We start from the raw sequence: 112957 nt of genomic DNA on the forward strand, positions 1-112957 counted from the left end.
AAAGGGGTTTTAATAACTGGCTTAAAGCTGAAAGCTTTCCGGAACCCCCAGCCTAGCTGGGGGTTTTCCATAGACAATAAACCCGCCCGTTCATATGTCGGGCGGGTTTTAATAAACCTGGTGTTCGGTTTTTATGACTGAAGCAATTACCCGCGAATAGTCTGAATGAAGGTATTCCGGCATATCGGGTAATTTAACCCATTAATAGAATTCCATCATGTTAATAACACCAAGGCCAAGACCAAGGCCCCAAATGTCCTGGTTGCTCCACTCCAGGAGGAAGAATGTGACAGGCATGGACTGTATCAAAAACATGATCCAAAACATGTGAAAAAGGATCATCCGCCATCGCCGACGACGTAAAACCTGCTGCCAGTAATGCAAAAAATAAAATCACAGCCATCTCTTTAAATCGTTTCATAGCGCCTCCGAACGGAAGTACATTATTATCCTTACCACTTCACACTCCTTTCATCATCATAATAAAGGTTATTTTCTTTTTGTCACAAATAGATCAGTATTATTGATTAAAAATTTAGTTTTTATCACAATAGTCACACATGAAAATATAAACACAGCGTATTAATTGGTTTATTAAACCGAGAATGAGTTTTATTCCTGCATAGCACACGTTTTATTTTTAAACAGTCTATTAGAGGAATTCTCATCGCTATGGTAAACTAACGCATCCGACTTTCAGGGCTGTAGTTCATCATGAATTTGCATCATAAAGCGCTCAGGCACTTTATCTCAGCAAGCGTCATCGTTTTGACATCGTCCTTCCTGATTTACGAACTTATTGCCAGCGACAGGGCAATGAATGCCTATATGCGTTATATCATGGAGAGAGCCGATTCGTCGTTTTTGTACGATAAGTACCAGAATCAAAGCATCGCCGCACATTTGATGCGAACTTTTGAAGCGCCGGGAGATCCCGTCACTGCAGAAAAACGCCGCGCGTTTTGCGACGCCTTTGAGGCCATTAACGGTACGCACGGCGTCAACCTGACCCGGCATAATTATCCGGCGCTACATGGTACCCTGCAAACCGCCGCTACACAGTGTACCGATAATCTTGATGACGCCCTTTTACTGCCTGCGTTTGATCAGGCGGTAAGCATCAACCGAGCGCAGGACGACCACAGTCACGGGCTGGGCACACTGGAGCTTAAATTCCGTTATTACGTTGATTTAAATAAACATTATGTCTATTTCTATGATTTAATCAACTCACGGCGCTTCGCCATGCATCGTTGGACTTTTTTACAAAAAGGTACAATGGGTATTAACAGAAAAGATATAGATAAACTTTTTACCGGCCGTACGGTTATTTCAAGTATTTACATGGATGATATTACCCAGGAAAACGTCATGAGCTTTTTAACGCCAGTCTATCTGGCGGGAACGTTAAAAGGTATCGTGATGGTGGATGTTAACCAGGATAATTTAAAAAATATTTTTTATACCCAGGACCGTCCGCTGGTTTGGCGCTATCTTAACGTAACACTAAAGGATATGGACTCCGGAAAAGAAATTATTATTAATCAAAGCAAAAATAATCTGTTTCAATATGTGAATTATAGCCATGATATCCCTGGCGGACTGCGCGTTTCGTTGTCCCTTGATTTAACCTATTTCCTTGTCTCGTCCTGGAAAGCGCTGGCCTTTTACTTACTGGCAACGGCGCTCCTGCTTAATATGGTACGGATGCACTTTCGGCTTTATCGCAACGTCACACGCGAAAATATTAGCGATGCCATGACCGGGCTTTACAACCGTAAAATATTAACACCGGAGCTGGAACAGCGACTGCAACGCCTGGTCAATGCCGGGACGCCGGTAACATTTGTCGCTATTGATTGCGATAGGTTAAAACTGATCAACGATACCCAGGGGCACCAGGAAGGCGACCGAATTATAACCCTGTTGGCGAAAGCGATTAAAACATCGATTCGTAAAAGCGATTACGCCATTCGCCTCGGCGGCGATGAGTTCTGTATTATTCTTGTTGATTACGCGGCGGATTTGGCTATCCATCTGCCGGAGCGTATTATTCGTAACCTGCAAATTATCGCACCGGATAAGACAGTCCATTTTTCTGCCGGGATTTATAATATGCAGCCCAATGATACGATTAATGATGCCTACCAGGCTTCCGATGCGCAGCTCTATCTGAACAAACAACAAAAACAACATCGTTCATCATAGTGCTTCGCAGTAAATGTTCATATTGCACCAGGAGTGAGAAATGGCCGAAATAACTGAAGTCGCGAAGGGTGTCGCTACACACCAACGTTTAGTGGCTTTATTAACCCAGGAGAACGCGCGCTATCGTGTGGTGAGCCATGAGGCGGTAGGAAAATGCGAAGCGGTATCTGAAATACGCGGTACTGCGCTGGGCCAGGGCGCAAAAGCGCTGGTCTGTAAAGTCAAAGGCAACGGCGTCAACCAGCACGTTCTTGCTATTCTGGCGGCCGATCAGCAAGCCGACCTCTCTCAGCTTGCTTCACATCTGGGCGGCTTACGCGCTTCCCTTGCCAGCCCGGCGGAAGTCGATATGCTGACCGGCTGCGTTTTTGGCGCGATCCCGCCTTTCAGTTTTCACCCCAATCTGAAACTGGTCGCCGATCCGCTCCTATTTGAGCGTTTCGATGAAATTGCCTTTAATGCCGGCCTGCTGGAAAAATCAGTCATTATGAATACACAGGACTATCTGCGCATCGCCCGACCAGAACTGGCAGTCTTCCGCCGCTTTCAGTCATCGCCAACGGCTTAGTCCCCTCCCCCTTCAAGGAGCAATACCGACACAACGATAATGATAAAAATGGCGAAAAACGACGCCGTAATCATCAGCGCTTCAAGAAACGGTGGATCGTACATAATTGTATCCTCAGGAAGACAACAATGACGGTTCACCTGTTAGCAATACGCGGCGTTGATGGCAATTTAATGACAACGCCGTTTTTCACGTAGAGATTGTCTTTCAGGCAGTTGCCTGAAATCCGCATCAATCGTTAAAAAGGCCTGTGCGCTTTGCCGTTTGGGCGTAAAGTAGTCAGGCTTACTTTTTGGCAAGGAAACCATAATGTTTGATGTCACTCTGCTGATCCTGCTCGGACTGGCAGCTCTGGGATTTATCAGCCACAACACCACTGTCGCCGTCTCAATTCTGGTGCTGATTATTGTCCGCGTAACCCCGTTGAATACCTTTTTTCCCTGGATTGAAAAACAGGGACTCACCGTCGGGATTATCATTCTGACCATCGGCGTAATGGCTCCCATCGCCAGCGGAACCCTACCGCCCTCCACATTGATCCACTCTTTTGTGAACTGGAAATCGCTGGTCGCGATTGCCGTCGGCGTTTTCGTCTCCTGGCTGGGCGGTCGCGGCATTACGCTGATGGGAAACCAACCGCAGCTCGTCGCCGGGCTGCTGGTCGGTACGGTACTTGGCGTCGCGCTGTTTCGCGGCGTGCCGGTCGGCCCACTGATTGCGGCGGGGCTGGTCTCTTTAATTGTGGGGAAGCAGTAACTCGCCCGTCAGATACTGGCCTGGCGTCTGCCCCAGGCCTTTTTTAAACATGGTAATGAATGCCGTGGTGGAATCATAACCCAGCATTTGCGCCGTCTGCTGTACATTACGTCCCGCGATCAGCGCTTGTAGCGCCAGGATTAATTGCAACTGATGACGCCAGCGACGAAAGCTTAGTCCCGTCTCTTTGACGACCAGCCGGGCAAGGTTACGCTCGCTCATCGCGAATACGCTGGCCCACTGCCCTAATGTATTCCATCGCGCGGGCTCCTGCGCCATTGTCTCAACCATTTGGCGGATTTTCGGATGCCCCGATACCGGTAATTGCAATTGTTCCTGCGGCTGCTGCGGCAGTTCATCAAACAACACCTGAATAAGGCGCTGCGTTGGCATTTGCGCTCTTTCGGAATCGGTTCTGCGCGCCAGCGACAAAATCAACTCCCGGCATAACGGCGAAATTTTCAGCGTGCAGCAACGCTCCGGCATGACGACCGCTGCAGGTTCAATAAATAAAAAGCACAGTTCCGCCCCTGCGGTCACATGATTACTGTGCGGCAGCGAGCCGGGGAGCCAGACGGCATACTGGGGCGGAACCATCCACATCGCATTTTCCACCTCGCAGGTAATCGCGCCGTGCAGAGCGAGAATCAACTGTCCCTTGCGATGCTGATGGCGAGGGCTAAACAGTTCATCATCCCTGGCGCGAATACAAAAGGCCACAGCGGCATCGTGGTGAAGGTCGGGATCGTAACCATCCAGTCTCAGGCCAATCATTATATTGTCCGATTTTAGCGATAAATTGTCATTTTAGCTTGATTCATCCAAACAGTAAAAACTGTTAAGGTATCGCCTCGCCTGACGAGATGAGAAAACGATGACGACAGCCCTTTCACCACGCGGCAAACAGGGCGCTTTACTGATTGCCGGTATTTTGATGATAGCCACTACGCTGCGCGTAACATTTACCGGCGCTGCGCCGTTGCTGGAGACAATCCGTTCGGATTACGGTCTTTCCACCGCCCAGACGGGCCTGCTAACAACCTTGCCGCTTCTGGCGTTTGCACTGGTTTCGCCGCTGGCGGCCGGTATTGCCCGCCGGTTTGGGATGGAACGAAGTCTGTTTGCCGCAATGCTGCTGATTTGCGCGGGTATTGCTCTCCGCTCCCTGCCCTCCGCTGCATTGTTGTTTGCCGGAACTGCCATTATTGGGTGCGGGATAGCGCTGGGTAATGTGCTGCTACCAGGATTGATTAAGCGCGATTTTTCACAACATGTCGCCAGGCTGACGGGCGCGTATTCATTGACGATGGGCGCCGCCGCCGCGTTGGGGTCCGCGCTGGTGGTTCCGCTGGCGTTGCACGGTTTTGGCTGGCGCGGCGCGCTGTTAATGCTAATGCTGTTTCCGCTGTTGGCGTTTCTTATCTGGTTGCCGCAGTGGCGCACTACCCGCTCAGCTAACCTGAGTAGCTCCCGGGCATTACATGAACGCGGTATCTGGCGTTCGCCTTTAGCCTGGCAAGTTACGTTGTTTCTGGGACTTAACTCACTGATTTATTATGTGATTATCGGCTGGTTACCAACAATACTCATCAGCCACGGTTACAGCGAAGCACAGGCAGGATCGCTACATGGCCTGCTGCAACTGGCGACCGCGGCGCCTGGGTTAGCTATTCCGCTTATTTTGCATCGCTTTAACGATCAACGCTGGATTGCCGCGCTGGTCTCACTATTGTGCGCAGTGGGCGCGGCGGGGCTTTGGTTTGTGCCGGGCCAGGCTGTCATCTGGACGCTACTGTTCGGCTTCGGTTCAGGCGCGACGATGATCCTCGGCCTGACGTTTATCGGCCTGCGCGCCAGTTCGGCGCATCAGGCGGCGGCGCTTTCCGGCATGGCGCAGTCGGTCGGGTATTTACTGGCGGCATGTGGGCCGCCCGTCATGGGAAAACTTCATGATGCCAGCGGTAGCTGGTATCTGCCGCTATCGGGCGTAACGGTTCTGGCTATCATCATGGCGATTTTCGGCCTCTACGCCGGACGCGATCGAGAGATAGCGTCATAAATAAACCTGATACCCACTTGAATGCCTGATGGCGCTTCGTTTATCAGGCCTGATCCATTAAAATCATTACCGCTATCCGACAAAAGTACCGTAAGCGACACCATCACAGGAGGGAAAAATGCGAATCCAGTGTAAGCGCGTCTATTTCCCGGCGGAAAAAGACGATGGTTATCGGGTATTGGTTGACAGGCTATGGCCGCGAGGCATTAAAAAATCGGCGCTGGTCTATGATGAATGGAATAAGGCCATTACGCCCTCAACCGAATTGCGCAAAGCCTTTCATAGCGAACTGATTGATTTTAACCACTTCGCGCAGCAATACCGGGCAGAACTTGCGCAACAGCATCAAGAAGGCAAACGGCTGGCGGATATTGCCCGACACCAACCGCTAACGTTGCTATACGCCGCTAAAGATACTCGCCAGAACCATGCCATTGTGCTGGCAGAGTGGCTACGAGAGCTGTGATTGTCGTGCCGCCGCCTGGCCTGGTTGTCTGTCCGGGGACAACGGCATCAAATGTTCTGCCCGCACCCAGGCAAAACCGTGCTGACCATCGGCGGAGGCTACATCGCCCGTGACCAGCCACAGCGCCCGAGGCGCTTCTTTCGGCAGTAAGGTGACGTGTCCATTTACCGGGTTAATGAATTCATCTCCGGGTTGACACAGGCAAAATAGCTCAACCGATTTACCAATATTCTGCCGTCCGGCGAGTGTTTTAGCGCCAATAACTATTGCCAACGCGCCCGGCTTTAACTGAAACATATTTTCTTGCGCCGCATGAAACTCATTATCAGATTGTTCTTAATCATATCCCGTCGGACCGCAGGTTGTCACTTTTTCGTATCAGGGTGCTCTCTGCGCCATAATGTCCACTCATCAATGAGTTCGCCATTGGGCAATTTGCAATCGGAACGCACGCCTTGTGGGGTCTGCACCGGCATCAGCGTACCGCCCTGTTGCTCACAGTAGACGGCTGCCGGATTAGGCATCCCAATACGCGGCGGCCTGGGGGCGTTGGGTTGCGACGATGAACAAGCGCTCAGCAGCAATACGCCTGGCAACGCAATCCACGTAAATTTCATAACGACTCCTTAAAGCGATATTTTGTCCAGGATAACCTGGCGGGTACGCTATTTCCATACTTTCTGTCAGCGCTTTAGTGGGTGTTTATCCCGGGTTAAGTCAGTAATAACCACGCCCTGTCACAAAGCAACCGACCTTTTGTCGCTGAGAAAACCCTGCTATTCTGGCGCCCCCTGAACAGTGAAGGTAATAGCATGAGAGTGGGTATCCTCTTCCCTGTCGTCATTTTCATTACGGCAATATTATTTTTGGCATGGTTTTTTATTGGCGGTTACGCCGCGCCGGGAGCATAACCATGAGGAAAACAACGATGGTGTTGATGGGCATCGCGCTAATTGCGGCGGCGGGTACCGAACTGGGCTGGTGGTAAATTCATTTTGAATAATAAAGGCTACCTGTCGTAGCCTTTATTATCTCTGAAAGTTCTGCGTTTAGCTTTTGATTTTTCTGTAGATTAACAGCACGACAATCGCGCCGATCACCGCGACTGCAAAGCTGCCGAAGTTGAAACCATCCACTTTGCCAAAGCCAAAGAACGTACTGATCCATCCTCCGACTACCGCACCAACGATCCCCAGAATGATCGTCATAAAGAATCCGCCGCCATCTTTACCTGGCATGATCCACTTAGCCAAAATACCCGCAATAAGTCCAAAAATAATCCATGAAAGAATGCCCATTTTTTCCTCACTTATGTCTTAACGTTAGCGGTTTATTTGCCGTTAAAAAGAATAGCACATCGTCAGGAAAGTGAAGTTTGTGATATCCATCACCTTTTAGCGTCGTGGATAAAAGCGCATAAATATCAGGGTTGCAATCATTAATGATAACGATTATCTTTATCAATACCGAGTGGTTGAGTTTATAACCCACCTGTTCGGTACGACATTGCTCACATTGCTTCCAGTATTATTTGCCCGCCTCACCGAGTGCGGGCTTTTTTTGCTAACCGCTATCTATCCCATGTCGAATTCATGGTCTTTTTCAGCCGCGCTATTTTGCGTGATACGGGGTCATCTCCAGCGCCGTACATTCATCCTGCTTGTCCTGCTGCATAAACACCACGGTCACCATAAACAAACCGATCATAAATGGCACTTCATAAAGCTCTTCAATCAAATCTGTGTAACGAGCGTTATGCAGGAATATCGGCGACAACCACCGATGATGCTCGACAGTGTCGGAAATCAGATATGAACATGCCGTCACGGCAAACAGCCACAATGGCAGAGGAACGTCCCGCAGACGACGAACAATCTCCTTACGTAGCCCGGCAGAAAACAGGACTGGCAATACCAACGCAGCAATTAATAGCACTGAAATCGTTCTGAACAGCATACGCGGCTCGTCAGGGAAATAGTCACGCCCCCAACTGGTGCTTCTACCCAACAGTACCACCCACCAGACAACAGCCCATAGCCAAAACTGCTTTGCCCCTTCGGGACGGGAAAGTGGCCGTATATACCAGGTGGTAAATAGCGCCCCAAACAGTAACCATAACGCTTGTCCGTTTTCAATCCATCGGACCACCACGCCGTTAAGCAAAGGCAATTGCCAGTCCGCCGTAAACGGGATGACCACAGCGGCAAGCGCAAGAGTAAGTGCTGACGAAGTTAATCGGGTATCGAGTTTCATGATTATAAGACTCTTCTGGTTTTTAATACCCAATCATAAGTTTTATGAATACGCTCTCATTAGCAAACAATGCGATATTCTTAATGTTTTCTTAATGTTTCTTTTCAACCCATGTCTGATGTAAATAAACAGCGCTTTTCAATACGCAAAAACCGCATCACGCTGGCGACGCGCGATGCGGCTTCTGATTTAAAAAATCACTTTATATCAAATAGATACTACAAGATCCTTACCAACCGCAAACGTCGTGTTCGTTTTCGGTATCGTAGGAACGCACGGTATTGACCAAATCCTTCACAACTTCTGCTGCAACTTCAGGTACCAGCAACGTCATCGGTGCTTCCGTTTCATAGTCCACAGAGACGCCGTTGCTATTATTCGTGACCGTGACGGTATAAGTAGCTTTTCCCATTATTATTCTCTCCCGGCATGAATGACTTTTCGTGAGGTCGCCCCTTCCATCAGTACTTCCGGCGCGACAAAAAAGTCGATGTTAAAATAGGTATCATCCGTCATGACCTCAATATTGTGCCACTTTTCCGGAGGAAACACGCCAAACTCGCCGGCATTGATCACCATGATTTCTTCCGGCTCAGAGCAATGTTCATCAGCGTATCCGAGATATTTGACCGCCCCCTGCATCACCGAGAGGCGAGGATAAACGCCGGGTCGCGTTCCCTTATCAAGGTGGCGTTCGAAAATTCCGGCAGGCGCCGTCTCTTTGTTCCAGAATGGCGTGGAACGTGTATGGATATGATTTTGTGGAATTTGCCGCATTTGCTTCCCTCTTCCCGCAGGTTACTCAGCGATAATCTCATCGCTGTCGTAAAAAGGTTACGCTCCAAAAACAGCATTTTAAATACCATTTATTGGTTACTATTTTGCTGTTTTCCACGCAATAAAACCGAAAGGAGAGCAATGACCCGCCGTTGTCGACGGGTCCAGGGGGTTAAGACTGGAGCGTTGCCAGGCGGGCGGCAAATCCGACGAAAAGAAGGCCAATCAAAGAATTGCCCACTTTTGCCAGTTTCTTTTTGGTACCAATATAGTGGGTTACAAAAGCGCCAGAAAGAATTAAAAAGCTCAGATAGCAAAAACTGACGATTTCAAGGGTGGTGGCCAAAATAAAAAATGACACCCCAGTATGCGGCGCAGTAACGTCAATAAATTGCACAAAAAAGGAAACATAAAAAAGTATGGCTTTAGGATTCGTCAGGCTAAGAATTAAAGCACGCTTAAAAATAGCGCCAAAAGGAACTACCGTTTCCGTCGCCGCACGCCCTTTTGAGGTCAGCGTGGCGTAAAGGATTTTTGCGCCAAGGTAGAGCAGATAAAACGCGCCGAGATAGCGAACAATGTTAAACAGAACCGGCGTTGTTTTGATCAGCGTCGCCACGCCCGCATACGCCAGAAACATTAATATCGCATCGCCGATAAACACGCCGCATGCGGCAAGATATCCTCCTTTAACCCCGCGTCCCACGCTGTTTTTAAGCACAAAAAGCGTATTCGGCCCCGGCACCAGAACGATAAAAATCGCCCCGACCAGGTACGTCCAATAATTCAGAACACCATACTCCGCGAACACATTAACCTCTTCCTGAAAACATTTACGCTTAGCTGCGAAACAGTATGCTAACGAATGCACCGGAAGATGGGAAGCGAAACCACGTCTCTCCAGCCGCTATTCCGCCACGCTTATATCCACATCACCCAAAAACGTTCTTGTATCGCGCCCCCCGCAGGCAATCACCAGGTATTGGCCCACGTTTCCTCATGGGGAATTAACGCGCGCGTCGTACCAAAGACAGGGCTGCCAACACATCACTGATATCGCTCTCATTCAGATTCGGCGCATTAAACTTCGCTCTCAGCCACACCATATCCTCGTGGCTGAAAGCGCCGACCATCAAACGCTGGCTGATGATGATCAACATTTGATTATCAAGTTGTCGAATACGTTGCCGGGTGACCGACAAGGTTTGTATCGGAAAGGAGGGTTCTGAGCCGGTTCGCCACTGTGCTAAATAGCGGTACTGTATCGCTTTACTGGCATCCATTAGCGAACGAATAAAAGGGGTTATCGAATGCGGGTCCAGACCGTTATTTTTCGCTTCTTCTTCAGCCTCGGCGAAAACATTTTGTTCACGCGTGAAATCCTCTATCGGCAGATGGTGCTTCATTTTATAAGCAGCCACATCTTTCATTAATAACATGCGTTCATTGAGCGCGGTTAAGAGCGCGCCAAGCGATACCGACGTTACCGAATCGGCAAAAGTGGTGCTGCACATCAATAAAGAACAAAGAAAAATGGCGATATGACGAATCATTAATCAACCTCCTTTTACGGAGGCCTGACAGTAATTTACCTTTATTAAGATAACATTAAGTAATTATTACAGATGGGTATTAATGCTTATTCGTTTAAACTGGAGTGATAAAAAGAACAGGCCGTTGATTCTACGGAATCTTCACCTTCACTTAAAGTGTATAAAATATACAACAAATCACACAAATGTGATGCACATCACGTTTTTATGATTTTTTATTACGGTTTTATGATATAGGTCTAATTTTAATAGGTCACTAATTTCTCTCCCCCGCTCAGGGAGATCGGCTTCAATTTACATCGAATATGGTGAAATATGACTACCATTACACTAGTCAACGAACAAAATAGTACTGGCAATCCTTTTTCTGCACATATGTTATGTGAACAGCGAGCTATTCAGGAAATTACTTACGAACTATTGCAATCGCAGCAGCATGTCTCAAATAAGGATATCATCGCCAAACTTATTGAAAAACTGGAAACAGAAAAAGACGTAGTGCAGCTTGATATTTACCGTAATGCCTTAGAAGCCGTTTTGTTTCAGACACCTGACGACATCTAATATATACCCAAAATAATTCGAGTTGCTTAAAGGCGGCAAGGGAGTCAGTCCCCAGGAGCATAGATAACTATGTGACTGGGGTGAACAACAAATCTGCCGGGAGCAGATTTGAACGTCGCGTGCGACGGCCCGTCAGGGCGAGGCCCATGGATGGGCCGAGTAATCCGTAGCCAACACATAAGCAACTTGAAGTATGAAGGGTATAAACAAGGGAGGGGGTTACTCCTCCCCTGTTCGTTAATAATGCAGATGCCTCAACGTGCGGTGCCTGATTTTTCGTAGCCGTTTGCATGGATTTGCGGTGCAACATGCTGCATGCTTTCTGGCATCTCATGCTGCCGATATACGGCTGGCAGTAATGTTAAGCATGAGCCATTTTTCACATGAAGACTAAATTTACCCGATTCTTTTAAAGCCTGAATAAGATTTTCCTGCGCGGGAGTTAATGTCTCATCATGCCACAGAACAATATGCTCGAAAGACGTTGATAAAAGATCGGGCATCGGCGCCTGCCAGGGGATGACTTCAACTCGCATACCTTCACTACAATATTTAATCGTTTCCAGCCATAGCTCAATGGGGTCGTTCAGCGAAAACGCAGCAATAAGCATTGTGCCTGCTGGCGCCTTTCGTACGCTACTTAGCTGGAACGTGGCGTATTCAATAATCGCAGTATCCAGTAATGCCTTTTCAAATCGGCGTGCATCATCATCGCCTGCGGACAACCACAGCCGTAAAGGACGCAGTATTGACTCAATTACGATACACGGCGGAATTTCCCGACCATAACGCCAGAGTAATTTTCGCAATTTGGCGGGTTCGAATTTTCTACACTGCGCTAAAATCTCTTCCTGGTAGAATAACCATCCCGAGCGGCAATGCGTTTCTTCACCATAGAGGGCAGGTTTAATCTCTTTTAATGAAAAGCCTTTGCTTAACGCGTCGATAATATGCTGTATTCTGATAGCATCTTCTATGCAATAAAAACGATTGCCAGCTTCATCTTTGGTAGGTTGAAGCAGGCCATAGCGTTCCCAGGACCTGATATTTGCTGTTGTGACACCACACTGCGCCGCCATTGCGCTAATACTAAAAGTAGCCATGCCTGTCTGGCCTCATGATGATGTAAGAAAGCATAGTGAACCTAAACGCCATCAGAAGCAAATCATTATTAAGCAATGACCTTACTATTTACACGTGAAATTACATTATCAACATTATTTATTGTAAGCCAGTGCATAAAGGCTTTAGAGACGGACAGTATTTGATAATCCAGAACTGTTCTACAACCTAATTTAGTCAGAACATGGTAGCGTACTGAGTAAATAGTTTTTAAATGTACATTCAGTTCACAGCTTATTTGTCGGATATCCATTCCTTTAACAAGCATCGCCAAAACATTTCTTTCATTCGCCGTTAATCTGACTTTCTCTGACCTGGGGAAAAATTGACCAGCAGCGGCCAAAATCAGTAACTCACGCCACTCAGCAATAGAGGCATCGACCTTTATTCGATATATAGCATGATGTTCATCAATAAAGTTATATTCATTATGGGTAACAATTCCAATGAGTACCGTTTTAAATGTGGAAGTAATATACTGCTGTACGGTGTAGTAATCGTCGATATCAAAAATAATATAATTTACGTTGCCAGCTATTATTGCGACGTCCTTAAATAAGGACTCCAGACCATAATTAAGAAACAGGTTTTCGCTCAATAGTCTTGTATCTGTCTTTAAAACAGATGATGCGGAACCAGTCATATCCACCTCAACAAAACGAGAGCCATGTGGAAATATCCATTCGATGGCCCGCATAAGATCATCTGCTTACTTCAGCGATGAGAACCTATTAAGTAGTAGTTGAGGAACGCCGTTTGCGCAACCTGACAGACGTCCTGGGGCATCTTATGTGAACTGCGTGGGGATGTGCGCTTTGGCAAAATCCACAAAGCGTACGACCGCAGGCAGCAAAATATGCCAGTCCTGTTGCTCCAGACCTAAATATTCACGCTGCGCCGCACGCAACGTGGCAGCATAATCTTCTGGCAACTGAGGTAACAGCCAGTCAGCCGCCGCATCCTTAGAGGTAAATCTCCCGGTAGAAAGGGTATACCAGATACGCGCCAGGGTTAAAACGATATGATACTCATCTCCCTGCACATCTGCCGTGGATTGCCAAAGGTCGAGGGGATAACGCAAGGCCTTCAGCAACTGCGCCGCAGGGGCTGGCGTGAACAGCCGTTCCGCGCGTTCTCCCTTTAGCGGTATACTGGTTTCCAGAATTTGGGTTATCAGTAACACAATGTCCCAGTCCTGTTGCGCTGGTTCATAAATCCCCTGACAAATGTCCTCTCTTAGCCACTCGCCAAATTGCATTTCCCGGACAGGTGGAAAACACCAGGGAACCAGCTGCGAATAAAGCACGACAGTGACCTCCAGAGCGCGTTTTTCTGCTGACGCCTCCGGCGGCGATGAAAGCGCCAGCAATTCCTGCATCAGCGTTGCGCGTTGGGCCTCCGTCAGCGGCTGGCATATTGTCACCAGTAGATCAATGTCGCTGTTTGGCTTCAGACCGCCCGCGACAGCGGAACCATATAAATGAATAGCACGCAACGTATCGCCTGTGACACGAGTAATCAGGCGACATGCCGCTTCCGTTTGGCATTGAATCGAGGGCGGTATGGACAGCGTCATCGTTGCTCCGGGGGCGCAGGTATTTTTTATATTGGTTGCCAGAAATATGGCATAACGGCAGAAAAAAAGCTCACTATTCATAGCGAGCTTTTAACATTGCAATCAGACTTAATGATGTAGCATTTCGTCAACGACCTCATTCGCCTTTAACTGATAAGGATAATAGGTAGGCCAGTTTTCCATCTCTTGCAACAATGCCTGTTGCGAGGTATTTCCCATAAAGATATGGAAGTGCGCCGATTTGCGCGGGGCAATGATATGATCGCTAAACTGAACATATTTAGGCGCTTTGCTATTCGCATCTTTACATTCGAACAGGTAGCGCACCCCTTTTTTACCCAATGCGTAAGTCAGAATTTTATAGCCGGCATAATTGTATTTACAGGATGCAACGTTATTGTCGCGATGGAATTCTATAACGCCATTTTCAATGCCGATCGTCTCAACATTCGTCGCGTATCCTTTGCGATAATACGCTTTAATATCCTCAAACGTTTTCTCCGGGTCTTTCTTCGCCTTTTGCCTGAAGACAGGGTCCAGCTCGCCGCTGACCAGATAAGGATAGACGGATTGCCACATACCATCCCAGTCGGTGAGCGCGCGATCGCGTACATTAGCGTCATCAAACACGCCCGCTGCCGCTTTTTGCTCAACCTCCGTCATCGGCGCGCCATGAGCATGATGACCATGCGCGAAGGCAGGACTATTTACCAACAGCATTCCCAGAAGCATTGTCAGTTTTTTTAAATGAATCACCAAAACGTTACCCTCATCTTTTTTAGAAAGATGATTGTTATATTATAACATTACATTTATTTCAACAAAAACTCAGCGGCCACCGCGCAGGTGGCCTTTTTTGATATCAACTGGTCCGCCATCGAGGAATTGAACCCCGAACCTTAGAGGTAGAAGCTCTATGCTCTATCCGGTTGAGCTAATGGCGGAAGAAAAATTACGCGGCCATTTTAAGGCAGGCGTCTGCGCATTGGCTGCATGCCCGCGCGCAATTCTGGCAATGGTTGTGATCGTGCCTTGCACACTCTTCGGCGCAGGCTTTGCAGATATCCGCGCACAGGCGGCATAATTTTTGTGAGTACTCGCTTTCCAATGCCATAAATTGCGCCGCCAGGCGACAAATGGCCGCACATTGCATATCTAACTGGATGCAGTGCTTCATCATTTCGACGTTATCTTCACGCAGACAAGAAGAGGCGCAGATATCACACGCCGCCGCGCATTCATAACACTGCTCAATACACTCACGATGTTCTTGTTGCATAAATGACTCCTTATTTTATTAAGAGGAGTAGATAAGTCTGCACAGAAACGCCGGGATAGCCAAACGGCTCCCCCTCTTTTTCATACTTTTTGAACAAAAGTGCTGAATAAAACAGCAATAGTAAAGCCGGAAATCGGCCTCCGTGATGTGACGTCTATACTGTAATGTTCATCTGCTTTTCATCGGAGGTAAAATGGAGTATTTAGCACGACTAAATATCGTTGCGATGCTGATGTCAACGACGTTCTGGATCAATCTGGCGGTCGTTTTTTTCGTCACCCTCATTACTTACTGGCTCATCAACTGGCTACTTAATGTGGTCTATAAAGCGCTACAACGCCCGGATAAAAAGGATGATGCTCATGGGCGGCTGCGGCCTATTGTTTTCGAGATGCTGAAAAAGACCAGTAAGATGCTAATCTTTTTTGCCGCATTTCTCTTTAGCCTGCGCTTTGTCGCCCTGCCCGACCGGTTATTCTCTACCCTCTCTCACGCCTGGTTTTTAGTGGTTGCGATTCAAATGGCGATTTGGCTTGATCAGGGCGTACAGTCATGGATGCGTCATTTACTGTATGCCCCAGGCTCCAATAAAAACCCGGTGACGTTAGTCATTCTTGGTATGATTTTGCGCGTGCTCGTCTGGTCTATGATGTTGCTCTCCATCCTGGCGAACGTCGGCGTGGATATTACCGCACTGGTAGCCAGCCTCGGCGTGGGCGGTATTGCTATTGCCCTGGCGGTACAAACCGTTCTGAGCGATGTCTTCGCTTCGCTGTCGATTGGTTTCGATAAGCCCTTCGAGATCGGCGATTTCGTCGTCTTTAATGATGTAGCCGGTACGATTGAACATATCGGTTTGAAAACCACTCGCATCCGTAGCCTCAGCGGCGAACAGATCGTTTGTGCGAACGCGCAGTTGTTGCAGCAAACCATACACAACTATAAGCGGATGCAAACGCGTCGTATCGTGTTTACTTTTGGCGTCGCCACTGCGACACCACCGGAAAAGTTACGCCTCATCGGCGATATGGTGAAAAAAATTATTACCGATGTCGGCGAAACACAATTCGACCGCGCCCATCTACTGGCCTTTAGTCAGGATCGGCTGACCTATGAGGTGGTGCATATCGTCAATACCGCGGATTACAATAAATACATGGATATTCAGCAAGAGATAAATATCCGTATTATTGAAAAACTCATTGAGAATAATATCGAACTGGCGCTGCCTAGTCTGGTCGTCAGAGCCCCTGTACAGGTTGAAGAGACCAGGGACTACAGTAATACCGCTGATGCAAAAAACGCAGATAAACGCGTCATGCAGTAAAATCTCTACCGACAATACCGGGAACCCATGGGTTCCCGGTGCGTTAACGGCGACACGGCAATGCGGAGAAACGACTTGCGGCTATTCCACCTGTAAATGGCGGGTACAGACTTGATCAAGTAGCGCAGACTGATGACTAATCACCAACATCCCTAATGAACGGCTGCGGCACACCTCAAGCACGTATACCCATATCGCTTTTTGAATAGACGGATCGAGTTGCGCCGTCATTTCGTCGGCAATCAGAAAACGCGTTCGCGGGTCAAGCGCGCGCAGTATCGCAATACGCGCCAACTCCCCGCCTGAGAGCTGCATTGGCCGACGCGTCAGCCACTCGGGCTGCACATGCAAACGCCTCATCGTTTCCGGGTCAGGCTGCCAGGCATCACGCACAGCGTCTCCGGCGCTTCGCCAGGGATTAAACGTCAGTTCAGGATGCTGGGGGACCAGCTGTACCGGACAATACTGATGCAGGGGTAACGGGCTACCGTCCAGCAGAACGTCGCCCGCCGTCGGCTTTTGCCATCCGGCCAGGACGCGCCCCAACGTTGTTTTCCCCGTTCCGCTTGGCGCATGAATTCCTACCCGTTCACCGGCAGAAATCGTAAACGTCAGGTTCTGCCATAAGACTTTCCCGCCCTGACGAATAACGAGGTCGCGGCAGCTCAACATTCTATTCCCTCTCCGGTCGGCATAAATAACGGGCTTAGTTCAGGCAATGCTTGCCATTGCCGTTTTAACGGCTCACTCATCTCTTCCGGCTGTAACTGCTCGCAGCGGATATTGTCCGTGATATAACCGTGATGCAGCGCCACAATGCGATCGGCATACCGCGCCGCCAGCAGCAGGTCATGAGTCACCCACAGCACGCCGCATCCCCGCTTGCAAAGACCTCGCAAGTGCTCGAGCAACTGGTTTGCCAGTGCGGTATCAAGCCAGGCGGTGATCTCATCCGCGAGGATATAACGTGCCTGGCTAAGCGAGGCGTGGCACGCCAGAATTCGTTTAGCCATCCCACCGGAGAGCTGGCGGGGAAAGCGTTCCAGGACTGTCGGTTCAAGATCGCTTTGCTGTAATAGCTGTACCATTTGCGTCTCATCCCAGGCGCGTCCGGTCAGATGACATGCTCTGTTCAAATGTTTTCTGATATTCAGCATGGGATTAAGCGCCTGTACCCCCTGCGGCACGTAGCTAAACGTATTGCCCCTAAGCTGCCTGATGGTATGTCTGTCCAGCCGGTTGCCATCAAGCGTAATCTCCCCCCGAAAGCGTAAATTTTCCGGCAGCAGATCGAGCAGGCATTGCAGCAGCAGACTTTTGCCCTCCCCGCTGCCGCCAACCAATGCCACCATTTCGCCGGGCGCGATATCAAAAGAGACATTCTGTAATAACGGCGACCAGCGTCTCGCGCCATACCAGCGATAACGCGCACTTTCCAGCGTAACCTGTTGTAAACTCAGCATACGTCACTCCTTAGCCACAGCCGCTGAATGGCGCGCGCAAACTGATCGAAGAGCATCACCAGCGTGAATAACATTAGGCCGGGAAACAGCACCAGCCACCAGTTTCCATGGCTAATAAACCGTAACGCATCCGCCAGCAACAGCCCCAGCGAAGGCTCATGCGGCGCCAGCCCAAACCCCAGAAAACTTAACGCCGCGCTGTGCAATACCGCATGAGGAAACATCAATAACGTTCCCGTCAACCATTGCGGCAATAGCGCCGGAAAATAGTGATATCGCCAGCAATAAAGGTGTCCATGCCCCAGACGATAGGTCAATGTCAGGTAGTCACTCTGCGCTACCCGCTCCGCGTCGGCGCGCAGAATCAGCGCCAGACGGGGCCAGTGCGTTAACGCCACGGCCGCAATGACGCCGCTTTTACCGCCGCCGAGCGTAAAACAGATAAGGATCAGCAAAAGTAAATGCGGCATGGCAAGCATAGCATCGGTTATCAGCCGCATCAGGAGGTCCAGCCGGGGATGAATGCGCGCCACTGCCGCCATCACTAGCGCGATAACGCCGCTGCACAGCGCGGCGCCAACGCCAATTTGTAAACTGGTGAAGGCCCCCTGAAAGCAACGAAGCCATACATCACGCCCCAGATTATCGGTGCCAAACCAGTGCTGGATATCAGGCGACAGATGCCGGGCAAGCAGATTAACCTCTGGCGGCTGGCTCAACGTGGCATAACCGTATCCGGCAATAAACAGCAGACAGGTAACGGAGAGGATCAGACGAAACAACGTCGGGGCAGGATTATAGAGCATCGGGACGCTCCAGCGATCGATTAAGCACCACCACAAGCCAGGCTGAAATCGTATTTCCGGCAAACACTAATAGCGTACAGAATAAAACGATCCCCATGAGTAGCGGGACATCGCCACGCAGGCCGGCATCGATAGTGGCCTGTCCCAGCCCCGGATACGCAAAGACTTTTTCTGCCAGTAACGCCCCCCCCATCAGTTCTCCCAGAGAAGCAAACTGTAAGCAGAGCGCTGGGGTAATCGCATGACGTAACACCTGGTGACGTAACAGCGACCATCCTTTATCCCCCTGAGCGCGCGCAAAACGAATAAATTCGCTCTTCATTACGCTGGCTATTTTTTCTCGCGTATGCAGCGCAATTTGCCCCATGCCCAACAGACTTAACGCACATACCGGCAACACAAGATGGCGTAAACGTTCCGATAAAAGAGCTGTTCCTGCATTATTTCCGGGGTCCCAGGCGCAACAAACAGGTAATACCGGCCAGCGGACGGCAAACAGCGCCAGCAACAGCATTGCTATCCAGAAAGTGGGCAACGATGACAATAAGTAGCTGATACGGCAAATCATCTTATCCGGCCAGCGGTGGAGAAAACGTCCGGCCAGAAAACCCAATGTCACGCCCAGCACACCAGACAATAGCCAGGCGCCTGCCAGCAGCGCGAATGACGTCGCAAAACGTTCCCGGATCACGCTGGCGACAGGCATGTTGAACAGCATGGAATACCCCATGTCACCCTGGAGCAGATGCCAAAACCAGTGACCGAAACGCTCCCACAGCGGCTGGTCAAGCCCCCAGCGCGCCGCAATCCGCGCATATTGTTCTGGCGGAACATGGAGCAGATCGTTGCCAATATAAGCGCGGATAGGATCAACGGGCGAAAAGCTAAGCAAAATGAAGGTGCCGGCAGCCACCAGCACCAACAGAATAATCAGCCGCAAAAAATGACTGAAGAACAATTTCATCACCGACAGGTCCAGGTCCAGTCATCAAGATTGTTTAACACCGACCAGCTACCGTGGATTTCTGGCGCGCCTTTTCCCAGATCAATACAGGGGTTGGCCAGATAGGTATGCTGAATATTAAGCAGCCATGCCCATGCCGCATCGCCCTGAACGCCCGCGCCCTGCTTCCCATCCCACTCAACCTGCTGCCAGAAAGGAATCGCCTTTTGCCAGTCAGGCGCATCTATAGCCTGTTTCAGATGTGCTTCTACCGCAGGGTTGCTGTAATAGCCCGGGTTATAATATTCCACACCAGCGGCTTTCCCGCTGTAGTGATGGAAGAGTTCCATCGGGTCCAGACTTCCCCAGCCAAACAGCGTAGGGTTAGCGTGCATATGGCGCTCTACGGTTTCCCAGCTTCCCGACTGCAACGAGACGACAATGCCTAAAGGCTGCAACATGGCGCGCACCGCTTCGGCCAGATCCCGCCGGGTGCTGTCGCCACTGGCATACCATAAGGTCAGACGCGCTTCTTTACCTGCTTTTTCACGCACGCCCGCACTGTTTATCTTCCAGCCAGCCTCTTCCAGGATGGCGCGCGCTTTTGCAATATCGCCATCGCTGAATACCACTGAAGGATTTTGCCATGGCAATCCCTGCACCGCGCTATAGGCGGGTATCGCATGGCCTTCCATCACCTGTTCCGCCAGTTGCTTACGATTAATGGCATAGTTAATTGCGCGTCTGATAGCGACATCAGCGGTTACATCGTTGCCGACAGGATAACCGTTAGCATCCTTTTTACCGGCAGGCACCATCGGGAAGACAATGCCCCGGTTTTCAACGCTATCGCGTACCCAGAGTTTAAGATTATCCTGCTGCGGGGCCACCGCCATAGAAGGGGCAATGCGCACCAGTCCCAACTGTCCGCTGCGCGCGGCGGCATAAGCATTATCTTCATCCAGAAAGACAAAAACCAGCCGGTTAAAGTCATTCTTTTTACCCGCATACCAGGGATTAGCTTCAACGATCAGTTGCTGACCCGGCTGAAAGCTGACCAGTCGGTATGGACCGGCGCCTATCGGTTCGCGGGCGAACGTTTTTTCATCATAACGGCTGGCCGGAACAATCCCTAACGACCCGAGTACATTCACAAAGGTGCTCTGCGGATGGCTCAGCGTCATCTCAATTCGGCGTGCGTCCAGCGCTCGCGCATGGCTAAAATTGCCCATGTCAATTTTACCGCCGCTCTTCGCCGCTTTGTTATATGTAAAAACGACATCTTCGGCAGTTAATGGCGAGCCATCGGAGAATTTCAGATCGGGTTTTAAGGTCAGTATCCAGATTTTACCGTCGGGGCTGGTATCCACTTTTTCCGTCAGTAAATTACCCCAACTCATATCGGCGTTTTGCTTGAGCAACGGCGCATGAAGCAATAAGTAACTGCCGTGGCTCCAGCCCAGCATAGGATCAAAGCCTTCCGTTGGCTCAGGGCCAATGGCCAGCTTTAAGGTATGGCCATCTGCCGTGTCCGACGCAGCGAAAAGCGGCGAGGTGAATGCCAGAGCCATCGCGCACGTTATGAGCGCCAGTTTGCCTTTAATCATCAGTTTACCCCAGATTATACGTTGTTTTTGTTCCTCCCGGCGCAGCATAAACGTCGGGAGGCCTCCTGAGGACGGCATTATGGCGAGCATTTGTAATGAAAAAATTGATGCAGAACAGAAAGTATGACGATCTTTTAAAAACATCATACGCACAAACGCCGGGAGCGCCAACGTGGGCTAAAAGCCGCTTTTGACGGGGATAAAACGCAAGAGAAATGATGCCAGGAATACCGGGTTAATTAACGCCATCTTATTCTCTTATTTCCTTTCTATTCTGTATTACGTCTTCCCATCCGACGCTGTTCATTTTCTCAACGTTATTAGTCAGTGCTGAAACGTAAGAAGGTATCGTAATTAGCGCCTCCTGGCTTTAAACCTAAACCAATATTAAACGAACCGAGCGTTAATGAAACTTACCGGCAGAACGCCAGTCATATGGCAACCCGATGAAATGACATGCTATGGAGTCCAACCGAAAAATGTTAACGCCGCCAGGGCTCGTGATGATTTTTTTAGCCGTACTGTTCTCATTACTGACAGGATGCGCAAGTTATAAAAACACGGCGTGGGGAATATATCCGGCTTCAACGGATATTTGTCCATCAGGTACGACATCAACAGGAGGGTGCAAAGAGTAATATCGCATATTTAATATACACCACTTTTTAAATGACTGTCCGGACATTTTCGGACGGTAAGTTTTCTATTAATTTATAATGGACTAATCCCATGACAAATAAAAAACACATTTTTTCAATTATCTTTATTGGTTCTCTTTTAACGGGGTGTGCTACAGGACCATCACCGACAGGGATTGGCTTATATACGGATGTTAAAGGGCCAATTACTGCCACGAGTCTCCCGGCAACCAAAACCGGTAAAGCGTGTGCGCAAACGGTATTGGGTATTGTAAATACCGGCGACGCATCTATTGATTCAGCGAAAAAAGCGGGCGATATTTCTTTAGTGTCGAGTGTTGATTATGAAACTACGGGCTCATATCCGTTTTATGGTAAAACCTGTGTTGTCGTAAGAGGACAATAACAACAGTAAGCCGGCGATGCCGCCGGCTTTTTATCCCATTTTACGTGCCGCTATCTCTGTCTGTTCCTTGCGACTCAGCCCCCGCTTTAAGGTTCTGTTAAGATTTTACGCATACCCTACAAGCAGTTGTTAATAAAGGATAATAATAATGGCACATTTCTCAAGACTGCAAATAACGCTTCACTGGTTAACACTGCTCCTGACAGGCATCGCATATGCGGCTATTGAGTTACGGGGGTGGGCGCCAAAAGGCTCCAGCGTTTACCTGTTTATGAAAGACATGCACTATGATATGGGCGTTCTGGTCTGGGCGCTGATGTTTTTACGGTTATATCTTAAACACAAATACCCGGATCCGGTCATTACGCCTCCCCCTCCTCACTGGCAGCACGTAGCAGCTAAATTAATGCATATCGCGCTTTATCTCACTTTTCTCGCCTTACCGCTGCTGGGCGTCGCGATGATGGCGTCAGGCGGGAAAAGCTGGAGCTTTTTTGGTTTTACTGTACCGGTATTTTTGACGCCAGATAGCACCCTAAAATCGGATATAAAGCGTATTCATGAAATGCTGGCCAATATCGGCTATTTCCTGATTGCCATGCATGCAGCAGCGGCGTTGTTTCACCATTACATACAAAAAGACGATACATTTTCAAGGATGTTACCCGGTAAATCATGACTATTTCGGCCATCCCGGCGTGAGAGAGCACGCCGGGCAAGGCATTATTATTCCAGCGCTATCGGTTTCGACTGATAGCGCCTTATACCGTTTGTAATCGACAATATACGATATTTTTCCGGTTCCACGTGTAAGTGATATGTACGACGCTCCCCTCGCTAATAATAGCGGGATAAGAATACTCACCGCGGTCACTTTCCAGGTCCAGTAGCGGTAGCCATGATTCGCCATTATCCTGGGAAGCAATCAGTGAAAGCGGATAGCGCTTTCCCCAGTTGCCGTTGACCGGATTTAACGCAAGAATCAGCGTACCGTCCTGCATACTAACCAGATCGATACCACTATTATTATTCGGTAAAGATGTCGCGCGGGCAACAGACCAGGTAGCGCCATAGTCGATTGAATCACTGCGAAAAATTGCCCCGCGTGTGCTTCGTAACAACATATGGATATGCCCCGGAGAAGACTCCCACAGCGTAGGCTGAATAACGCCATCCCAGCGCAGGAGGTTTTCCAGACAACATTCCCACAACACCCCCTTTTTTATACCATCCCACAACGCTACGTTTGTCCCGGAAATAGCGTTATCAGGCTCCAGCGGAACAAAAGAGATATTCCAGTGTTTTCCTTCGTCAGAGGATCGATCCACAAATGCCCTCCACCGTTCAGGACTTTCAATCGACCCTGGCGCAATCCAGGCGCCATTTGATGCCAGCAGGAGTTTATTTTTTACGGGACCGCGCGGCAAAATATCATCGTTGACCAACGGAGCTGGCGTACTCCAGGTAAATCCTCGATCGCTGGAGGTGATAAACCAGGTTTTCCACACGTGTACGTCGCTGCCTACTTTATAAAATAACCACAATTTATCCGACGGGTAAAATAACACTGGATTCCAGTGCGCTTCCCCCTCGCGTGCCGCCACTCGCTGCGGTGTTGTCCAGAGATTATGTTCATAGCGAGATAGCCAGATGGCTGTATCTTCGCTTCCTTCGCGCAGCCCCGCAAACCATGCGGCCACGAGCGTACCGCACGGCAAGCGAACAAGCGTAGAGGCATGGCACTGGAAGGACCCGGTTCCGCTTTCCGGTAAAATGACCTGCCGATTGACGAGCACTAATTTCATACCTGCCTCTATTAAATAAGGTAAAAAGCATCAGCTTTTTTACGTATGAAAGTAGTGTTAGCAGAAATAGCATCAACGCGGTGAAAACGATGAACCGCTATACGAATTTATGTTCAGATATCGCGCCCATAACAGGCAGAATGTCGAGAGTGGACAAAAATTGGACTGACCTCGCGGATAATTCCAACTTACCGCCGTCCAATGGCGACGAGGTCAGTGGCACGGGATAATATAGAGGTCAGGGCTATAATATTTAGCGATCTGTGCCTACAAGCATGACGGGATACTTTTCGCTACAGGCAATGAAGGCCCGTCTAAACGGGCCTTCATTAACGCGATTATGATTTGTGTTCAATCGCCTTTGGTTTGCTTTCTATGGCAATTTTTTTCGGTTTCTCGCTTTCAGGGATCTCCTGGTAAATCTCGACCAACAAGAGGCCCTGTTCCAGTTTCGCATTATTCACCTTAGCATGTTCAGGCAAAGAAAAACTCAACTGGAAATCCGTCTTACGGATACCACGATAAATCCAGTGCGTCTGATCCTCTACCGTCTCTTCAGTGTGTTTACCCGTAATATTCAGGTTGCCGCCAACCGTTTCAATTTCAAGCTCTTCCTCTTTCCAGCCAGGAACGCTCACGGTAAGCAGATAGTTATTCGCATCGCGCTTTTGCAGATCGTAAGCTGGCGTCGCAGCGACTGGCGTATCTCCTGTTAATTGACTGAAAAGTCTATCAATACGGTTGAAACGGTCAGAGAAAAGAGAATCAGCAAACACGGGAAGTGCTGACAAGGTTCTGAGTGCCATCATTAACCTCCTGAATCACTATTCAAAAGTTCAACATCAAGGCAAGCATTGCTTGTCCACTGACTACATAGGGACGGAAAAAACATTTTCAAGCCTATAAAAGCTTTTTTTAGTCATGAATTTAAGTGGTTAACGAAAAGTCTCATCCCGTTCATTGCCATTTCCGCTGTCCCTTCATCTTTACAATTTTTCTTCATCAGCAGAATTGATAATGATTATCAATTGCATTAGTGTATACAGGTTGGTTATGGCAGTGACCAACGCCCTTCTCCATTATCAAACCCAGCGCCGCCTTCGGGCGGCCTTTTGGGAGGAAATATGGTCGCCAAAAATAAAATTCACGGTCGTCGTATTCGTCAATCTCTGCAACAGTTACATCATCGTTGTCTTTTTCAGCAACTGGCGGTAAGCCCACCAGGAACAAAATATGTTTCAGTCACCGCTGAAACAAAAAACTGGCTTATTCATCTTGTGACTTCAGAGGGCCGCTAGCACGCGGTAGTGACTGTCCATGTTGTCGCTAAAATTTTAATGAAATGACTTTTATACACCTACAATTTGCGCCCGGCTACTCCGGGCGCCGTACCTGAAGATATGACACCCGTTGCCAACTGACAGGAATTTTAGTCATCGTCTCCGGCGTAGAAAAATTCGATATCTTTATTAAACCATTTATCAATGTTGTGCCACATCAGACAACCGGTCAGAAAACTTGCGATCAATATCCCTCCTATAAGCCACTTTTTCACATATACTCCTGAATAACCCCTGTTGATGCCATTATCTGATCGATAATAAAAAGACCATCATTTGAAGAAATAGTTTCACTGACAGATACCGTATGAAACGAGACAGTGAACAGTACCGTTTTCTTCGGTTTTTATGCCATAGTATTGAGCAGTGGTGACAATCATTTTCTATCGCACCATAATGATTTGCAGCCTATAGTTTATGATTTTAAGATTTGTCTACTCATCACATATGCCAGTGATGGATAAATTATAATACGCTTTTCTGGCGCACTTTTCGTCAGTAAACAGGAATACTACAGCATTCATCGTATTGATGCCGCCTTATCTCCCGTTCTTCAGGGAATTAACGACAATTTTATGCACAAAGGATACTAATGATGAAACGTAAATTGATCCCATTTACCCTCTTTCTCGCTGCGCTTAGCGCCAGTACCACCTCTATAGCAGCTTCGCAGGAGATTTCTAAATCTATATACACCTGTAATGATAACCAGGTTATGGAGGTGATTTACGTCAACACCGAGGCTGGAAACGCCTATGCGATTATCAGTCAGGTAAACGAGATGATCCCGATGCGGTTAATGAAAATGGCCTCTGGAGCAAATTACGAAGCCATAGACAAAAATTATACTTATAAACTTTATACCAAAGGCAAAACGGCTGAACTGGTGGAAGGTGATGATAAACCTGTTCTCAGTAACTGTTCCTTAGCTAACTAACCTTAAGAAATGCCTGAAGGCTCATCAGGCATTTCCACTTCAACCTTCCTGTAACGTAACGTTAAAGAATATGTGAATCACTACCATAGTATAATGGCTAATTAGTAACCACCTTTGAACATGGTTAATCCTATTTTTAAAGAAAAGTTCGAACTGTCTGAATTGTCGTTGTTGAGCGTTTAAATGTTTTGCTTTATTAAGTGACCCAGGTAGAATTCGCAGCGGCTGGTAACCATTCATATTCGCACTATTGAACGATCACCGGCCAACCGCGCCAGGGTCTTGCATACGCTCTGGCGCGGTTAAATCCCCAGGCCATAAACGAAATCACTGGTCTCTGCTATTTCTCGTATCTTTCACGTTAACCTGCATTATGCTTGCCCACCTGATGTAAAAAGACACCGCTCTGAACCATAGGGTGTGAATTTCATTTTATAAAAAATTGCGGTGCCGGGTGCCTCCCGGTGAACCATACCACAGTCAATATGGTTCGCGAGGAACATTAACTATTTGACTGGACGCCCCGCCGCAAAGGGGGATTCACCGCATAAGAAAAATCTACAACTCACAAGTAATAAAAGACAATAACATTTTTGTGCATTTTTTATAAATGACTATCTTGTCACGTAATAAATGAAATTATTCTGTAACAGGATTGCAAGACAATACTTATTCAAAACTGAAGTGGTCAGTAGGAATCGAACCCACATCATCAGCCTGACACTGAGGTAATAACATTATACGATAACCACATTGGACCGCCACCGAGGCCTCGAACCTCGCACCATCAACTTAGGAGGTTGATGCTCTATCCAGCTGAGCTAGTGGCGGCTGGGGACTTCTGCCAGGCGCAAAAAAGGTGCTCTCCTGGATAAAATACATACCTTGCTACTTTTCAGTAGTCGTTCAGCGGCAGGTACAATATGCGAAGGCGGTCACAAAATCTTGATGACATTGTGATTAATTCCAGGAAAATTTTTCAGAGTGAATCTTGTGAGATCTGGCGTTATTTACACCAGATTTTCCTTCCTGCTTATCACCTACCTGAGCAACCTTGATTGCTTACCACAATCCTTTATCTGTGCTTATGCTGGTGAGATGTTATGTACAGCGTCACTATGACGAAGAGAGTATGGCGAAGAGAGAAAAAACAGGCAGGTACGTGTCACTGGTAAAGAAGCCCTGTTTTATTGACTGGCGGTGCGGAAGGCGAACCTTCCGCATAGCTTATGCTTTTCAGAAACGGTATCCAACCCCGACGTTGAAGCCGTTTATTTTTGTAGAGGAGATGTTGCTTCCTTCATACCCAACATCGACGACAATATTCTCCAGCGGATTCATCTGTACACCCGCGCCCCAGGCAAATCCCGTTTTCCTTGAGGAAATTTTGTTAGAAAAAGAATCGCCATCCTGAGTGGAATGTTCTTTAAACGTCGCCTTTACCGTGCCGACACCTGCCAGCGCGTATAACGAAAAATTGTCAGACAATCGATAGGCTGGCCCAACCATAAAAGAGCCGTACTTCACCTCAAACTTGTCATGGTAATGAATACCTTCAGGCTCAATAGACCCGGAAGCCTGGCTGTCTCCATATAAGTAACTTAGCGAGGAAATAAAACTCACCGGAGAGTCATCCTCATAACGGTATTTCACATTTACCCCTCGGATATTTTTGAAATCCTGAACTTTACTTTGTGCATACCCCACGGAAAAGGCGTTAGTATCGGCCTGTGCAACATTTACAACCAAAACGCTTGTAGTAATAACTAAAGTGGATAAAATAATATTTTTCATAACAACTCCTTAATACTACTTATTATTTACGGTGTGTTTAAACACCTGCAGTACCGATCCGGCATTCAGTTATCGCCACTATGCCGAATCGACAAAACCACGAATAATTCACCACTATCGCTCCTGATGCGTTTACTTCCTGAAAGATATTTTTACTACCAAAGCGCTCTATCGCTCATTAAGGTAACCGGTTCTACAATGTCATCTAACTTTTATAGATTTGAATGCTAATTTTTCTCACGCATATATATTTAACAGAAACCATAAAGTATTAAGCCACTATAGAACAACAAACTCGCCATACAACTATTTGATATTTAAAGCAAAAACCTCACAACCACATTAAGAAACCTGACGCCGAACGGCTAAAACATGTCATTAAGCACACTCGCCATATAACCAGAACATATCGCATTGTGCTTCACAGTCCTCACGTGACGCTCCAGCCGCAATACCGTATATGCCATCGCAGGCGCTGTAATCATATTCACGATGATGCTTAGCACGATTTATTCCCGCTCCGATTTAATCTTTTAATATGTCTATCAGTTACAACATTTCTTGTTATAAGAATAGAATCAACACCACAATTCCAACATAAATATCACCTGTGTTGAGAGAGAATTTACATTCCAGAAAAATAATAACGAACGCAAATATTGAACGCGCGATAAAAAAGTCTATTTCGCTATAAAACCCATTATTATTAAGAGTGGTTAACTCTTCGTTGAATAAAAAATGCCAGTGACGTTCCATAATTCATTAGATGAACTTCACAAGTCATTACATATAACAGGAGGTGCTATGAAACATCATGCTTTTATGCTTTGGTCATTACTTATTTTTTCATTTCATGTTTTGGCCAGTTCAGACCATTGTTCTGGTTTACAACAGGCGTCATGGGAAATTTTTATCTACGATTTTGGTAGTAAAACCCCGCAACTACCTACAAATACCGATAAAAAGCAAGCCAGGCAGATTAGTTCACCATCCTGCCCGACGGCAAAACCCATGAGGTCCGCACCAGTCAATGACGCCAGGAAAGGGAATACTTTCTCCAGAACATAATGTTCTTTATCTACAATGGTGCCGAACGACTACTTTTAGCCATCCGGAAATCTTGATTGCCATCAAATATAGCTGGCATTATTTTTCCTGATGTGTATAGTGCGCCTCGTTATCCCCATTAAGGAATTTGTTTGTCTCGTAAAATGACAGGAATTGTCAAAACCTTTGATTGTAAGAGCGGTAAAGGTCTCATCACCCCCTCCGATGGACGCAAAGATGTTCAGGTCCACATTTCAGCATGTCGCCAACACGAAACAGAAGCGCTTATCCCCGGTATACGCGTTGAGTTTTGTCGTATTAATGGCCTCCGCGGACCTACCGCCGCCAACGTTTATCTTTCATAATTCGTCACTCGGCATTTTTTCAGAAAAATTTAGCGAGCCCGTATACCTCCGCAGTCTGCTATGAGGCTTTGCCTGAATTTCAGTGGCGAAAATCTAAAGGATTTATTTTGCTAATGACTCCTGTGACCTCTTTTATCATATATCGGGTGTCCCCCCCCCCTTCTCACTTTGTTTAACGTGAAGAAATGTACAGCCGTTTTTCACTGTGATAGCATCTAATATTGCAAAAGTATTTAACGCTATATACCCATCGTCACAGGAGTGGCTGGCTGCGCGCATTTAACCGAAGTATTTATGTGATTCTATCGGAATTATCTCTATTGTCGCTCAATGCTACGTCATATTCAGTGGGTATAAATCGCCAATATAGTTGTAACGCTATTTATTTTTAGGGTAATAATTGAATGACTTTGCTTTCAGGAAAAACCACACTGGTTCTCTGCCTCTCCTCTATTTTATGTGGATGTACGACGAACGGCTTACCCGCACCTTATAGTATTAATTTGTCGTTCCCGGTCATTACACAAAACCAAATTAATTCCGGTGGTTATTACATAAATGACGCGGAACAAATTCGGACAACTGATGGTCTGTGCCTTGATACAGGTTCAGATCAACAGAATCGTTTGACGCTGCGGGAGTGTAAGCATGTGCAATCTCAGCTTTTCTCATTTCACCGAGACAGAATCACGCAGGGTGAGAAATGTCTGGATGCCGCAGGACAAGGTACAAAAGAAGGCACACCAATCATTCTTTATTCATGCACGGGTAATGATAACCAGCGCTGGCTCACTGATGATAACAAAATTAAGGGGAAACAGAGCCGAAAATGCCTGGGCACAAATAGCATTATTGTCAGAAAAGGCGACCCTGTTGTGTTGGCCGATTGCGATTTTAGTCGCGCCCTGGAATTTACCATCAGGTAGCAGGACATCGCTGTGAAGAGAGGGCCGCTAACCTCATGACACAACAATAGGTTAGCGACCTTTACTTCCACGTGCGGTCACGTCCGCAACGTCAGGATGACAAAACGGCGGCTAAACCTTGACACCAGTTATATACCCAGCTTAAATACTGGTCATCCAACCAGTAAAAAGGAAATGGCGATGTTCGTCGAACTCGTTTATGACAAGCGAAATGTTGAAGGTTTGCCAGGCGCACGCGAAATCATCCTCAATGAACTCACAAAACGCGTACATCAACTTTTTCCCGATGCGCAAGTGAAAGTTAAGCCAATGCAGGCGAACGCATTAAACAGTGACTGTACAAAAACCGAGAAAGAACGACTGCACCGTATGCTGGAAGAGATGTTTGAAGAGGCTGATATGTGGCTGGTCGCCGAATAACGTCCCCTCCTGCGAAAGCGACATGTCCGATCGAAAACAGCGCCCTGAGGCGCTGTCTGTGACGATATAACGCAAACGCCACCACTCAGAACATGTAGCGGAAGTTGGCGTTTATCGCATGGTCAACATGCTATTTGCCAGATGCCGACTGCTCCAGCGCCAGTCCTTGCCATTGAACATTTTGCCCAGTGCCACGCCTGTACGCCCTATCAACGAATTATACGTTTTGCTGCGCATCGACACTATTGGTCACGGTTTTACAGTAAAACGGTACCTGTTCTCAGGTTCTTCCGGCATCAGTGCACCGTTATAATGGTGAGGTCTGACGCTATTGTAGTCGTTCAAGATGTATCCATTAATTTGTCCGGTTTTCTTGTTCATTAAGTCACCTGTTTTGTGTTGAGGTGAGAATATCAACTTTAATCAGGTGACCAAATTTACTGTGTCACTACAAGAATGAGAATAGATGAAATGTTACCTTCCACACAGGGATATAATAATCCTGGTAATGAAAAATTTATGTTTACTTATAAAGTACTAATGATATCTAATCTCTATTTCCGCATATAAATCAACCCAATACAGTTACAATGAGATAAGTGAATGTAGTTTTAAATTCAGTTAGTTGTTTATCTATAGTTGTCTCTTTGGTATTAACAATAATTAATTGATTGTACTGAATAAACTATCATTTTACCTCTGTAATCGACATCTATTTTAGTTTTATTGACGTTAGACTATGTATCTTACTATCTGCACAAAACATAGAACCAGAAACAAGTCAGGCATTGCCAGAATAAAATCAACGTCATGAAACAATGGGTTATGAACACATATATCATTCAGATAAAGAAGTAATAATCGGGAGAGTAGATATCATGAAAAAACCTGTTTTTTTCCTTCTGACCATGATCATCTGCAGCTATATTTCTTTTGCCTGCGCTAATATCAGTGACTACAAAGTTATGACCTGGAATCTTCAGGGCTCTTCAGCATCTACAGAAAGTAAATGGAATGTCAATGTCAGACAGCTTTTAAGTGGTACTGCCGGTGTGGATATTCTTATGGTACAGGAGGCCGGTGCTGTTCCCACCTCAGCGGTTCCTACCGGACGACATATTCAGCCTTTTGGAGTGGGTATTCCCATTGATGAATACACCTGGAATCTCGGAACCACCAGCCGTCAGGATATAAGATATATCTACCACTCGGCTATTGATGTTGGAGCACGCCGTGTTAATCTGGCAATAGTTTCCAGACAAAGAGCGGATAATGTTTATGTCTTGCGTCCGACAACTGTCGCATCTCGCCCCGTCATTGGCATCGGACTGGGTAATGATGTTTTTCTGACAGCGCACGCACTGGCTAGTGGAGGTCCGGATGCTGCAGCTATTGTCAGGGTTACCATTAATTTTTTTAGACAACCTCAGATGCGGCATTTATCCTGGTTTCTTGCCGGGGATTTTAATCGCAGCCCAGACAGACTTGAAAATGACCTGATGACTGAGCACCTGGAACGAGTTGTAACCGTACTCGCACCTACAGCACCCACGCAAATTGGCGGTGGTATTTTAGATTATGGGGTCATTGTCGATCGAGCACCTTATTCACAAAGGGTTGAAGCATTACGTAATCCACAACTCGCTTCTGATCATTATCCCGTAGCCTTTTTGGCACGAAGCTGTTAATGAGTAAATAGCGTTGACGACATGTACTTTGAGCGTAAGGTGCAGAATATATATTTATTATAAGGTAAAATTATGAGTTGTTTTACCAGTCCAGCAATTATGGAAATGTTAGGTCATTATAAATGGCGTGTTTATGAGCCATTCAGGTTTTATCTCAGTGAAGATAAAAATGATGTCATTGAAGTACCTGTAGGATTCGTTACCGACCTTGCCACTGTTCCGCGTATTTTCTGGTCATTATTGCCACCGGATGGTGAATATGCCAAAGCGGCAATCATTCATGACTACCTGTATCATTATCCATTACGTAACAGAAAAGAGTCCGATCTCATATTCCTGGATGGGATGAAAGTTCTGGGCGTGCCAAAATGGAAAAGGATAATAATGTATTTAGCCGTAAGAATATTTGGCTGGAAATACTATCATTCTCATACCATACAACATAATTAATTTCTCGTTTTTAACACACAAAGAACTATAGAAAAACCTGATGCTTTAATATAGTAATAATGAGAATTAGTGGCTTTCACCAGTTCTCTGTGTGAGTATATCATTATATGCTGTCATCACAAACCGCCATAGTGGTAAGTCAGGGAATTACAACCTTACCCGTTCCTTTATCCATCCATAAACAAATGACTCATTCGCCTGGCGCTTTTCAGCTAACTCCAGGTAGCGTTGTCCCTGACTACAATTTAATGCCCGGATAAGTATCATTTCGCCCTCATCTCTTCGGTGAGAGAGAAAAAATGTTAGTGCCGAAAGCGTCCGTGGCCCAATCTGACCATCTGCTATCAAATCCGGATAAATTTTTTGCTGATCATTAAAAACATTAAGCCAACGCTGGAAGTACTTAATCGGAATTGAGGGTCCCATGTTCACACCAGTATCACAAAGCTCAGCTGCGATAGAGTGAGAGATAATGGCAACCTGATCAAGTCGTGGACCATACCAATAATCTGCCTCAAGGATTTTTAATGCTTGATTACGGGTAAGATTCCGTATATCCCCCATATAGCCATTAGCCCGGGCCGTCGTCAGGGTTATACCCCAATTCGTTGGTCCCCCCCTGTCGTCAGGGTGATCAACGTAACCGCCTTCTCTATTAAGGATAGCTGCAAAGATTTCATCTTTAGTCACAATGACTCCTTCTAATATTAATAAAATACGCACCTGAATGCTTTGATTGATAATGCAATGTATCTGATAAAAAACTTATTGAAGTATATAAACATTTATTTTCAAGTGGATAACCAACTTAATAAACAACATTAACCAGACCACTAATAAACGGTCTGTTTAATTTAATAGGCAACATAGGTAAGTTTCATTTATTTAGAAAGTATAAGTTCTATTACAGGCCTTGCATCATAAAAAGACATGTTGTACACGTCAGCTCTTTGCCCTCGATGTGACTGACATACACTACCTATTGAAAAGCACGAACTTATTAATGGGCCGAATGCATCAATTCGTTGTTGGATATACGTCTGCGGTTCCGGGAGAAAAGGTATCACGCCAGGATTAGACGTAGTGCTTAAACCTAAATAACTGGCATTCATTGTGCTTACACCATCCTTTACCTGACCTGTTGCGCTATCATAAACAAGCGCCACGGCCTTTTGAATATTCTCGGGTAAAATAGATAATGTGGAAACATACTCTCTTTGCAATCGCATCATTGTTTTTTCATAAGTATTAAAGTGACCACCTTGCGATTCCAGATAGGTGATGGATGGGAGTAAGCTGTAGAAATTATTATCTGCGCGAATCTGATATCTGTATAAATTACCTTTGAATGTTGAGCGAGAATAGTACGCTCTGGCTATAGCATATGTTTGATTAACACTTGAGGTTGTTGCAATATAGTGACTGTCACTACCTCCACCACTACATGACCTTCCACTGATAAATTGCTGAAAGTTACGGTTATACCCAAGTAGTGAAAACCCATCGCGAAAAATAACGTCCGGTGGAGTTGAGTCCACACGATACACAAAATCTACTGCATAGTTATTAAAGCTAACTATAGATAAGGTTAAGAATATTAACTTTTTCATTATTTCTTCTCCCCTCTTACTTGGGTCCAAAGCATTGTGTCGCACTGCACGATGATAGTCCCACAAGAGCATTTGCTGAAAAGGTATTAACAAAAAGCGGATAGGTCCAGATATTTTTTTGAACATGAATCCTTACGGATTGCCCTGTACTGTAAAAATATCTTGCCTGGTCAAGCAGTTCTTTAAAGGAGGGCGCCCATATGCTCTGCTTTGATACCGCACATGCAACAACTGGTGTACCACTACCGTTAGCTTTAACCGTTTTTATGCAAAAATAAGGACTAGTATCTATCTGACCAACATGTAATTCACTGATAACTTCGTCTGAGTAATAGGCGTTCGTTTTATCTCCTGTCCACTCAGCGCTGGCATTAAAAGAATAAATGAGAATTAATAATGTATAAACAGGCACAAACTTATTTATATACATACTACTCTCCTGTACATTAAAATAATTAACAAAGCACAAATTTATTATATCTCATCACATCAAAATTCAGTCTATCATGATTTACTTCAACACAATGTTACCAACCACAACAAACACTCAAATTACTTGTAAATAGTAATAATACACATATAAAAAATTTCATCACTGATAATAAGCCACACCTATTTTATCAGTTACAGAATTTCTGCCACGGTAATAACACAGGTACTTCCGGCTCATATTGATCGCCGTCGTCTGTCTACTGGTTTTTATTTTCAGCAAAGCAGGACATAACTCATTAATAACTTGATGATTATTTAACAAGCCCACCCTCTGTAAGAACGTTCTGGATAACTATCAGATCACTATTATAGGATCAAAGAGTGGGGAATAAATCATTATCATCCAACTGAATCATGGACGACATCTTATTAACTGGCAATCTTTTTCCGGTGTAGTGATCCTACCCGCGTAATCTATCTGTACCCTCCTGGTAAAGTGTCTGGCAATTTAGTCAGCCTATTGTTGATAACCGCCAGAAAAGTAATATGTTCAGAAAGATGATCTAATAAAGTTGTGAGCTGTAGGTCGCTGAGATCTAGTATAAGGCAATAATATTTCAAACATTCCCGCATCCAAGTTTGTTGAACGAAAATTTACTTAAAGAAAAAATAATAAGCCTTAATATTTTTTGCAGTATTTCAACTTATAGCAGAATAAATGTGCGTAGATGGCGTAAAAACCTGATGAGCAGGAATATCGATAGCCAGCAGGCGCTTCTGCTGGTCCATATTCCTCCATTTTGCCAGGCCATACTGGAGCGCCACCAGGTATCTGCCAGATTGATCCTAAGCTAATAAATATAAACAGATAGCAGTTACTGCCTACCTTAAGAAGTATGTGCTCATGATCATTTAAAGCTCTTTTAAAGAGCCTGATAATAAGCTTGTCAATATAATATTATGCAGTCTCTATTAAGCGCCTGGTTTATTTGTTTTGCATAATCATATAGTTGACTTTCCGAGTAAGAGTTTTCTTGCAAAGACAAATAAACGTGCTTTATATCTCTGAATAAACATACATCACCATGAATATGAGCCTCTATATAATTCCCTTCATAGCCTGTACCATAATTAGAATGAGCTAAAAATTTTTCGTCCTTAGCCATTTTAACCAAACTCTTAAAGCAATTATAACCAAAAAAATCATTTTGACAGGATGCAATCAGGTTCTCCATATGGCAAAATGTAGATAATTTACTCGTATCCAGGCCAAATCTGTGGCCGTAGATATCAAAAGGTGAGAATGTACAATTTGTTTTTACATTATCATTTAATTCAAAAAATGATTTCCCATAGGCGCTGGCACCTCCATTTTCACCGTTCAGAAAGTCCAGTGCAGCATAAATTGGTCTGCTTGTAGGGCTAAAAGTTTTACTGTTGGGAGTATATGCTACGGAAAAACCGCCTGTCTGACCATATGGGGCATAAGGTGAATCTGCAAGCTTCTCCAGTTCAAATGCTTTAGTTTCAACTGAATCACGCCCGACATTATAAGCAGGTAAATCTCCTGGTCTGCAACCTAATGCATAAGAGTTCAGATATTCTTTATTTTTTAAGAGAGAGACAAAGTCAATTTTTGCTGCATTAAAATTTATTGTCAGCCGGGCATTTTGTAAAATATCCACCATCTTATTTAGTAAGAGAGCGCAATCTATTTCGGCACCACACTCACGGCTTATCCGCCTGAGCGCTTTTTCTCTTATTATGTCAGCGTCGCGCTGACACCTGGAATGAATATGCGCAAGTACTTGTTTTCCAAAAAGGCGACCATACACCTTTTTACGCTCTTCATTGCTGAGACCGCAAAACACTTCGTCAAAAGAAAGCCTGTACGCTGCGCTTACAGAACCTCTCGCCGCTCTGCTTTCTGGAAATGGCGGAACATCTTCAACAAAATTTTTAATTTGCTGAATGTCTGAAGACAGAGGAGTACGTCCGACATTTTTTTCCTTATCTGTTTCCAGATATTCCGGAACCTTCACACTTCCACTGTAGAAGATAAGTTTGAGCATATGTCTCCTGAATTTTTATGACTAATATAGCATTCACTTTCGCTGACGTATTCTTTACCAGGCTGATATTTCAACACCTCTTAACAGCCTTATAGAAGTGCAAATAAAGACACTAATAATTTCATAAAATGCTTAATCTACCCACTATTGCAGGCAATAAATCATCACCTTTTATTGAAATAATCCCCTGATAATAACAATAAATCTGGTAAGGCACTTTCAAAAAATAGCCAAACCACACATCATAAAGAAAACCACCACAATCAAAATCGGTAACTATCAGCTTTCAGGGGGTCTCAGGTTATCATGACGATCGGCGTAAAGGATGGATTACTATTGCGGTCAGAATTGAGGGAGTTTTGATAAATTTTTTTGATAAAATTTTGATAACCGTTCGAATGCTAATAATAAAAACGGGGACGTTAAGTCCCCGTTTTTGTTTTTAACAATTATCGTTATTACATATTTGCGATAATCGCGTCGCCAAACTCACTACATTTCAGCAGCTTAGCGCCTTCCATCAGGCGTTCAAAGTCATAGGTCACGGTCTTCGCGGCAATCGCGCCTTCCATACCTTTAACAATCAGATCCGCCGCTTCGAACCACTGCATGTGGCGCAGCATCATCTCCGCAGACAGAATAATGGAGCCTGGGTTGACTTTATCCTGGCCCGCATATTTCGGCGCAGTCCCGTGAGTGGCTTCAAACAACGCGCATTCGTCGCCGATATTCGCACCCGGTGCAATACCGATACCGCCAACCTGAGCCGCCAGGGCATCGGAAATATAGTCACCGTTCAGGTTCATACAGGCGATAACGTCGTATTCCGCCGGACGCAACAGGATCTGTTGCAGGAACGCATCGGCGATAACGTCTTTAACCACGATCTCTTTACCCGTGTTCGGGTTCTTAATTTTCAGCCATGGACCGCCGTCAATAAGCTCACCGCCGAACTCGTCGCGCGCCAACTGGTAGCCCCAGTCTTTAAACGCGCCTTCGGTGAACTTCATGATATTGCCTTTATGTACCAGCGTGACGGAATCGCGATCGTTAGTAATAGCGTATTCAATCGCCGCGCGAACCAGACGTTTAGTGCCTTCTTCAGAACACGGTTTGATACCGATACCGCAGTGCTCCGGGAAGCGAATTTTCTTCACGCCCATCTCTTCGCGCAAGAACTTGATCACTTTCTCAGCGTCTGCAGAGTCAGCTTTCCATTCAATTCCGGCGTAGATATCTTCAGAGTTTTCACGGAAGATGACCATATCGGTCAGCTCCGGATGTTTCACCGGACTTGGCGTGCCCTGATAGTAACGAACGGGACGCAGACAAACGTACAGGTCAAGCTCCTGACGCAGGGCAACGTTCAGAGAGCGGATACCGCCGCCAACCGGCGTGGTCAACGGACCTTTAATCGCTACGCGGTAATCACGAATTAAATCAAGGGTTTCAGCGGGAAGCCAGACATCCTGGCCGTAAACCTGTGTGGATTTTTCTCCGGTGTAAATTTCCATCCAGGAAATTTTACGCTCGCCTTTATAGGCTTTCTCGACGGCGGCATCGACCACTTTAAGCATGGCTGGAGTGACATCAACACCGATACCATCGCCTTCAATAAACGGGATAATCGGATTCTCAGGAACGTTGAGTTTGCCGTTTTGCAGGGTGATCTTCTTACCTTCCACCGGAACAACTACTTTGCTTTCCATTCACCTCTCCTTCGAGCGCTTCTGGTTTGCTCGTCTGTCATCGCGCTGCATGTGCAATGGCGTCCTGCTGCACGACTGCGTTAGAGCAATTTTTTGTTAATGTTTTGTAATGAGCATGTCAATACTACCCTATTGTTTGCCGCCATGAAAGACACTCATTATTGCGCTATAATGCGGCAATTAATAAGTTCTGAAAACACCATGCAAAAAACTTCTTTTAGAAATCACTACGTTAAGCGATTCAGCTCACGACAAGCATCTAAATCACGGAAAGAAAACCAGCCAAAACGCGTGGTTTTGTTCAATAAACCTTACGATGTGTTGCCGCAGTTCACGGATGAAGCAGGTCGCCGCACGTTAAAAGATTTTATTCCTGTGCAAGGCGTTTATGCCGCAGGCCGCCTGGACCGCGACAGCGAAGGGCTTTTGGTGCTGACTAATGACGGCGCGCTGCAGGCGCGCCTCACGCAACCGGGCAAACGCACCGGCAAGATTTACTATGTTCAGGTAGAAGGTATCCCGGATAATGCAGCGCTGCAGGCGCTTCGTACTGGCGTCACGCTCAACGATGGCCCTATCCTGCCCGCCGGTATTGAGATTGTCGCGGAGCCTGACTGGCTGTGGCCGCGCACCCCGCCGATTCGCGAACGGAAGAATATTCCCACCAGTTGGCTAAAAGTCACCTTATATGAAGGCCGCAACCGCCAGGTAAGACGCATGACAGCGCATGTCGGTCATCCCACTCTACGATTAATTCGTTACAGCATGGGCGACTACACGCTCAACGGCCTCGATAATGGACAGTGGCGCGAGATCGCACAGGAGAAAGACAGATGAAACGGCTTCTCATTGCTTTTGCTTTATTAACACCGTTATCCGTTAATGCGGCCAGCTTCGACTGCCAGAAAGCGCAGGCTGCGGATGAAAAGGCTATCTGCGCGCACCTGACGCTGAATGATAAAGACGTGGAAATGCACACCAAATATCAGTTTCTGAAAGGGTTGTTCGCGATGGGCAGTCGCGGCGCCCTGCAGGACGCCCAGCAGAGCTGGCTTAAACAGCGTCAGCAGTGCAGGGCCGACGTCACCTGCCTGACAAAAGCTTATAACGAGCGTCTGAAACAGCTTGACGCGATCTATGACCACATTGATAAACCGCTTTAATAAGGATGCCTATGTTCAAGCCGCACGTGACCGTTGCCTGCATCGTACATGCCGAAGATAAATTTCTGGTGGTGGAAGAGACCATCAACGGTAAATCGTTATGGAATCAACCTGCCGGACACCTGGAGGCAGATGAAACGCTGGCGCAGGCCGCCGCGCGTGAACTGTGGGAAGAGACTGGCATCACGGCGCAACCACAGTATTTTATCCGTATGCATCAGTGGATTGCGCCGGATAAGACCCCGTTCCTGCGCTTTTTATTCGCTATCAAGCTTGATCATATTTGCGCGACCGCCCCCCATGACAACGACATAGATTGCTGCCGTTGGGTGAGCGCCGACGAGATTCTGAACGCGCCGAATTTACGTTCTCCGCTGGTGGCTGAAAGCATTCGCAGTTATCAAACGGGACAACGTTACCCCTTATCTATAGTGGGCGAATTTAACTGGCCGTTTACAGAGGGTGTCAAGTAAAGGGCTGCGTGATAGAATACGCCGCCTTGAAGTTCAATGTCGCGAGTATTCCAATGTCAGAAAGCCCAAAAAAAGTGATCGTCGGCATGTCCGGCGGTGTCGATTCCTCCGTTTCCGCCTGGCTGTTGCAACAACAGGGTTATCAGGTAGAAGGCCTGTTCATGAAGAACTGGGAAGAGGACGATGGTGAGGAATACTGTACCGCAGCAGCCGATCTGGCTGACGCGCAGGCCGTGTGCGACAAGCTTGGCATTGAACTGCATACCGTTAATTTTGCCGCAGAATATTGGGATAACGTCTTTGAACTGTTCCTTGAAGAGTACAAAGCGGGCCGTACGCCGAACCCGGATATTCTGTGCAATAAAGAGATCAAATTTAAAGCCTTCCTTGAATTTGCCGCAGAAGATTTAGGCGCCGACTATATCGCCACCGGTCACTACGTCCGCCGCGCGGATGTAAACGGCAAAAGCCGGTTGTTGCGCGGGCTCGACGGTAACAAAGACCAGAGCTACTTCCTCTATACGCTTGGCCATGAGCAGATTGCGCAAAGTCTGTTCCCGGTTGGCGAGCTGGAAAAACCGCAGGTGCGTAAAATCGCCGAAGATCTGGGGCTGGTAACCGCAAAGAAAAAAGATTCTACCGGTATCTGCTTTATCGGCGAGCGCAAATTCCGCGACTTTTTAGGGCGCTATCTGCCTGCGCAGCCGGGGAAAATCATTACCGTTGACGGCGATGAAATCGGCGAGCATCAGGGTCTGATGTATCATACGCTCGGTCAGCGTAAAGGGCTGGGAATCGGCGGCACCAAAGACGGTAGCGAAGACCCCTGGTATGTGGTGGATAAAGACGTTGAAAACAATGTGTTAATTGTCGCCCAGGGGCATGAGCACCCACGTCTGATGTCGGTAGGCCTCATCGCCCAGCAGCTACATTGGGTCGATCGCGAACCGTTCACCGGCACCCTGCGCTGTACGGTAAAAACCCGCTACCGCCAGACCGATATTCCGTGCACGATTAACGCGCTGGATGACGATCGTATCGAGGTCATTTTTGACGAGCCTGTTGCCGCCGTTACGCCGGGCCAGTCCGCTGTCTTTTACAGCGGCGAAGTCTGCCTGGGCGGCGGCATTATCGAGCAGCGACTGCCGCTGACGGTCTGATTATTCAATACACAACACCATTCAAGTCGCCTCAAAGCGGCTTAAAAGATGAAGTGTATTTTATTTGATACAAGGAAGCAGTGATTGTGGCAAAGAATTATTATGACATCACCCTCGCGCTGTCTGGCATTTGCCAGTCGGCACGCCTGGTGCAACAACTGGCGCACCAGGGGCACTGTGATGCCGATGCGTTGCACGTTTCACTCAACAGTGTCATTGATATGAATCCCAGTTCTACTCTGGGTGTGTTCGGCGGCAGCGAAGCTAACCTGCGTCTTGGTCTGGAAACACTGCTCGGCGTGCTGAATGCCAGCAGCCGACAAGGACTTAACGCCGAACTGACGCGTTATACGCTTAGCCTGATGGTGCTGGAGCGCAAGCTGTCATCCGCCAAAGGCGCATTGAATACGTTAGGCGATCGCATTAACGGCCTGCAGCGCCAGCTTGACCATTTTGATTTACAGTCAGACACGTTAATGAGCGCCATGGCGGGCATCTACGTGGATGTGATTAGCCCATTGGGCCCACGCATTCAGGTGACGGGCTCCCCGGCCGTTCTGCAAAGTCCGCAGGTTCAGGCCAAAGTCCGCGCTTCGCTACTGGCAGGCATCCGTGCAGCCGTGCTCTGGCATCAGGTAGGCGGTGGTCGCCTACAGCTTATGTTTTCTCGTCATCGCCTGACGACTCAGGCAAAACAAATTCTTGCTCATTTAACCCCGGAGTTATGATCTATGGAATTATCCTCACTGACCGCCGTTTCCCCTGTCGATGGACGCTACGGCGATAAAGTCAGCGCGCTGCGCGGAATTTTTAGCGAATACGGTTTGCTGAAATTTCGTGTACAAGTCGAAGTACGTTGGCTGCAGAAATTAGCCGCGCACGCAGCGATCAAGGAAGTTCCTGCTTTTGCTGCCGACGCAAACGGTTACCTGGATACGCTTGTGGCAAACTTCAATGAAGAAGATGCCGCGCGCATTAAAACCATTGAGCGCACCACGAATCACGATGTGAAAGCGGTTGAGTATTTTCTGAAAGAAAAAGTCGCCGCGATCCCGGCGCTACATGACGTTTCCGAATTTATCCACTTTGCCTGCACTTCTGAGGACATTAACAACCTGTCGCACGCGTTAATGCTCAAAACCGCGCGCGATGAAGTGATCCTGCCTTACTGGCGTCAGGTGATTAACGCGGTTAAAGATCTCGCCACGCAGTATCGCGACATTCCTCTGCTCTCCCGCACCCACGGCCAGCCGGCAACGCCTTCCACTCTGGGTAAAGAGATGGCGAACGTGGCGTATCGTATGGAGCGTCAGTTCCGCCAGCTCAACCAGGTGGAGATCCTCGGTAAAATCAACGGCGCCGTAGGCAACTATAACGCGCATATCGCCGCCTATCCGGAAGTTGACTGGCATCAGTTCAGCGAAGAGTTCGTCACCTCGCTGGGCATCCAGTGGAACCCTTACACCACCCAGATTGAACCGCATGATTATATTGCGGAACTGTTTGACTGTATCGCGCGCTTTAACACCATCCTGATCGATTTCGATCGCGATGTCTGGGGCTATATTGCGTTGAACCATTTCAAACAGAAAACCATCGCCGGGGAGATCGGTTCTTCTACCATGCCGCATAAAGTTAACCCCATTGACTTTGAAAACTCAGAAGGCAACCTCGGTCTGTCTAATGCAGTGTTGCACCATCTGGCAAACAAACTGCCGGTTTCCCGCTGGCAGCGCGATCTGACCGACTCAACCGTCCTGCGTAACCTGGGTGTCGGCATCGGTTATGCGCTTATCGCTTATCAGTCCACCCTGAAGGGCGTCAGCAAGCTGGAAGTAAACCGCGATCATCTGCTTGACGAACTGGATCACAACTGGGAAGTATTAGCCGAACCGATCCAGACCGTCATGCGCCGCTATGGTATTGAAAAACCATATGAAAAACTGAAAGAGTTGACCCGTGGCAAGCGTGTTGATGCCGAAGGAATGAAACAGTTTATTGATAGTCTGGCCCTGCCGGAAGCAGAAAAAACGCGCCTTAAAGCCATGACGCCGGCAAATTATATCGGTCGCGCTGTGACTCTGGTCGACGAACTTAAATAATGTCTGCCTCACCCTCTTTTCTTCAGAAAGAGGGTGACTATTTGTCTGGTTTATTAACTGTTTATCCCCAAAGCACCATAATCAACGCTAGACTGTTCTTATTGTTAACACAAGGGAGAAGAGATGATGCGCGTACTGGTTGTAGAGGATAATGCATTATTACGCCACCACCTGAAGGTTCAGCTCCAGGATTCAGGTCACCAGGTCGATGCCGCAGAAGATGCCAGGGAAGCTGATTACTACCTTAATGAACACCTTCCGGATATCGCTATTGTCGATTTAGGTCTGCCGGATGAAGACGGCCTTTCCTTGATACGCCGCTGGCGCAGCAGTGATGTTTCACTGCCGGTTCTGGTGTTAACCGCGCGCGAAGGCTGGCAGGATAAAGTCGAGGTTCTCAGCTCCGGGGCCGATGACTACGTAACGAAGCCATTCCACATCGAAGAGGTAATGGCTCGTATGCAGGCGTTAATGCGCCGTAATAGCGGTCTGGCCTCCCAGGTGATCAACATCCCGCCTTTCCAGGTGGATCTCTCACGTCGGGAATTATCCGTCAATGAAGAGGTCATCAAACTCACGGCGTTCGAATACACCATTATGGAAACGCTTATCCGTAACAACGGTAAAGTGGTCAGCAAAGATTCGCTGATGCTTCAACTGTATCCGGATGCGGAACTGCGGGAAAGTCATACCATTGATGTTCTCATGGGGCGTCTGCGGAAAAAAATACAGGCCCAGTATCCGCACGATGTCATTACCACCGTACGCGGACAAGGATATCTTTTTGAATTGCGCTAATGAATAAATTTGCTCGCCATTTTCTGCCGCTGTCGCTGCGGGTTCGTTTTTTGCTGGCGACAGCCGGCGTCGTGCTGGTGCTTTCTTTGGCATATGGCATAGTGGCGCTGGTCGGCTATAGCGTAAGTTTTGATAAAACCACCTTTCGTTTGCTGCGCGGCGAAAGCAACCTGTTTTATACCCTCGCCAAATGGGAAAATAATAAAATCAGCGTTGAGCTGCCTGAAAATCTGGACATGCAAAGCCCGACCATGACCCTGATTTACGATGAAACGGGCAAATTATTATGGACGCAGCGCAACATTCCCTGGCTGATTAAAAGCATTCAACCGGAATGGTTAAAAACGAACGGCTTCCATGAAATTGAAACCAACGTAGACGCCACCAGCACGCTGTTGAGCGAAGACCATTCCGCGCAGGAAAAACTCAAAGAAGTACGTGAAGATGACGATGATGCCGAGATGACCCACTCGGTAGCGGTAAATATTTATCCTGCCACGGCGCGGATGCCGCAGTTAACCATCGTGGTGGTCGATACCATTCCGATAGAACTAAAACGCTCCTATATGGTGTGGAGCTGGTTCGTATACGTGCTGGCCGCCAATTTACTGTTAGTCATTCCTTTACTGTGGATCGCCGCCTGGTGGAGCTTACGCCCTATCGAGGCGCTGGCACGGGAAGTCCGCGAGCTTGAAGATCATCACCGCGAAATGCTCAATCCGGAGACGACGCGTGAGCTGACCAGCCTTGTGCGCAACCTTAATCAACTGCTCAAAAGCGAGCGTGAACGTTATAACAAATATCGCACGACCCTGACCGACCTGACGCACAGTTTAAAAACGCCGCTCGCGGTTTTGCAGAGTACCTTACGCTCTTTACGCAACGAAAAGATGAGCGTCAGCAAAGCTGAACCGGTGATGCTGGAACAGATCAGCCGGATTTCCCAGCAGATCGGCTATTATCTGCATCGCGCCAGTATGCGCGGTAGCGGCGTATTGTTAAGCCGCGAACTGCATCCCGTCGCGCCGTTGTTAGATAACCTGATCTCCGCGCTCAATAAAGTTTATCAGCGTAAAGGGGTGAATATCAGTATGGATATTTCACCAGAGATCAGTTTTGTTGGCGAGCAAAACGACTTTGTCGAAGTAATGGGCAACGTACTGGACAACGCTTGTAAATATTGCCTGGAGTTTGTCGAGATTTCGGCTCGCCAGACCGACGATCATTTGCATATTTTCGTCGAAGATGACGGCCCAGGCATTCCCCACAGCAAACGTTCCCTGGTGTTTGATCGCGGTCAGCGCGCCGATACCCTACGACCAGGACAAGGCGTGGGGCTGGCTGTCGCGCGCGAGATTACGGAACAATACGCCGGGCAGATCATTGCCAGCGACAGTCTGCTCGGCGGTGCCCGTATGGAGGTCGTTTTTGGCCGACAGCATCCCACTCAGAAAGAGGAATAAACATTTCTGTGCGTTCTTCCACGCATCTCGTTAAGCATCCGTTATAATCGGTGTCAGATACCAGCCTGCGGATACTTAACATGGAATACCAATTAACTCTTAACTGGCCCGACTTTCTTGAACGCCACTGGCAAAAACGCCCGGTGGTCTTAAAACGTGGGTTTACTAACTTTATCGATCCGCTCTCGCCGGATGAGCTGGCGGGGCTGGCGATGGAAAGCGAAATCGACAGTCGTCTCGTTAGCCATCAGGATGGCAAATGGCAGGTCAGCCATGGCCCTTTCGAAAGCTACGATCATCTGGGTGAGAGCAACTGGTCGCTGCTGGTACAGGCGGTAAACCACTGGCATGAACCCACCGCCGCCTTGATGCGCCCGTTCCGCGCTCTGCCGGACTGGCGTATCGACGATCTGATGATCTCCTTTTCCGTCCCCGGCGGCGGCGTTGGCCCGCATCTGGATCAGTATGATGTGTTTATTATCCAGGGAACCGGTCGCCGTCGCTGGCGCGTGGGCGAAAAGCTGCAAATGCGTCAGCACTGCCCGCATCCCGACCTGTTACAAGTCGATCCGTTCGAGGCCATTATTGATGAAGAGCTGGAGCCGGGCGACATTCTATATATTCCGCCAGGATTCCCGCATGAAGGCTATGCGCTGGAAAACGCCATGAACTATTCGGTCGGTTTTCGCGCGCCCAATAGCCGTGAGCTGATCAGCGGTTTTGCCGATTACGTCCTGCAACGGGAGTTGGGCAATACATACTACAGCGATCCGGATATGCCGTCCCGCAAGCATCCGGCGGATATCCTGCCGCAGGAGATGGATAAACTGCGTAATATGATGCTCGATTTGATCAATCAACCCGCGCATTTCCAACAGTGGCTTGGCGAGTTTCTCTCTCAGTCACGCCACGAACTGGATATTGCGCCGCCGGAGCCGCCGTATCAGCCTGATGAAATTTACGATGCCTTAAAGCAAGGCGAGGTATTAGTACGTCTCGGCGGGCTTCGCGTATTGCGTATCGGCGATGAGGTCTATGCGAATGGCGAAAAAATAGACTCTCCGCATCGCCCCGCTCTGGAGGCGCTCGCCAGTCATATTGCACTGACCGCTGAAAACTTCGGCGATGCGCTGGAAGACCCGTCCTTCCTCGCGATGCTGGCGGCGCTGGTGAATAGCGGGTACTGGTTCTTCGAAGGATAAGAACATCGCAATGCCCGGCGACCGCCGGGCTGACGCAAACTATCCACAACGATCGCCGCCAGGTTTGGCGAAATCGTTATATTGCGGATCGCCCGGATAAATCGAGTGGGCCATTCGATGGCGAAATGACATTTGCCGATAGCGCCGCGCCAGTACGTTATCTCCAAGACCTTCGGCAATATTAGCCAGTTGCTGTAATCGTTCATACTGCATCTTTGCTGGATAAGCTACGGCATCAAGCGTAAAGGCGCGTTCCGCAAAGTCTTTTGCTTGTTCAAGCTGTTGATTATTCTTATAAAGCAGCGAAATACCATACAACACCATGGATACGTCGGACTGCCGACGTTTATATTCTTCCAGCAATGGGAGATAGGGGGAGGTACTGTCCAGGTCGATGTTTTCGGGCAAATAAAAGCGTAATCGTGATATTACCGTCGCCATTGGCGTTAAACGGCTCTGGTAATACGCGATAAGTTTAAGGTAGAGATCTTTCGCTTCCTTATAATGATGGCCCTGTGCATAAAAGCCAGCAAGATTATTGCTGTCAACCGTCATTTCGCCGAATTCGGCGCCATAAAGCGTTTGCTTAATTTTTAGCGCCTGACTTAGCGCATTAATCGCCTCGCTAATATGTCCTGCATTATAAGCAATATCCGCTTTCTGCTGCAAAAAAGAGGCGACGCGCTCACGATTATCCCAGGTTTTATCCCGTAAAATAACGCCCAACCACTGCCGCTCCGTTGCGTCTATCTTCGCCAAATAATAGGCTTTACGCGCACTATCACATTCGACATCCCGCTCTTCCAGCGCATCAGAATAAGCGTCGCGCATCCTGTTTAAGGTATAAACCAATGCCTCCGTCGATGCCTTTTTGTCTTTAAGACGCCACGTTAATGCCTGCTCTTGCCAGGCTATTCGCTGACGGTAATCAACCTTGATCTCGTATCGCCACTGCTCTGTAGATGAATACTCTATATGGCGATCGTCACTGTAAACATTAAAGGCCGCAAGGTGTTCAAACATATCGGCCCGATCGCCCGGATAAGTGCCCGCCGGAAATGTTTTCATGATTGCCCGCGCTCGCAGCAGCATTTGCGGCGTTAATTCAGGTTTACCCAGCCATTGATAAATATCGCTTTGTAATAGCAGGCTACGAACAAGCTGTATTGAGCGTTTGCCATATTGCCGCGAGGCCAGCCTCACCGCATCATCAATAAACGTCATGCAGGTTTCATCGCCGGTCATAAAACATGCTGCAGATTGTTGCTGGCGCTGGGACCAGGAAGGCGGATATTCGGCGCTCCAGGCAGAAAAATTTATGGCGGAAAATATCCCGCCATAAATAATAAAACGCTTCACCACAATGCGTAACATTCGCTACTGGCCGCGCTTCGCCGTCAGCTCCGCGATACGTACAATCACCTGTACCGCTTTTTCCATCCCCTCCAGCGTCACAAACTCATGTTTACCATGATAGTTATATCCGCCGGTAAAGAGATTAGGACACGGCAAGCCCATAAACGACAGTTGCGCCCCGTCTGTACCGCCGCGAATCGGTTTCATCTCCGGCGTAATATGACAGTCGCGCATGGCCTGCTGGGCGATATCGAGAATATGCGGATGCTCAACCACTTTTTCGCGCATATTGTAATAACTGTCTTCAATCACCAGTTCGATATAGCAGTCCGGATGCAGCCCCTTGCCGACTTTTTTGGCAATCTCCATCATTTTGCGTTTACGCGCTTCAAACTGCTTACGGTCGAAATCGCGAATGATGTAGTGCATTTCGGCCCGGTCAACGGTGCCTTTCATGCTGGCCAGATGATAAAACCCTTCGTAACCTTCAGTGGTTTCAGGCGCTTCATCCGCCGGCACTTCCGCGTGAATCCTCGCCGCCAACGACAGCGCATTGACCATCACACCTTTCGCCGTACCAGGATGCACGTTATTGCCGACGATTTTGATATTCACCGAGGCGGCATTGAAGTTTTCAAACTCCAGTTCGCCCACGCCGCCGCCGTCGACCGTATAGGCCCACTGCGCGCCAAATTCCTCAACATCGAAGTGCTTCGCGCCTTTCCCTACCTCTTCGTCAGGCGTAAACGCCACTTTAATGTCGCCGTGGGGAATAGGATTACCTTTCAGCACCGCCAGCGCGGTCATGATCTCCGCAACACCGGCTTTATCGTCCGCGCCCAGCAATGTCTTACCATCGGTAGTAATCAGCGTCTGTCCCAGTAATTGATGCAGTACCGGGAACATCACGGGTGACAACACCTCATCGCCAATCCCTAATGCTATATCGCCGCCGCGATAATTCTCGACAATCTGCGGGTTAACGTTTTTACCGCTGAAATCCGGAGAGGTATCCACATGGGAGATAAAACCAATGGCGGGAATATCCCCCTCAACATTGGCCGGGAGCGTCGCCATCAACGTCCCTTTTTCGCTTAATGTAATGTTAACCAGCCCCATCTCTTCGAGCTGCTGTTTGAGCAAACGTAGTAACTTCCACTGCCCCTCAGTGCTGGGAACCTGCCGAACACCCGACTTTGATTGGGTATCCAGCGATACGTAGTGTAAAAAACGCTCAAGTAGTTTATCCATGCAGTCACCCTCACTTTTCGTGACAACATTATTAATAAGCAAGAAAAGACAAATATTGCGTCAGGTCACTTTTATCCCTGCAAACAAGAATATTTCACTTTGACACGCTTTCTGACTATAAAGCTAAGTCAGTAATTCGCAACAAGGATTGGCGATCACAGTGGTTTGCCGTAGAATGACCGCCCTCATTAAGAGTGATTAAGGTGGTTAACCACAAACCCCGCAGCGGTCAGCCATCCGTTGCGTTTACATGGGACAGAGTAAGAAATTGAATAAACAACCGCGTTCGCTTTCACCGCTGGTGCTTTTGTCGGGAATTAGCAAAAGTTTCGATGGCAAAGAGGTCATTTCACAACTGGATTTGACCATTAACAATGGCGAATTCCTCACGCTGCTTGGCCCTTCCGGCTGCGGTAAAACAACCGTTCTTCGCCTGATTGCCGGCCTGGAAACCGTTGATGCCGGGCATATCATGTTGGATAACCAGGATATCACCCACGTTCCCGCCGAAAATCGTTATGTGAACACCGTATTTCAAAGCTACGCTTTATTTCCGCATATGACGGTGTTTGAAAATGTCGCGTTTGGCTTACGGATGCAAAAAACGCCAGCCGCCGAGATTGCGCCCCGCGTGACCGATGCGCTGCGTATGGTGCAGCTTGAAGAGTTTGCACAACGTAAACCGCACCAGCTTTCCGGCGGACAGCAGCAGCGTGTGGCTATCGCCCGCGCGGTGGTGAATAAACCTCGCCTGTTATTACTGGATGAATCGCTCTCCGCGCTGGACTATAAATTGCGCAAACAAATGCAGAACGAGCTTAAAGCATTACAGCGTAAACTCGGTATCACGTTTGTTTTTGTCACTCACGATCAGGAAGAAGCGCTCACCATGTCCGATCGTATCGTGGTAATGCGTAATGGCGTGATTGAGCAAGACGGCACGCCGCGTGAAATCTATGAAGAGCCAAAAAACCTGTTTGTCGCCGGTTTTATCGGCGAAATTAACCGCTTTGACGCAACCGTCATTGAACGGCTTGATGAACAGCGCGTCCGCGCCAGCGTAGAAGGTCGGGAGTGCAATATATACGTCAATTTCGCTGTCGAACCAGGCCAAAAACTGAACGTCCTGCTGCGACCGGAAGATCTACGCGTCGAAGAGATCAACGATGATAACCACATCGAAGGGCTTATCGGCTACGTGCGCGAGCGCAATTATAAAGGTATGACGCTGGAGTCGGTGGTTGAACTGGAAAATGGCAAAATGGTGATGGTCAGCGAATTCTTCAACGAAGATGATCCTGACTTCGACCATTCACTTGACCAAAAAATGGCCATTAGTTGGGTAGAAAGCTGGGAGGTCGTACTGGCTGATGAAGAACACAAGTAAATTCCAGAATGTAGTGATTGTCACTATCGTCGGTTGGCTTGTGTTGTTTGTTTTTCTGCCCAACCTGATGATCATTGGCACCAGCTTTCTGACCCGTGACGACGCCAGTTTCGTCAAGATGGTCTTTACGCTGGATAACTACGCACGCCTGCTCGATCCGCTCTATTTTGAAGTGCTCCTGCACTCTCTGAATATGGCGCTGATCGCCACCCTCTCCTGCCTGGTGCTGGGCTATCCTTTTGCCTGGTTTCTGGCGAAGTTACCGGAAAAGATACGTCCGTTATTGCTGTTTTTGCTGATTGTTCCTTTCTGGACCAACTCACTGATCCGCATCTATGGGTTGAAAATATTCCTGAGCACTAAAGGTTATCTCAATGAATTCCTGCTGTGGCTGGGCGTGATTGATACGCCGATTCGCATCATGTTCACCCCGAGTGCCGTTATTATCGGCCTGGTTTACATTTTGCTGCCGTTTATGGTCATGCCGCTCTACTCCAGCATTGAGAAGCTCGACAAACCGCTACTGGAGGCCGCACGCGATCTCGGCGCCAGTAAAATGCAAACGTTCATCCGCATCATTATTCCATTAACCATGCCGGGCATTGTCGCCGGTTGCCTGCTCGTGATGCTACCGGCAATGGGCCTGTTCTACGTCTCCGATTTAATGGGGGGCGCGAAAAACCTGCTGATTGGTAACGTCATTAAGGTACAGTTCCTGAATATTCGCGACTGGCCGTTTGGCGCGGCGACCAGCATTACGCTGACCATTGTGATGGGACTCATGCTGTTGATTTACTGGCGGGCTTCCCGCTTATTGAATAAGAAGGTGAGTGATATAAGCGATTAATTGCGCAACGCTAACAAATCCACACGCATCCAGGCATGAAGTTTATTCAAGGGTAAACTTCATGCCTCCGGCATAAAAAACGCATGAAAGAAGTTGCCGCCAGTATTGCAAATCTACAACATCATCCGCGCCAGGCCTTCTTTTACTTTTACCTGTACCGACGCTAGCACAGACAGTAATGCGTTTATACGCGAAGCTCTCAGGTTTTATACTGATTGCCAGTCTCTTTTAAAAATTATATTACATCCGATGCGCCCGCAGTTGAGATAAAAAGGGTCGATTTAATCAATTATGTAGTCATTTTTACTCCAGTATAAGTGAGATTAATATGCCGATTACTATAGGGAATGGTTTTTTAAAAAGTGAAATCCTTACCAACTCCCCAAGGAATACGAAAGAAGCATGGTGGAAAGTTTTATGGGAAAAAATTAAAGACTTCTTTTTTTCTACTGGCAAAGCAAAAGCGGACCGTTGTCTACATGAGATGTTGTTTGCCGATCGCACCCCCACACGAGAGCGGCTTACAGAGATTTTTTTTGAGTTAAAAGAGTTAGCCTGCGCATCACAAAGAGATAGATTTCAGGTTTATAATCCTAATGAAAATGATGACACTATTATTCTTCGCATCATGGATCAAAACGAAGAGAACGAATTGTTACGTATCACTCAAAATACCGATGCCTTTACCTGTGAAGTCATGGGGAATGCTTATTTTTTAATAAAAGATCGCCCCGATATTTTAAAACCGCATCCACAAATGACGGCCATGATTAATACAAGATATAGCGAAATCGTAGATTACCCCCTCCCTTCGACATTATGTCTCAATCCTGCTGGCGCGCCGACATTATCGGTTCCATTAGACAACATAGAGGGGTATTTATATTCTGAATGGAGAAAAGGACATTTAGATGAGTGGAAAACGCAAGAAAAGGTAACCTACCTGGCAGCGAAAATTCAGTCTGGGATTGAAAAGACAACGCGCATTTTACAGCATGCGAATATATCCGAAAGTACTCAGCAAAACGCATTTTTAGAAACAATGACAATGTGTGGCTTAAAACAGCTTGAAATACCACCACCACATACCCACATACCTATTGAAAAAATGGTAGAAGAGGTTTTACTGGCGGATAAGACGTTTCAGGCGTTCCTTGTAACGGATCCCAGCGCCAGTCTAAGCATGTTAGCTGAGATAATCGAAGCCATCTCTGATCAGTTTTTTCACGCCATTTTTAGAATAGACCCCCAGGCTATACAAAAAATGGCGGAAGAACAGTTAACCACGCTACACGTTCGCTCAGAACAACAAAGCGGCTGTTTATGTTGTTTTTTATAAAATCAGACGACGCTTTCTCAGACGTCACGTTCAGGGTTTACTCACGTACTTCATGTTTGCCTACAGAGTAACCTCTTGCCTGGCGCAATAATGCCGCATCTGACCGGATCGGATGAGAATAGTCATTTAAATGGCCTTTTTTTCCCGCTCGTCTGGCAATTTGTTGTAAAATTCGCGGCTTCAAGCGGCAGCTTGCTTCTTCCTGGCTGCTGATAACCGCGAGACGTTTTGGAGAGATTTTGGAGAAGAGAAAAAATTGATCATTTTCAATACTCTAAAAGCACCCCATCCTCTGAATAAGAAGGTGGAACTTGAATGATCGGTCGGCTGCTCCGTGGCGGTTTCATGACTGCCATCTATGCGTATCTGTATATTCCTATCATTATTCTGATTGTGAACTCCTTCAACAGTTCGCGGTTCGGCATTAACTGGCAGGGCTTTACCACTAAATGGTACGAACTACTGGTCAATAACGACAGTCTGTTGCAGGCCGCTCAACATTCACTGACGATGGCGATTTTCTCAGCGACCTTCGCTACGTTGATTGGCTCGTTAACCGCGGTGGCGCTTTATCGCTACCGCTTTCGCGGGAAGCCATTCGTCAGCGGGATGCTGTTTGTAGTAATGATGTCGCCGGATATTGTGATGGCGATCTCCCTGCTGGTGCTGTTTATGTTACTCGGCATTCAACTGGGGTTTTGGTCGTTGCTGTTCTCGCACATCACCTTTAGCCTGCCGTTTGTGGTCGTCACGGTCTATTCGCGCCTGAAAGGCTTTGATGTCAGAATGCTGGAAGCCGCAAAAGACCTGGGGGCCAGTGAGGTAACGATTTTACGCAAAATCATTCTGCCGCTGGCGATGCCGGCGGTGGCGGCGGGCTGGTTGCTGAGCTTTACGTTGTCGATGGACGATGTCGTGGTCTCGTCGTTTGTCACCGGGCCGGGCTATGAAATTTTACCCTTAAAGATTTATTCCATGGTAAAAGTCGGCGTTTCACCAGAAGTGAACGCGCTGGCGACCGTTTTATTGGTGCTGTCTCTGGTAATGGTCATTGCCAGCCAGCTTATTGCTCGTGATAAAACCAAGGGCCGATAAGGCCCGTAATTCAGGGGACGTTAAATGAAAAAATGGTCACGCCACCTGCTCGCGGCGGGCGCCCTGGCGCTGGGTATGAGTGCCGCTCATGCCTCCGACAACGACACGCTCTATTTCTATAACTGGACTGAGTATGTGCCGCCGGGCCTGCTGGAACAGTTCACTAAAGAGACAGGCATTAAGGTGATTTATTCGACCTACGAGTCGAACGAAACCATGTATGCCAAACTCAAAACCTATAAAGATGGCGCGTATGACCTGGTTGTTCCTTCTACATACTATGTCGACAAAATGCGCAAAGAAGGCATGATCCAGAAGATCGATAAGTCGAAATTAACCAATTTCCACAACCTCGATCCGGAAATGCTCAACAAACCGTTTGACCCCAACAACGATTATTCTGTCCCGTATATCTGGGGCGCAACGGCGATTGGCGTGAACAGCGATGCTATCGATCCAAAAACCATTACCAGCTGGGCTGACTTGTGGAAACCGGAATATAAAAACAGCCTGCTTTTAACCGACGATGCGCGAGAAGTCTTCCAGATGGCGCTGCGCAAGCTAGGTTATTCCGGTAACACTACCGATCCGAAAGAGATCGAAGCGGCATATGAAGAGTTGAAAAAACTGATGCCGAACGTAGCGGCCTTCAACTCCGATAATCCGGCGAATCCGTATATGGAAGGGGAAGTCAACCTGGGGATGGTGTGGAACGGTTCGGCCTTCGTTGCTCGTCAGGCTGGCACGCCGCTGGAGGTCGTCTGGCCGAAGGAAGGCGGTATTTTCTGGATGGATAGCCTGGCTATTCCGGCGAACGCGAAAAATAAAGAGGGCGCGCTGAAGCTAATCAACTTCCTGCTGCGTCCTGACGTCGCGAAAGAGGTGGCAGAAACCATCGGCTACCCTACCCCCAACCTGGCGGCGCGTAAGCTGTTAAGCCCGGAGGTCGCCAATGATAAGTCGCTCTATCCGGATGCGCAAACCATCAGCAAAGGCGAGTGGCAAAACGATGTCGGCGACGCCAGCGCCATTTATGAAGAGTATTATCAGAAGCTAAAAGCAGGACGCTAATTCAGCCAAAGCGCCTGTCGGGCCTACAGATGAACGTAACGTGAAATGTAGGCCGGATAAGGCGTTACCGGGCAAACAGCACTACAGCCCTTTCAGGAATTTATCAACAAATTCCGGCACAACCTGGCTTGCCGGGCCGTAGTGCTTCTCTTCAAACTCGCTGCCGACCTGGCTTGGCTCAAGATTCAGTTCCACCGTATGTGCGCCGTGCAGTTTTGCTTCATGCACAAAACCCGCAGCCGGATAGACATGACCGGATGTGCCAATGGCGATAAAAATATCCGCCATCGACAGCGCCATATAAATTTCATCCATGCCAAGCGGCATCTCGCCAAACCACACCACGTGCGGACGTAGCGGCGCCGGGAACTGGCAGCAGTGACATTTATCTTCCGGCATCACATCGCCGTTCCATTCCAGAATTTGGCCGCTTTGCGAACAGCGCACCTTCAACAGCTCGCCATGCATATGAATGATGTTGCGGTTGCCCGCGCGTTCATGCAAATTGTCGATGTTTTGCGTCACCAGCAAAAAGCGATCGCCAAGCGCTTCTTCAAGCTTCGCTAACGCCAGATGCGCCGCATTGGGTTGTATTTCCGGCTGTTGAAGCTGCTGACGGCGGGCATTATAAAATGTCTGCACCAGCCCCGGATTACGGGCGAATCCTTCCGGCGTTGCCACGTCTTCAACCCGATGCTCTTCCCAAAGGCCATCCGCCGCGCGAAACGTACGAATACCAGACTCTGCAGAAATTCCTGCACCTGTAAGGACTAATACTCTTGGGTTTTCCATCATTTCCGGCACCACTCTGTCTCTGAAAAAGATCCGCTGGCGCAGACGTTCACGCAACAGACGTTTATTTTTACGAAAGCGGCTTAATCGATGAAACCGACGCGACTGCATAACAACCTCTTTTTTTGATTAGTCGGTAAGATGTAAAAAAGCAGCACCGCGCATCCCACCTGCATCCCCATGCCGCGCACGCTCAATGCGCGGCGCGCGGGCAACAGGGAGGAGATGGCGCGGCAGTCTTTCCGCCAGTTGCGTTGTTATTGCCGTAAAGTTCGATAGTCCGCCGCCGATCACCAATAAATCGGGATCGACAATCGTCAGTATATTCCCTAGACAAACCGCCAGTAAATCCAGATAGCGCTCAACATGCGCGTGTGCCCGCTCATCGCCTTGCTCCCACAACGCGATAATCTCCGGCGCCTGCAGCGATTGATCATAATAATGCTGATATAGCCACGCAAACCCGCGCCCGGACAGATAATTCTCAATGCAGCCCATCTGGCCGCATCCACAACGGCGGAGAGGAAAATCAAACCCCATCAACGTTAGCGCGTCAACCGGCAAACGCATATGGCCAAACTCGCCGGTGATATAGCTCTGACCGGTAATCGGCTTCCCGTTTAGCACCAGGCCACCGCCGACGCCGGTGCCGAGGATAAGCCCCATAACCAAAGGATATTGCGTGAATTCATCATCCCAGGCTTCGGACAAGGCAAAACAGTTAGCATCATTGTCCAGACGCACATCGCGATCCAGTCGGGCGCTGAGATCGGCGCGCAACGGCTTACCGCTGGCTGCCGGGACATTCGCGGCGTACAGCGTGCCGTCTTCAGTTTCCGGCATACCGGGTATGCCAATCCCTACCGACCCTTTTACGCCAAATCGCTGGTCGGCTTCCGCGACCAGTTCGCACACGGCGTCTAAAAAGGCGCTATAGCTGGTATGGGGCGTGGGAACCCGTTTTTCCCACTGCAGCCGCCGCGTTGAGTCAAATACGCCTAACGCAATCTTTGTTCCGCCAATGTCAAACCCGTAATACATCACCGCTCCTTGTTTTTATATTCCGCGATTACTGGCCGCTCAATACTCGCGCAGGGTCAATGTTGCTCGCCCGCCGCGCCGGATACCAGCTCGCCAGTAAGCTTAACAACAACGCCGTGACCAGTACGTAAACAACGTCCAGCCAATGTAATTCGGATGGCAGGAAGTCGATAAAATAGATATCGCCGGACAAAAACTGATGCCCGATCTCCTTTTCAATCCCATTAATAATGGCGGTAAGCTGAAGCGAAACGACAACGCCGATCGCCACGCCAATCAAGCTGCCCAGCAAGCCCGCCAGTAGTCCGTACCAGACGAAAATGGCACGAATCAAACCATCTTTCGCCCCCAGCGTTCTTAATACCGCAATGTCGCCGCTTTTGTCTTTTACCGCCATCACTAAGGTGGAAACGATATTAAAACAGGCCACGCCGATCACCAGAATCATCGCCAGATACATAATGGCGCGAATCATCTGGATATCGCGATACATATAGCCGTAGGTGCCGATCCAGCTCTTAATGTAGACATAGCTGTTAGTCACTTCACCCGCATCACGCACCAGTTTGTTCGCATTAAACACGTCGTGGACTTTAAGCGCGATACCGGAAACGCTGGACCCCATATCCAGATACTGCTGCGCATCCTCAAGCGGGATCATGGCGAAGCTGTGATCGAGCTGGCCGCTCAGTTGCAGAATCCCGATGACATGCAAACGCACGCGTTTGGGCTGGAGCAGCTTATGGTCGGCATTCGCATTGGGGATCATGATGGACACCCAGTCGCCCTGTTTCACGTTCAGCGCATCGGCGACGCCTTTACCGATAATGATCTGCTGCTCGCCCGCTTTGAAATGATCCCAGGCGTGATTTTGCACAAATGACGGTAACGCGCTAAGCTGCTGCTCTTGCTTAGGGTCGACGCCTTTAACCTGAATGGCGCGCAAATTCGCCCCGCTCTCTACCAGGCCGGTAAAATTGATATACGGCGCGGCGGCGGCAATGCCCGGCACCTTCTGCACTTTTGCCAGCGCTTCACGCCAGTTGGTCCACGGCTGATTGACCGCTTCAATCTCCCCGTGCGGAACCACCGCCAGAATACGGTTATTCAACTCGCGTTCGAAACCGTTCATCGCGCTTAAACCGACAATCAATACCGCCACGCCCAGCGCGATACCGATGGTAGAAATGACGGAAATGAGCGAAACCATACCGCCGCGCCGCCGTCCACGGCTGAAACGCAAGCCAATTAACAATGATAAAGGCGACGCCATTACTCCGCCCCCATCAGGCTCAGTTCCGCCGTCAGGCGGCCATCGCGCATCTCAAGCTGGCGGCTCATACGTTTCGCCAGTTGCAAATCGTGAGTCACCACCAGAAACGCGGTTCCCTGCAGACGATTTAACTCGCCCAGAAGCTCAAAAATACTGTCGGCATTACGCGCATCCAGATTACCGGTCGGCTCATCCGCCAGTACCAGACGCGGGTTATTCACCAACGCGCGCGCTATCGCGACACGCTGGCGCTCACCGCCGGAAAGTTCCGAAGGTCGATGGGTTGCGCGATGCTCCAGCCCTACGGCGTGCAGCATTTCTCGCGCCCGAGCATCAATCTCCGCCGGTTTCTTTTTGCCAATCAATAATGGCATCGCCACGTTTTCCAGCGCCGTAAAATCCGGCAGGAGATGATGAAACTGATAGATAAACCCCAGTTTCTGGTTACGTAATTCCGCTTTTGCCGCAGAAGAGAGTTTGCTCATCGGCTGGCCGCTAAAAATCACATCGCCAGAGGTAGGCGTATCCAGCCCGCCTAACAGATGCAGCAACGTACTTTTACCCGAACCGGAACTGCCGACGATCGCCATCATTTCGCCTTCGCCGATACTGAAGCTGACATCGTGCAACACGTCGGTTTGTACGGTGCCTTCCTGATAGCGTTTGCACAGGTTGTCGCATTGCAACAGGATCTTATTCATAACGTAAAGCCTCAGCGGGTTGAGTGGCGGCAGCGCGCCAGGAAGGATAAAGCGTAGAAAGCAGCGCAATGACCATTGCCACCAGCGCGATAACGATCACCTGTAACGGCTCTATCGCCACGGGCAACGCAGCGCCATCCAGAAACGCGCCGATGATCGGCATCAGGTTATTCAGTTGGCTGGCAAGCAATGCGCCCAGCGCGGCGCCCAACAGCGCGCCGATAATCCCGGCGCTGGCGCCCTGCACCATAAAGACCATCATAATTTGTCGCGGCGTCAGCCCTTGAGTTTGTAAAATCGCCACTTCGCCCTGCTTCTCCATGACCATCAGACCCAACGAAGTAATAATGTTAAAAGCCGCGACCGCCACGATGAGGCTCAGCAACAATCCCATCATGTTCTTTTCCATGCGCACAGCCTGGAACAACTCGCCTTTACGTTCGCGCCAGTCCTGCCACTTAGTGCCTTGCGGCAGCGGCTGTTGGCTGAGGGTATCGACTTGCAGCGGTTCATCCAGCCACAAACGCCAGCCGGTAATATTGCCTGCCGGATAGCGCATTAAACGCGACGCGTCCTGAATATTGACCAGCATTTCATAGCCATCGACCTCGCTATTGGCGGCAAATGTGCCAATCACCGTAAACAGACGCTGGCTGGGCAGACGTCCCATTGGCGTAAACTGGCTGGCAGATGGCACCATTAGCCGAATCTGATCGCCGCGGTTGACCCCTAACTGTCCGGCGAGCTGCTCGCCGAGGATGACATTATACTTACCCGGCTGTAATTCGCTTTGCTTCACATTGACCAGATACGGCGTTAACGGATCTTTTTGCGCCGGATCGATACCCAACATCACGCCAACCGCAACGCTACGCGCGCTTTGCAGTACGACATCGCCCGTCGTCAGCGGCGCAATACGGTTAACGCCTTGCAGATTCACCGCTTTTTCCGGCATCTGATTCGGGTTAAGAGAACCATGTTCAGCAGAAAGGATGGCCTGAGGCATCAAACCAAGAATGTTATTTTGCAGTTCGCGCTCAAAACCGTTCATCACCGACAATACCGTGACCAGCGCCATCACCCCCAGGGTAATGCCGATAGTGGAAAGCCAGGAAACGAAGCGACCGAAGCGATCTGCTGCACGCCCGCGCATGTAACGCAGGCCGATGAATAGAGCGACAGGTTGATACATGTAATCCGTCTGGTTGCTGTTAGCAAAGTCCCGAGTATATAAGCGAAAGCGGAATGCGTAAATGTCTGAACCGTAAGAGTTCGTCAGCGCTATTCTGAAAAAGGCCGACAAATCAAGTCACTTACATGTTCATACTTTACCTGTTCGACGTGTTATCCGGCGGATTCAATTTGCTAATAAACAACGATCGCGGATAATAAAGAACATTGCTTATCAGTCATATGCCCCTGAATACCTGAGTCCTTCATGCTGTCCTGGCGCACAGCCAACCATGAAGCAGCCTGAAGGGTGACGCGTAGAGTGCGGCGTAAAACAAAAAGAGATACTGACAACCGTTATGCCTGAAAAACAACGTTACACGCTGCCGACAAAAGCGGGCGATCAGCGCCAGTTGGGCGAACTTACCGGTGCCGCCTGCGCTACGCTGGTGGCGGAGATAGCTGAACGCCATGCCGGTCCGGTGGTACTCATAGCGCCTGACATGCAAAATGCTCTGCGATTGCATGATGAAATCCGCCAGTTTACCGATCAGATGGTCATGAACCTGGCGGACTGGGAAACGCTACCGTATGACAGCTTCTCCCCGCATCAGGAAATTATCTCTTCGCGTCTGTCCACGCTCTACCAGTTGCCGTCGATGCAGCGCGGCGTCTTGATTGTACCGGTAAACACCCTGATGCAGCGCGTTTGTCCGCATAGCTATCTGCATGGTCATGCGCTGGTGATGAAAAAAGGCCAGCGGCTGTCCCGCGACGCTCTGCGCGCGCAGCTTGACAGCGCCGGTTATCGGCATGTCGATCAGGTGATGGAGCATGGCGAATACGCGACGCGCGGCGCGCTGTTGGATCTCTTTCCGATGGGCAGCGAACAGCCTTATCGCCTCGACTTTTTTGATGATGAAATCGACAGCCTGCGTCTGTTTGACGCGGATACCCAACGTACGCTGGAGGAGGTCGAGGCCATCAATTTGTTGCCCGCGCACGAATTTCCTACCGACAAAGCCGCTATTGAGCTTTTCCGTAGCCAGTGGCGCGATACCTTTGAGGTAAAACGCGACGCCGAGCACATCTATCAGCAGGTCAGCAAAGGCACCCTGCCCGCCGGGATCGAATACTGGCAGCCGCTCTTTTTCAGCGAACCGTTACCGCCATTATTTAGCTATTTCCCCGCCAATACTCTGGTGGTGAATACTGGCTCGCTGGAAACCAGCGCCGAACGCTTTCAGGCCGATACGCTGGCGCGTTTTGAAAATCGCGGCGTCGATCCTATGCGCCCGCTTTTGCCGCCGGAAGCCCTCTGGCTACGGGTAGATGAGCTCTTTTCCGAGCTTAAACGCTGGCCTCGCCTCCAGCTTAAAACCGACCATCTGCCGGAAAAAGCCGCCAATACCAATCTTGGTTTCCAGAAATTACCGGATTTGGCTATCCAGGCGCAGCAGAAAGCGCCGCTGGACGCGCTGCGTAAATTCCTCGAATCTTTCAGCGGTCCGGTGATTTTTTCGGTGGAAAGCGAAGGACGCCGCGAAGCGCTGGGAGAGCTCCTGGCTCGCATAAAAATCGCGCCGAAGCGAATATTACGCCTGGACGAGGCGCAGGATGCGGGACGCTATCTGATGATTGGCGCCGCAGAACATGGCTTTATCGACACCCAACGCAATCTGGCGCTGATTTGTGAAAGCGATCTTCTGGGTGAGCGGGTGGCGCGTCGCCGCCTGGATTCCCGTCGTACGATCAACCCGGATACGTTGATTCGTAACCTGGCGGAGCTCCACGTCGGTCAACCGGTAGTGCATCTGGAGCACGGCGTCGGACGCTATGCCGGCATGACCACGCTGGAGGCTGGAGGCATCAAGGGTGAGTATCTGATGCTCACCTACGCCAATGACGCCAAACTGTATGTGCCGGTTTCCTCATTGCATCTGATTAGCCGCTATGCCGGCGGCGCGGAAGAAAGTGCGCCGCTGCATAAACTGGGCGGCGACGCCTGGTCGCGCGCCCGGCAGAAAGCGGCGGAAAAAGTGCGCGATGTCGCAGCGGAACTGTTGGATATTTATGCGCAACGGGCGGCAAAAGAGGGTTTTGCCTTTAAGCATGATCGTGAGCAGTATCAGTTATTCTGCGACAGCTTCCCGTTTGAAACGACGCCCGATCAGGCACAGGCGATTAACGCCGTATTGAGCGATATGTGCCAACCGCTGGCGATGGACAGGCTGGTGTGCGGCGACGTCGGCTTCGGCAAAACCGAAGTGGCGATGCGCGCCGCGTTCCTGGCGGTGGAAAACCATAAACAGGTGGCGGTACTGGTGCCGACTACGCTGCTGGCGCAGCAACACTATGACAACTTCCGCGACCGTTTCGCCAACTGGCCGGTACGCATTGAGATGCTGTCTCGCTTTCGCAGTGCCAAAGAGCAGACGCAAATCCTGGCGGAAGCCGCCGAGGGTAAGATCGATATTCTGATCGGTACGCATAAACTGCTACAAAGCGATGTGAAGCTGCGCGACCTCGGCCTGCTGATTGTCGATGAAGAGCACCGTTTCGGCGTGCGCCACAAAGAGCGAATTAAGGCGATGCGCGCCGATGTCGATATTCTGACGCTCACGGCGACGCCGATCCCGCGGACGCTGAATATGGCGATGAGCGGTATGCGCGATCTCTCCATTATCGCCACCCCCCCTGCCCGTCGTCTGGCGGTAAAAACCTTTGTCCGCGAGTATGATAGCCTGGTAGTAAGGGAAGCGATTCTGCGTGAAATCCTGCGCGGCGGTCAGGTTTACTATTTGTACAATGACGTCGAAAATATTCAGAAAGCCGCAGAGCGGCTGGCGGAACTGGTGCCGGAAGCGCGAATCGCTATAGGCCACGGGCAGATGCGCGAACGTGAGCTGGAACGGGTCATGAACGATTTCCACCATCAACGTTTTAACGTGCTGGTGTGTACTACCATTATCGAAACGGGGATCGACATTCCCACCGCTAATACGATCATCATTGAACGCGCGGATCATTTCGGCCTCGCGCAGTTGCACCAGCTGCGTGGCCGCGTTGGGCGCTCGCACCACCAGGCCTACGCCTGGCTGTTGACGCCACATCCTAAGGCCATGACCACCGATGCGCAAAAACGGCTGGAGGCGATTGCGTCGCTGGAGGATTTAGGCGCCGGGTTTGCGCTGGCGACCCACGATCTGGAGATCCGCGGCGCGGGCGAACTGCTTGGCGAAGAGCAAAGCGGCTCAATGGAAACCATTGGCTTCTCACTCTACATGGAACTGCTGGAAAACGCCGTTGATGCGCTGAAAGCAGGCCGCGAACCCTCGCTGGAAGATCTCACCAGTCAGCAAACGGAAGTCGAGCTGCGAATGCCGTCGTTACTGCCGGATGATTTTATTCCGGATGTTAATACCCGGCTGTCATTATATAAACGCATTGCCAGCGCGAAGAACGAAAACGAGCTGGAGGAGATCAAAGTGGAATTGATCGACCGCTTCGGCCTGCTGCCCGATCCGGCGCGTAATCTGCTGGATATCGCCCGCCTGCGCCAACAGGCGCAAAAGCTCGGCATCCGAAAACTGGAGGGTAACGAGAAAGGCGGAACGATTGAGTTCGCCGAGAAAAACCACGTTGACCCCGCCTGGCTTATCGGGTTGCTGCAAAAACAGCCGCAGCATTTCCGTCTGGATGGTCCGACGCGCCTCAAGTTTATTCAGGATTTAAGCGAACGTAAAACGCGTATAGACTGGGTACGCCAGTTCATGCAGCAACTGGAAGAAAACGCTATTGCATAAGCGTCAGGCCGGGCGTCATTACTCTGCGTCCGGCCTAATCTTTACAAATTCTTTGCACTTCCCTGCAGTTCCAGACACAGCCAGCCGCCATAATTCTTATTTCCTCTTTTATAAAAATAACCACATAATAATCATGGGTTTATTATAATGTTCAACAATACGCGACTCTCTCGCTGGTGGGCGTTGCTTGCGCTTACCGCGACCATCATGCTTGCCCTTCCCGCGCAGGCGAATACGTGGCCTCTTCCGCCCCCCGGCAGTCGACTGGTGGGAGAAAATAAATTCCATGTCGTTGAAGACGACGGCGGCTCGCTGGAGGCGATCGCCAAAAAATATAACGTGGGCTTTTTAGCCCTGTTACAGGCCAACCCCGGCATTGATCCTTACGTGCCACGCGCAGGCAGCGTGCTAACGATTCCGCTGCAAACGCTGCTACCGGACGCGCCACGTGAAGGTATCGTCATTAACCTCGCGGAATTACGGCTTTACTATTATCAACCGGGGAAAAATACGGTCACGGTCTACCCTATCGGGATTGGCCAACTGGGCGGCGATACCCTGACGCCAACGATGGTGACGACCATTTCGGATAAACGCGCCAATCCAACCTGGACGCCGACCGCCAATATTCGCGCCCGTTATAAAGCGCAAGGCATCGATCTCCCCGCCGTGGTGCCTGCCGGTCCCGATAACCCAATGGGGCATCACGCGATTCGTTTAGCGGCCTACGGCGGCGTCTATCTGTTACATGGCACGAATGCCGATTTTGGCATTGGTATGCGCGTCAGTTCCGGCTGTATCCGTCTGCGCGACGGTGATATAGAGACATTGTTCCGTCAGGTCACGCCGGGAACCAAAGTGAATATAATCAATACGCCGATTAAAGCCTCGGTGGAGCCAGGCGGCGTGCGACTGGTGGAAGTTCATCAGCCGCTGTCTAAAAATATAGGCGACGATCCACAGGTGCTGCCGATTGTGCTGAATGGCCCGATGCAGGCCTTTAAGGACGCGCCGCAGACCGACGCCGCGGTGATGGAACATGTTATGGAAGTGCGCTCCGGAATGCCGGTGGATGTAACCCGTCAATCAGAGGCGAAACCGCAGTCGCTGTAAGCGTGAATAGCTGACCGACAAAAAAGCCTCGCGATGCATCGCGAGGCTTTCTCTTTTTATTGTGGCAATCGCAGCGGCATTAATGAGGGTTAATGCTTACTTATAGATTACCGCCGTACCGTGGAGGGTATTCGGGCCGGTAACAGAGGTAATACGGAAAGACTTCGCCCCCATCTCCTGCGCTTTTTGCGCCAGCTGATCTTCCAGCGAGCCCAGATTCGTGCCGCCATTCGCGGAAATGGTGCCGAACTTCTGTTGACCTTCTGGCGTTGCCTGAACTTCAACGGCGGCGAAGCTGGCGAATGAGAGCGAACTCAGTACGGCAGCAGCGATGAGGGTTTTTACGTTTTTCATAGTGATGACCTTTAGCAGATGAATGGGTGTCGTAAGAATTAACTTAACGATCGATAAGTTAATCATAGATGTGATCTACATCACACGTCAACTTCTTTTTATAATGATCGTTATATAATTTATAAAGATGTTATTTTTCATGTGAATAGAATTGATTTATTTTTCTAATGAATACTCTGGAGCCAGAAGTGGTTTGTTTTTATAATAGAGAGACCGCTCTTTAAACAGGTACAACGGCATCATGACAACGGATACCACGAGTTGCGCGAAGAAAAGCCGTGGCCGACCAAAAGTGTTCGACAGGGAAGCCGCGCTTGATAAGGCCATGACTCTCTTCTGGCAGCACGGCTATGAAGCAACTTCGCTTGCCGATCTCGTAGAGGCTACCGGGGCGAAAGCGCCTACTCTCTATGCGGAATTCACTAACAAAGAAGGATTATTTCGCGCTGTCCTGGATCGCTACATCACTCGCTTTGCCTCAAAGCACGAAGCCCAGCTCTTTTGTGAAGAGAAAAGCGTGGAATCGGCGCTGGAAGATTACTTCACAGAAATTGCCGCCTGCTTTACCAGTACAGACACGCCGGCTGGCTGCTTTATGATTAATACGTCCGCCACCCTGGCCGCCTCCTCGCGCGATATCGCCCGCACGGTAAAATCACGCCACGCCATGCAGGAACAGACGCTCATCCAGTTTCTGCGCCAACGTCAGGAGCGCGGTGAAATTCCGGCGCACTGTAACCCGCAGGCGCTCGCAGAATATATAAACTGTATTTTACAGGGAATGTCGATCAGCGCCCGTGAAGGTGCCACCTTCGAACAACTGATGCAAATTACGCGTACGACTCTGCGCATCTGGCCTGAACTGCTCAAGTCCTGAACGACGCGGCTTCGGATAAAAAAAAGCCCCTCAGCCTGAGCGAATGAGGGGCTAACTTGCAGAGTACAGCTTTTTTATGCTTTGTTATTCAAAACCAGTTGGCCATTGCCGTCGAGGGGAATTTGCGTTCCGGGGTCTTTATCCATGCGGATTTTGCCCTGCTGATCGCCAATTTTGTAGGTCACGTCGTAGCCAAGCATCTTTTCAGATTTGTCATACACCGTCTTACAGCGTTGCTGCGTGGTAGTGTAGGTATCACTTTCTTGCATTGATCCCTGGATTTGATTGCCAGCATAACCGCCGCCCAGCGCCCCGACGACCGTCGCCACATCTTTACCACGACCGCCGCCAAATTGATGTCCAATCACGCCGCCTGCTACTGCGCCAAGCACCGAGCCGGCAATACGGTTTTCGTCCTGAACCGGTCTACGATGCGTGACCGTGACATTACGGCACTCCTGACGCGGCGTTTTTACCGTCTCTTTAATCGGTTTAGCCGATATCACCTGCGCATATTGCGGACCACGATCAAATACGTTGAGACTGGCCACTGCCGCCACACCCAGCGCAGCCGCTACGCCAATCCCTATACCCGCCAACATTGATTTATTCACGGGAGTTCCTCCTTCGTTGCTATTGGTAACAATTTTGCAACCAGTATGCGAACAAAGCCAATCGGAATGAGGATGAAAAATGCGGGATGAGGCGGTAAAGCTGAAGGATTCGGACAACTCCGAAGCAAGAGATGGAGAAGCGCTCACCGGCGCGAGCAGCCGGTGAGGCGCAGAGAAATTAATGCAGTTTCAGGCGCGGACGAATGACGCGGTTAATACTGCCCACCAGCATCATCAGGCCGGTTTTAAAGTATCCATGCAGCGCTATCTGGTGCATACGGTATAGCGAGATATACACGAAGCGGGCGATACGTCCTTCAATCATCATTGAACCGCGGGTCAGGTTCCCCATCAGACTACCCACGGTAGAGAAGTTGGACAGAGAGACCAGCGATCCATGGTCTTTATACTGGTAAGCTTTCAGCGGTTTGCCATTCATCTGCGCCAGAATGTTATTCATCGCGCAGGTAGCCATCTGATGCGCCGCCTGAGCGCGAGGCGGCACAAAACCTCCCTCCGGACGTGCGCAGGAAGCGCAGTCGCCAATCGCATAAATATCAGGATCGCGCGTGGTTTGCAGCGTCGGTTCCACCACCAGTTGGTTAATGCGGTTCGTTTCCAGACCACCAATCTCTTTCATAAAATCCGGCGCTTTGATACCCGCCGCCCACACCATCAGATCGGCCTGAATATATTCACCTTCTTTCGTATGCAGACCGCCTTCGTCGGCGCTGGTGACCATAGTTTGCGTCAGCACGCGAACGCCCAGTTTGGTCAGTTCATTATGCGCGGCGCTGGAGATACGCGGCGGCAACGCAGGCAGAATACGCTCGCCAGCCTCAACCAACGTCACGTTCAGCGCGTCGTTGGTCAGCCCCTTATAACCATAGCTATGCAGCTGTTTTACCGCATTATGCAGTTCAGCCGACAGCTCAACCCCCGTCGCACCACCGCCAACGATGGCGATATTGACCTTACCGTTCGCGCCCAGATTAGCCGAATACTTGAGGAACAGGTTCAGCATCTCCTGGTGAAAACGGCGCGCCTGATGCGGGTTATCGAGGAAGATACAGTGCTCTTTCACGCCCGGCGTGTTGAAATCATTAGAGGTGCTGCCCAGCGCCATCACCAGCGTGTCATACGCGATTTTGCGCTCCGGCACCAGCAGTTCGCCCTTTTCATCACGCAACTCGGCAATAGTGATGGTTTTCGCTTCGCGATCGATATCCATCACCGACCCCAGCTGGAACTGGAAACCATGATTGCGCGCATGGGCCAGATAGCTCAGCGCATCCACGCCTTCGTCCAGAGAGCCAGTCGCCACTTCGTGCAGCAATGGTTTCCACAGATGGCTGTGATTTCTGTCTACCAGCGTGATTTTCGCTTTTTTCTTGCGCCCCAGTTTATGGCCTAACTGCGTCGCCATTTCCAGCCCGCCAGCGCCGCCGCCGACAATCACGATCTTTTTTAATGGTGTAGTCAACGTGACCCCCTTAAATTTATTAACCAATTGTTAATTAAAAGTTATTAGCATAGCCTTTAATTAACAACAAGTTACGTTAATGAGAATAAGCTTCTGATATGAGAATAGCATGAACGGTGCATTGGTCATACCAAAATTGATGTGCATCAAGTTTTCATGCTGAAAAGATAGACAGTTTGCGAGAATTGAGCATAAAAAAACCAGCCGCAAGGCTGGTTATCCGGTCACTGATAACGCCATATTGCCGGATGGCGTTATCCCAGCGTTTTAAACGCTTTGATACGTTGCAAATGCGGCGAAATATTTTTGAATTTGTGAGTCTGTTCCTCATCCCACACAATTTCATAATACGGGTGAAGCGCTTGCGCTGAGCGTTGGCTGTCCAGCGCTTCGTCATGACGCGAGAGGATCACCAGACAACGATCGCGATTTTTTTCGCGAAAGTTGGTCACGCACTTTGTAGCGATGTCCGCATATTCTTCCGGGCGATCGATTTTCCCCTCCATGTTTTCATAGGGGAACAGGTTCGGGTTAAAAACCACCTGACGGATATCGCACAAAAAGCCAATCCGCTCCGCCCAGTAACCGCCCAGCCCCACGCCACAGATTAAAGGGCGCTCGTCCACATTCAACTGCAACATTTTGTCCACTTCTTTCAGCAGATGCTGCATATCGTGCTTAGGATGCCGCGTACTGTAGCTTACCAGCCGAACATCCGGGTCGATAAACTGTAATTGCAACACTTTTTCATGGTTGCCCGGACTATTTGAATCAAAACCGTGTAAATAAATAATCATCTGGCACCCTCACGAAAACTCGAGTTAATGACCTGCTTTTTCTTCCTGCCAGCGTTCATGTAACTGGTTGAGCTGGGCGCTGGCTGTTTTCCAGCGTGCTGAGTCCATGAGCTCCCGGCGTGAAAATGAACCTTTATGATACAAACGTGTAACACGCTCTGCTTTGATCGGCGACAGATTATCCAGCACGCTGACTGCGCCTTTACGATTATTGCAGACCAGAATCATATCGCAACCCGCATCCAGTGACGCCTGAGCGCGCTCAGCATAGCTGCCCATAATCGCCGCGCCCTCCATAGACAGATCGTCGGAGAAAATGACGCCGTCAAAGCCTAACTCCTGACGCAACACCGTTTTCAGCCAGTACGGCGAACCACTTGCCGGGCGTGGATCGATAGCGCGGTAGATCACGTGGGCAGGCATAATCGCATCCAGTTTATTCTCGCTAATCAGCGTGCGGAACACCGACATATCTTTGCCACGGATGTCCGTTTCAGGACGTGGATCGCACGGCGTCTCTTTGTGGGAGTCCGCCGTGACTGCGCCGTGGCCGGGGAAATGCTTACCGGTCGTTTTCATCCCGGCGTCATGCATGCCGTCAATAAAGCGCGTTGCCATTGCCAACGCTTTTGTGGGATCGGCATGATAGGAGCGCTCGCCAATTGCCGCGCTGATATGCCCGACATCCAGCACTGGCGCAAAACTGATATCAATATCCATCGCGATCATTTCGCTGGCCATCAGCCACCCTGCCTCCTGCGCCAGTCGCCCCCCCTCTTCCAGCCCATGCAGCGCAAAAAAAGATTGCGCCGCGGGCAGGCGGGTAAACCCTTCACGGAAACGCTGTACGCGCCCGCCTTCCTGATCGACGGCCACCACCAGATGGTTACGCGATGCCGCCCGAATCTGGCGCACTAATTCGCGCAACTGTTCCGGGTCATGGTAATTACGCGTGAACAGAATAAGCCCGCCAACCAGCGGATGCGCCAGTATCTCGCGCTCCTCCGCATCCAGCTCACATCCTTCGACATTCAACATTACTGGGCCCACACAGCTCTCCTTATCCTTTCATACGTAGCTGGCGCCAGGTTTCATCGGCCAGCCTGATAAATTGTTGCTCGCCGGTTTGTCGCCAGCGGTATTCGAACCACCCTGCTTTTAGCATAATGACCCAGGGGTGCCATAATCGTATCTGTCGCCATAGCTGCCGGGCGTCGATTCGCGCGCGCGCGGCATAAGCGTCTGCCAGTTGTCGGTGCTGGCGTTCATCCTCAACCCATACTGCCGCCAGCTCCAACGCAATATCGCCGTCGCCGGCATACTCCCAGTCAATCAGTCTCAACCCGGCGGACGTTAATACTATATTGTCGCCATGGACATCCATATGCAAAGGCGCGAGCCGCAGCGGGCGAGGTTCACCTTTTTTTTGCAACTGTTTGAGCCGCCGCAACCAAAACGGCGTACGCCTTGCCGGATCGCAACACGACCAGTACTGCGCCAATAGTGGCGATAGCGCGATACGCCAGCCAAAACGCGGCTGTTGATGCAAATGATACAGTAAGGCCGCCAGTTCGTCGGCATCTGGCAGAGCGGAATTTACCACACCATGCAGATATTCTACCGCCATCCAGCCCGGCGTATAAAAAAGCGCTCGCGGCGCCAGACTGGCCGGCAATTGGGATAAGGCGCGGTGATGACGTAAAAAATGGGCTGGTGGAGCGTCGGGGTCGTGATGACGGCGCAGCACGATACGGTGAGTATCGTAAGCAATAATACAGCTCCCGCCGCTTAGCCCCTGCGATGCGGCGACGGCGGGACGATACTGGGGAAAATAGCGCGACAGGATCTCGTCGCGCGTTAAGGGATTATTGTTGTTGGACCGCACCTTTACCTGACCAGATTATCTCGCCAGTTTGCACCAGCATTAACTGCATCTGTAATGCAGGCGCGTTAACGTTACCGGATGCGCTGGAGTAAAGTACATATTGCGCCCCGACATTGCGCGCAATGCCAATAGCTTTACTGCGCGTTCCCAGACTATCCTGCGGAGACAACCCTAACTGTTGTTTTGCCATCGCGAGTTGCTGTACGGAGACCAGCGTAAATTTACCGTTGTTCGCCAGCGCATTACGTAACGTTTCCGTTGCCTCGTTCGCATTTAACGACCCATTCGTCCGGTTATTCACGCTGTCGACAAGCAATACGCTTCCGGCTGTCACGCCATCAGCCTGCAACATTTTGCTGACCAGCGGTTGCATCGCGCCGTTCCAGTCATAGTGGCGCACCTTAGGCGCTGGCTGGCCCGTTTGATCTTCATGTTCGATCGGCCCCGGTTGCTGTGGAATGGTTGGCACAGACGGCACAACAGGAGGCTGCGGCGGCTGCGCGGGTTGTTCTGGCGCTGGTTTTACCTCTTCAACTGGCGCAGGTTGACGTTGCGCCATACACCCGGAGAGAAATATCGCCAGCGCAGCAATGGCAGCGTAGCGATGCATTTTTGTCATCAAAATTCACTCCTCACAAATAAAGATAAAGCCTGACCTTATGCGCCCCCAGATAATTGGCGCTGCCAAATAGCGTTACCGACGAACGCGCGGGTATGGTTACGCTACGCGGCGCCTCCAGCGGATGCATCTCCAGCCCCCGCGCGTCATACCAGTAAAACCGATAATGAACGGTTATGGGCTCTTGCCTTTCGTTATAGACGCGGGAAGAGGCTGATGGCTGGATATCAGACGCCGTCAGTTCAGGCGGCTCTGCGGTGACGCCCGCCGCCAGAACCGTGGACTCCATCACCAGCGACTGCGCGTCGCTTACCGGAATTTCAGGGTGTGACCGGCAGCCGGTAAGCAGCAGCAAGCCCAGAGAAACCGCGATGCATCCTTTGATCATACTTACAAGCCTTTATGCGCCAGCATCGGGCCTAGCGGGCGGCCGCCCAGTAGGTGCATATGGATATGATAAACCTCCTGGCCCCCATGACGGTTGGTATTCATGATTAAACGATACCCATCTTCGGCAATGCCTTCCTGTTCGGCGATTTTCGCCGCCACGGTGATCATCCGACCTAACGCCTGTTCATGTTCCGCCGTCACGTCATTGACGGTTGGGATCAGGATATTGGGAATAATCAAGATATGCGTCGGCGCCTGCGGTGAAATATCACGAAAGGCGGTGACCAGCTCATCCTGATAAACGATATCCGAAGGGATTTCACGACGAATAATTTTGCTGAATATAGTTTCTTCTGCCACGACGTTTTCCTTTTTCATAATAGCCCTTGCAGCGCACATGCTACGCCGAGCCATACTGCGAGTATAGAGTATGAGCGAGTTACCGACGCTCTTTCAACTTTAACCCACGATTTATTAAGCGAAAAATGACTACATGCTGGACTTACCGCCATATCCCCCTGCCATGACGCCTTTGTACGCTTAAAAAATATTTCTAGTTTCCCTGGTTATACCGTTTTACACATTTAATACAAATGCGTATATTTCTCATTTGCATTTTTATGCGCATTAACTAGCAAAGAATGAAAAGGTTCAACGTCATACGTCCTGAACTTACCCCAATAACAAGCAAGGATTTTCAGATGTCTTTCATTCAATACCGCCGGGACAAACACCTTCCGTCCACCGCCGCACCGTCGCTGTTAGCTATGGGTATGGCGATGGCATTTATGCCTGCCGCCTTCGCGGCTGAGGATACCGTTATTGTCGAAGGCGCGACGACCGCTGACGCCGTAAACCGTGAAGAACAGGATTACAGCGTGAAAACGACCGCAGCGGGCACCAAAATGCCGATGACTCAGCGCGATATCCCGCAGTCGGTCAGTATTGTCAGCCAACAGCGTATGGAAGACCAGCAGTTGCAAACCCTGGGCGAGGTGATGACCAATACGCTGGGGATCAGCGGAAGCCAGGCTGACTCCGATCGCATCAGCTATTACTCGCGCGGGTTTGAAATTGACAACTATATGGTTGACGGTATTCCAACGTATTTTGAGTCCCGCTGGAATCTGGGCGATGCGCTAACGGATACCGCGCTGTATGAGCGCGTGGAGGTGGTTCGCGGCGCGAATGGGCTGATGACCGGAACCGGCAATCCTTCTGCCTCAATTAATATGATCCGTAAACACGCCTCCAGTCGGGAGTTCAAAGGTAACGTCTCCACAGAATACGGTAGCTGGAATAAGCAGCGTTACGTCATGGATCTGCAAAGTCCGCTCACCGCAGACGGTAATGTCCGTGGGCGCATCGTGGCGGGTTATCAGAATAATGATTCCTGGCTGGACCGCTATAACAGTGAGAAAGCGTTCTTTTCCGGAATTATCGATGCCGATCTGGGTGCAACCACCAGCCTTTCAGCTGGTTATGAATATCAAAAAATTGATGTCAACAGCCCAACCTGGGGCGGTCTGCCGCGCTGGAACACCGATGGCAGCAAAAATAGCTATGACCGCGCGCGTAGTACCGCCCCGGACTGGGCTTATAACAACAAAGAGATAAATAAATTCTTCGTCACGTTTAAACAGCGTTTTGCCGAAAGCTGGCAGGCGACCCTGAATGCGACCCATACTGAGGTCAAATTCGACAGTAAAATGATGTATATCGATGCGTTAGTCGATAAAGAGACAGGTACGCTGGTGAGTCCTTATGGCGCAAGCTACCCCGTGGTCGGCGGTACGGGCTGGAACAGCGGCAAGCGCAAAGTAGATGCCATAGATCTCTTTGCCGATGGCGCTTATGAGCTGTTTGGCCGTCAGCACAATATGATGTTTGGCGGCAGTTATAGTAAACAGAATAACCGCTATTTTAGCGCCTGGGCGAACGTCTTTCCGGACGACATTGGCAACTTCAGCGCCTTTAACGGTAATTTCCCCCAAACCCACTGGGCGCCACAAAATCTGGCGCAGGACGATACCACGCATATGAAATCGCTGTATGCCGCTACGCGCATTTCGCTGGCCGACCCGCTGCATCTGATTCTCGGCGCTCGTTATACCAACTGGCGTGTTGATACACTGACCTACAGCATGGAGAAAAACCATACCACGCCGTATGCCGGGCTGATTTATGATATCAACGACAACTGGTCCGCTTATGCCAGTTATACCTCTATCTTTCAGCCGCAGAATAAACGCGACAAAGCGGGTCAATATCTGGCTCCGATTACCGGTAATAACTATGAAGCGGGTCTGAAGTCCGACTGGATGAACAGCCGCCTCACCACCACGTTGTCCGTGTTCCGCATTGAGCAGAATAACGTCGCTCAGGCAACCACTATTCCCATCCCTGGCAGTAATGGGGAGTTTGCCTGGAAGTCTACTGACGGAACGGTGAGCAAAGGCGTCGAATTTGAAGTAAACGGCGCAATTACCGATAACTGGCAGATGACTTTCGGGGCTACCCGGTATGTTGCCGAGGACAATGAAGGTAACGCCGTGAACCCTAATCTTCCGCGCACCAGCGTGAAGTTATTCACCCGCTATCGTCTGCCGGCGATACCGGAGCTGACGGTCGGCGGCGGCGTGAACTGGCAGAATCGGGTTTACAAAGATACCACGACGCCGTACGGCACTTTCCGCGCCGAACAGGGCAGCTATGCGCTGGTCGATCTGTTTACCCGCTATCAGGTGACGAAAAATTTCTCCGTACAGGGAAACATCAACAACCTGTTTGATAAAACCTACGACACCAATATTGATGGTTCCATTGTTTACGGCGCGCCGCGTAACGTCAGCCTCACCGCCAATTATCAGTTCTGACAGACTGTCGGAGAGCGGCATGTAAAGCGCCATTAAAAAAGGCAGCCGAATGGCTGCCTTAATTCTCCCCAACATCATTACTGCTTAGCTGTTACGGATGTACTCATCCATTTCCGTTTTCAGGTTATCGGATTTCGTACCGAAAATAGCCTGAACGCCGGAACCCGCGACGACAACGCCTGCCGCACCCAGTTTCTTCAGGCCAGCCTGATCCACTTTCGCTACATCGGCTACGCTCACGCGCAGACGCGTGATACAGGCATCCAGGTTAGTGATGTTCTCTTTACCGCCAAACGCCGCAACCAAAGCCGGCGCCATTTCGCTGGTCGCGCCCGCTTTTGCGTCATCAGTAGTGTCTTCACGACCCGGCGTTTTCAGATCCAGCGCTTTGATCAGCACGCGGAACACGGTGTAGTACACAATCGCATAACCGGCGCCAACAATCGGGAACAGCCACAATTTGCTGCTGTTACCGGACAGCACGATAAAGTCGATCAGACCGTGGGAGAACGACGTACCGTCACGCATCCCCAGCAGGATACAGATCGGGAATGCCAGACCTGCCAGAATCGCGTGAATGATGTACAGGATCGGCGCCACGAACATGAAGGAGAACTCGATAGGCTCGGTAATACCCGTCAAAAACGAGGTCAGCGCGGCGGAAATCATGATACCGCCCACTTTTGCGCGGTTTTCCGGTTTAGCAGAGTGCCAGATAGCAATGGCCGCAGCCGGCAGACCGTACATTTTGAACAGGAAGCCGCCAGACAACATACCCGCCGTCGGGTCGCCCGCCATATAGCGCGGAATGTCGCCGTGGAATACCTGACCCGCTGCGTTGGTGTATTCGCCGATCTGCATCTGGAAAGGAACGTTCCAGATATGATGCAGACCAAACGGCACCAGGCAACGCTCGATAAAACCGTAAATACCAAACGCGACAACCGGATTCTGATAAGCCGCCCACTGCGAGAACGCCTGGATAGCCGTACCGATTGGCGGCCATACGAAAGACAGCACCACACCGGTAAAAATAGCGGCCAGACCCGAAATGATCGGCACGAAGCGTTTGCCCGCAAAGAAGCCCAGATACTCAGGCAGTTTGATACGGTAGAAGCGGTTAAACATATACGCTGCGATCGCACCGGAGATAATCCCCCCGAGAACACCCGTATCAGCAAGGTGTTTAGCGGCGATCTCTTCAGCAGGTAAATGCAGAACCAGCGGCGCAACCACAGCCATGGTTTTCACCATGATGCCATACGCTACTACCGCCGCCAGAGCCGAAACGCCGTCGTTGTTGGTGAAGCCCAACGCTACGCCGATAGCGAAAATCAGCGGCATATTGGCAAAAACAGATCCGCCCGCTTCTGCCATAACGTGCGATACAACGGCTGGCAGCCAGCTGAAGTTAGCGGAACCGACACCCAGCAGGATACCTGCGATAGGGAGTACGGATACCGGCAGCATCAGCGATTTACCGACCTTTTGCAGGTTAGCAAATGCATTCTTAAACATAATTGAGAGTGCTCCTGAGTATTTGTGCTTTTCTACGTTCTCACGCATTGGCGAGGGGGGAGAACCCCGCCGTGGACAGGACATCTAAGTGCCCTTTTATTTATTACACAGAGTAAAATAAATACGTCTGATTTTGTTTGACGGCTATCACGTTTCAGCGCCAGATAGCCTAAAAAGTATCACATTCTGCCAAAATGAGTTTCCGAATGTTTCTATAAGCTCGCTCACCGCCCCTTTTGTGGCGGTGAACTTTACGCGCTTTGCTTATTAATTACGAGCTTTAAAAAAACTCGTTTAACGGATTGATGACAGGCGAGACGCGTCAATATGGAACAGGCGAGCAAAGTTATCGGTGGTGATCTGCGCCAGTTCTTCAACGGCAACCCCTTTCAATACCGCCATATATTCTGCGACGTCGCGTACCATCGCAGGCTGGTTCTCTTTACCGCGATGCGGCACCGGCGCCAGATAAGGAGAATCGGTCTCGACTAATAACCGATCCAGCGGCACATAGCGCGCCGCATCACGCAACTGTTCAGCGTTACGGAACGTTACGATGCCGGAAAAAGAGATATAAAACCCCAGATCCAGCAATTTGCCGGCCGTTTCTCTGTCTTCTGTAAAACAGTGTAGTACGCCGCCGCAATCCGTCACTTTTTCTTCGCGCAGGATAGCCAGCGTATCGGCACGCGCGTCGCGAGTATGGACAATCACCGGTTTATGCAATTCGCGGCCAATCTGGATATGATGAATAAAAGACGCCTGCTGGCGGATTTTGGTCTCAGGCGTGTAAAAGTAATCAAGCCCGGTCTCGCCCATCGCCACCACATCGTCTTCTGCAGCAAGGAGGCGCAGTTCTTCTACGTCATATGCTTCATCCTGATTTAACGGATGCACGCCGCAGGAAAAGACCACATTATCGCGCTTGCCCACCAGCTCGCGCATATGGCGATACCCCGGCAGCGTCGTCGCCACCGCTAAACAGAACTTCACATCGCGCGCGGCGGCTTTTGCCAGCACATCGTCCACGTCCTTATGCAAAGATTGATAATCCAGACCATCAAGATGGCAGTGTGAGTCGACTAAAAACATAATGTCTCTCTCAAAGATGAGGAACAGGCAACAAGGTGCCTGGTTGCAGGTAATGCTCGATGCGGAGAATGAGATCGGTTAATACCAGTTCGCGGTTTAATCCGGTCACATGAAGTAATTGATCACGACAATGACAAACATCGTTCAGGATTGCCTGAATACGCGCCGGGGATAGCGGCCCCGCCAGCGCGGCAACAACCGCGTCCGCATCAACGTTTGTCAGGTACGACGCGCCGTGCTGACGTTTCAGCGCGTCTACCAGCAGCGTCGCCAGCCAGTGCAGGCGCGCCGGGGCTTGCTCATGATTGAGCGCCGTTAATAACGCATACCAGTCGCCCGTATGTAAACTGTCCATTAACGCCTGACACAGCGCCTCACGCTGCGCCCAGCGTTCAGACTGCAACAGCGCCAGCGCGGCGCCGGGCGACCCCGCATTCAGGCGTAGTGCCGTGAGCAATGCTTCTTGTGACGCCGTCACTTCTCGCGATAGCCATGACATCGCATACGATTCGGACGGCGGCGCCAGATGATGCAGCCGGCAGCGGCTGCGTAATGTCGCCAACAGACGAGCAGGCTCCGGGCTGGCAAGGAAAAACCAGGTTTGCTCCGGCGGCTCTTCCAGCGTTTTGAGCAACGCATTGGCGGCGGCGTCGGTTAATAGCGCCGCATCCGCAATCCACACCACCTTCGCGCCGCCCAGACGGGAGTGCTCGTACAATTTCTCGCTGACCTCGCGTACCGCATCTACGCCGAGGCTGCTTTTGCCTTTATCCGGCGTCAGCGTGTAATAGTCCGGATGCGTGCCAGCCTGCATAAGCTGACAGCCACGGCAATGCCCACAGCTTTTGTGGCCCTCAGGCTGCTGGCATAACAGATAACGGCTCAGCGCATAGCACAGCGCCTCGTCGCCCATGCCAGGTAAGGCCTGAATCAGTAGCGCATGGTGCCCACGTCCCGCCTGGTAACTTTCTACCAGTTTTTCATAGGCGGGCCGTAACCATGGATACCATTTCATGCCGCTTGCTCCTGCACCCACTTCGTCACCGTGGCGCGAATGTCGCGCATGACGGCATCCAGCGGCTGGGTCGCGTCAATGGTGCGGATACGCGAGTCTTGCGCCGCCAGTTCCAGATAGCGCGCGCGAGTCCGGTTAAAGAAATCAAAAGATTCCTGCTCAATGCGATCCAAATCGCCGCGCGCTCTGGCGCGTTTTAGCCCGACTTCCGGCGTGACATCCAGATACAGCGTCAGGTCAGGGCGAAAATCGCCCAGCACGGCATCGCGTAGTGTCGCCAGCATGGTTTGATCAATGCCGCGCCCTCCCCCCTGATACGCCTGGGTTGAGAGATCGTGGCGATCGCCGATCACCCATATGCCTTGCGCCAGCGCGGGTTTGATTACCGTTTCGACGAGCTGTACGCGAGCGGCATAAAACATCAGCACTTCCGCTTTATCGGTAATCACTTCGTCGCCTACCGATCGAATATCCAGCACCAGACTTCGTAGTTTTTCGGCAAGCTGCGTACCGCCCGGCTCACGGGTAAAAATCATGTTACGAATACCCAGTTGCTCAAGGGTCTCCACCACCACGTCGCGCGCAGTGGTTTTTCCGGCGCCTTCCAGGCCCTCGATGACGATATAATTACTGCCCATTTTTTTCCTTAAGCACTTTCAGGTACTCCTGCACTGACCGATTATGGCTGGCAAGATTGGTGTTAAATGTGTGACCGCCTTTACCGTCGGCCACAAAATAGAGATACGGCGTTTTCGCCGGATGCGCCGCCGCCTGCAATGACGCTTCGCTGGGCGATGCAATCGGTCCTGGCGGCAGCCCGGTTATGGTATACGTGTTATAAGCCGTCGGCTTTTCCAGATCCGCACGCGACAAGTTACCATTATAACTCGTCCCCATCCCGTAAATCACGGTGGGATCGGTCTGAAGGCGCATACCGATTCTCAGGCGATTAATAAAGACTGAGGCCACCTGATCGCGTTCGCTGGCGACAGCCGTCTCTTTTTCAATAATCGAGGCCATTGTCACCAGTTGGTTCTGATCTTTATAAGGCAGCCCCTCGGCCCGACCTTTCCAGACAGTATCGACAGCTTTCACCATCTTTTGATGCGCTCGCTTGAGAATAGCGACATCGCTGGTGTTGGCGGTATACATCCAGGTATCAGGCCAGAACCACCCTTCTACCCATTCCGGGTGCGCAAGCTTTAATGCCTGAGCGACAGTGGCGTAGTCATCATCCGGCAATGTATGGCGAATATACGGCGCCTCTCGTAACTGTTTCAGGTAATCGCTAAGGCGCATCCCTTCCACAAACCGCAACGGGAATTGCGCTTCTTTGCCGCTCTCCAGCAACTCAAGCATCTCCCGTACGGTCATCCCCGGCGTAAAACGGTAAGTTCCCGCTTTAAAGTGCGATAACTCAGGCTCCACGCGCAGCAGCCACTGAAATACCCGGGGACGATTAATGATTTTTTCATCATAAAGCTGGTCGCCAAGCGCCAGCCGCCCCGTTCCCGCCTTGAGCGTAAAGATAGTCTCGTTTTTAATAAGTAACGTGCTGTTCGCCAGATGGCGAACTTTCCACATCCCCACGCCCGCGGCAATACCCAGCACAACCAACAGCAGAAGGAAAACGCCTGACAATTTTTTCATAACTAATTCGGATGCTCACAAAATGGGGCTAAAAATTGAAACAGTGTTCGCGAAGAATACGACGTCCCGTGATAGGCGCGTATGGGAATAATCGGCATTAGCGCGTTGCAGATGATAATCTCATCCGCCTGCCTGACTGCCTCCTCTCTCGCCTGTACTTCAATAACCTGGAAAGGAGATTGCGCCAGTTGGCGTAAACAAAATTGTCGCATAATGCCGTTCACCCCGGCCTGATCCAGACGCGGCGTAAAAACAATGTCGCCTGTACGCCAGAACAAATTAGCCGCACAGCATTCCGTAACCCATCCCTCGCTGTCAAGAACCAGCGCCTCATCGGCGTCCGTCTGCTCAAGATGAGAGCGAATCAACACCTGTTCGAGGCGGTTCAGATGTTTTAATCCGGCAAGATAAGGATTGCGCCCAAGCGGTATGGGACTAAGGGTAAGAGTGATGCCTTGCTTACGCCACTGAGAATAATAAGCGGGATAAGCAGAAACGGAGAGGATTCGGGTAGCTGCCTGACAATTCATGGCGCTGTATCCCCGGCCGCCGCTACCACGGCTAATGATCACTTTCAACACGCCTGAATCATGCCCTGTGGCCAACATTGTCATCTCTTGCCGAAGGGTCGACCAATGGCTAAAAGCGATCCGTAATTTTTCACAGGCAACCTGCAAGCGCTGAAGATGCGCTTCCAGATGGCAAATGTTGCCATCAACAATACGTGCGGTCGTAAAACTGCCATCGCCGAACTGCGTCGCCCGGTCGCTTACAGCAAGTTGATCCTGCGCATGGCCATTAATTAAAAACATAGTGGCTCCTTATCCGTCGCCTGCTAGTGTGGCAGGATGAATAACGCAGAACAAGAGGTGATATGCCTGATAAAAAAGGCCCGACAAGCGGACCTTTTTATTAATGTCTGTCTCTGGCTTAACTTAGATCTTTTTAAAGATCAAGGAACCGTTAGTTCCGCCAAAGCCAAAGGAGTTACACAGAGCGTACTCCAGATCGCTGACCTGGCGCGCTTCATGCGGCACGAAGTCCAGATCGCAACCTTCATCCGGGTTATCCAGATTAATGGTTGGCGGAATGGCCTGATCGCGTAGCGCCAGAATAGAGAAAATAGACTCTACTGCGCCTGCGGCGCCCAACAGATGGCCGGTCATCGATTTGGTCGAGCTCACCATCACTCGGCTTGCGGCATCGCCAAAGACTGACTTAACCGCCTGCGTCTCAGCTTTGTCGCCGGCAGGCGTCGACGTGCCGTGTGCGTTGACGTAGCCAATCTGAGCAGGCTCAATCGCGGCATCACGCAACGCGTTAACCATCGCCAGCGCAGCGCCTGCGCCATTTTCCGGCGGCGACGTCATATGGTAAGCATCGCTGCTCATACCAAAGCCGACGATTTCAGCATAGATTTTCGCACCACGCGCTTTTGCATGTTCGTACTCTTCAAGCACCAACATACCGGCACCGTCGCCCAGTACAAAACCATCGCGTTCTTTATCCCACGGACGGCTCGCCGCCTGTGGGTTATCGTTGCGGGTCGACAGCGCGCGCGCTGCGCCAAAACCACCTACGCCCAGCGGCGTACTGGCTTTTTCTGCGCCACCTGCCACCATCGCGTCCGCATCGCCATAGGCGATGATACGCGCGGCATGGCCGATGTTATGCACGCCTGAAGTACAGGCAGTCGCAATAGAGATGCTTGGCCCACGCAGGCCATACATGATAGTCAGATGGCCTGCTACCATGTTAACAATCGTCGACGGGACAAAGAACGGGCTAATCTTACGCGGTCCGCCTTTTACCAGCGAACTGTGGTTTTCTTCGATCAGACCGAGACCACCGATACCGGAGCCGATAGCGGCGCCAATACGGCTTGCGTTCTCTTCCGTCACTTCAAGGCCAGAATCCTGCATGGCCTGTACGCCAGCGACAATTCCATATTGAATGAAGGCATCCATCTTGCGCTGTTCTTTGCGCGAGATAATGTCATCACAGTTAAAATCCTTTACTAAGCCAGCAAATTTCGTTGCATAGGCGCTAGTATCGAAATGGTCGATCAGGCTGATGCCACTCTGACCGGCAAGGAGAGCTTTCCAGGTAGACTCTACGGTATTGCCGACAGGAGACAACATGCCCAGTCCGGTCACAACTACACGACGCTTAGACACGGTTGTCCTCCAGGGAGGGAAAATGATTCTAGTGGGACAAAAAGATAAAACTCAGGCGGTCGAACGACCGCCTGGAGATGTTCACTTACGCCTGGTGGCCGTTGATGTAATCAATGGCAGCCTGAACGGTGGTGATTTTCTCAGCTTCTTCGTCCGGAATCTCAGTATCAAACTCTTCTTCCAGAGCCATTACCAGCTCAACGGTGTCAAGAGAATCTGCGCCCAGGTCTTCAACGAAAGAAGCATTGTTGGTTACTTCTTCCTGCTTAACGCCCAGCTGTTCGCCGATAATTTTCTTAACGCGTTCTTCGATAGTGCTCATACTCTTAAATTTCCTATCAAAACTCGCTTTCGCGATGGTTTTCGTAGTGTATAAAATGTTGAAAAATTTGCAACTAAATCCCGGCAGGTCTTACCACGATTTTACGTTATTTTGCGGCCTTTCGCCCTAATAACGCAAATATTTTTCAATCGTGATTAAACCATGTACATTCCGCCGTTGACGTGCAAAGTCTCACCAGTGATGTAACTCGCTTCGTCAGAGGCTAAAAATGCAACCGCACTGGCGATTTCCTGAGCGCCGCCGAGGCGACCCGCAGGCACCTGCGCCAGGATACCCGCACGCTGATCGTCAGACAGCGCACGCGTCATGTCCGTTTCAATAAAACCCGGAGCCACAACATTGACAGTAATACCACGGGACGCAACTTCACGCGCCAGTGATTTACTGAAACCGATCAGGCCCGCTTTCGCCGCAGCGTAGTTTGCCTGACCTGCATTTCCCATGGTACCAACCACAGAACCAATAGTGATAATGCGACCACAACGCTTTTTCATCATAGCGCGCATTACCGCTTTTGACAGGCGGAAAACGGATGATAAATTGGTTTCGATAATATCGTTCCACTCATCATCTTTCATTCGCATCAACAGATTATCACGAGTGATACCGGCATTATTAACCAGGATATCCACTTCACCAAATTCTGCGCGAATATTTTCCAGAACAGATTCAATAGATGCAGGATCGGTCACATTCAACATCAAACCTTTCCCGTTAGCACCTAAATAGTCGCTAATGTTCTTCGCACCATTTTCACTGGTCGCAGTCCCGATAACTTTCGCGCCGCGGGCAACGAGAGTCTCTGCAATTGCGCGGCCTATGCCACGGCTTGCACCAGTCACCAGCGCAATCTTTCCTTCAAAGCTCATGGTTTTCCTCTTTTATTGCGTAAGTGCCGCAGACAGCGCCGCCGGCTCGTTCAGCGCCGACGCTGTCAGGGTGTCGACAATACGTTTCGTCAGACCAGTGAGGACTTTACCTGGACCCACTTCATAAAGATGTTCAACGCCCTGCGCCGCGATAAATTCCACGCTCTTCGTCCACTGTACCGGATTGTACAACTGGCGAACCAGCGCATCGCGGATAGCGGCGGCATCGGTTTCACATTTCACGTCAACGTTGTTTACTACCGGCACCGTTGGCGCGCTAAAGGTAATTTTGGCTAATTCAACCGCCAGCTTATCTGCCGCTGGTTTCATCAGCGCGCAGTGCGACGGTACGCTCACCGGCAGCGGCAGCGCGCGTTTCGCGCCAGCGGCTTTACAGGCTGCGCCCGCGCGTTCTACCGCCTCTTTATGCCCGGCGATAACCACCTGTCCCGGCGAGTTAAAGTTAACCGGCGAAACAACCTGCCCTTCGGCAGATTCTTCACAGGCTTTAGCAATAGAGGCATCATCCAGCCCGATGATCGCAGACATGCCGCCAGTACCTTCCGGAACCGCTTCCTGCATGAATTTACCACGCATTTCCACCAGACGAACGGCATCAGCAAAGTTGATGACGCCAGCGCAAACCAGCGCGGAATATTCGCCCAGGCTGTGACCTGCCATTAACGCAGGCATTTTACCGCCCTGCTGCTGCCAAACGCGCCAAAGCGCGACGGAAGCGGTTAATAACGCCGGCTGCGTCTGCCAGGTTTTATTCAGTTCTTCCGCTGGACCTTGCTGGGTGAGCGCCCACAGATCATATCCCAGAGCCGCAGAAGCTTCAGCAAACGTTTCTTCTACGATAGGGTAATTTGCCGCCATTTCGGCCAACATCCCAACGCTCTGAGAACCCTGACCGGGGAACACAAATGCAAATTGCGTCATGTTTAAATCCTTATACTAGAAACGAATCAGCGCGGAGCCCCAGGTGAATCCACCCCCGAAGGCTTCAAGCAATACCAGCTGACCGGCTTTAATTCGCCCGTCACGCACGGCTTCATCCAGCGCGCACGGCACAGAAGCCGCGGAGGTATTACCGTGCCTGTCCAGCGTGACGACGACATTGTCCATCGACATGCCGAGTTTTTTCGCTGTCGCGCTAATGATACGCAGGTTAGCCTGATGCGGCACCAGCCAATCGAGTTCTGAGCGATCCAGGTTATTAGCCGCCAGCGTCTCATCGACAATATGCGCCAGTTCAGTGACCGCCACTTTAAAGACTTCATTGCCCGCCATCGTCAGATAAATCGGGTTATCCGGATTTACGCGATCGGCATTCGGCAGGGTCAGTAATTCACCGTAACGGCCATCGGCATGAAGATGGGTGGAGATAATACCCGGTTCTTCAGAAGCGCTCAGTACGGCCGCGCCTGCACCATCGCCGAAAATAATGATCGTACCGCGATCGCCAGGATCGCAAGTGCGGGCTAATACATCGGAACCGACCACCAGCGCGTGTTTAACCGCGCCGGATTTAACGTACTGGTCGGCGATGCTTAACGCGTAGGTGAAACCTGCGCACGCTGCCGCGACATCAAACGCCGGGCAACCTTTAATACCGAGCATACTTTGAATCTGACATGCCGCGCTTGGAAATGCATGCGTTGCTGATGTGGTAGCCACCACAATCAAGCCAATTTGGTCTTTATCGATCCCCGCCATCTCAATCGCGCGATTCGCAGCGGTAAAACCCATCGTCGCGACAGTTTCATTCGGCGCGGCGATATGGCGTTCACGAATACCTGTACGAGTGACAATCCACTCGTCAGAGGTCTCAACCATTTTTTCCAGATCGGCGTTAGTCCGCACTTGTTCGGGCAGATAGCTGCCAGTACCAATAATCTTCGTATACATGTACGCTCAGTCACTTTTCGGTTATATACCGTTACCTGTAAACGTCTGGCACGCTGGCGGCACCGGGGAGACAGCGATATTATCTGTGCGCCCGCAGGTTTACGCCTTTGCCATCGTCCAGCGGTTCAAATCCGGCTGGGTATACAGATTCCAGGCGAGCGGCAATTCGCTGAGGAACTTGTCGCTGCACCGCCTGCACTGCCTGTTCAATCGCGACTGCAAATGCTCGCTGATTGGCCGCACCATGACTTTTTATCACCGTGCCGCGCAATCCTAACAGACAGGCGCCATTATACTGGTCGGGGTTGAGGTGACTGAATCGCCTCGTCAGGCTTTTTTGTAACCAACGTTTTAATAACAGCAGCCACCACGACCGTTTTTTCCCCTCGCCCTGTGATTTCAGCAGTGAAAGGAACATTCTGACAACCCCCTCCATCGTTTTAAGTGTGACATTGCCTGTAAAGCCGTCACACACCAGTACATCGGTTTTTCCCGTCAGTAACTCATTCGCCTCAAGGTAGCCGATGTAATTGATGGTTGGGACTGTTTTTAACATTAAAGAGGCTTCGCGAATACTGTCGAGGCCTTTGGTTTCTTCTTCCCCGATATTGAGTAGCGCCACGCGGGGATTTTTGATCCCGACTACCTCTTCCGCCAAAACGGCGCCCATCACGGCAAACTGCACCAGCATGGTACTGTCACAGTCGACGTTGGCACCCAAATCAAGCACTACCGTTTTGCCCTTTTGCTGGTGCGGTAATACCGTCACCAACGCCGGACGCTCAATCCCCTCAAGAGGCTTGAGCAATAATTTCGCCAGCCCCATCAGCGCCCCGGTATTACCGGCGCTAACGCAAGCTTCGGCTCGGCCTTCTTTCACAAGCTCCAGGGCCACACGCATGGATGTCCCGCGACTGGCGCGGATCGCCTGCGAAGGCCGGGCATCACTGGCAATAACTGACTGTGCAGGGATAATCTGCAGACGCGAACGTTGTTCAAAGTCAGCTTTGGCAAGTAATGGCGTGATAATATCGGGATTCCCGACTAAAAGAAGAGTGAGCTGCGAATTAGCGTTCAGTGCCTGCAATGCTGCAGGCACCGTCACGGAAGGACCAAAATCGCCCCCCATGACATCTAACGCCAGGGTTAGACGTGTCAAGGTATCGTCGCTGCCTGGTTCGGTGTTCTCCGCTTACGCGGAGAAATCCTCACTAAGCTTTATCACGCTTGTACTCTTCGGCTTTTACACCACAGGCACACCTGTGATGCAAAAGGCATCGAGTATCGCGCGATTACTTAGCGATGACCTTACGGCCGCGGTAGTAACCGTCGGCAGTGATGTGGTGACGCAGGTGTTTTTCACCAGAAGTTTTGTCTACAGACAGGCTGGTGACTGCGGTCAGAGCGTCATGGGAACGACGCATGCCACGTTTGGAACGGGTTGGTTTATTCTGTTGTACGGCCATGGACCTTACTCCTCAATTACGGTTTATCCCTGCGTCCGCGGGGAAGACCTATTACTTACGCTTTAAGCTGGCTAATACGGCAAATGGGTTTGGCTTTTGCGCTTCATCAGGCAGTTCGCCAAAGACCATGTCCGCCTCGGACACTTCACAGTGTTCAGAATCATGCACCGGAACTACCGGCAAGGCGAGGATGATTTCATCTTCAACCGTCGCCAGCAGATCGATTTCGCCGAATTCGTTTACCTCAATCGGCTCATACGCTTCCGGCAGTGCTTCAGCCTGCTCGTCGGAACGGACAGGGCTAAAACAATACGTTGTGTGAACCTGATGGGTAAACGGTTTCCCGCAACGCTGGCATTCGAGCGACACCGTAACGACCGCATCGCCTGTTAAAACGGCGAGACGCTGGTTATCGATAGCGAACGACATGGAGCATTCCACATCACTGTCCACACTGACTACAGATTCGGCAACGCGCTCAACCTGATCGGGGGTATAGATACCCTGGTAATCAAGGCGTTTTTGAGCGGTACGAACCGGATCAAGAGTCAGGGGTAATTTTACCTTTTGCATAGGGCGCGCATATTAACTTCGTAACGTCATATAGTCAAAGAAAAAGGCAGCCTGCGGTTGCCTTTTGCCAATAATTCGCACACATTGCGGGTTACAGACTTATTTTCGCTCAAGACGAGTCAGTATGACAGGCTTGAAGACCGAAGAGCATAGTTTAAGATGGCTCTCATCATTACGCTATATCTGAGGGAAAAAATATGCCCCGTCTCATCCTTGCGTCTACCTCTCCCTGGCGTCGCACGCTGCTGGAAAAGCTGACGATTCCTTTCGAATGCGCCGCGCCGGATGTTGATGAAACCCCCATGCCGGGCGAAGCGCCGCGTCAGTTGGTGCTGCGGCTGGCGCAGGCGAAGGCGCAATCGCTCGCCGCGCGTTTCCCGAATCATTTGATTATTGGCTCCGACCAAATTTGTGTTCTGGACGGCGAAATCACCGGCAAACCGCTGACGGAAGAAAAAGCGCGTCAGCAATTAGCCAAAGCCAGCGGAAATATTGTGACGTTTTATACCGGACTGGCACTGTATAACTCCGCCTCCGGGCACTTACAAACCGAAGTGGAGCCTTTTGACGTTCATTTTCGCCATTTAAGCGAAGCGGAAATAGACGACTATGTCCGTAAAGAGCATCCGCTGCACTGCGCGGGAAGTTTTAAAAGCGAAGGTTTAGGCATTGCATTATTTGAACGCCTGGAAGGTCGTGACCCAAATACCTTGATCGGTTTGCCGCTGATCGCGTTGTGTCAAATGCTGCGGCGGGAAGAGATGAACCCGCTGAATGCCTGATTAATCTGCCTGATGGCGACGCGATGCGTCTTATCAGGCCTACGGTGCATCACACGATTGTAGGCCTGATAAGCAACGTGCATCAGGCTTTACTACGTAATACCTCAAGGCAGCGCTTCAATTGCTTATCCATTGGCGCTTCAATGCGCATGACTTCGCCCGTTCCCGGATGCGTGAACTTCAGCGCCGCGGCGTGCAGAAAGAGACGTTTAAGACCAGTTCCCGCTTCGGTAAGCTGTTGATCAAACTCACGGTCGCCGTAGCGATCGTCGAACGCAATAGGGTGACCGGCATATTGGGTATGTACGCGAATCTGATGCGTACGGCCCGTGACCGGGCTACAGCGCACCAGCGTGGCGAAGGCATAGCGCTCTTCCACCTTGAAGCGCGTTTCTGACGGTTTGCCTTCCTGGCTCACGCGAACAATGCGTTCGCCGCTTTGCAGAATGTTCTTTAATAATGGCGCCTGTACGGTTTTAACGTGCGATTGCCACTGGCCGCGCACCAGCGCCAGATAATCTTTCTGCATTCCCTTTTCGCGCAGTTGCTCATGCAGCGAACGCAGCGCGGAGCGTTTTTTCGCCACCAACAGCACGCCGGAGGTATCGCGGTCAAGACGATGCACCAGCTCCAGGAATCGCGCTTCCGGACGCAACGCCCGCAGCCCTTCGATGACGCCAAAACTTAACCCGCTCCCGCCGTGTACGGCGGTGCCGGAAGGCTTATTCAGCACCAGAATATGGTCGTCTTCATACAAAATGACGTCCGCCAACGCCGCCACTTTTTGCAAATGCGGCGACACGGCCTCTTCTTCGCGTTCAGCAACGCGAACCGGCGGAATGCGGACTTCATCGCCCGCTTCCAGTTTGTATTCCGGTTTAATGCGTTTTTTGTTCACCCGCACCTCGCCTTTACGCAAGATGCGATAAATCATACTTTTTGGTACCCCTTTCAGTTGGGTGCGCAAAAAGTTATCAATGCGTTGCCCCGCTTCGTCAGCGGCGATAGCAACAATTTTTACGGATGGCGTTTCTGTTTTCATGGGGGGCGATTCTAAATAGCCTGTGAGATTCGCGCCACACATTTTTCTATGCTTATAGAGACGTCTACGCCAGTGGATGAACATTTTTCACTGCGGTTTTGCTGGTTATTAAAGCGATTGGCTCACGCTGGTGAAAAAACTGTGAGTAAGCGGGTGATAAATGGTAAAAGTCATCTTGCTATAACAAGGTTAGCAGTGGAATAATGATGCGGTTTCCGCACCGAAACTTGTTAAAACAAAAAGTTTAGCGGAATAACCCATTTTGTCTGACCGATCATCAACGCAGCAATGGCGTAAGACGTATTGATTTTTCAGACAGTTAGCGGGCTGCGGGTTGCAGTCCTTACCGGTAGATAGGATCTTCTCTGGAGAGTAATGCCCAGGCTGCTTCCCTGATAATTGCGCTGTGTTTCCGTATGAAATACAGGCAACCGACACTCTGCGCCTCTTTGAGCTGACGATAACCGTGAGGTTGGCGACGCGAAATAGTCACGAGGCCATCGGTTCATGCCCGGTAAGGCGTCACCATGCCCGCAGCTTAGTCGTCAACGTAAGAATAATGAGTAAGTTACGATGAAAAGAATGTTAATCAACGCGACTCAGCAGGAAGAGTTGCGCGTCGCCCTTGTAGATGGGCAGCGTCTGTACGATCTGGATATAGAAAGCCCCGGACACGAGCAGAAAAAAGCGAACATCTATAAAGGCAAAATTACCCGTATTGAACCGAGCCTGGAAGCGGCTTTTGTTGATTACGGCGCAGAACGCCACGGTTTCCTCCCGTTAAAAGAAATTGCCCGCGAATATTTCCCCGCTAACTACAGCGCTCATGGTCGCCCGAACATTAAAGACGTGTTACGCGAAGGCCAGGAAGTCATTGTTCAAATCGATAAAGAAGAGCGCGGCAACAAAGGCGCGGCGTTAACCACCTTTATCAGTCTGGCGGGCAGCTACCTGGTACTGATGCCGAATAACCCGCGCGCGGGTGGTATCTCCCGTCGCATTGAAGGCGACGATCGTACCGAGTTAAAAGAAGCGTTGGCCAGCCTGGAGCTTCCTGAAGGGATGGGGCTTATCGTACGTACCGCGGGCGTGGGTAAATCCGCCGAAGCGTTGCAGTGGGATTTAAGCTTCCGCCTGAAACACTGGGAAGCCATTCAGAAAGCCGCTGAAAGCCGTCCCGCGCCGTTCCTGATCCATCAGGAAAGCAACGTCATCGTACGCGCGTTTCGCGACTATCTGCGTCAGGATATCGGTGAAATCCTGATCGACAATCCAAAAGTGATGGAAATGGCGCGTCAGCATATCGCCGCGTTGGGCCGCCCGGATTTTAGCAGCAAAATTAAGCTGTACACCGGTGAAATCCCGTTGTTCAGCCATTACCAGATCGAATCGCAGATCGAGTCAGCGTTCCAGCGTGAAGTGCGCCTGCCCTCCGGCGGCTCCATTGTCATTGACAGTACCGAAGCGTTAACCGCCATCGATATCAACTCCGCCCGCGCGACTCGCGGCGGCGATATCGAAGAAACCGCGTTCAACACTAATCTCGAAGCGGCCGACGAGATTGCCCGCCAGCTGCGTCTGCGCGACCTGGGCGGCCTGATCGTTATCGACTTTATCGATATGACGCCGGTACGTCACCAGCGCGCGGTAGAAAACCGCCTGCGTGAAGCGGTGCGTCAGGACCGGGCGCGTATTCAGATTAGCCATATTTCCCGCTTCGGCCTGCTCGAAATGTCGCGTCAGCGCCTGAGCCCGTCGCTGGGCGAATCCAGTCATCACGTGTGTCCGCGCTGTAGCGGTACCGGCACCGTGCGCGATAACGAATCTCTGTCGCTGTCCATTCTGCGCCTGATTGAAGAAGAAGCGCTGAAAGAGAATACGCAGGAAGTCCATGCCATTGTTCCGGTGCCGATCGCCTCTTATCTGCTTAACGAAAAACGGACGGCAGTTAACGCTATTGAGACGCGTCAGGATGGCGTCCGCTGTGTCATCGTCCCGAACGATCAGATGGAAACGCCGCACTATTCCGTGCTGCGCGTACGCAAAGGGGAAGAAACGCCGACCCTGAGCTACATGCTGCCGAAGCTGCACGAAGAAGCGATGGCGCTGCCTTCTGAAGAAGAGTACGCCGAGCGTAAACGCCCGGAACAGCCTGCGCTGGCGACATTCGCTATGCCAGATGTGCCTCCGGCGCCGACGCCTGTCGAACCGGCGGTTAGCGTCGCCACGGCGAAAAAGGATAATGTTGCCGCCGCGCAGCCTGCCCAGCCGGGTCTGTTTAGCCGCTTCCTAAACGCGCTGAAACAACTGTTCAGCGGTGAAGAAACGAAAGCCGTCGAAACAGCCGCGCCGAAAGCGGAAGAAAAAGCGGAGCGTCAGCAGGATCGTCGCAAGCCACGGCAGAACAACCGTCGCGATCGTAACGAACGCCGCGACACCCGTGATAACCGTGCCGGACGTGACGGCGGCGAGAGCCGCGACGATAATCGTCGTAACCGTCGCCAGGCGCAGCAGCAAAATGCGGAAGCGCGCGATACCCGCCAGCAGGAAACGGCGGAAAAAGTGAAAACCGGCGATGAGCAGCAACAGACGCCGCGTCGCGAACGCAGCCGCCGCCGCAATGATGACAAACGCCAGGCGCAGCAGGAAGTAAAAGCGCTTAACCGCGAAGAACTGCCTGTCCAGGAGACCGAGCAGGAAGAACGCGTTCAGCAGGTTCAGCCGCGCCGCAAGCAGCGTCAGCTTAATCAGAAAGTCCGCTTTACCAACAGCGCAGTGGTTGAAACGGTTGATACGCCAGTCGTCGTCGACGAACCACGCCCGGTTGAAAACGTTGAACAGCCCGTTCCAGCGCCGCGTACCGAATTGGCGAAAGTTGATTTACCTGTCATTGCCGATATCGCGCCGGAGCAGGATGATAGCGTAGAACCTCGCGATAATACCGGTATGCCGCGTCGCTCCCGCCGTTCTCCGCGCCACCTGCGCGTTAGCGGTCAGCGTCGTCGTCGCTATCGTGACGAGCGCTACCCGACACAATCGCCGATGCCGTTAACCGTAGCCTGCGCGTCGCCAGAAATGGCGTCCGGTAAAGTCTGGATCCGCTACCCGATTGTCCGTCCTCAGGAAACGCAGGTTGTTGAAGAGCAGCGTGAAGCAGATCTGGCGCTGCCACAACCGGTTGTCGCTGAACCGCAGGTTATCGCTGCGACCGTAGCGTTAGAACCACAAGCGTCGGTACAGGCAGTAGAAAACGTTGCCGTTGAGCCGCAGACCGTCGCCGAACCACAGGCGCCGGAAGTCGTCGAGGTCGAGACAACGCATCCGGAAGTGATTGCCGCACCGGTTGATGAACAGCCGCAACTGATTGCCGAAAGTGATACGCCGGTGGCGCAAGAGGTTATTGCTGACGCCGAACCGGTAGCAGAAACCGCCGACGCGTCCATTACGGTGGCTGAAAACGTGGCTGATGTTGTCGTTGTCGAGCCAGAAGAAGAGACAAAAGCGGAAGCGGCTGTTGTGGAGCACACGGCAGAAGAAACCGTTATCGCACCGGCCCAGGTGGTGGAAAAGCCGCAGGACGTTGTCTGCGTTGACGACGATCATAATCACGCCAGCGCGCCGATGACGCGTGCGCCAGCGCCGGAATATGTGCCGGAAACCCCGCACCATAGCGACTGGCAGCGCCCTTCCTTCCACTTTGAAGGTAAAGGCGCGGCAGGCGGACACAGCGCTACACGTCATGCCAGCGCCCCGGCGACACGCCCACAGCCGGTAGAATGATGTAAATGCTGATACAAAGCCGACCGCCAGGTCGGCTTTTTTATGCCCCTTACAGGGCGATGCCTCACCCCATAGCGTCTTTTAGTCACTCCAGGCGTTTATGAGATCGGGCGGGATAATACGTACGGATGGCGTCGCTACGGGCGCGACAATATGACCACTCAATGACGACTAAAAAAATGCCCGCGCCGGGGTGGATGGCGCGGGCAGACAAAACATATCCAGTTTCGTGATATGTTTCAAAAAGAGGTGTTACCGGTTCAACTGGAAAAGCGACATTCCCTGCATGTCGGTAAACGTTTTATAGGACGCCTGTAATGCCGCCTGTTGCATGACGTAGGAGGAAATGACCGAGTTCCAGTCCACATCTACCAGATTGCTCATCTGCAGCTTCTGTCCCAGCGCACGGTCGCTTCCCAGTGAATCCAGCGTACTGAGTTCGCTCAGTTGCGTTCCCAGTTCCGCACGAACGGTCAGGACGTTATTGAGCGAATTTTTTAAGCCGCGATTGGTTTTATCAATGGCGGCAGCGGCCTTTTCTTTTTCCACGTCATTGCCTTCCACCGGGGTCTTGAGTGCGGCAATTGCCGTATCGAGCATGACAAACAGATTCTTTTCGGAGTCCGAGCCATCCGGTTCCGGCACCGCATTGCTGGTGATGCTATTAAAAATTTGCGCACCCGTATGGCCAATTACCATCGTGCGTGCGGAATCCACCTGCTGGGTAACACTTTTCTCGCCGCCATGATAACCACCTGTCGCCTGGTCGAATGGCGCCGCTTCCGTTTTATACCCGGCAAAGATATAGCGACCATTGCCGTCAGTGCTGTTTGCCAGGTTCATCAGCTGATCGCGGATGCCCTGTAAATCCGTCGCCAGCGATGCGCGGTCATCGTCGCTTAACGTGCCGTTTCCGGCATAGACGATTTTTTCCTGCGCGGTTTGAATCGCCGTCGTCACCTGACTGAGTACGCTTTCTTCCAGCGACACTTTTTGGGTGGCAAACGTACGCGCCAGGGCGTACTGGCTATTCTGCGCCTGCGCCTGAGAGAGTACTACCGCCTGCGACGCGGCGATCGGATCGTCAGATGGGTTGGTAACGCGCTTACCGGTAGACATCTGCTCGCCCAGCTTCATCCATTCGGCCTGAGAATTAGTGATGCCGCTCATATTTTGTTCGTACATCATCTGGGTACTGATACGCATGTCATCCTTCTCCTTTAGCGAATATTCAGTAACGCATCAAACAGCGCATTCGCGGTCTGCAATACTTGCGCATTCGCCAGATAATACTGCTGATAACGCTGCAAATTGCCGTATTCTTCGTCGAGGTTAACGCCGGAAACCGACTGTTGCTGTTTATAAAGCTGTTTAACCACATTCGCCTGCGTGGTGCTGCTGGTTTTCAGCGTTGACGTTTTGTTACCCACATCGCTGACCAACGTGGCGTAAGCATCGTTAAAGGTTTTGTTGCCGCCCACTACATTGCTGTTTTGTAAGTCCAGCAATGCCTGACCATTGCGGTTATCGCTGTCGCCGGTATCCACGTCAGGATCGAGTTTTGACTCAGACGCCATCGCAATCTCGGCTTCATTTGTCACTTTAACGTTCATGTCGACGATAGCATTGCTGACCGGCTTGAGAAGAAAACTGTCGTTTTTCTGTGCGCCGGTCCCTACCGTCACTTTCAGACCGTCAATCTCCAGTTTTCCGTCAGCATCTTTTGTCGCCGTGAAGGTGGTGTTATCCGCAGTGCGAGTAACCTGCCAGTCTGTACCGTCAAAAACAATCTTATAATCCGTCGCCTGAACCTTCGTGCTGTCGACCACCTTAGCGGTTAGCGATACCGTTTTATCGGCATTATTACTGTTGCTATATACCACCGGCGAGCCAATGCTAAAGAAGTCTTTCCCTTTATTGCCGTCGGCGTCATAACCTTTGGTATGCTGCGCGTTAAACGCATCGGCAAACGCCAACGCCAACTGGCCCAGCGTATTACGAGTCTGATCCAGATCCTGAGAACGGAACGTCAGTAATCCGCCGAGCGAACCGGTGTTCAGCAACTTTTCCGGAATTTCGATGTTACCGGCGGCCTCATCGACATAAGCGACAGTCGTTCGCGTCGGGTCGGCGCTGGAGGGAACCGCCGCCAACTGACGCGCCGTCGACCCCTGCACCAGCGTATAGCCATTGGCCATCGTCAGGTTATAGGTGCCGCCGTCCTGTACACTCACCTCGACGCCAACGATCTTGTTAAGCTCGCTGACCAACTGATCACGCTGATCGAGCAGGTCGTTCGGCGATGCGCCCGCGCCTACGCCCGTCATACGGGAGATTTGATCGTTCAGGTTAGCTATCTGCTTCGCGTAATTGTTGATTTGCGCCACGCTGGAGCCAATCGCGATATTGACCTGTTTATCCTGATCGCGCAGATACTGATCGGTGGTTTTGAACTGGTTTACCAGCCCTTCCGCCTTACCAATCAGCGCCTGACGCGCCGCAGGATCTTCCGCATTACTGACTAACGTTTGCAGGCTGGTAAAAAAACTCTGCAACGAACCAGACAGTGAGCTGGATTTATCAGCCAGCAGGTTGTCGATTTTCGACATCTGTTCATAGCGCGTGGTTAAGCCGCTGCTCTGGTTTTGCGCGCCGCGTAGCTGATTAGTGATAAACGCATCATATTCGCGCTGTACGCCTGAAACGTAAACGCCATTACCTATCCAGCCGCCAGCCCCTAACGTACTGTTTGCCTGCGCCAGAATAGTTGTCTGCCGGGTATAACCCGCAACGTTATAATTGTTGATGTTATTACTGACCGTATTTAACGCGGCCTGCGCGGCGTTAAGTCCGCTCATGGCGTGATTAATCAAGCTGGACATGATGGTTCCTTTTAATCCTTCAATACTCGTTGTTATCGGCAGCGACTACGTGGACTTGAGCAATTTAAAAGAGATTGTCGAGATTCGCGCTGTAGGTTTTGCTGACCTTTTCACTCATCGCTTTCAACTGCTGAATCATGCTGGTCAATTTACGCGCGTAATTCGGGTCAGTGGCGTATCCGGCGTTTTGCAGAGCCACTGCGCCCTGCTCTGCCGTGGCGGCAGTGGTCACGGCAGCGTAGCGTGGGTTACGCGTTAACAGCGCGACATAATCCGATAACGCCTCCAGATACGAGTTATAGACGCGGAATTTCGCTTTCACTTTTTTCGCTTCGCCATTTTCGTATTCAGTGGTGGTGATTTCCGTCACCGGCCCTTTCCAACTGGCGGTCGCTTTCACGCCAAATACGTTATAGCTGGGTTCGCCATTCTCCCGCAGGATTTGCCGTTGCCCCCAGCCCGACTCCAGCGCCGCCTGCGCCAGAATCAGATGATGCGGCACCCCGCTTTGTTCGCTGGCCAGCCTCGCAGGGAGCGAAAGCCGGGCCAGAAAGTCTTTACTGTCGCCGGAGAGCGGCGCATCGCTGCTGTCCGGCGTTTTCGGTATGGCTTTGCGCACCAGTTGGGTCAGCGCCTGATTTTGATAGCTGTTTACCGTCTCCAGGGAGAATTTAAGCGGTACTTGCGGCGCATCATCTGCAGGCATCGTCTGCCCGCCCGTCATCTGTTTAACCATCATATCCGCCAGCCCCAGTCCCTTACCGGCGGTCATCTGCTGGGCGATCTGCTGGTCATACATGCTGGTATACAGACGCGTCTGATCGCTGCTGAATAAACCATCTTTGGGTAAAGCCTCGCGCATACTTTTCAGCATCATCTGCACAAACATCCCTTCCACCTGACGGGCCACAGGACGGATATTCGCCGCCGGGTCCTGGCCCGCTTTCGCTTTCAGTTCGTTCAGAGATTGCGCATCCCAGGCCGCGCTGGCCAGCAATTTACCGTCTCCGATCATCAGATGATTTCCAGTTTGGCGCGTAGACAGCCCGCGCTCTGCATGGACTGCAAAATCGACATCAGGTCCATCGGCGTCGCGCCAAGCGCATTCAGCGCACGCACTACGCTGTTCAGATTGGCGCTGGAACGCACGCTCTGTAGCGATCCGCCGCTCTGACGCAAATCTATCTGAGTCTGTGGCGTCACCACGGTCTGCCCGCCGCCAAATGGCGTATTCGGCTGGTTGACGTTGAGCTGGCGATTGACTGTCACTGACAAATTGCCCTGCGCCACAGCGCAGCTATCCAGCGTGACTTCCCGATTCATGACCACCGAACCGGTACGCGAGTTGATCACAACTTTTGCATCCTGCGGCGTCACGTTGACCTCCATATTTTGAATGTCCGCCAGAAAACGCACCTGCGAGCTGTTGCCGCTGGGCACGCGTACCTGTACCGTTCGCGCATCAAGCGCAGTGGCGCTGCCGTAACCGCGGGCGCGGTTGATGGCGTCGGTAATTTGCTGCGCCATCGTAAAATCTTCGTCGTTCAATTGCAGATTAATGGTGTTGCCAGCGCCGAACTGAGTCGGCAACTCACGTTCGATAATCGCGCCATTAGTGATGCGCCCGCCATTAAGCTGGTTAACCTGCACGCTACTGCCGCCTGCGGAAGCGCCCGCGCCGCCGACCAGAATATTGCCCTGCGCCAGAGCATACACCTGGCTGTCCACCCCTTTTAACGGCGTCATTAATAACGTCCCGCCACGCAGACTTTTAGCGTTCCCCATTGAGGAAACGACGACATCGATCGTTTGTCCCTGTCGCGCAAAAGGCGGATACGACGCCGTCACCATCACCGCCGCCACGTTTTTCAACTGCATGTTGGTGCCGGTGGGGACCGTAATCCCCAGTTGTGACAGCATGTTATTCAGCGTCTGGGTGGTAAATGGCGTCTGAGTCGTCTGGTCGCCCGTACCGTCCAGCCCGACCACCAGCCCGTAACCGATCAGCGAGTTTTCCCGTACTCCCTGGACACTGGTCAGATCCCGGATACGCTCGGCGTGCGCCAGAGTGGCAACCAGTGCCAGAACGATTCCTGCAAGAGCTTTAAACACATACACCTCGCTTACATCGGCGACAAATTAAGGAAGAAACGTTGCAGCCAGCCCATATTTTGCGCTTCGTTAATATAGCCGTTCCCGACATATTCAATCCGCGCATCCGCCACCTGTGTCGAGGGAACGGAGTTGCTGCCGCTGATGGTGCGTGGATTTACCACGCCGGAGAAGCGGATGAATTCCGTTCCCTGATTAATCGCGATCTGTTTTTCCCCCACGACGTGTAAATTGCCATTGGCCAGAACCTGATCGACGGTCACGGTCAGCGTGCCGCTAAAAGTATTGCTGGCATTCGCGCCGCCTTTGCCGTTAAAAGAGTTGCCGCCGGAGGCCTCCATATCCGCGCGGGAATTACCGAATAATCCCTGCAGATAACGCGGTACCGTATCAAAACCAAAACTGGTTTTGCCGTCGCGACTGGCATTTGCCGACGAGCTTTTACTGGCGCTGACGTTTTCCTGTAACACAATCGTGAGCGTATCGCCGATATTACGCGGTCGACGATCTTCAAAAAGCGGCTGATAGCCATAATTAATCGGCTGCGCAGACTGAAATATGGAGCCATTCGCCACCGGTACCGGGCCAGGTATCGGCTGCGCCGTGGTCGCCCCCTGCACGAGCGGTTTAGCGGGTATCCAGGCGCATCCTGTCAGCGTCGCGACCATCAGGGCCATAACTGGGTAAGCGTGAAGCGCGTATTTTTGCATTACCTTCATCTTCAAAATCAGGGAGCCGGTGGCGTATCCCCACCGGCGGCCCCTTAGAGTTGCGTCAGTTTCTGCAGCATCTGATCGGTCGTCGATACTGCTTTACTGTTAATTTCATAGGCGCGTTGAACCTGAATCATGTTCACCAGCTCTTCCGCCACGTTAACGTTCGACGTTTCGACATACCCTTGATACAACAACCCCGCGCCGTTGAGCCCCGGCGTGCTTTCGTTCGGCGCGCCGGACGATTGCGTTTCGATATAGAGGTTCTCGCCGATGCTTTCCAGACCGGTGTCGTTCATAAAGGTGGTCAGGTTAAGCTGCCCGACCTGAACCGGCGCGGCCTGCCCCTGCTGGGTCACGCTGACCACGCCGTCGCGGCCAATGGTGATACTTAACGCGTTGGCCGGAATGGTGATTGCCGGCTGCACCTGAAAACCGCCCGCCGTCACCAGTTGACCATTCTGATCCACCTGGAAAGAGCCGTCGCGGGTATAGGCAGACGTACCGTCCGGCAGCATGACCTGGAAAAAGCCCTGCCCTTTAATCGCCACATCTTTACTGTTGTTGGTCTGCGACAGGTTCCCCTGACTGTGCAGGCGCTCCGTGGCGACCGGACGCACGCCGGTACCGATTTGCAGCCCGGAAGGCAGCGTCGTCTGCTCGGACGACTGCGCGCCCGGCTGGCGGATGGTCTGATACAACAGATCTTCAAATACCGCGCGCTGACGCTTAAAACCATTGGTGCTGACGTTTGCCAGGTTATTGGCAATCACATCCATATTGGTTTGCTGCGCATCCAGACCGGTTTTGGCGATCCATAATGAACTGATCATAAAATGTCCTGTATTAACTCATCGACAGCAGTTGGTTAGCTCGCCCTTCGTTCTCATCTACGCTGGTGATAACCTTCATCTGCATTTCAAAACGACGTGCGTTGGCGATCATGTCGGTCATGGCTTCAACCGGCTTGACGTTACTGCCCTCCAGCACGCCCGACATAATGCGAATTGACGGGTCGGCGGCCAGTACCGCCCCGCGTTCAGCCTGTGCCTCGGCGGTAAGGCGGAATAAACCGTCATCGCTCCTCTGCACCTCATTGCCTTCCGCTTTGACCAGCTTCAGTCGCCCAACGGGCGCCACCGTGTTTGGCGGGTCGCCGGGATTGAGCGCGGAGATCGTGCCGTCTGCCGCAATGGTGATTTCCGACCCTTCAGGAACGGTAATCGGGCCGCCTTCGCCGATAACCGGATGTCCCTGAATGGTTAACTGCCCGGTCGGGCCCACCTGGATATTCCCGTTACGGGTATATCCTTCAGCGCCATCCGCCGCTTGCACCACCAGCCAGCCGTCCTGCTGCAACGCAACATCCAGCGGGCGGGAAGTGTAGTCCAACTGACCCGGGGTCATATCCGCCCCCGGCGTCGATGCCGTAACCAGCGTACGCGTCGCTAAAGAGAGGCCATCAACGGGCACCGCGCGTAGCGCGTTAAGCTGTGCACGAAAGCCCGGCGTTGAGGCATTAGCCAGGTTACTGGCCGTTACCGCCTGCTGGTTAAGCGTCTGGCTGGCCGCCCCCATGGCGGTATAAATTGCGTGATCCATTAAGCTATCCCGTCAGGCGCTTAGCGCAGGTTAACCAGCGTATTGAGGATCTGGTCCTGGGTTTTGATGGTCTGCGCATTCGACTGGTAGTTACGCTGCGCGACGATCATATTCACCAGCTCTTTACTCAAATCCACGTTAGAGGCTTCCAGCGCGCCGTTCGTCAGCTTACCGAAGTTGCCGGAACCGGCAGTCCCCAGCAGCGCAACCCCGGAGGCCTGCGTCGCCGCCCAGACGTTATCGCCCTGGGATGCCAGACCTTCGTTGTTGGCGAAGTTAGCCAGCACTATCTGCCCCAGCACCTGCTCCTGCTCGTTGGAGTAGTTGCCAACCACGGTGCCGTCGTTGTTAATCTGGTAGCTCACCAGGTCGCCAGGCTTATAGCCGTTTTGATTGGTGGCGACGATGTTGTTAGCCCCGGTGTTCTGCTGCATGGAGTTAAGGAAGCTGAGGGAGAAGGTGGCTGCTGTCGCGCCATTAATCGTACCGGTGGTGATGTTCACCGTACCGCCAGACTCCAGAATCCCGTTTTCATTGAATTTCAGCGTAGTGGACGCCGTTGTTGGCGCAGTGGCTGCAGGATCGCTGCTGTCATGGGTGTACACGGCCCATTCATTATCTTTGGTTTTCACAAAATAGACGTTCATGTCATGGGCATTACCCTGGCTGTCATAAACGGTGACGGTGCCTTTTTTGTTATACGAATCCGCATCACTCACGCTAAAGGGCGTTTTAGACGGTACAGGGTCCGTTGAGTTCAGGTTGATCTGCATTGACGCGGTGGTGGTCGATTTCGCCGCCATCAGCGTGTTCGGAATGGTGATCGGCGCAGGATTCGCCCCCTGCTGAATGGTCGGCGGCGTACCGGTGGCCGGATAGCCGGTCAACTGCATCCCCTGCATATTGACCAGGTTACGGTTCTCGTCCAGTTTGAACTGGCCGTTGCGGCTATAGAATACGGAACCGTTGCTGTCTACCAGGCGGAAAAAACCGTTCTGGCTAATCGCGACATCCAGCCCGCGCCCGGTGTTCGTTGTCGTACCGTCGGTAAAATCCTGGGTAATCCCCGCCACTTTTACGCCCAGCCCCACTTTGGAACCGGCGAACATATCGGCAAATGATGCCGTACCGGACTTAAAGCCATAGGTGGCGGAGTTGGCGATGTTATTACCGATAACATCAAGGTTGGTGGCCGCAGCGTTCAGGCCGCTAACCGCTTGAGAAAAAGACATGACTGACTCCTGATAAGTGTAAGGGCTTAGATTATTTGCCGAACTTCGTCGAGTGTGGTGGTGCCGTAGGTACCCAGATCCAACAGGTTGCCGTTACTGCCCTTCGTCACGCCCTGTACCAGAGCGAATTGCAGCGGCTGCGCCACCAGTTGCGTCCCGCCATTGCTGGCGGTAATCGCAATGTTGTAAGAACCATTCGGTACCGTTGTTCCGTCCGTTTGCTTACCATCCCAGGTAAAGGTGTGTACCCCGGCTCGCAACTCACCGATCTCCAGCGTCCGTACCACCCGGCCATCTTTATCGGTAATGGTTGCCGTCACTTTGTCCGCAGGCTGTTGCAATTCCACGCCAAACGGCGTCGTGGACGTCACGGCCCCTTCTTCCGCGCCTTTACCCGCCAGAATTGTGGTGCCAGGCACCATAACGCCATGTCCAATCAGCGTGGTCGCCTGTAGGGACTGACTATTATCGATTTGCCCGGAAATAGCCCCCAGCGTCGTATTCAGTTTTTCAATGCCGCTCACGGTACTGATTTGCGCCAACTGTGTCGTTAACTCATTATTTTGTAATGGGTTAGTCGGGTCCTGGTTCTTCAATTGCGCGACCAGTAAGGTCAGGAAACTGCTTTGCAGATCGGCAGCGTTGCTTCCGGTCATCGACCCGCTGCCGGTCGTCGTTTTGACGCCCGTGTTGGTCGGGTCATTCATATTTACGGCAATAGACATACGCGCCTCCTTTACTGGCCTAATGTCAGCGTTTTAAGCATCATGCTTTTTACGGTATTCAGGACTTCGATATTTGCCTGATAGCTGCGCGAGGCTGACATCGTGTTGACCATTTCGCCGACCACATCGACGTTGGGCATTTTGACGTAACCATTAGCGTCCGCCAGCGGATTGCCTGGCTCATAAACCAGCTTTTCCGGTGCCTGACTTTCAATCACGCTGGCGACCTTTACCCCGCCAGTGGCTTGACCCGGCGCGGCGTCCACCTGAAAAACCACCTGTTTGGCACGATAAGGCTGTCCGTCCGGGCCGGTGACGCTATCCGCATTCGCCAGGTTACTGGCCGCAACGTTCAACCGCTTGGACTGTGCGGCAAGCGCCGATCCGGCAATATCAAAAATGTTTAACAGCGCCACGAATTAGTTTCCTCCCTGTAGCACATTCATCATGCCTTTGAGTTGGCTACCCAGAACGGTAAGCCCCATCTGATATTTGAGACTGTTATCCGCAAACTGCGTACGTTCCCTGTCCATATCTACGGTGTTACCATCCAAAGAAGGCTGATCAGGTACGCGGTAAAGCAGATCCACTGCGGGAGAAGAGACCGCCTGGGCGGGAATATGGTGAGAGGAAGTCAACGTTAACGCGACGCCGCCGGTTTCTTCCCGTCCACGCACCATCACCTTTTTTAACTCACTGGCAAAATCAATATCGCGCGCCTGATACCCCGGCGTATCGGCATTGGCGATATTCGCCGCTAATATTTCCTGACGTTGCGCGCGCAGATTTAGCGCTTCCTGCTGAAATCGTAAGGCGGCATCGAGCCTGTCGAGCATATCTCCTCCGCAAATGGCAAAATTCAGCCGACAGCTTAAATGCCTTCACGCGCGCGTTATCGCCGGAATAAACGCAAAATGCGTCGCTATTTATTGCGTTGATGCTTGCTTCACACGGGTAGAATCCTGTCATGACATCAACCAGGGGGAAGTATCATGCAAACGTTAAAACGAGGATTCGCCGTGGCGGCTTTGCTGTTCAGCCCCCTGACAATAGCGCAGGACATCAACGCCCAATTGACCACGTGGTTTTCCCAGCGTCTGGCTGGCTTCAGCGACGAGGTGGTTGTCACGCTCCGTTCATCGCCCAATCTGCTACCGAGCTGCGAGCAGCCAGCCTTCAGCATGACGGGCAGCGCGAAGCTGTGGGGCAACGTCAATGTGGTGGCGCGCTGCGCCAATGAAAAACGTTATTTGCAGGTGAATGTGCAAGCGACCGGCAATTATGTCGCCGTTGCCGCGCCCGTCGCGCGCGGCGGAAAATTGACGCCGGCCAACGTCACGCTAAAACGTGGCAGGCTGGATCAGTTACCGCCGCGGACGGTACTGGATATCCGTCAGATTCAGGATGCCGTCAGTTTGCGCGATCTCGCTCCCGGGCAGCCGGTACAGCTTACGATGATACGTCAGGCCTGGCGCGTCAAAGCGGGTCAACGAGTACAGGTCATCGCCAATGGCGAGGGGTTTAGCGTCAATGCGGAAGGTCAGGCGATGAATAATGCCGCCGTCGCGCAAAATGCGCGCGTGCGCATGACATCGGGTCAAATCGTGAGTGGAACCGTCGATTCTGATGGGAATATTCTTATTAACCTATAATTGTGTAAAGATTTTGTCGCGGCTGCCGATGAGATATTCAACCATGATGGTAGCTGGCCGCTACAACGTAACCCTCGATGAGGATAAATAAATGAGCATTGACCGTACCTCACCTTTGAAACCCGTTAGCACTGTCCAGACGCGCGAAACCAGCGACACGCCGGTACAAAAAACGCGTCAGGAAAAAACGTCCGCCGCGACGAGCGCCAGCGTAACGTTAAGCGACGCGCAAGCGAAGCTCATGCAGCCAGGCGTCAGCGACATTAATATGGAACGCGTCGAAGCATTAAAAACAGCTATCCGTAACGGTGAGTTAAAAATGGATACGGGAAAAATAGCAGACTCGCTCATTCGCGAGGCGCAGAGCTACTTACAGAGTAAATAAGCGTATGACTCGTTTGTCAGAAATACTTGACCAGATGACCACCGTCCTGAATGACCTGAAGACGGTGATGGACGCCGAGCAACAACAGCTTTCCGTAGGCCAGATTAACGGCAGCCAGCTACAGCGTATTACAGAAGAAAAAAGCTCGTTGCTGGCGACGCTGGATTATCTGGAACAACAGCGCCGTCTGGAGCAGAACGCGCAGCGTAGCGCAAACGATGACATTGCAGAGCGCTGGCAGGCGATTACCGAAAAAACGCAGCATCTTCGCGACCTCAACCAGCACAACGGCTGGCTGCTGGAAGGGCAAATTGAGCGTAATCAACAGGCGCTGGAGGTGCTGAAACCTCACCAGGAGCCGACCTTGTACGGGGCTGACGGTCAGACTTCCGTCTCTCACCGCGGCGGTAAAAAAATTTCTATCTAATCAGTGCCGGATGGCGACGTTGCGCCTTTCCGGCCTGAATGCCTTGTAGGCCTGATAGCACAGCGCTATCAGGCACTGAATTTACGCCGTCCGGCGAACAAACTCTTTCACTTTAAAGCCCAGCACGGCAAGCGCGGCGAAATAGGCCGCGATACCCGCGATCACTACCGCCATCAAACGTAGCAAACGCCATAACATCGACCCTTGCGACCACTCCGGCATAATATGCAACACGCCGAACAATACGGCGGCCATCACCAGTACGGAAATGATCAGACGCATCAGGAACCACATCCAACCCGGTTGTGGCGTAAAGATATTCTGTTTGCGCAGTTGCCAGTACAGCAGCGACGCATTGAGACATGCCGCCAGACCAATAGAGAGCGACAGTCCGGCGTGTTTCAGCGGTCCAATAAACGCCAGGTTCATTAACTGAGTCATGATTAACGTCACGATGGCGATTTTCACCGGCGTTTTAATATCCTGGCGAGAATAGAAGCCCGGGGCCAGCACTTTTACGACGATCAAGCCAATCAGCCCCACCGAATAGGCGATTAACGCCCGCTGCGTCATTGCCGCATCAAAGGCGGTGAATTTACCGTACTGAAACAGCGAGACCGTCAGCGGCTTCGCCAGAATGCCTAACGCTACCGCGCTCGGCAACGCCAGTAAAAAGCACAAACGCAGCCCCCAGTCCATCAGGCGGCAGTACTCATCATGATTGCCGCTGGCAAAGCTTTTCGACAATGACGGCAACAGGATGGTCCCCAATGCCACGCCCAGCACGCCGGACGGGAACTCCATCAACCGATCGGCATAGTACATCCATGAGACCGAGCCGGAGGCCAGAAACGAGGCAAAAATGGTATTGATGATAAGGGAGATCTGACTGACGGATACGCCCAAAATCGCCGGCCCCATCTGTTTGACCACCCGCATCGCCCCGGTGTCGCGAAAGTTAATGCGCGGCAGCACCAACATACCGATCTTTTTCAAATACGGAAGTTGATACACCAGTTGCAGCACGCCGCCGACGGTGACTGCCCAGGCTAACGCCAGCACCGGCGGATTAAAGTATGGCGCGGCGAATAATGCAAAACCGATCATGCTGATATTAAGAAATGTCGGCGCAAAAGCGGGAATAGAGAAGCGATTCCAGGTGTTGAGAATGGCGCCAACCAGTGAAGCCAGCGAGATCAGCAGAATATAGGGAAACGTAATCCGCAGCAGTTGCGTCGTCAGCGCGAATTTATCCGCAGTATCGGCAAAACCCGGCGCGGTTACCATAATCACCCACGGGGCGGCCAGCATACCGGCCACCGTCACGACGGCCAATGCCAGCGTCAACAGGCCGGAAACGTAAGCGACAAAGATCCGCGTCGCTTCTTCACCCTGCTTGCTCTTATATTCCGCCAGGATAGGCACAAAGGCCTGAGAAAAAGCGCCTTCGGCAAAGATCCGGCGTAGTAGATTGGGGAGTTTAAACGCCACAAAAAAGGCGTCGGTCGCCATCCCTGCGCCAAAAATTCTGGCGACAATCGCATCACGGGCAAAGCCCAACACGCGTGAAAACATAGTCATCGAGCTGACGGCAGCCAGCGATTTCAATAAATTCATTTCTTTTGTATTCCAGACCCTGGCGTAAAACTCCTGCATGGCTGATCCATCGACCGGATAACGCATTCTGCCGTATCCGGCTGTATCACCGCGCCTGACGGCGACGTCAAAACGTCTTATCAGGCCTTACAGACTCCCCACGGTTTGCCATTATTCACTGTGAAAAGAGGTATTATGTAGAGTGGGCATATATACCCGCCATACTTCGAGCTGCATGTGCGTTAGCTTTTCTGCAACTCGAATTATTGAGGGTATAGTACCTGGATTACGATGAATTACTACCGCCAGATGTTACAGAGGGTTATTCGCTGATGGCGTCCCGCCACAGCGCCTCCACGACGCGCTGGGCCAAAATCGCCTGCTCCCCCGCCGTTTCCGGAACCGTCTGATTTTGTACGCAGTCAATGAAATGCCGCGCGCATCCGACAAAACCACGCTGTTCAAGCGTCGTTTGCCAACCCGGACTGGGTTTGATGAGAATACCCTGCCCGCGCTCTTCGCGCCATTCACGCATATCCGTCACGTCATACAGCCCGCCGTCGGTGACGGCCAGGACCGATTCACGCTGACTTCCGGCGCGCCGGTGCATACTGGTGGTAATTTGTAGTTTGTCGGCGGAAAAATGATGTTCCGCATAGCACATTTCGCCGGACTCGCTGGTGAGCAACGTGCCGCTGGCAAGGCGCGCCTCGCCGCCCGCCAGCCACAGAGCGGTATCCACGACATGCAGATAGTCATCGAGCAAAGTAAAACGTAAGTCGTGCGGCCCGACGCTATCGGTACGATGTTTATCCATACGCAGTGACGCCGCAGTGCCGAGGCGCGTCTTCAGTTCGCGGTACAGCGGCGCGAAACGGCGATTAAAGCCAACCATCAGCGTCAATTTTTTTTGCGCCGCCAGCGCCACCAGCCGTTCGGCATCACGTAGATTTTCCGCCAGCGGTTTATCCACGCAGACATGGACGCCGGCATTGAGAAGTTCGCTGACCACGGCATAATGGCTTGCGGTACTGGAGTGGACGAAGACCGCATCGCAGCCGGACGCTAAATTCGCCAGCGAATCCACATACGGTATGCGCCAGCTTTCGCAGATACGTAAGGCTTTATCCCGCGAAGGAGACCAGGCGCCCTGTAACGTCCATCCGGCGGTGTTGGTTAATACCGGCAGCCAGGCCTTCTGCGCAATACCGCCTAATCCGACAATGCCAATCCGTAATGTTCTCACATTACTCTCCCAGGTGAGCTAACAAAGAATCCAGCCGCTGCTTTAACTCCGCCACTTCGCTTTCCAGCGCTTCGACGCGCGACTGAAGATCGCCCGACGCACTTTCCGGCGCAGACGTCTGGAGAGACAGTTCATCGACGTCGCCGCAAAAAAGGTGCATATAACGGCTTTCGCGCTTACCCGGTTCACGCGCCAGACGGACGACATACGGGCCGTCCTCACGACTGGCAAGCCGTTCCAGCGTGGATTCAACTTCCGCCATATCGCTGAATTCATGCATCCGCGACGCCCGGCTACGCAACTCGCCGGGCGTTTGCGCGCCGCGCAGCAGCAGCGTAGTGACAAGCGCCACTTCCGCCGCGCTAAGTTTCAGATCGCCAAATTCGGAATTACAGAAACGCTGTTCATATTTGGTGACGCGATTGCCAAACCCGCTGACCGTACGCAAAAAGTGGCGTTTCACCAGGTTATCGAGCTGTTCTTGTACCTCTTGTTCCGTCAGGTTCATCACCGGTTCACGGTTGGTTTTCTGATTACAGGCCGTCACCACCCCGTTGACGGAAAGCGGATACTGTTCCGGCGTTGTCACCTGCTTTTCCAGTAGACAGCCAATCACTCGCGCTTCAGTGGCGGTTAATTCATATTTCATCGTTTTCTCCCTTTGCCTCTCATTCCGTAAGCCGCTCAACGCCCCGGCGTCCATAACGGCGTGGTTAACGCCGTCAGGACATGGTCGCGCCATTGTCCATCAATCAACAGGTAATCTTTCGCATAGCCTTCTTTTTCAAAGCCAAGCCGCGCCAGCAACGCGCCGCTACGTTTGTTGTGCGGCATATAGTTCGCCATGATACGGTGGATATGCTGAGTGCGCTGCATATAGCGAATCGCAGCGGTTAAGGCTTCAAACATCAGCCCCTGCCCCTGCCACTTCTGCGCAATGGAATAGCCCAGATAACAGGCATGAAAAGAACCACGCACCACATTGGAAAAATTCGCCACGCCGATAATTTCTTTTTCTTCCGGATCAAGTAGCGCGAAATAGAAGGCGGAGCCCTGTTTGTGAAATTCACCGATCATTCCCAGACGCGCCTGCCATCCTGAAGGATAACAATGACTTTCATCTCGGACCGGTTCCCAGGGTTTTAAAAAATGACGATTTTCCGCGTAATAATCGGCCAGACGCCAGGCATCACGCTCATGCACTAAACGTACCACCAGACGGTCAGTGGTTAAGCGCACTTTTGGCACGTTACTACGATAGCCAAACATTCTATACCTACTCCTTCCTGTAACGTCTTCAGCACGCCAGTAACATTACTATACCTGCGCAACCAGGCTCTGTGAAAAGCGCAAATCGTCATTTTTTGAATTGCTGCCACATTTTGATGAAAACTCTCGATTAAAAAGGACTTTTGATAAAAAAATATTGTCCCGCTAACGGTAGGAAAAAACGAAACGCCGCCGCAGAATAGAAGACGCTCATCTTTTATTTCCCGGGAGGGGAAATGTCGCGCGTCTCGCAGGCGAGGAACCTGGGTAAATATTTTCTTCTCATCGATAACATGTTAGTGGTGCTGGGTTTTTTCGTCGTCTTCCCGCTCATCTCTATTCGCTTTGTCGATCAAATGGGGTGGGCTGCCGTAATGGTAGGGATCGCGCTCGGCCTGCGCCAGTTTATTCAACAAGGTCTGGGCATTTTTGGCGGCGCCATCGCCGATCGCTTTGGCGCGAAACCGATGATTGTCACCGGTATGCTGATGCGCGCCGCAGGCTTTGCCACCATGGGTATCGCGCATGAGCCCTGGCTCTTGTGGTTTTCCTGCTTTCTTTCCGGTCTCGGCGGTACGCTTTTTGACCCGCCGCGTTCAGCGCTGGTGGTCAAATTAATTCGTCCGGAGCAACGGGGCCGCTTCTTCTCTCTGTTGATGATGCAGGACAGCGCGGGCGCGGTGATTGGCGCGTTGCTGGGAAGCTGGTTGCTACAATACGATTTTCGCCTGGTCTGCGCGACAGGCGCTATTTTGTTCATATTATGCGCCCTTTTCAACGCATGGCTGCTTCCGGCCTGGAAGCTATCAACGGTCAGAACGCCGGTGCGTGAAGGAATGCGCCGCGTCATGAGCGATAAAAGGTTTGTCACCTACGTGCTGACGCTGGCGGGCTACTATATGCTGGCGGTACAGGTCATGTTAATGCTGCCGATTATGGTAAACGATATCGCCGGTTCGCCTGCTGCCGTGAAATGGATGTACGCTATTGAGGCGTGTCTCTCGCTGACGTTGCTCTACCCGATTGCCCGCTGGAGCGAAAAGCGTTTTCGGCTGGAGCATCGGCTGATGGCCGGTTTGCTCGTCATGTCGCTGAGCATGCTCCCCATCGGGATGGTGGGCAATTTACAGCAGCTTTTTACGCTTATTTGCGCTTTCTACATCGGCTCGGTTATCGCCGAACCAGCGCGCGAAACGCTCAGCGCGTCGCTCGCGGACGCGAGGGCGCGGGGAAGCTATATGGGCTTTAGCCGTCTGGGATTAGCCATTGGCGGCGCGATTGGTTATATCGGCGGCGGCTGGTTGTTTGATATGGGGAAAGCGCTTGCGCAGCCTGAACTACCGTGGATGATGCTCGGTATTATCGGCTTCATCACCTTTTTGGCTTTAGGCTGGCAATTTAGTCATAAACGCACGCCGCGCCGGATGCTGGAACCCGGCGCCTGATTTGATACCTGTCGCTATCTCCTCCATACTGGTCAGATACCGACAGTCAAATGGAGGAGAAACGTGAAGCTTTATATTTACGATCATTGCCCTTTCTGCGTTAAAGCCCGCATGATTTTCGGCCTGAAGAACATCCCCGTTGAACTTAACGTGTTACAAAATGACGACGAGGCGACGCCCACCCGGATGATTGGTCAAAAGATGGTGCCCATCCTGCAAAAAGATGATAGTCGCTACCTTCCTGAAAGTATGGATATTGTACATTATGTCGACAACCTCGACGGCAAACCGCTGTTAACCGGGAAACGCAATCCAGCCATTGAAGAGTGGTTGCGCAAAGTTAACGGTTACGTTAATCAGCTACTGCTGCCGCGATTTGCAAAATCCGCTTTCGATGAATTTTCTACCCCTGCGGCGCGTCAGTATTTTATCCGCAAAAAAGAAGCCTCATCTGGCAGTTTTGACAACCATCTTGCGCACTCTGCCGGACTGATTAAAAAGATCGGCGATGATTTACGTTTGCTGGATAAACTCATCGTACAGCCTAACGCCGTTAACGGCGAATTATCGGAAGATGATATTCATCTGTTTCCGCTTCTGCGTAATCTGACGCTGGTCGCCGGTATTCACTGGCCGACAAAAGTCGCGGACTATCGCGATAATATGGCAAAGCAGACGCAAATTAATTTACTCTCCTCAATGGCTATCTAACGCCCGCCAGGCGGCAACCCTTTCTTGCCGCCTTTTTCAGCTTTTTCTAGTGGCGCCATGTCCGCTGGCGCGACATGCTGCTTTGTGTCAAGATTAGGGCACAGGCAACATGCTAAGGAACGCCATGAAAAAGTTTTTTTTTGCCGCTGCGCTGGTAGTTAGCGGCCTGTTAGTGGGTTGTAATCAACTTACGCAATACACCATTAGCGAACAAGAAATCAATCAAGCGCTTGAAAAACGGAATAATTTCTCAAAAGATATTGGTCTGCCCGGCATTGCCGACGCGCATATCGTATTGACTAACCTTGTCAGCCAGATTGGTCGGGAAGAACCTAATAAAGTCACCCTTACTGGCGATGCCAGGCTGGATATGAATTCCCTGTTTGGCAGTCAAAAAGCGACGATGAAACTCAAGCTAAAAGCCCTGCCGGTCTTTGATAAAGAAAAAGGCGCCATCTATCTTCAGGAGATGGAAGTAGTAGACGCCACCGTGACGCCGGAGAAAATGCAATCGGTGCTACAAACGCTCCTGCCTTATTTAAATCAGTCTTTACGTAGCTACTTTAACCAGCGGCCCGCTTACGTGTTGCGTGAGGACAGTAGTAAAGGCGAAGCGTTAGCGAAGAAACTCGCGAAAGGCATTGAAGTTAAACCGGGTGAAATCGTTATTCCTTTCACCAATTGATTTCGGAGGGCGCGCTCGCGCCCTTTTTTTTACGTGCAAACGAAAACGTTTCCGCTTATCCTTTGTTTCCGGCAAAAAGACTATTCCTCAGCCGGAGCTTATTAATGACTGCACCATCCCAGGTTTTAAAGATCCGCCGCCCGGACGACTGGCACGTTCACCTTCGCGATGGCGACATGTTAAAAACGGTCGTACCCTATACCAGCGAAATTTATGGTCGCGCTATCGTGATGCCGAACCTGGCGTCCCCCATCACGACCGTTGATGCAGCGATCGCCTACCGCCAGCGTATTCTCGATGCGGTGCCCGCCGGGCATGATTTCACGCCGTTAATGACCTGCTATTTAACGGATTCGCTCGATGCCGATGAACTGGAGCGTGGTTTCCATGAAGGCGTGTTTACTGCGGCTAAGCTTTACCCGGCCAATGCCACCACTAACTCCAGTCATGGCGTAACGTCAGTCGACGCTATCATGCCGGTACTGGAGCGGATGGAAAAACTCGGAATGCCATTACTGGTCCACGGTGAGGTGACCCATGCGGAGGTTGATATCTTCGATCGCGAAGCGCGTTTTATCGACACCGTAATGGAA

The 112957-nt window shown here is 50.9% G+C and carries 121 protein-coding genes, 2 tRNA genes and 2 pseudogenes (1 of these 125 cut by a window edge); 46 read left to right on the forward strand and 79 right to left on the reverse strand.

Annotation, left to right across the window (positions count from 1 at the left end; all coding sequences use genetic code 11):
* Window positions 1-220 precede the first annotated feature (220 nt).
* On the reverse strand, window positions 221-421 hold the full coding sequence (locus ACLJZ5_RS19580; protein ID WP_024134150.1) for a hypothetical protein: 201 nt from the start codon (window positions 419-421) through the stop codon (window positions 221-223).
* Window positions 422-714: 293 nt separating this feature from the next.
* On the opposite strand from ACLJZ5_RS19580, the gene dgcJ reads away from it, so the two are divergent.
* Both dgcJ and ACLJZ5_RS19590 read left to right on the forward strand, forming a co-directional pair.
* The gene (gene dgcJ / locus ACLJZ5_RS19585) at window positions 715-2208 is read left to right on the forward strand and encodes a diguanylate cyclase DgcJ (RefSeq protein ID WP_024798639.1); all 1494 of its coding nucleotides are present in this window, start codon (window positions 715-717) and stop codon (window positions 2206-2208) included.
* Between the two features lie 49 nt (window positions 2209-2257).
* The gene (locus ACLJZ5_RS19590; RefSeq protein ID WP_023893413.1) at window positions 2258-2776 is read left to right on the forward strand and encodes a YbaK/prolyl-tRNA synthetase associated domain-containing protein; all 519 of its coding nucleotides are present in this window, start codon (window positions 2258-2260) and stop codon (window positions 2774-2776) included.
* Here the strand turns inward: ACLJZ5_RS19590 and yoaI are convergent.
* A complete protein-coding gene (gene yoaI, locus ACLJZ5_RS19595) occupies window positions 2773-2880 on the reverse strand; it encodes a small membrane protein YoaI (protein ID WP_000272241.1) in 108 nt (35 codons plus the stop codon). The genes ACLJZ5_RS19590 and yoaI overlap by 4 nt on opposite strands.
* Before the next feature lie 205 nt (window positions 2881-3085).
* Here yoaI and ACLJZ5_RS19600 point away from each other — a divergent pair, with 205 nt between their 5' ends.
* The gene (locus tag ACLJZ5_RS19600; RefSeq protein WP_000460698.1) at window positions 3086-3532 is read left to right on the forward strand and encodes a DUF441 domain-containing protein; all 447 of its coding nucleotides are present in this window, start codon (window positions 3086-3088) and stop codon (window positions 3530-3532) included.
* Here ACLJZ5_RS19600 and ACLJZ5_RS19605 read toward each other — a convergent pair.
* Window positions 3512-4306: an AraC family transcriptional regulator gene (locus ACLJZ5_RS19605; RefSeq protein ID WP_000579798.1), complete on the reverse strand. Its 795-nt coding sequence runs from the start codon at window positions 4304-4306 to the stop codon at window positions 3512-3514. The genes ACLJZ5_RS19600 and ACLJZ5_RS19605 overlap by 21 nt on opposite strands.
* Window positions 4307-4406: 100 nt before the next feature.
* Here ACLJZ5_RS19605 and ACLJZ5_RS19610 point away from each other — a divergent pair, with 100 nt between their 5' ends.
* Both ACLJZ5_RS19610 and ACLJZ5_RS19615 read left to right on the forward strand, forming a co-directional pair.
* The gene (locus ACLJZ5_RS19610; RefSeq protein WP_000205342.1) at window positions 4407-5591 is read left to right on the forward strand and encodes a CynX/NimT family MFS transporter; all 1185 of its coding nucleotides are present in this window, start codon (window positions 4407-4409) and stop codon (window positions 5589-5591) included.
* A gap of 118 nt (window positions 5592-5709) precedes the next feature.
* Window positions 5710-6057, forward strand: coding sequence for a DUF488 domain-containing protein (locus ACLJZ5_RS19615; protein WP_001222532.1), 348 nt, complete (start codon window positions 5710-5712; stop codon window positions 6055-6057).
* Here the strand turns inward: ACLJZ5_RS19615 and ACLJZ5_RS19620 are convergent.
* Both ACLJZ5_RS19620 and ACLJZ5_RS19625 read right to left on the reverse strand, forming a co-directional pair.
* Complete coding sequence (locus ACLJZ5_RS19620) at window positions 6043-6354, reverse strand: hypothetical protein (RefSeq protein WP_024798438.1); 312 nt, start codon at window positions 6352-6354, stop codon at window positions 6043-6045. The two genes, ACLJZ5_RS19615 and ACLJZ5_RS19620, sit on opposite strands and share 15 nt — an antisense overlap.
* A 68-nt stretch (window positions 6355-6422) precedes the next feature.
* A complete protein-coding gene (locus tag ACLJZ5_RS19625; RefSeq protein WP_024798439.1) occupies window positions 6423-6674 on the reverse strand; it encodes a DUF333 domain-containing protein in 252 nt (83 codons plus the stop codon).
* A 195-nt stretch (window positions 6675-6869) separates the two neighbouring features.
* Here ACLJZ5_RS19625 and ACLJZ5_RS19630 point away from each other — a divergent pair, with 195 nt between their 5' ends.
* Window positions 6870-6968 carry a YoaK family small membrane protein gene (locus ACLJZ5_RS19630; RefSeq protein WP_001589065.1) on the forward strand — a complete coding sequence of 33 codons (99 nt, stop codon included), beginning with the start codon at window positions 6870-6872 and terminating at the stop codon, window positions 6966-6968.
* A 138-nt stretch (window positions 6969-7106) separates the two neighbouring features.
* Here ACLJZ5_RS19630 and ACLJZ5_RS19635 read toward each other — a convergent pair whose 3' ends face one another.
* The 6 genes from ACLJZ5_RS19635 to ACLJZ5_RS19660 form a co-directional block, all read right to left on the reverse strand.
* On the reverse strand, window positions 7107-7355 hold the full coding sequence (locus ACLJZ5_RS19635) for a GlsB/YeaQ/YmgE family stress response membrane protein (protein ID WP_000512149.1): 249 nt from the start codon (window positions 7353-7355) through the stop codon (window positions 7107-7109).
* A gap of 313 nt (window positions 7356-7668) precedes the next feature.
* Entirely contained in the window at window positions 7669-8310 is a 642-nt protein-coding gene (locus ACLJZ5_RS19640) for a hypothetical protein (RefSeq protein WP_024798440.1), read from the reverse strand.
* Between the two features lie 229 nt (window positions 8311-8539).
* Window positions 8540-8722, reverse strand: coding sequence for a DUF1869 domain-containing protein (locus ACLJZ5_RS19645; RefSeq protein ID WP_000513733.1), 183 nt, complete (start codon window positions 8720-8722; stop codon window positions 8540-8542).
* 2 nt (window positions 8723-8724) lie between these two features.
* Window positions 8725-9087 (reverse strand): DUF1971 domain-containing protein YeaR, encoded by a 363-nt coding sequence (gene yeaR, locus ACLJZ5_RS19650; RefSeq protein WP_001248993.1) that lies wholly within the window; start codon window positions 9085-9087, stop codon window positions 8725-8727.
* A gap of 172 nt (window positions 9088-9259) precedes the next feature.
* A complete protein-coding gene (leuE, locus tag ACLJZ5_RS19655) occupies window positions 9260-9898 on the reverse strand; it encodes a leucine efflux protein LeuE (protein ID WP_000457190.1) in 639 nt (212 codons plus the stop codon).
* A 196-nt stretch (window positions 9899-10094) separates the two neighbouring features.
* The gene (locus tag ACLJZ5_RS19660) at window positions 10095-10640 is read right to left on the reverse strand and encodes a chorismate mutase (protein WP_000617988.1); all 546 of its coding nucleotides are present in this window, start codon (window positions 10638-10640) and stop codon (window positions 10095-10097) included.
* 82 nt (window positions 10641-10722) lie between these two features.
* Here ACLJZ5_RS19660 and ACLJZ5_RS19665 point away from each other — a divergent pair.
* Both ACLJZ5_RS19665 and ACLJZ5_RS19670 read left to right on the forward strand, forming a co-directional pair.
* Window positions 10723-10877 (forward strand): annotated as a pseudogene (locus ACLJZ5_RS19665) (hypothetical protein).
* Window positions 10878-10955: 78 nt separating this feature from the next.
* Window positions 10956-11204 carry a biofilm/acid-resistance regulator YmgB/AriR gene (locus ACLJZ5_RS19670; RefSeq protein ID WP_000208086.1) on the forward strand — a complete coding sequence of 83 codons (249 nt, stop codon included), beginning with the start codon at window positions 10956-10958 and terminating at the stop codon, window positions 11202-11204.
* Window positions 11205-11458: 254 nt separating this feature from the next.
* On the opposite strand, the gene ACLJZ5_RS19675 is transcribed toward ACLJZ5_RS19670, so the two are convergent.
* The 6 genes from ACLJZ5_RS19675 to ACLJZ5_RS19700 all read right to left on the reverse strand — a co-directional run bounded on the left by ACLJZ5_RS19675 (window position 11459) and on the right by ACLJZ5_RS19700 (window position 15181).
* Window positions 11459-12307 (reverse strand): MerR family transcriptional regulator, encoded by an 849-nt coding sequence (locus ACLJZ5_RS19675; RefSeq protein WP_000190260.1) that lies wholly within the window; start codon window positions 12305-12307, stop codon window positions 11459-11461.
* 68 nt (window positions 12308-12375) lie between these two features.
* Window positions 12376-12969 (reverse strand): helix-turn-helix domain-containing protein, encoded by a 594-nt coding sequence (locus ACLJZ5_RS19680; protein WP_001534706.1) that lies wholly within the window; start codon window positions 12967-12969, stop codon window positions 12376-12378.
* A 144-nt stretch (window positions 12970-13113) separates the two neighbouring features.
* Window positions 13114-13902, reverse strand: a complete 789-nt coding sequence (gene aadA / locus ACLJZ5_RS19685; protein ID WP_024797566.1) for a cryptic aminoglycoside nucleotidyltransferase ANT(3'')/ANT(9) — start codon at window positions 13900-13902, stop codon at window positions 13114-13116.
* 108 nt (window positions 13903-14010) lie between these two features.
* On the reverse strand, window positions 14011-14658 hold the full coding sequence (zinT, locus tag ACLJZ5_RS19690; protein WP_165801137.1) for a metal-binding protein ZinT: 648 nt from the start codon (window positions 14656-14658) through the stop codon (window positions 14011-14013).
* Window positions 14659-14769: 111 nt separating this feature from the next.
* Window positions 14770-14846, reverse strand: a tRNA-Arg gene (locus ACLJZ5_RS19695).
* Window positions 14847-14854: 8 nt separating this feature from the next.
* A complete protein-coding gene (locus tag ACLJZ5_RS19700; protein WP_024798560.1) occupies window positions 14855-15181 on the reverse strand; it encodes a four-helix bundle copper-binding protein in 327 nt (108 codons plus the stop codon).
* A 193-nt stretch (window positions 15182-15374) separates the two neighbouring features.
* Between ACLJZ5_RS19700 and ACLJZ5_RS19705 the strand changes: the two genes are divergently transcribed.
* On the forward strand, window positions 15375-16508 hold the full coding sequence (locus ACLJZ5_RS19705) for a mechanosensitive ion channel family protein (RefSeq protein WP_024797568.1): 1134 nt from the start codon (window positions 15375-15377) through the stop codon (window positions 16506-16508).
* A gap of 81 nt (window positions 16509-16589) precedes the next feature.
* On the opposite strand, the gene ACLJZ5_RS19710 is transcribed toward ACLJZ5_RS19705, so the two are convergent.
* The 5 genes from ACLJZ5_RS19710 to ACLJZ5_RS19730 are packed head-to-tail and all read right to left on the reverse strand — an operon-like array spanning window position 16590 to window position 21375.
* Window positions 16590-17180 (reverse strand): ATP-binding cassette domain-containing protein, encoded by a 591-nt coding sequence (locus ACLJZ5_RS19710; protein WP_000947460.1) that lies wholly within the window; start codon window positions 17178-17180, stop codon window positions 16590-16592.
* Complete coding sequence (locus ACLJZ5_RS19715; protein WP_024797569.1) at window positions 17174-17971, reverse strand: ATP-binding cassette domain-containing protein; 798 nt, start codon at window positions 17969-17971, stop codon at window positions 17174-17176. The genes ACLJZ5_RS19710 and ACLJZ5_RS19715 overlap by 7 nt, the downstream gene beginning before the upstream one ends.
* Window positions 17965-18777 carry an ABC transporter permease gene (locus ACLJZ5_RS19720; RefSeq protein WP_000966637.1) on the reverse strand — a complete coding sequence of 271 codons (813 nt, stop codon included), beginning with the start codon at window positions 18775-18777 and terminating at the stop codon, window positions 17965-17967. The genes ACLJZ5_RS19715 and ACLJZ5_RS19720 overlap by 7 nt, the downstream gene beginning before the upstream one ends.
* Window positions 18767-19741, reverse strand: coding sequence for an ABC transporter permease (locus ACLJZ5_RS19725; RefSeq protein WP_024797570.1), 975 nt, complete (start codon window positions 19739-19741; stop codon window positions 18767-18769). The genes ACLJZ5_RS19720 and ACLJZ5_RS19725 overlap by 11 nt, the downstream gene beginning before the upstream one ends.
* Window positions 19741-21375, reverse strand: coding sequence for an ABC transporter substrate-binding protein (locus ACLJZ5_RS19730; RefSeq protein ID WP_024797571.1), 1635 nt, complete (start codon window positions 21373-21375; stop codon window positions 19741-19743). Before ACLJZ5_RS19730 ends, ACLJZ5_RS19725 begins: the two co-directional genes overlap by 1 nt.
* 681 nt (window positions 21376-22056) lie before the next feature.
* On the opposite strand from ACLJZ5_RS19730, the gene ACLJZ5_RS19735 reads away from it, so the two are divergent.
* A complete protein-coding gene (locus ACLJZ5_RS19735) occupies window positions 22057-22371 on the forward strand; it encodes a TRL-like family protein (protein ID WP_000182479.1) in 315 nt (104 codons plus the stop codon).
* Window positions 22372-22519: 148 nt separating this feature from the next.
* On the forward strand, window positions 22520-23050 hold the full coding sequence (locus tag ACLJZ5_RS19740) for a cytochrome b (RefSeq protein WP_000929974.1): 531 nt from the start codon (window positions 22520-22522) through the stop codon (window positions 23048-23050).
* 82 nt (window positions 23051-23132) lie between these two features.
* On the opposite strand, the gene ACLJZ5_RS19745 is transcribed toward ACLJZ5_RS19740, so the two are convergent.
* The 4 genes from ACLJZ5_RS19745 to ACLJZ5_RS19760 form a co-directional block, all read right to left on the reverse strand.
* Window positions 23133-24176 (reverse strand): sialidase family protein, encoded by a 1044-nt coding sequence (locus ACLJZ5_RS19745; RefSeq protein WP_024798640.1) that lies wholly within the window; start codon window positions 24174-24176, stop codon window positions 23133-23135.
* A gap of 338 nt (window positions 24177-24514) precedes the next feature.
* Window positions 24515-24982, reverse strand: a complete 468-nt coding sequence (locus ACLJZ5_RS19750) for an Hsp20 family protein (RefSeq protein WP_017440978.1) — start codon at window positions 24980-24982, stop codon at window positions 24515-24517.
* 196 nt (window positions 24983-25178) lie between these two features.
* Window positions 25179-25406, reverse strand: a complete 228-nt coding sequence (locus tag ACLJZ5_RS19755; RefSeq protein ID WP_077905755.1) for a hypothetical protein — start codon at window positions 25404-25406, stop codon at window positions 25179-25181.
* Between the two features lie 199 nt (window positions 25407-25605).
* Complete coding sequence (locus ACLJZ5_RS19760; protein ID WP_000758944.1) at window positions 25606-25731, reverse strand: hypothetical protein; 126 nt, start codon at window positions 25729-25731, stop codon at window positions 25606-25608.
* A gap of 377 nt (window positions 25732-26108) precedes the next feature.
* Between ACLJZ5_RS19760 and ACLJZ5_RS19765 the strand changes: the two genes are divergently transcribed.
* On the forward strand, window positions 26109-26453 hold the full coding sequence (locus tag ACLJZ5_RS19765; protein ID WP_000977725.1) for a c-type lysozyme inhibitor: 345 nt from the start codon (window positions 26109-26111) through the stop codon (window positions 26451-26453).
* 754 nt (window positions 26454-27207) lie between these two features.
* Here the strand turns inward: ACLJZ5_RS19765 and ACLJZ5_RS19770 are convergent.
* Both ACLJZ5_RS19770 and pagC read right to left on the reverse strand, forming a co-directional pair.
* Window positions 27208-27284, reverse strand: a tRNA-Arg gene (locus tag ACLJZ5_RS19770).
* Window positions 27285-27689: 405 nt separating this feature from the next.
* On the reverse strand, window positions 27690-28247 hold the full coding sequence (gene pagC, locus ACLJZ5_RS19775) for a virulence membrane protein PagC (RefSeq protein ID WP_000789472.1): 558 nt from the start codon (window positions 28245-28247) through the stop codon (window positions 27690-27692).
* Between the two features lie 804 nt (window positions 28248-29051).
* Here pagC and pagD point away from each other — a divergent pair.
* The 6 genes from pagD to ACLJZ5_RS19805 all read left to right on the forward strand — a co-directional run bounded on the left by pagD (window position 29052) and on the right by ACLJZ5_RS19805 (window position 33143).
* Window positions 29052-29315: a virulence protein PagD gene (gene pagD, locus ACLJZ5_RS19780; protein ID WP_031617857.1), complete on the forward strand. Its 264-nt coding sequence runs from the start codon at window positions 29052-29054 to the stop codon at window positions 29313-29315.
* A gap of 131 nt (window positions 29316-29446) precedes the next feature.
* Window positions 29447-29659, forward strand: a complete 213-nt coding sequence (gene cspF / locus ACLJZ5_RS19785; RefSeq protein WP_001537306.1) for a cold shock-like protein CspF — start codon at window positions 29447-29449, stop codon at window positions 29657-29659.
* 404 nt (window positions 29660-30063) lie between these two features.
* Window positions 30064-30585, forward strand: coding sequence for an RICIN domain-containing protein (locus tag ACLJZ5_RS19790; RefSeq protein ID WP_011233071.1), 522 nt, complete (start codon window positions 30064-30066; stop codon window positions 30583-30585).
* Window positions 30586-30765: 180 nt separating this feature from the next.
* Window positions 30766-31005, forward strand: coding sequence for a virulence protein MsgA (gene msgA / locus ACLJZ5_RS19795; protein ID WP_000497451.1), 240 nt, complete (start codon window positions 30766-30768; stop codon window positions 31003-31005).
* 878 nt (window positions 31006-31883) lie between these two features.
* Window positions 31884-32693, forward strand: coding sequence for a cytolethal distending toxin S-CDT (gene cdtB / locus ACLJZ5_RS19800; RefSeq protein ID WP_024797574.1), 810 nt, complete (start codon window positions 31884-31886; stop codon window positions 32691-32693).
* A gap of 72 nt (window positions 32694-32765) precedes the next feature.
* Window positions 32766-33143, forward strand: coding sequence for a DUF1353 domain-containing protein (locus tag ACLJZ5_RS19805; RefSeq protein ID WP_001277616.1), 378 nt, complete (start codon window positions 32766-32768; stop codon window positions 33141-33143).
* Between the two features lie 147 nt (window positions 33144-33290).
* On the opposite strand, the gene ACLJZ5_RS19810 is transcribed toward ACLJZ5_RS19805, so the two are convergent.
* The 3 genes from ACLJZ5_RS19810 to pltB all read right to left on the reverse strand — a co-directional run bounded on the left by ACLJZ5_RS19810 (window position 33291) and on the right by pltB (window position 35183).
* Entirely contained in the window at window positions 33291-33833 is a 543-nt protein-coding gene (locus ACLJZ5_RS19810; RefSeq protein ID WP_024797575.1) for a glycoside hydrolase family 108 protein, read from the reverse strand.
* Between the two features lie 191 nt (window positions 33834-34024).
* Window positions 34025-34753 (reverse strand): typhoid-like toxin S-CDT ADP-ribosylating subunit PltA, encoded by a 729-nt coding sequence (gene pltA / locus ACLJZ5_RS19815; protein ID WP_031617858.1) that lies wholly within the window; start codon window positions 34751-34753, stop codon window positions 34025-34027.
* A gap of 16 nt (window positions 34754-34769) precedes the next feature.
* On the reverse strand, window positions 34770-35183 hold the full coding sequence (gene pltB, locus ACLJZ5_RS19820) for a typhoid-like toxin S-CDT binding subunit PltB (RefSeq protein WP_000275698.1): 414 nt from the start codon (window positions 35181-35183) through the stop codon (window positions 34770-34772).
* Between the two features lie 611 nt (window positions 35184-35794).
* Between pltB and ACLJZ5_RS19825 the strand changes: the two are divergent.
* Window positions 35795-35941: pseudogene (locus ACLJZ5_RS19825) on the forward strand (hypothetical protein); the annotation flags it as partial.
* Window positions 35942-36132: 191 nt separating this feature from the next.
* Here ACLJZ5_RS19825 and sopF read toward each other — a convergent pair.
* Together sopF and icd are read right to left on the reverse strand one after the other, a co-directional pair.
* Entirely contained in the window at window positions 36133-37257 is a 1125-nt protein-coding gene (gene sopF / locus ACLJZ5_RS19830) for a type III secretion system effector SopF (protein ID WP_024797576.1), read from the reverse strand.
* Between the two features lie 458 nt (window positions 37258-37715).
* Window positions 37716-38966: an NADP-dependent isocitrate dehydrogenase gene (gene icd, locus ACLJZ5_RS19835; protein WP_000444508.1), complete on the reverse strand. Its 1251-nt coding sequence runs from the start codon at window positions 38964-38966 to the stop codon at window positions 37716-37718.
* Window positions 38967-39137: 171 nt separating this feature from the next.
* On the opposite strand from icd, the gene rluE reads away from it, so the two are divergent.
* The 9 genes from rluE (at window position 39138) to roxA (ending at window position 47327) form a co-directional block, all read left to right on the forward strand.
* Window positions 39138-39803, forward strand: a complete 666-nt coding sequence (rluE, locus tag ACLJZ5_RS19840) for a 23S rRNA pseudouridine(2457) synthase RluE (RefSeq protein ID WP_024797577.1) — start codon at window positions 39138-39140, stop codon at window positions 39801-39803.
* On the forward strand, window positions 39800-40129 hold the full coding sequence (locus ACLJZ5_RS19845) for a lysozyme inhibitor LprI family protein (RefSeq protein WP_024797578.1): 330 nt from the start codon (window positions 39800-39802) through the stop codon (window positions 40127-40129). The genes rluE and ACLJZ5_RS19845 overlap by 4 nt, the downstream gene beginning before the upstream one ends.
* Before the next feature lie 11 nt (window positions 40130-40140).
* On the forward strand, window positions 40141-40602 hold the full coding sequence (locus ACLJZ5_RS19850; RefSeq protein WP_000476064.1) for an NUDIX hydrolase: 462 nt from the start codon (window positions 40141-40143) through the stop codon (window positions 40600-40602).
* 53 nt (window positions 40603-40655) lie between these two features.
* Complete coding sequence (gene mnmA / locus ACLJZ5_RS19855; RefSeq protein ID WP_000004540.1) at window positions 40656-41762, forward strand: tRNA 2-thiouridine(34) synthase MnmA; 1107 nt, start codon at window positions 40656-40658, stop codon at window positions 41760-41762.
* Window positions 41763-41848: 86 nt separating this feature from the next.
* A complete protein-coding gene (gene hflD / locus ACLJZ5_RS19860; RefSeq protein WP_001519653.1) occupies window positions 41849-42490 on the forward strand; it encodes a high frequency lysogenization protein HflD in 642 nt (213 codons plus the stop codon).
* 3 nt (window positions 42491-42493) lie between these two features.
* Window positions 42494-43864: an adenylosuccinate lyase gene (gene purB, locus ACLJZ5_RS19865; protein WP_000423763.1), complete on the forward strand. Its 1371-nt coding sequence runs from the start codon at window positions 42494-42496 to the stop codon at window positions 43862-43864.
* A 126-nt stretch (window positions 43865-43990) separates the two neighbouring features.
* Complete coding sequence (gene phoP / locus ACLJZ5_RS19870) at window positions 43991-44662, forward strand: two-component system response regulator PhoP (protein WP_001537766.1); 672 nt, start codon at window positions 43991-43993, stop codon at window positions 44660-44662.
* A complete protein-coding gene (gene phoQ / locus ACLJZ5_RS19875; protein ID WP_001031687.1) occupies window positions 44662-46125 on the forward strand; it encodes a two-component system sensor histidine kinase PhoQ in 1464 nt (487 codons plus the stop codon). The genes phoP and phoQ overlap by 1 nt, the downstream gene beginning before the upstream one ends.
* An 80-nt stretch (window positions 46126-46205) precedes the next feature.
* Window positions 46206-47327, forward strand: a complete 1122-nt coding sequence (roxA, locus tag ACLJZ5_RS19880; protein ID WP_000456527.1) for a [50S ribosomal protein L16]-arginine 3-hydroxylase — start codon at window positions 46206-46208, stop codon at window positions 47325-47327.
* A gap of 39 nt (window positions 47328-47366) precedes the next feature.
* On the opposite strand, the gene ACLJZ5_RS19885 is transcribed toward roxA, so the two are convergent.
* Together ACLJZ5_RS19885 and pepT are read right to left on the reverse strand one after the other, a co-directional pair.
* Window positions 47367-48701 carry a hypothetical protein gene (locus ACLJZ5_RS19885; protein WP_024797579.1) on the reverse strand — a complete coding sequence of 445 codons (1335 nt, stop codon included), beginning with the start codon at window positions 48699-48701 and terminating at the stop codon, window positions 47367-47369.
* Between the two features lie 3 nt (window positions 48702-48704).
* A complete protein-coding gene (gene pepT / locus ACLJZ5_RS19890) occupies window positions 48705-49934 on the reverse strand; it encodes a peptidase T (protein ID WP_000359412.1) in 1230 nt (409 codons plus the stop codon).
* 250 nt (window positions 49935-50184) lie between these two features.
* On the opposite strand from pepT, the gene potA reads away from it, so the two are divergent.
* From potA to potD, 5 genes are all read left to right on the forward strand, one after another.
* Window positions 50185-51321, forward strand: a complete 1137-nt coding sequence (potA, locus tag ACLJZ5_RS19895; protein WP_000531582.1) for a spermidine/putrescine ABC transporter ATP-binding protein PotA — start codon at window positions 50185-50187, stop codon at window positions 51319-51321.
* The gene (potB, locus tag ACLJZ5_RS19900; RefSeq protein ID WP_000799391.1) at window positions 51305-52168 is read left to right on the forward strand and encodes a spermidine/putrescine ABC transporter permease PotB; all 864 of its coding nucleotides are present in this window, start codon (window positions 51305-51307) and stop codon (window positions 52166-52168) included. Before potA ends, potB begins: the two co-directional genes overlap by 17 nt.
* A gap of 328 nt (window positions 52169-52496) precedes the next feature.
* Window positions 52497-53507 (forward strand): SPI-2 type III secretion system effector SifA, encoded by a 1011-nt coding sequence (gene sifA, locus ACLJZ5_RS19905; protein ID WP_024797580.1) that lies wholly within the window; start codon window positions 52497-52499, stop codon window positions 53505-53507.
* 315 nt (window positions 53508-53822) lie between these two features.
* Complete coding sequence (potC, locus tag ACLJZ5_RS19910; protein ID WP_000580299.1) at window positions 53823-54602, forward strand: spermidine/putrescine ABC transporter permease PotC; 780 nt, start codon at window positions 53823-53825, stop codon at window positions 54600-54602.
* Between the two features lie 24 nt (window positions 54603-54626).
* On the forward strand, window positions 54627-55673 hold the full coding sequence (gene potD, locus ACLJZ5_RS19915; protein ID WP_000759329.1) for a spermidine/putrescine ABC transporter substrate-binding protein PotD: 1047 nt from the start codon (window positions 54627-54629) through the stop codon (window positions 55671-55673).
* An 81-nt stretch (window positions 55674-55754) separates the two neighbouring features.
* On the opposite strand, the gene cobB is transcribed toward potD, so the two are convergent.
* The 5 genes from cobB to lolC are packed head-to-tail and all read right to left on the reverse strand — an operon-like array spanning window position 55755 to window position 60672.
* Entirely contained in the window at window positions 55755-56576 is an 822-nt protein-coding gene (gene cobB, locus ACLJZ5_RS19920) for a Sir2 family NAD+-dependent deacetylase (protein WP_001191856.1), read from the reverse strand.
* Window positions 56577-56594: 18 nt separating this feature from the next.
* On the reverse strand, window positions 56595-57506 hold the full coding sequence (nagK, locus tag ACLJZ5_RS19925) for an N-acetylglucosamine kinase (RefSeq protein WP_023182050.1): 912 nt from the start codon (window positions 57504-57506) through the stop codon (window positions 56595-56597).
* Between the two features lie 28 nt (window positions 57507-57534).
* Window positions 57535-58779 carry a lipoprotein-releasing ABC transporter permease subunit LolE gene (gene lolE / locus ACLJZ5_RS19930; RefSeq protein WP_000168092.1) on the reverse strand — a complete coding sequence of 415 codons (1245 nt, stop codon included), beginning with the start codon at window positions 58777-58779 and terminating at the stop codon, window positions 57535-57537.
* A complete protein-coding gene (gene lolD, locus ACLJZ5_RS19935; RefSeq protein WP_001033714.1) occupies window positions 58779-59480 on the reverse strand; it encodes a lipoprotein-releasing ABC transporter ATP-binding protein LolD in 702 nt (233 codons plus the stop codon). The genes lolE and lolD overlap by 1 nt, the downstream gene beginning before the upstream one ends.
* Window positions 59473-60672, reverse strand: a complete 1200-nt coding sequence (gene lolC, locus ACLJZ5_RS19940) for a lipoprotein-releasing ABC transporter permease subunit LolC (protein ID WP_024797581.1) — start codon at window positions 60670-60672, stop codon at window positions 59473-59475. Before lolC ends, lolD begins: the two co-directional genes overlap by 8 nt.
* Window positions 60673-61009: 337 nt before the next feature.
* On the opposite strand from lolC, the gene mfd reads away from it, so the two are divergent.
* Both mfd and ACLJZ5_RS19950 read left to right on the forward strand, forming a co-directional pair.
* The gene (mfd, locus tag ACLJZ5_RS19945) at window positions 61010-64456 is read left to right on the forward strand and encodes a transcription-repair coupling factor (protein WP_024797582.1); all 3447 of its coding nucleotides are present in this window, start codon (window positions 61010-61012) and stop codon (window positions 64454-64456) included.
* A 147-nt stretch (window positions 64457-64603) separates the two neighbouring features.
* The gene (locus ACLJZ5_RS19950; protein ID WP_000482969.1) at window positions 64604-65569 is read left to right on the forward strand and encodes a L,D-transpeptidase family protein; all 966 of its coding nucleotides are present in this window, start codon (window positions 64604-64606) and stop codon (window positions 65567-65569) included.
* A 96-nt stretch (window positions 65570-65665) separates the two neighbouring features.
* On the opposite strand, the gene bhsA is transcribed toward ACLJZ5_RS19950, so the two are convergent.
* On the reverse strand, window positions 65666-65923 hold the full coding sequence (bhsA, locus tag ACLJZ5_RS19955) for a multiple stress resistance protein BhsA (protein ID WP_000800159.1): 258 nt from the start codon (window positions 65921-65923) through the stop codon (window positions 65666-65668).
* Between the two features lie 241 nt (window positions 65924-66164).
* Here bhsA and comR point away from each other — a divergent pair, with 241 nt between their 5' ends.
* On the forward strand, window positions 66165-66800 hold the full coding sequence (gene comR, locus ACLJZ5_RS19960; RefSeq protein ID WP_000205986.1) for a TetR family copper-responsive transcriptional repressor ComR: 636 nt from the start codon (window positions 66165-66167) through the stop codon (window positions 66798-66800).
* 74 nt (window positions 66801-66874) lie between these two features.
* On the opposite strand, the gene ACLJZ5_RS19965 is transcribed toward comR, so the two are convergent.
* The 8 genes from ACLJZ5_RS19965 to hinT form a co-directional block, all read right to left on the reverse strand.
* Complete coding sequence (locus ACLJZ5_RS19965) at window positions 66875-67414, reverse strand: glycine zipper 2TM domain-containing protein (RefSeq protein WP_001043449.1); 540 nt, start codon at window positions 67412-67414, stop codon at window positions 66875-66877.
* Between the two features lie 178 nt (window positions 67415-67592).
* The gene (gene ndh, locus ACLJZ5_RS19970; protein WP_000211053.1) at window positions 67593-68897 is read right to left on the reverse strand and encodes an NADH-quinone dehydrogenase; all 1305 of its coding nucleotides are present in this window, start codon (window positions 68895-68897) and stop codon (window positions 67593-67595) included.
* 254 nt (window positions 68898-69151) lie between these two features.
* Window positions 69152-69694 carry an alpha/beta hydrolase YcfP gene (gene ycfP / locus ACLJZ5_RS19975; RefSeq protein WP_000587945.1) on the reverse strand — a complete coding sequence of 181 codons (543 nt, stop codon included), beginning with the start codon at window positions 69692-69694 and terminating at the stop codon, window positions 69152-69154.
* Between the two features lie 24 nt (window positions 69695-69718).
* On the reverse strand, window positions 69719-70744 hold the full coding sequence (nagZ, locus tag ACLJZ5_RS19980; RefSeq protein WP_024797583.1) for a beta-N-acetylhexosaminidase: 1026 nt from the start codon (window positions 70742-70744) through the stop codon (window positions 69719-69721).
* 10 nt (window positions 70745-70754) lie between these two features.
* The gene (gene thiK / locus ACLJZ5_RS19985) at window positions 70755-71579 is read right to left on the reverse strand and encodes a thiamine kinase (RefSeq protein ID WP_024797584.1); all 825 of its coding nucleotides are present in this window, start codon (window positions 71577-71579) and stop codon (window positions 70755-70757) included.
* Window positions 71560-72198 (reverse strand): penicillin-binding protein activator LpoB, encoded by a 639-nt coding sequence (gene lpoB, locus ACLJZ5_RS19990; RefSeq protein ID WP_000164355.1) that lies wholly within the window; start codon window positions 72196-72198, stop codon window positions 71560-71562. The genes thiK and lpoB overlap by 20 nt, the downstream gene beginning before the upstream one ends.
* Window positions 72199-72211: 13 nt before the next feature.
* The gene (locus ACLJZ5_RS19995; RefSeq protein WP_000589563.1) at window positions 72212-72586 is read right to left on the reverse strand and encodes a YcfL family protein; all 375 of its coding nucleotides are present in this window, start codon (window positions 72584-72586) and stop codon (window positions 72212-72214) included.
* 2 nt (window positions 72587-72588) lie between these two features.
* The gene (hinT, locus tag ACLJZ5_RS20000; RefSeq protein WP_001532068.1) at window positions 72589-72948 is read right to left on the reverse strand and encodes a purine nucleoside phosphoramidase; all 360 of its coding nucleotides are present in this window, start codon (window positions 72946-72948) and stop codon (window positions 72589-72591) included.
* 341 nt (window positions 72949-73289) lie between these two features.
* Here hinT and fhuE point away from each other — a divergent pair, with 341 nt between their 5' ends.
* The gene (gene fhuE / locus ACLJZ5_RS20005; RefSeq protein ID WP_024797585.1) at window positions 73290-75464 is read left to right on the forward strand and encodes a ferric-rhodotorulic acid/ferric-coprogen receptor FhuE; all 2175 of its coding nucleotides are present in this window, start codon (window positions 73290-73292) and stop codon (window positions 75462-75464) included.
* Between the two features lie 84 nt (window positions 75465-75548).
* Here the strand turns inward: fhuE and ptsG are convergent, their stop codons facing one another.
* From ptsG to yceD, 14 genes are all read right to left on the reverse strand, one after another.
* Entirely contained in the window at window positions 75549-76982 is a 1434-nt protein-coding gene (gene ptsG / locus ACLJZ5_RS20010) for a PTS glucose transporter subunit IIBC (protein WP_000475705.1), read from the reverse strand.
* Window positions 76983-77276: 294 nt separating this feature from the next.
* Window positions 77277-78074: a metal-dependent hydrolase gene (locus ACLJZ5_RS20015; RefSeq protein ID WP_000480268.1), complete on the reverse strand. Its 798-nt coding sequence runs from the start codon at window positions 78072-78074 to the stop codon at window positions 77277-77279.
* Between the two features lie 10 nt (window positions 78075-78084).
* Window positions 78085-79089 carry a DNA polymerase III subunit delta' gene (gene holB / locus ACLJZ5_RS20020; RefSeq protein WP_000872450.1) on the reverse strand — a complete coding sequence of 335 codons (1005 nt, stop codon included), beginning with the start codon at window positions 79087-79089 and terminating at the stop codon, window positions 78085-78087.
* Window positions 79086-79727: a dTMP kinase gene (gene tmk, locus ACLJZ5_RS20025; RefSeq protein ID WP_000535396.1), complete on the reverse strand. Its 642-nt coding sequence runs from the start codon at window positions 79725-79727 to the stop codon at window positions 79086-79088. The genes holB and tmk overlap by 4 nt, the downstream gene beginning before the upstream one ends.
* Complete coding sequence (yceG, locus tag ACLJZ5_RS20030) at window positions 79717-80739, reverse strand: cell division protein YceG (RefSeq protein ID WP_000736459.1); 1023 nt, start codon at window positions 80737-80739, stop codon at window positions 79717-79719. Before yceG ends, tmk begins: the two co-directional genes overlap by 11 nt.
* A 2-nt stretch (window positions 80740-80741) precedes the next feature.
* Window positions 80742-81551: an aminodeoxychorismate lyase gene (gene pabC / locus ACLJZ5_RS20035; protein WP_000478659.1), complete on the reverse strand. Its 810-nt coding sequence runs from the start codon at window positions 81549-81551 to the stop codon at window positions 80742-80744.
* 123 nt (window positions 81552-81674) lie between these two features.
* The gene (gene fabF / locus ACLJZ5_RS20040; protein ID WP_000044664.1) at window positions 81675-82916 is read right to left on the reverse strand and encodes a beta-ketoacyl-ACP synthase II; all 1242 of its coding nucleotides are present in this window, start codon (window positions 82914-82916) and stop codon (window positions 81675-81677) included.
* An 85-nt stretch (window positions 82917-83001) separates the two neighbouring features.
* Window positions 83002-83238, reverse strand: coding sequence for an acyl carrier protein (acpP, locus tag ACLJZ5_RS20045; RefSeq protein ID WP_000103754.1), 237 nt, complete (start codon window positions 83236-83238; stop codon window positions 83002-83004).
* 155 nt (window positions 83239-83393) lie between these two features.
* Window positions 83394-84128: a 3-oxoacyl-ACP reductase FabG gene (gene fabG / locus ACLJZ5_RS20050; RefSeq protein ID WP_000007236.1), complete on the reverse strand. Its 735-nt coding sequence runs from the start codon at window positions 84126-84128 to the stop codon at window positions 83394-83396.
* 12 nt (window positions 84129-84140) lie between these two features.
* Window positions 84141-85070, reverse strand: a complete 930-nt coding sequence (fabD, locus tag ACLJZ5_RS20055) for an ACP S-malonyltransferase (RefSeq protein ID WP_000191343.1) — start codon at window positions 85068-85070, stop codon at window positions 84141-84143.
* A gap of 15 nt (window positions 85071-85085) precedes the next feature.
* Window positions 85086-86039 carry a beta-ketoacyl-ACP synthase III gene (gene fabH, locus ACLJZ5_RS20060; protein WP_000288148.1) on the reverse strand — a complete coding sequence of 318 codons (954 nt, stop codon included), beginning with the start codon at window positions 86037-86039 and terminating at the stop codon, window positions 85086-85088.
* A gap of 79 nt (window positions 86040-86118) precedes the next feature.
* A complete protein-coding gene (gene plsX / locus ACLJZ5_RS20065; RefSeq protein ID WP_001518286.1) occupies window positions 86119-87198 on the reverse strand; it encodes a phosphate acyltransferase PlsX in 1080 nt (359 codons plus the stop codon).
* Window positions 87199-87331: 133 nt separating this feature from the next.
* Window positions 87332-87505 (reverse strand): 50S ribosomal protein L32, encoded by a 174-nt coding sequence (gene rpmF, locus ACLJZ5_RS20070; protein WP_000290727.1) that lies wholly within the window; start codon window positions 87503-87505, stop codon window positions 87332-87334.
* Between the two features lie 51 nt (window positions 87506-87556).
* Window positions 87557-88078 (reverse strand): 23S rRNA accumulation protein YceD, encoded by a 522-nt coding sequence (yceD, locus tag ACLJZ5_RS20075; protein WP_001174492.1) that lies wholly within the window; start codon window positions 88076-88078, stop codon window positions 87557-87559.
* Between the two features lie 197 nt (window positions 88079-88275).
* Between yceD and ACLJZ5_RS20080 the strand changes: the two genes are divergently transcribed.
* On the forward strand, window positions 88276-88860 hold the full coding sequence (locus ACLJZ5_RS20080; RefSeq protein WP_024798071.1) for a Maf family protein: 585 nt from the start codon (window positions 88276-88278) through the stop codon (window positions 88858-88860).
* An 82-nt stretch (window positions 88861-88942) separates the two neighbouring features.
* On the opposite strand, the gene rluC is transcribed toward ACLJZ5_RS20080, so the two are convergent.
* Window positions 88943-89902, reverse strand: a complete 960-nt coding sequence (gene rluC, locus ACLJZ5_RS20085; protein WP_000846318.1) for a 23S rRNA pseudouridine(955/2504/2580) synthase RluC — start codon at window positions 89900-89902, stop codon at window positions 88943-88945.
* A gap of 573 nt (window positions 89903-90475) precedes the next feature.
* On the opposite strand from rluC, the gene rne reads away from it, so the two are divergent.
* Window positions 90476-93682: a ribonuclease E gene (gene rne, locus ACLJZ5_RS20090; protein WP_024798072.1), complete on the forward strand. Its 3207-nt coding sequence runs from the start codon at window positions 90476-90478 to the stop codon at window positions 93680-93682.
* Window positions 93683-93934: 252 nt separating this feature from the next.
* Here the strand turns inward: rne and flgL are convergent, their stop codons facing one another.
* The 11 genes from flgL to flgB form a co-directional block, all read right to left on the reverse strand.
* The gene (gene flgL, locus ACLJZ5_RS20095; RefSeq protein WP_001223032.1) at window positions 93935-94888 is read right to left on the reverse strand and encodes a flagellar hook-associated protein FlgL; all 954 of its coding nucleotides are present in this window, start codon (window positions 94886-94888) and stop codon (window positions 93935-93937) included.
* A 14-nt stretch (window positions 94889-94902) separates the two neighbouring features.
* A complete protein-coding gene (gene flgK, locus ACLJZ5_RS20100) occupies window positions 94903-96564 on the reverse strand; it encodes a flagellar hook-associated protein FlgK (RefSeq protein WP_000096425.1) in 1662 nt (553 codons plus the stop codon).
* A 64-nt stretch (window positions 96565-96628) separates the two neighbouring features.
* Window positions 96629-97579, reverse strand: a complete 951-nt coding sequence (flgJ, locus tag ACLJZ5_RS20105) for a flagellar assembly peptidoglycan hydrolase FlgJ (protein WP_000578680.1) — start codon at window positions 97577-97579, stop codon at window positions 96629-96631.
* Window positions 97579-98676: a flagellar basal body P-ring protein FlgI gene (locus ACLJZ5_RS20110; protein WP_001518955.1), complete on the reverse strand. Its 1098-nt coding sequence runs from the start codon at window positions 98674-98676 to the stop codon at window positions 97579-97581. Before ACLJZ5_RS20110 ends, flgJ begins: the two co-directional genes overlap by 1 nt.
* Window positions 98677-98687: 11 nt before the next feature.
* On the reverse strand, window positions 98688-99386 hold the full coding sequence (flgH, locus tag ACLJZ5_RS20115) for a flagellar basal body L-ring protein FlgH (protein ID WP_001174897.1): 699 nt from the start codon (window positions 99384-99386) through the stop codon (window positions 98688-98690).
* A gap of 53 nt (window positions 99387-99439) precedes the next feature.
* Window positions 99440-100222, reverse strand: a complete 783-nt coding sequence (flgG, locus tag ACLJZ5_RS20120) for a flagellar basal-body rod protein FlgG (RefSeq protein WP_000625851.1) — start codon at window positions 100220-100222, stop codon at window positions 99440-99442.
* Between the two features lie 13 nt (window positions 100223-100235).
* Window positions 100236-100991: a flagellar basal body rod protein FlgF gene (locus ACLJZ5_RS20125; protein WP_000349278.1), complete on the reverse strand. Its 756-nt coding sequence runs from the start codon at window positions 100989-100991 to the stop codon at window positions 100236-100238.
* A 20-nt stretch (window positions 100992-101011) separates the two neighbouring features.
* Window positions 101012-102223 (reverse strand): flagellar hook protein FlgE, encoded by a 1212-nt coding sequence (flgE, locus tag ACLJZ5_RS20130; RefSeq protein ID WP_000010567.1) that lies wholly within the window; start codon window positions 102221-102223, stop codon window positions 101012-101014.
* Window positions 102224-102249: 26 nt separating this feature from the next.
* Window positions 102250-102948 (reverse strand): flagellar hook assembly protein FlgD, encoded by a 699-nt coding sequence (gene flgD / locus ACLJZ5_RS20135; RefSeq protein WP_000020450.1) that lies wholly within the window; start codon window positions 102946-102948, stop codon window positions 102250-102252.
* An 11-nt stretch (window positions 102949-102959) separates the two neighbouring features.
* Window positions 102960-103364: a flagellar basal body rod protein FlgC gene (flgC, locus tag ACLJZ5_RS20140; protein ID WP_001196448.1), complete on the reverse strand. Its 405-nt coding sequence runs from the start codon at window positions 103362-103364 to the stop codon at window positions 102960-102962.
* Between the two features lie 3 nt (window positions 103365-103367).
* Window positions 103368-103784, reverse strand: coding sequence for a flagellar basal body rod protein FlgB (gene flgB, locus ACLJZ5_RS20145; RefSeq protein ID WP_000887043.1), 417 nt, complete (start codon window positions 103782-103784; stop codon window positions 103368-103370).
* A 156-nt stretch (window positions 103785-103940) separates the two neighbouring features.
* Here flgB and flgA point away from each other — a divergent pair, with 156 nt between their 5' ends.
* The 3 genes from flgA to flgN all read left to right on the forward strand — a co-directional run bounded on the left by flgA (window position 103941) and on the right by flgN (window position 105412).
* Complete coding sequence (gene flgA, locus ACLJZ5_RS20150) at window positions 103941-104600, forward strand: flagellar basal body P-ring formation chaperone FlgA (protein WP_024798073.1); 660 nt, start codon at window positions 103941-103943, stop codon at window positions 104598-104600.
* A gap of 91 nt (window positions 104601-104691) precedes the next feature.
* A complete protein-coding gene (gene flgM / locus ACLJZ5_RS20155; protein ID WP_000020893.1) occupies window positions 104692-104985 on the forward strand; it encodes a flagellar biosynthesis anti-sigma factor FlgM in 294 nt (97 codons plus the stop codon).
* Between the two features lie 4 nt (window positions 104986-104989).
* Window positions 104990-105412 carry a flagella biosynthesis chaperone FlgN gene (gene flgN / locus ACLJZ5_RS20160; protein WP_000197547.1) on the forward strand — a complete coding sequence of 141 codons (423 nt, stop codon included), beginning with the start codon at window positions 104990-104992 and terminating at the stop codon, window positions 105410-105412.
* An 81-nt stretch (window positions 105413-105493) separates the two neighbouring features.
* Here flgN and murJ read toward each other — a convergent pair whose 3' ends face one another.
* The 4 genes from murJ to rimJ all read right to left on the reverse strand — a co-directional run bounded on the left by murJ (window position 105494) and on the right by rimJ (window position 109523).
* Window positions 105494-107029 carry a murein biosynthesis integral membrane protein MurJ gene (gene murJ, locus ACLJZ5_RS20165; protein ID WP_001537775.1) on the reverse strand — a complete coding sequence of 512 codons (1536 nt, stop codon included), beginning with the start codon at window positions 107027-107029 and terminating at the stop codon, window positions 105494-105496.
* Window positions 107030-107330: 301 nt separating this feature from the next.
* Window positions 107331-108254, reverse strand: coding sequence for a Gfo/Idh/MocA family protein (locus ACLJZ5_RS20170; RefSeq protein ID WP_024798074.1), 924 nt, complete (start codon window positions 108252-108254; stop codon window positions 107331-107333).
* A gap of 1 nt (window position 108255) precedes the next feature.
* Window positions 108256-108903 (reverse strand): YceH family protein, encoded by a 648-nt coding sequence (locus tag ACLJZ5_RS20175; RefSeq protein ID WP_000873047.1) that lies wholly within the window; start codon window positions 108901-108903, stop codon window positions 108256-108258.
* A 35-nt stretch (window positions 108904-108938) separates the two neighbouring features.
* The gene (gene rimJ, locus ACLJZ5_RS20180) at window positions 108939-109523 is read right to left on the reverse strand and encodes a ribosomal protein S5-alanine N-acetyltransferase (protein ID WP_000468204.1); all 585 of its coding nucleotides are present in this window, start codon (window positions 109521-109523) and stop codon (window positions 108939-108941) included.
* Window positions 109524-109759: 236 nt separating this feature from the next.
* On the opposite strand from rimJ, the gene mdtH reads away from it, so the two are divergent.
* The 4 genes from mdtH to pyrC form a co-directional block, all read left to right on the forward strand.
* Entirely contained in the window at window positions 109760-110968 is a 1209-nt protein-coding gene (gene mdtH, locus ACLJZ5_RS20185; RefSeq protein ID WP_000092178.1) for a multidrug efflux MFS transporter MdtH, read from the forward strand.
* A gap of 63 nt (window positions 110969-111031) precedes the next feature.
* Window positions 111032-111679 carry a glutaredoxin 2 gene (gene grxB, locus ACLJZ5_RS20190; protein ID WP_000780893.1) on the forward strand — a complete coding sequence of 216 codons (648 nt, stop codon included), beginning with the start codon at window positions 111032-111034 and terminating at the stop codon, window positions 111677-111679.
* A 124-nt stretch (window positions 111680-111803) separates the two neighbouring features.
* Window positions 111804-112364 carry a lipoprotein gene (locus tag ACLJZ5_RS20195; protein WP_000713057.1) on the forward strand — a complete coding sequence of 187 codons (561 nt, stop codon included), beginning with the start codon at window positions 111804-111806 and terminating at the stop codon, window positions 112362-112364.
* A gap of 104 nt (window positions 112365-112468) precedes the next feature.
* On the forward strand, window positions 112469-112957 hold the beginning of the coding sequence (gene pyrC, locus ACLJZ5_RS20200) for a dihydroorotase (protein WP_000126601.1). 558 nt of this gene lie beyond the right edge of the window; 489 of the gene's 1047 nt are visible here — the first part of the coding sequence; its start codon is at window positions 112469-112471; its stop codon lies beyond the right edge, outside the window.

Source organism: Salmonella sp. 5800, from assembly GCF_046558195.1.
GTDB lineage: Bacteria > Pseudomonadota > Gammaproteobacteria > Enterobacterales > Enterobacteriaceae > Salmonella > Salmonella enterica.

What these genes read in the sequence shown, in the direction of transcription:
- ACLJZ5_RS19580 (WP_024134150.1), bottom strand. Translation starts at nt 421, where the DNA reads ATGAAACGATTTAAAGAGATGGCTGTGATTTTATTTTTTGCATTACTG.
- dgcJ (WP_024798639.1), top strand. Translation starts at nt 715, where the DNA reads ATGAATTTGCATCATAAAGCGCTCAGGCACTTTATCTCAGCAAGCGTC.
- yoaI (WP_000272241.1), bottom strand. Translation starts at nt 2,880, where the DNA reads ATGTACGATCCACCGTTTCTTGAAGCGCTGATGATTACGGCGTCGTTT.
- ACLJZ5_RS19600 (WP_000460698.1), top strand. Translation starts at nt 3,086, where the DNA reads ATGTTTGATGTCACTCTGCTGATCCTGCTCGGACTGGCAGCTCTGGGA.
- ACLJZ5_RS19605 (WP_000579798.1), bottom strand. Translation starts at nt 4,306, where the DNA reads ATGATTGGCCTGAGACTGGATGGTTACGATCCCGACCTTCACCACGAT.
- ACLJZ5_RS19610 (WP_000205342.1), top strand. Translation starts at nt 4,407, where the DNA reads ATGACGACAGCCCTTTCACCACGCGGCAAACAGGGCGCTTTACTGATT.
- ACLJZ5_RS19615 (WP_001222532.1), top strand. Translation starts at nt 5,710, where the DNA reads ATGCGAATCCAGTGTAAGCGCGTCTATTTCCCGGCGGAAAAAGACGAT.
- ACLJZ5_RS19620 (WP_024798438.1), bottom strand. Translation starts at nt 6,354, where the DNA reads ATGTTTCAGTTAAAGCCGGGCGCGTTGGCAATAGTTATTGGCGCTAAA.
- ACLJZ5_RS19625 (WP_024798439.1), bottom strand. Translation starts at nt 6,674, where the DNA reads ATGAAATTTACGTGGATTGCGTTGCCAGGCGTATTGCTGCTGAGCGCT.
- ACLJZ5_RS19630 (WP_001589065.1), top strand. Translation starts at nt 6,870, where the DNA reads ATGAGAGTGGGTATCCTCTTCCCTGTCGTCATTTTCATTACGGCAATA.
- ACLJZ5_RS19635 (WP_000512149.1), bottom strand. Translation starts at nt 7,355, where the DNA reads ATGGGCATTCTTTCATGGATTATTTTTGGACTTATTGCGGGTATTTTG.
- ACLJZ5_RS19640 (WP_024798440.1), bottom strand. Translation starts at nt 8,310, where the DNA reads ATGAAACTCGATACCCGATTAACTTCGTCAGCACTTACTCTTGCGCTT.
- ACLJZ5_RS19645 (WP_000513733.1), bottom strand. Translation starts at nt 8,722, where the DNA reads ATGGGAAAAGCTACTTATACCGTCACGGTCACGAATAATAGCAACGGC.
- yeaR (WP_001248993.1), bottom strand. Translation starts at nt 9,087, where the DNA reads ATGCGGCAAATTCCACAAAATCATATCCATACACGTTCCACGCCATTC.
- ACLJZ5_RS19660 (WP_000617988.1), bottom strand. Translation starts at nt 10,640, where the DNA reads ATGATTCGTCATATCGCCATTTTTCTTTGTTCTTTATTGATGTGCAGC.
- ACLJZ5_RS19670 (WP_000208086.1), top strand. Translation starts at nt 10,956, where the DNA reads ATGACTACCATTACACTAGTCAACGAACAAAATAGTACTGGCAATCCT.
- ACLJZ5_RS19675 (WP_000190260.1), bottom strand. Translation starts at nt 12,307, where the DNA reads ATGGCTACTTTTAGTATTAGCGCAATGGCGGCGCAGTGTGGTGTCACA.
- ACLJZ5_RS19680 (WP_001534706.1), bottom strand. Translation starts at nt 12,969, where the DNA reads ATGACTGGTTCCGCATCATCTGTTTTAAAGACAGATACAAGACTATTG.
- aadA (WP_024797566.1), bottom strand. Translation starts at nt 13,902, where the DNA reads ATGACGCTGTCCATACCGCCCTCGATTCAATGCCAAACGGAAGCGGCA.
- ACLJZ5_RS19700 (WP_024798560.1), bottom strand. Translation starts at nt 15,181, where the DNA reads ATGCAACAAGAACATCGTGAGTGTATTGAGCAGTGTTATGAATGCGCG.
- ACLJZ5_RS19705 (WP_024797568.1), top strand. Translation starts at nt 15,375, where the DNA reads ATGGAGTATTTAGCACGACTAAATATCGTTGCGATGCTGATGTCAACG.
- ACLJZ5_RS19710 (WP_000947460.1), bottom strand. Translation starts at nt 17,180, where the DNA reads ATGTTGAGCTGCCGCGACCTCGTTATTCGTCAGGGCGGGAAAGTCTTA.
- ACLJZ5_RS19715 (WP_024797569.1), bottom strand. Translation starts at nt 17,971, where the DNA reads ATGCTGAGTTTACAACAGGTTACGCTGGAAAGTGCGCGTTATCGCTGG.
- ACLJZ5_RS19720 (WP_000966637.1), bottom strand. Translation starts at nt 18,777, where the DNA reads ATGCTCTATAATCCTGCCCCGACGTTGTTTCGTCTGATCCTCTCCGTT.
- ACLJZ5_RS19725 (WP_024797570.1), bottom strand. Translation starts at nt 19,741, where the DNA reads ATGAAATTGTTCTTCAGTCATTTTTTGCGGCTGATTATTCTGTTGGTG.
- ACLJZ5_RS19730 (WP_024797571.1), bottom strand. Translation starts at nt 21,375, where the DNA reads ATGCTGCGCCGGGAGGAACAAAAACAACGTATAATCTGGGGTAAACTG.
- ACLJZ5_RS19735 (WP_000182479.1), top strand. Translation starts at nt 22,057, where the DNA reads ATGACAAATAAAAAACACATTTTTTCAATTATCTTTATTGGTTCTCTT.
- ACLJZ5_RS19740 (WP_000929974.1), top strand. Translation starts at nt 22,520, where the DNA reads ATGGCACATTTCTCAAGACTGCAAATAACGCTTCACTGGTTAACACTG.
- ACLJZ5_RS19745 (WP_024798640.1), bottom strand. Translation starts at nt 24,176, where the DNA reads ATGAAATTAGTGCTCGTCAATCGGCAGGTCATTTTACCGGAAAGCGGA.
- ACLJZ5_RS19750 (WP_017440978.1), bottom strand. Translation starts at nt 24,982, where the DNA reads ATGGCACTCAGAACCTTGTCAGCACTTCCCGTGTTTGCTGATTCTCTT.
- ACLJZ5_RS19765 (WP_000977725.1), top strand. Translation starts at nt 26,109, where the DNA reads ATGATGAAACGTAAATTGATCCCATTTACCCTCTTTCTCGCTGCGCTT.
- pagC (WP_000789472.1), bottom strand. Translation starts at nt 28,247, where the DNA reads ATGAAAAATATTATTTTATCCACTTTAGTTATTACTACAAGCGTTTTG.
- pagD (WP_031617857.1), top strand. Translation starts at nt 29,052, where the DNA reads ATGAAACATCATGCTTTTATGCTTTGGTCATTACTTATTTTTTCATTT.
- ACLJZ5_RS19790 (WP_011233071.1), top strand. Translation starts at nt 30,064, where the DNA reads ATGACTTTGCTTTCAGGAAAAACCACACTGGTTCTCTGCCTCTCCTCT.
- msgA (WP_000497451.1), top strand. Translation starts at nt 30,766, where the DNA reads ATGTTCGTCGAACTCGTTTATGACAAGCGAAATGTTGAAGGTTTGCCA.
- cdtB (WP_024797574.1), top strand. Translation starts at nt 31,884, where the DNA reads ATGAAAAAACCTGTTTTTTTCCTTCTGACCATGATCATCTGCAGCTAT.
- ACLJZ5_RS19805 (WP_001277616.1), top strand. Translation starts at nt 32,766, where the DNA reads ATGAGTTGTTTTACCAGTCCAGCAATTATGGAAATGTTAGGTCATTAT.
- pltA (WP_031617858.1), bottom strand. Translation starts at nt 34,753, where the DNA reads ATGAAAAAGTTAATATTCTTAACCTTATCTATAGTTAGCTTTAATAAC.
- pltB (WP_000275698.1), bottom strand. Translation starts at nt 35,183, where the DNA reads ATGTATATAAATAAGTTTGTGCCTGTTTATACATTATTAATTCTCATT.
- sopF (WP_024797576.1), bottom strand. Translation starts at nt 37,257, where the DNA reads ATGCTCAAACTTATCTTCTACAGTGGAAGTGTGAAGGTTCCGGAATAT.
- icd (WP_000444508.1), bottom strand. Translation starts at nt 38,966, where the DNA reads ATGGAAAGCAAAGTAGTTGTTCCGGTGGAAGGTAAGAAGATCACCCTG.
- rluE (WP_024797577.1), top strand. Translation starts at nt 39,138, where the DNA reads ATGCGGCAATTAATAAGTTCTGAAAACACCATGCAAAAAACTTCTTTT.
- ACLJZ5_RS19845 (WP_024797578.1), top strand. Translation starts at nt 39,800, where the DNA reads ATGAAACGGCTTCTCATTGCTTTTGCTTTATTAACACCGTTATCCGTT.
- ACLJZ5_RS19850 (WP_000476064.1), top strand. Translation starts at nt 40,141, where the DNA reads ATGTTCAAGCCGCACGTGACCGTTGCCTGCATCGTACATGCCGAAGAT.
- mnmA (WP_000004540.1), top strand. Translation starts at nt 40,656, where the DNA reads ATGTCAGAAAGCCCAAAAAAAGTGATCGTCGGCATGTCCGGCGGTGTC.
- purB (WP_000423763.1), top strand. Translation starts at nt 42,494, where the DNA reads ATGGAATTATCCTCACTGACCGCCGTTTCCCCTGTCGATGGACGCTAC.
- phoP (WP_001537766.1), top strand. Translation starts at nt 43,991, where the DNA reads ATGCGCGTACTGGTTGTAGAGGATAATGCATTATTACGCCACCACCTG.
- phoQ (WP_001031687.1), top strand. Translation starts at nt 44,662, where the DNA reads ATGAATAAATTTGCTCGCCATTTTCTGCCGCTGTCGCTGCGGGTTCGT.
- roxA (WP_000456527.1), top strand. Translation starts at nt 46,206, where the DNA reads ATGGAATACCAATTAACTCTTAACTGGCCCGACTTTCTTGAACGCCAC.
- ACLJZ5_RS19885 (WP_024797579.1), bottom strand. Translation starts at nt 48,701, where the DNA reads ATGTTACGCATTGTGGTGAAGCGTTTTATTATTTATGGCGGGATATTT.
- pepT (WP_000359412.1), bottom strand. Translation starts at nt 49,934, where the DNA reads ATGGATAAACTACTTGAGCGTTTTTTACACTACGTATCGCTGGATACC.
- potA (WP_000531582.1), top strand. Translation starts at nt 50,185, where the DNA reads ATGGGACAGAGTAAGAAATTGAATAAACAACCGCGTTCGCTTTCACCG.
- potB (WP_000799391.1), top strand. Translation starts at nt 51,305, where the DNA reads ATGAAGAACACAAGTAAATTCCAGAATGTAGTGATTGTCACTATCGTC.
- sifA (WP_024797580.1), top strand. Translation starts at nt 52,497, where the DNA reads ATGCCGATTACTATAGGGAATGGTTTTTTAAAAAGTGAAATCCTTACC.
- potC (WP_000580299.1), top strand. Translation starts at nt 53,823, where the DNA reads ATGATCGGTCGGCTGCTCCGTGGCGGTTTCATGACTGCCATCTATGCG.
- potD (WP_000759329.1), top strand. Translation starts at nt 54,627, where the DNA reads ATGAAAAAATGGTCACGCCACCTGCTCGCGGCGGGCGCCCTGGCGCTG.
- cobB (WP_001191856.1), bottom strand. Translation starts at nt 56,576, where the DNA reads ATGCAGTCGCGTCGGTTTCATCGATTAAGCCGCTTTCGTAAAAATAAA.
- nagK (WP_023182050.1), bottom strand. Translation starts at nt 57,506, where the DNA reads ATGTATTACGGGTTTGACATTGGCGGAACAAAGATTGCGTTAGGCGTA.
- lolE (WP_000168092.1), bottom strand. Translation starts at nt 58,779, where the DNA reads ATGGCGTCGCCTTTATCATTGTTAATTGGCTTGCGTTTCAGCCGTGGA.
- lolD (WP_001033714.1), bottom strand. Translation starts at nt 59,480, where the DNA reads ATGAATAAGATCCTGTTGCAATGCGACAACCTGTGCAAACGCTATCAG.
- lolC (WP_024797581.1), bottom strand. Translation starts at nt 60,672, where the DNA reads ATGTATCAACCTGTCGCTCTATTCATCGGCCTGCGTTACATGCGCGGG.
- mfd (WP_024797582.1), top strand. Translation starts at nt 61,010, where the DNA reads ATGCCTGAAAAACAACGTTACACGCTGCCGACAAAAGCGGGCGATCAG.
- ACLJZ5_RS19950 (WP_000482969.1), top strand. Translation starts at nt 64,604, where the DNA reads ATGTTCAACAATACGCGACTCTCTCGCTGGTGGGCGTTGCTTGCGCTT.
- bhsA (WP_000800159.1), bottom strand. Translation starts at nt 65,923, where the DNA reads ATGAAAAACGTAAAAACCCTCATCGCTGCTGCCGTACTGAGTTCGCTC.
- comR (WP_000205986.1), top strand. Translation starts at nt 66,165, where the DNA reads ATGACAACGGATACCACGAGTTGCGCGAAGAAAAGCCGTGGCCGACCA.
- ycfP (WP_000587945.1), bottom strand. Translation starts at nt 69,694, where the DNA reads ATGATTATTTATTTACACGGTTTTGATTCAAATAGTCCGGGCAACCAT.
- lpoB (WP_000164355.1), bottom strand. Translation starts at nt 72,198, where the DNA reads ATGACAAAAATGCATCGCTACGCTGCCATTGCTGCGCTGGCGATATTT.
- ACLJZ5_RS19995 (WP_000589563.1), bottom strand. Translation starts at nt 72,586, where the DNA reads ATGATCAAAGGATGCATCGCGGTTTCTCTGGGCTTGCTGCTGCTTACC.
- fhuE (WP_024797585.1), top strand. Translation starts at nt 73,290, where the DNA reads ATGTCTTTCATTCAATACCGCCGGGACAAACACCTTCCGTCCACCGCC.
- ptsG (WP_000475705.1), bottom strand. Translation starts at nt 76,982, where the DNA reads ATGTTTAAGAATGCATTTGCTAACCTGCAAAAGGTCGGTAAATCGCTG.
- ACLJZ5_RS20015 (WP_000480268.1), bottom strand. Translation starts at nt 78,074, where the DNA reads ATGTTTTTAGTCGACTCACACTGCCATCTTGATGGTCTGGATTATCAA.
- holB (WP_000872450.1), bottom strand. Translation starts at nt 79,089, where the DNA reads ATGAAATGGTATCCATGGTTACGGCCCGCCTATGAAAAACTGGTAGAA.
- tmk (WP_000535396.1), bottom strand. Translation starts at nt 79,727, where the DNA reads ATGGGCAGTAATTATATCGTCATCGAGGGCCTGGAAGGCGCCGGAAAA.
- yceG (WP_000736459.1), bottom strand. Translation starts at nt 80,739, where the DNA reads ATGAAAAAATTGTCAGGCGTTTTCCTTCTGCTGTTGGTTGTGCTGGGT.
- pabC (WP_000478659.1), bottom strand. Translation starts at nt 81,551, where the DNA reads ATGTTTTTAATTAATGGCCATGCGCAGGATCAACTTGCTGTAAGCGAC.
- acpP (WP_000103754.1), bottom strand. Translation starts at nt 83,238, where the DNA reads ATGAGCACTATCGAAGAACGCGTTAAGAAAATTATCGGCGAACAGCTG.
- fabG (WP_000007236.1), bottom strand. Translation starts at nt 84,128, where the DNA reads ATGAGCTTTGAAGGAAAGATTGCGCTGGTGACTGGTGCAAGCCGTGGC.
- fabD (WP_000191343.1), bottom strand. Translation starts at nt 85,070, where the DNA reads ATGACGCAATTTGCATTTGTGTTCCCCGGTCAGGGTTCTCAGAGCGTT.
- fabH (WP_000288148.1), bottom strand. Translation starts at nt 86,039, where the DNA reads ATGTATACGAAGATTATTGGTACTGGCAGCTATCTGCCCGAACAAGTG.
- rpmF (WP_000290727.1), bottom strand. Translation starts at nt 87,505, where the DNA reads ATGGCCGTACAACAGAATAAACCAACCCGTTCCAAACGTGGCATGCGT.
- yceD (WP_001174492.1), bottom strand. Translation starts at nt 88,078, where the DNA reads ATGCAAAAGGTAAAATTACCCCTGACTCTTGATCCGGTTCGTACCGCT.
- ACLJZ5_RS20080 (WP_024798071.1), top strand. Translation starts at nt 88,276, where the DNA reads ATGCCCCGTCTCATCCTTGCGTCTACCTCTCCCTGGCGTCGCACGCTG.
- rluC (WP_000846318.1), bottom strand. Translation starts at nt 89,902, where the DNA reads ATGAAAACAGAAACGCCATCCGTAAAAATTGTTGCTATCGCCGCTGAC.
- rne (WP_024798072.1), top strand. Translation starts at nt 90,476, where the DNA reads ATGAAAAGAATGTTAATCAACGCGACTCAGCAGGAAGAGTTGCGCGTC.
- flgL (WP_001223032.1), bottom strand. Translation starts at nt 94,888, where the DNA reads ATGCGTATCAGTACCCAGATGATGTACGAACAAAATATGAGCGGCATC.
- flgK (WP_000096425.1), bottom strand. Translation starts at nt 96,564, where the DNA reads ATGTCCAGCTTGATTAATCACGCCATGAGCGGACTTAACGCCGCGCAG.
- flgJ (WP_000578680.1), bottom strand. Translation starts at nt 97,579, where the DNA reads ATGATCGGAGACGGTAAATTGCTGGCCAGCGCGGCCTGGGATGCGCAA.
- flgH (WP_001174897.1), bottom strand. Translation starts at nt 99,386, where the DNA reads ATGCAAAAATACGCGCTTCACGCTTACCCAGTTATGGCCCTGATGGTC.
- flgG (WP_000625851.1), bottom strand. Translation starts at nt 100,222, where the DNA reads ATGATCAGTTCATTATGGATCGCCAAAACCGGTCTGGATGCGCAGCAA.
- ACLJZ5_RS20125 (WP_000349278.1), bottom strand. Translation starts at nt 100,991, where the DNA reads ATGGATCACGCAATTTATACCGCCATGGGGGCGGCCAGCCAGACGCTT.
- flgE (WP_000010567.1), bottom strand. Translation starts at nt 102,223, where the DNA reads ATGTCTTTTTCTCAAGCGGTTAGCGGCCTGAACGCTGCGGCCACCAAC.
- flgD (WP_000020450.1), bottom strand. Translation starts at nt 102,948, where the DNA reads ATGTCTATTGCCGTAAATATGAATGACCCGACCAACACGGGCGTCAAA.
- flgB (WP_000887043.1), bottom strand. Translation starts at nt 103,784, where the DNA reads ATGCTCGACAGGCTCGATGCCGCCTTACGATTTCAGCAGGAAGCGCTA.
- flgA (WP_024798073.1), top strand. Translation starts at nt 103,941, where the DNA reads ATGCAAACGTTAAAACGAGGATTCGCCGTGGCGGCTTTGCTGTTCAGC.
- flgM (WP_000020893.1), top strand. Translation starts at nt 104,692, where the DNA reads ATGAGCATTGACCGTACCTCACCTTTGAAACCCGTTAGCACTGTCCAG.
- flgN (WP_000197547.1), top strand. Translation starts at nt 104,990, where the DNA reads ATGACTCGTTTGTCAGAAATACTTGACCAGATGACCACCGTCCTGAAT.
- murJ (WP_001537775.1), bottom strand. Translation starts at nt 107,029, where the DNA reads ATGAATTTATTGAAATCGCTGGCTGCCGTCAGCTCGATGACTATGTTT.
- ACLJZ5_RS20175 (WP_000873047.1), bottom strand. Translation starts at nt 108,903, where the DNA reads ATGAAATATGAATTAACCGCCACTGAAGCGCGAGTGATTGGCTGTCTA.
- rimJ (WP_000468204.1), bottom strand. Translation starts at nt 109,523, where the DNA reads ATGTTTGGCTATCGTAGTAACGTGCCAAAAGTGCGCTTAACCACTGAC.
- mdtH (WP_000092178.1), top strand. Translation starts at nt 109,760, where the DNA reads ATGTCGCGCGTCTCGCAGGCGAGGAACCTGGGTAAATATTTTCTTCTC.
- ACLJZ5_RS20195 (WP_000713057.1), top strand. Translation starts at nt 111,804, where the DNA reads ATGAAAAAGTTTTTTTTTGCCGCTGCGCTGGTAGTTAGCGGCCTGTTA.